General features: G+C 58.9%; 110 protein-coding genes. 38 read left to right on the top strand and 72 right to left on the bottom strand.

The window, feature by feature from the left end; all coding sequences use genetic code 11:
* Window positions 1-297: 297 nt before the first annotated feature.
* The 8 genes from AC07OT_RS12005 to AC07OT_RS12040 all read left to right on the top strand — a co-directional run bounded on the left by AC07OT_RS12005 (window position 298) and on the right by AC07OT_RS12040 (window position 9076).
* Window positions 298-612 (top strand): ElaB/YgaM/YqjD family protein, encoded by a 315-nt coding sequence (locus AC07OT_RS12005; RefSeq protein ID WP_012723021.1) that lies wholly within the window; start codon window positions 298-300, stop codon window positions 610-612.
* A 3-nt stretch (window positions 613-615) separates the two neighbouring features.
* Window positions 616-999 (top strand): phage holin family protein, encoded by a 384-nt coding sequence (locus AC07OT_RS12010; protein ID WP_065939958.1) that lies wholly within the window; start codon window positions 616-618, stop codon window positions 997-999.
* On the top strand, window positions 996-1334 hold the full coding sequence (locus tag AC07OT_RS12015) for a hypothetical protein (protein WP_141157130.1): 339 nt from the start codon (window positions 996-998) through the stop codon (window positions 1332-1334). The genes AC07OT_RS12010 and AC07OT_RS12015 overlap by 4 nt, the downstream gene beginning before the upstream one ends.
* 90 nt (window positions 1335-1424) lie before the next feature.
* Window positions 1425-2588, top strand: a complete 1164-nt coding sequence (locus AC07OT_RS12020) for an EAL domain-containing protein (RefSeq protein ID WP_141157129.1) — start codon at window positions 1425-1427, stop codon at window positions 2586-2588.
* 71 nt (window positions 2589-2659) lie between these two features.
* A complete protein-coding gene (locus tag AC07OT_RS12025) occupies window positions 2660-3991 on the top strand; it encodes a deoxyguanosinetriphosphate triphosphohydrolase (protein WP_141157128.1) in 1332 nt (443 codons plus the stop codon).
* A 171-nt stretch (window positions 3992-4162) separates the two neighbouring features.
* Window positions 4163-4558 (top strand): response regulator, encoded by a 396-nt coding sequence (locus AC07OT_RS12030; RefSeq protein WP_495108150.1) that lies wholly within the window; start codon window positions 4163-4165, stop codon window positions 4556-4558.
* A 256-nt stretch (window positions 4559-4814) separates the two neighbouring features.
* Window positions 4815-5435, top strand: a complete 621-nt coding sequence (locus AC07OT_RS12035) for a response regulator transcription factor (RefSeq protein ID WP_065939963.1) — start codon at window positions 4815-4817, stop codon at window positions 5433-5435.
* An 8-nt stretch (window positions 5436-5443) separates the two neighbouring features.
* Complete coding sequence (locus AC07OT_RS12040) at window positions 5444-9076, top strand: transporter substrate-binding domain-containing protein (protein ID WP_495108151.1); 3633 nt, start codon at window positions 5444-5446, stop codon at window positions 9074-9076.
* A gap of 29 nt (window positions 9077-9105) precedes the next feature.
* On the opposite strand, the gene AC07OT_RS12045 is transcribed toward AC07OT_RS12040, so the two are convergent.
* Window positions 9106-9588 carry a GAF domain-containing protein gene (locus tag AC07OT_RS12045; RefSeq protein ID WP_115488079.1) on the bottom strand — a complete coding sequence of 161 codons (483 nt, stop codon included), beginning with the start codon at window positions 9586-9588 and terminating at the stop codon, window positions 9106-9108.
* A complete protein-coding gene (locus AC07OT_RS12050; protein WP_027607006.1) occupies window positions 9585-10475 on the bottom strand; it encodes an ATP-binding protein in 891 nt (296 codons plus the stop codon). Before AC07OT_RS12050 ends, AC07OT_RS12045 begins: the two co-directional genes overlap by 4 nt.
* Window positions 10476-10638: 163 nt before the next feature.
* On the opposite strand from AC07OT_RS12050, the gene AC07OT_RS12055 reads away from it, so the two are divergent.
* Complete coding sequence (locus tag AC07OT_RS12055) at window positions 10639-12948, top strand: hybrid sensor histidine kinase/response regulator (RefSeq protein ID WP_495108152.1); 2310 nt, start codon at window positions 10639-10641, stop codon at window positions 12946-12948.
* Here AC07OT_RS12055 and AC07OT_RS12060 read toward each other — a convergent pair.
* The 3 genes from AC07OT_RS12060 to msrB all read right to left on the bottom strand — a co-directional run bounded on the left by AC07OT_RS12060 (window position 12902) and on the right by msrB (window position 14486).
* Window positions 12902-13393: a MarR family winged helix-turn-helix transcriptional regulator gene (locus AC07OT_RS12060; RefSeq protein ID WP_495108153.1), complete on the bottom strand. Its 492-nt coding sequence runs from the start codon at window positions 13391-13393 to the stop codon at window positions 12902-12904. The genes AC07OT_RS12055 and AC07OT_RS12060 overlap by 47 nt on opposite strands.
* Window positions 13390-13875: a glutathione peroxidase gene (locus AC07OT_RS12065; RefSeq protein ID WP_027607003.1), complete on the bottom strand. Its 486-nt coding sequence runs from the start codon at window positions 13873-13875 to the stop codon at window positions 13390-13392. Before AC07OT_RS12065 ends, AC07OT_RS12060 begins: the two co-directional genes overlap by 4 nt.
* A 218-nt stretch (window positions 13876-14093) precedes the next feature.
* The gene (msrB, locus tag AC07OT_RS12070) at window positions 14094-14486 is read right to left on the bottom strand and encodes a peptide-methionine (R)-S-oxide reductase MsrB (protein ID WP_495108154.1); all 393 of its coding nucleotides are present in this window, start codon (window positions 14484-14486) and stop codon (window positions 14094-14096) included.
* Window positions 14487-14688: 202 nt separating this feature from the next.
* On the opposite strand from msrB, the gene AC07OT_RS12075 reads away from it, so the two are divergent.
* Window positions 14689-15900: a pyridoxal phosphate-dependent aminotransferase gene (locus AC07OT_RS12075; protein ID WP_065939968.1), complete on the top strand. Its 1212-nt coding sequence runs from the start codon at window positions 14689-14691 to the stop codon at window positions 15898-15900.
* 303 nt (window positions 15901-16203) lie between these two features.
* Window positions 16204-17091: a protease HtpX gene (htpX, locus tag AC07OT_RS12080; protein ID WP_027607000.1), complete on the top strand. Its 888-nt coding sequence runs from the start codon at window positions 16204-16206 to the stop codon at window positions 17089-17091.
* A gap of 52 nt (window positions 17092-17143) precedes the next feature.
* Here the strand turns inward: htpX and AC07OT_RS12085 are convergent, their stop codons facing one another.
* The gene (locus AC07OT_RS12085; protein ID WP_495108155.1) at window positions 17144-17800 is read right to left on the bottom strand and encodes a thiopurine S-methyltransferase; all 657 of its coding nucleotides are present in this window, start codon (window positions 17798-17800) and stop codon (window positions 17144-17146) included.
* A 105-nt stretch (window positions 17801-17905) separates the two neighbouring features.
* Between AC07OT_RS12085 and AC07OT_RS12090 the strand changes: the two genes are divergently transcribed.
* The gene (locus AC07OT_RS12090) at window positions 17906-18673 is read left to right on the top strand and encodes a DODA-type extradiol aromatic ring-opening family dioxygenase (protein ID WP_495108156.1); all 768 of its coding nucleotides are present in this window, start codon (window positions 17906-17908) and stop codon (window positions 18671-18673) included.
* A 10-nt stretch (window positions 18674-18683) separates the two neighbouring features.
* On the opposite strand, the gene AC07OT_RS12095 is transcribed toward AC07OT_RS12090, so the two are convergent.
* Window positions 18684-19697, bottom strand: coding sequence for a hypothetical protein (locus AC07OT_RS12095; RefSeq protein ID WP_495108157.1), 1014 nt, complete (start codon window positions 19695-19697; stop codon window positions 18684-18686).
* Between the two features lie 298 nt (window positions 19698-19995).
* The gene (locus tag AC07OT_RS12100; RefSeq protein WP_027606997.1) at window positions 19996-21669 is read right to left on the bottom strand and encodes a DEAD/DEAH box helicase; all 1674 of its coding nucleotides are present in this window, start codon (window positions 21667-21669) and stop codon (window positions 19996-19998) included.
* A 423-nt stretch (window positions 21670-22092) separates the two neighbouring features.
* Between AC07OT_RS12100 and AC07OT_RS12105 the strand changes: the two genes are divergently transcribed.
* Complete coding sequence (locus tag AC07OT_RS12105) at window positions 22093-22884, top strand: crotonase/enoyl-CoA hydratase family protein (RefSeq protein WP_065924442.1); 792 nt, start codon at window positions 22093-22095, stop codon at window positions 22882-22884.
* 116 nt (window positions 22885-23000) lie between these two features.
* Here AC07OT_RS12105 and AC07OT_RS12110 read toward each other — a convergent pair whose 3' ends face one another.
* Window positions 23001-23756: a spermidine synthase gene (locus AC07OT_RS12110; RefSeq protein WP_495108158.1), complete on the bottom strand. Its 756-nt coding sequence runs from the start codon at window positions 23754-23756 to the stop codon at window positions 23001-23003.
* Between the two features lie 124 nt (window positions 23757-23880).
* On the opposite strand from AC07OT_RS12110, the gene AC07OT_RS12115 reads away from it, so the two are divergent.
* Complete coding sequence (locus AC07OT_RS12115; RefSeq protein WP_027606994.1) at window positions 23881-25227, top strand: class II 3-deoxy-7-phosphoheptulonate synthase; 1347 nt, start codon at window positions 23881-23883, stop codon at window positions 25225-25227.
* Between the two features lie 61 nt (window positions 25228-25288).
* Here AC07OT_RS12115 and AC07OT_RS12120 read toward each other — a convergent pair whose 3' ends face one another.
* Window positions 25289-26509 carry a winged helix-turn-helix domain-containing protein gene (locus AC07OT_RS12120; protein WP_141157120.1) on the bottom strand — a complete coding sequence of 407 codons (1221 nt, stop codon included), beginning with the start codon at window positions 26507-26509 and terminating at the stop codon, window positions 25289-25291.
* Between the two features lie 45 nt (window positions 26510-26554).
* On the bottom strand, window positions 26555-26761 hold the full coding sequence (locus tag AC07OT_RS12125; RefSeq protein WP_065924439.1) for a DUF1127 domain-containing protein: 207 nt from the start codon (window positions 26759-26761) through the stop codon (window positions 26555-26557).
* A gap of 70 nt (window positions 26762-26831) precedes the next feature.
* On the opposite strand from AC07OT_RS12125, the gene AC07OT_RS12130 reads away from it, so the two are divergent.
* Entirely contained in the window at window positions 26832-27713 is an 882-nt protein-coding gene (locus AC07OT_RS12130) for a LysR family transcriptional regulator (RefSeq protein WP_043293698.1), read from the top strand.
* Here AC07OT_RS12130 and AC07OT_RS12135 read toward each other — a convergent pair.
* Window positions 27703-28452 carry a sulfite exporter TauE/SafE family protein gene (locus tag AC07OT_RS12135; protein WP_027606990.1) on the bottom strand — a complete coding sequence of 250 codons (750 nt, stop codon included), beginning with the start codon at window positions 28450-28452 and terminating at the stop codon, window positions 27703-27705. The genes AC07OT_RS12130 and AC07OT_RS12135 overlap by 11 nt on opposite strands.
* A 108-nt stretch (window positions 28453-28560) precedes the next feature.
* On the opposite strand from AC07OT_RS12135, the gene AC07OT_RS12140 reads away from it, so the two are divergent.
* From AC07OT_RS12140 to AC07OT_RS12155, 4 genes are all read left to right on the top strand, one after another.
* Window positions 28561-29511, top strand: a complete 951-nt coding sequence (locus AC07OT_RS12140; protein ID WP_115488072.1) for a LysR family transcriptional regulator — start codon at window positions 28561-28563, stop codon at window positions 29509-29511.
* 79 nt (window positions 29512-29590) lie between these two features.
* Window positions 29591-30043, top strand: coding sequence for a MarR family winged helix-turn-helix transcriptional regulator (locus tag AC07OT_RS12145; RefSeq protein WP_495108159.1), 453 nt, complete (start codon window positions 29591-29593; stop codon window positions 30041-30043).
* Between the two features lie 232 nt (window positions 30044-30275).
* Entirely contained in the window at window positions 30276-30695 is a 420-nt protein-coding gene (locus AC07OT_RS12150) for an organic hydroperoxide resistance protein (RefSeq protein ID WP_027606987.1), read from the top strand.
* Between the two features lie 27 nt (window positions 30696-30722).
* A complete protein-coding gene (locus AC07OT_RS12155; RefSeq protein ID WP_495108160.1) occupies window positions 30723-31739 on the top strand; it encodes an alpha/beta hydrolase in 1017 nt (338 codons plus the stop codon).
* A 64-nt stretch (window positions 31740-31803) separates the two neighbouring features.
* Here AC07OT_RS12155 and AC07OT_RS12160 read toward each other — a convergent pair whose 3' ends face one another.
* Both AC07OT_RS12160 and earP read right to left on the bottom strand, forming a co-directional pair.
* Complete coding sequence (locus tag AC07OT_RS12160; protein WP_003172723.1) at window positions 31804-32376, bottom strand: elongation factor P; 573 nt, start codon at window positions 32374-32376, stop codon at window positions 31804-31806.
* Between the two features lie 48 nt (window positions 32377-32424).
* Window positions 32425-33558 (bottom strand): elongation factor P maturation arginine rhamnosyltransferase EarP, encoded by a 1134-nt coding sequence (gene earP / locus AC07OT_RS12165; protein WP_495108161.1) that lies wholly within the window; start codon window positions 33556-33558, stop codon window positions 32425-32427.
* Between the two features lie 132 nt (window positions 33559-33690).
* Here earP and AC07OT_RS12170 point away from each other — a divergent pair, with 132 nt between their 5' ends.
* Window positions 33691-34059: a hypothetical protein gene (locus tag AC07OT_RS12170; RefSeq protein WP_115488068.1), complete on the top strand. Its 369-nt coding sequence runs from the start codon at window positions 33691-33693 to the stop codon at window positions 34057-34059.
* Between the two features lie 5 nt (window positions 34060-34064).
* On the top strand, window positions 34065-34547 hold the full coding sequence (locus AC07OT_RS12175; protein ID WP_495108162.1) for a GreA/GreB family elongation factor: 483 nt from the start codon (window positions 34065-34067) through the stop codon (window positions 34545-34547).
* Between the two features lie 4 nt (window positions 34548-34551).
* On the opposite strand, the gene cysB is transcribed toward AC07OT_RS12175, so the two are convergent.
* From cysB to AC07OT_RS12200, 5 genes are all read right to left on the bottom strand, one after another.
* Complete coding sequence (cysB, locus tag AC07OT_RS12180) at window positions 34552-35526, bottom strand: HTH-type transcriptional regulator CysB (protein WP_003189876.1); 975 nt, start codon at window positions 35524-35526, stop codon at window positions 34552-34554.
* Window positions 35527-35630: 104 nt separating this feature from the next.
* Window positions 35631-36131: a universal stress protein gene (locus AC07OT_RS12185; protein WP_027606982.1), complete on the bottom strand. Its 501-nt coding sequence runs from the start codon at window positions 36129-36131 to the stop codon at window positions 35631-35633.
* Between the two features lie 53 nt (window positions 36132-36184).
* Window positions 36185-37102, bottom strand: coding sequence for a 5'-nucleotidase (locus tag AC07OT_RS12190; RefSeq protein ID WP_495108163.1), 918 nt, complete (start codon window positions 37100-37102; stop codon window positions 36185-36187).
* A gap of 15 nt (window positions 37103-37117) precedes the next feature.
* Window positions 37118-38071, bottom strand: a complete 954-nt coding sequence (locus tag AC07OT_RS12195; RefSeq protein ID WP_115488066.1) for a putative 2-dehydropantoate 2-reductase — start codon at window positions 38069-38071, stop codon at window positions 37118-37120.
* Window positions 38068-38454, bottom strand: a complete 387-nt coding sequence (locus AC07OT_RS12200; protein WP_027606979.1) for a thioredoxin family protein — start codon at window positions 38452-38454, stop codon at window positions 38068-38070. Before AC07OT_RS12200 ends, AC07OT_RS12195 begins: the two co-directional genes overlap by 4 nt.
* Here AC07OT_RS12200 and AC07OT_RS12205 point away from each other — a divergent pair.
* Both AC07OT_RS12205 and AC07OT_RS12210 read left to right on the top strand, forming a co-directional pair.
* The gene (locus AC07OT_RS12205) at window positions 38453-38887 is read left to right on the top strand and encodes a PilZ domain-containing protein (protein WP_065924429.1); all 435 of its coding nucleotides are present in this window, start codon (window positions 38453-38455) and stop codon (window positions 38885-38887) included. The two genes, AC07OT_RS12200 and AC07OT_RS12205, sit on opposite strands and share 2 nt — an antisense overlap.
* Window positions 38888-39017: 130 nt before the next feature.
* Complete coding sequence (locus tag AC07OT_RS12210; protein ID WP_495108164.1) at window positions 39018-40094, top strand: 3-deoxy-7-phosphoheptulonate synthase; 1077 nt, start codon at window positions 39018-39020, stop codon at window positions 40092-40094.
* Between the two features lie 77 nt (window positions 40095-40171).
* Here the strand turns inward: AC07OT_RS12210 and AC07OT_RS12215 are convergent, their stop codons facing one another.
* On the bottom strand, window positions 40172-40453 hold the full coding sequence (locus tag AC07OT_RS12215) for a GNAT family N-acetyltransferase (protein ID WP_495108165.1): 282 nt from the start codon (window positions 40451-40453) through the stop codon (window positions 40172-40174).
* A 611-nt stretch (window positions 40454-41064) separates the two neighbouring features.
* Between AC07OT_RS12215 and oprI the strand changes: the two genes are divergently transcribed.
* On the top strand, window positions 41065-41316 hold the full coding sequence (gene oprI, locus AC07OT_RS12220) for an outer membrane lipoprotei OprI (protein WP_003172710.1): 252 nt from the start codon (window positions 41065-41067) through the stop codon (window positions 41314-41316).
* A 138-nt stretch (window positions 41317-41454) separates the two neighbouring features.
* On the opposite strand, the gene AC07OT_RS12225 is transcribed toward oprI, so the two are convergent.
* The 3 genes from AC07OT_RS12225 to AC07OT_RS12235 all read right to left on the bottom strand — a co-directional run bounded on the left by AC07OT_RS12225 (window position 41455) and on the right by AC07OT_RS12235 (window position 43460).
* The gene (locus AC07OT_RS12225) at window positions 41455-42429 is read right to left on the bottom strand and encodes a L,D-transpeptidase family protein (RefSeq protein WP_495108166.1); all 975 of its coding nucleotides are present in this window, start codon (window positions 42427-42429) and stop codon (window positions 41455-41457) included.
* A 73-nt stretch (window positions 42430-42502) separates the two neighbouring features.
* Window positions 42503-42796, bottom strand: coding sequence for a hypothetical protein (locus AC07OT_RS12230; RefSeq protein WP_003172705.1), 294 nt, complete (start codon window positions 42794-42796; stop codon window positions 42503-42505).
* Window positions 42797-42854: 58 nt separating this feature from the next.
* Window positions 42855-43460 (bottom strand): arylesterase, encoded by a 606-nt coding sequence (locus AC07OT_RS12235; protein WP_065939983.1) that lies wholly within the window; start codon window positions 43458-43460, stop codon window positions 42855-42857.
* Window positions 43461-43470: 10 nt separating this feature from the next.
* Here AC07OT_RS12235 and AC07OT_RS12240 point away from each other — a divergent pair, with 10 nt between their 5' ends.
* Window positions 43471-44154 carry an ABC transporter ATP-binding protein gene (locus tag AC07OT_RS12240; protein WP_005786391.1) on the top strand — a complete coding sequence of 228 codons (684 nt, stop codon included), beginning with the start codon at window positions 43471-43473 and terminating at the stop codon, window positions 44152-44154.
* Window positions 44154-46664, top strand: coding sequence for an ABC transporter permease (locus tag AC07OT_RS12245; protein ID WP_495101270.1), 2511 nt, complete (start codon window positions 44154-44156; stop codon window positions 46662-46664). Before AC07OT_RS12240 ends, AC07OT_RS12245 begins: the two co-directional genes overlap by 1 nt.
* 46 nt (window positions 46665-46710) lie before the next feature.
* Here the strand turns inward: AC07OT_RS12245 and greB are convergent, their stop codons facing one another.
* Together greB and AC07OT_RS12255 are read right to left on the bottom strand one after the other, a co-directional pair.
* On the bottom strand, window positions 46711-47184 hold the full coding sequence (greB, locus tag AC07OT_RS12250) for a transcription elongation factor GreB (protein WP_027606972.1): 474 nt from the start codon (window positions 47182-47184) through the stop codon (window positions 46711-46713).
* Between the two features lie 111 nt (window positions 47185-47295).
* Window positions 47296-48264, bottom strand: a complete 969-nt coding sequence (locus tag AC07OT_RS12255; protein WP_495108167.1) for a hypothetical protein — start codon at window positions 48262-48264, stop codon at window positions 47296-47298.
* Window positions 48265-48476: 212 nt separating this feature from the next.
* Between AC07OT_RS12255 and AC07OT_RS12260 the strand changes: the two genes are divergently transcribed.
* From AC07OT_RS12260 to AC07OT_RS12270, 3 genes are read left to right on the top strand one after another with little or no spacing between them, the layout of a single operon-like run.
* On the top strand, window positions 48477-49403 hold the full coding sequence (locus AC07OT_RS12260; protein ID WP_141157110.1) for an ATP-binding cassette domain-containing protein: 927 nt from the start codon (window positions 48477-48479) through the stop codon (window positions 49401-49403).
* Window positions 49400-50125, top strand: a complete 726-nt coding sequence (locus tag AC07OT_RS12265; RefSeq protein WP_495108168.1) for an ABC-2 transporter permease — start codon at window positions 49400-49402, stop codon at window positions 50123-50125. Before AC07OT_RS12260 ends, AC07OT_RS12265 begins: the two co-directional genes overlap by 4 nt.
* 15 nt (window positions 50126-50140) lie before the next feature.
* Window positions 50141-51886 (top strand): Gldg family protein, encoded by a 1746-nt coding sequence (locus tag AC07OT_RS12270; protein ID WP_495108169.1) that lies wholly within the window; start codon window positions 50141-50143, stop codon window positions 51884-51886.
* A gap of 4 nt (window positions 51887-51890) precedes the next feature.
* Here the strand turns inward: AC07OT_RS12270 and AC07OT_RS12275 are convergent, their stop codons facing one another.
* The 3 genes from AC07OT_RS12275 to AC07OT_RS12285 form a co-directional block, all read right to left on the bottom strand.
* Entirely contained in the window at window positions 51891-52199 is a 309-nt protein-coding gene (locus tag AC07OT_RS12275) for a hypothetical protein (protein ID WP_065924423.1), read from the bottom strand.
* Between the two features lie 261 nt (window positions 52200-52460).
* Entirely contained in the window at window positions 52461-52895 is a 435-nt protein-coding gene (locus tag AC07OT_RS12280; protein ID WP_027606966.1) for a DoxX family protein, read from the bottom strand.
* Window positions 52896-52998: 103 nt separating this feature from the next.
* Window positions 52999-54420 (bottom strand): MltF family protein, encoded by a 1422-nt coding sequence (locus AC07OT_RS12285; RefSeq protein WP_141157106.1) that lies wholly within the window; start codon window positions 54418-54420, stop codon window positions 52999-53001.
* 235 nt (window positions 54421-54655) lie between these two features.
* On the opposite strand from AC07OT_RS12285, the gene AC07OT_RS12290 reads away from it, so the two are divergent.
* The 5 genes from AC07OT_RS12290 (at window position 54656) to AC07OT_RS12310 (ending at window position 62876) form a co-directional block, all read left to right on the top strand.
* The gene (locus AC07OT_RS12290; RefSeq protein ID WP_495108170.1) at window positions 54656-55462 is read left to right on the top strand and encodes a TatD family hydrolase; all 807 of its coding nucleotides are present in this window, start codon (window positions 54656-54658) and stop codon (window positions 55460-55462) included.
* Window positions 55463-55558: 96 nt separating this feature from the next.
* A complete protein-coding gene (locus tag AC07OT_RS12295) occupies window positions 55559-57040 on the top strand; it encodes a methyl-accepting chemotaxis protein (protein WP_495108171.1) in 1482 nt (493 codons plus the stop codon).
* Between the two features lie 198 nt (window positions 57041-57238).
* Window positions 57239-61957: an RHS repeat-associated core domain-containing protein gene (locus AC07OT_RS12300; RefSeq protein WP_495108172.1), complete on the top strand. Its 4719-nt coding sequence runs from the start codon at window positions 57239-57241 to the stop codon at window positions 61955-61957.
* Complete coding sequence (locus tag AC07OT_RS12305) at window positions 61954-62370, top strand: Imm50 family immunity protein (RefSeq protein ID WP_495108173.1); 417 nt, start codon at window positions 61954-61956, stop codon at window positions 62368-62370. The genes AC07OT_RS12300 and AC07OT_RS12305 overlap by 4 nt, the downstream gene beginning before the upstream one ends.
* A gap of 143 nt (window positions 62371-62513) precedes the next feature.
* Window positions 62514-62876 (top strand): Mpo1-like protein, encoded by a 363-nt coding sequence (locus AC07OT_RS12310; protein ID WP_027604139.1) that lies wholly within the window; start codon window positions 62514-62516, stop codon window positions 62874-62876.
* A 3-nt stretch (window positions 62877-62879) separates the two neighbouring features.
* Here AC07OT_RS12310 and AC07OT_RS12315 read toward each other — a convergent pair whose 3' ends face one another.
* The 3 genes from AC07OT_RS12315 to AC07OT_RS12325 all read right to left on the bottom strand — a co-directional run bounded on the left by AC07OT_RS12315 (window position 62880) and on the right by AC07OT_RS12325 (window position 64852).
* Complete coding sequence (locus tag AC07OT_RS12315) at window positions 62880-63677, bottom strand: acyl-CoA thioesterase (protein WP_027604140.1); 798 nt, start codon at window positions 63675-63677, stop codon at window positions 62880-62882.
* A gap of 90 nt (window positions 63678-63767) precedes the next feature.
* On the bottom strand, window positions 63768-64529 hold the full coding sequence (locus AC07OT_RS12320; protein WP_065947441.1) for a CHAD domain-containing protein: 762 nt from the start codon (window positions 64527-64529) through the stop codon (window positions 63768-63770).
* Window positions 64530-64573: 44 nt separating this feature from the next.
* The gene (locus tag AC07OT_RS12325; RefSeq protein WP_003172685.1) at window positions 64574-64852 is read right to left on the bottom strand and encodes a hypothetical protein; all 279 of its coding nucleotides are present in this window, start codon (window positions 64850-64852) and stop codon (window positions 64574-64576) included.
* Window positions 64853-65069: 217 nt separating this feature from the next.
* On the opposite strand from AC07OT_RS12325, the gene AC07OT_RS12330 reads away from it, so the two are divergent.
* On the top strand, window positions 65070-66107 hold the full coding sequence (locus AC07OT_RS12330) for a patatin-like phospholipase family protein (RefSeq protein ID WP_115486026.1): 1038 nt from the start codon (window positions 65070-65072) through the stop codon (window positions 66105-66107).
* Between the two features lie 224 nt (window positions 66108-66331).
* On the opposite strand, the gene AC07OT_RS12335 is transcribed toward AC07OT_RS12330, so the two are convergent.
* The 6 genes from AC07OT_RS12335 to kdpF form a co-directional block, all read right to left on the bottom strand.
* The gene (locus AC07OT_RS12335) at window positions 66332-67021 is read right to left on the bottom strand and encodes a response regulator (RefSeq protein ID WP_115486025.1); all 690 of its coding nucleotides are present in this window, start codon (window positions 67019-67021) and stop codon (window positions 66332-66334) included.
* 37 nt (window positions 67022-67058) lie between these two features.
* Window positions 67059-69710: a DUF4118 domain-containing protein gene (locus tag AC07OT_RS12340; RefSeq protein WP_495108174.1), complete on the bottom strand. Its 2652-nt coding sequence runs from the start codon at window positions 69708-69710 to the stop codon at window positions 67059-67061.
* A 136-nt stretch (window positions 69711-69846) separates the two neighbouring features.
* A complete protein-coding gene (gene kdpC / locus AC07OT_RS12345) occupies window positions 69847-70392 on the bottom strand; it encodes a potassium-transporting ATPase subunit KdpC (protein ID WP_141157100.1) in 546 nt (181 codons plus the stop codon).
* Window positions 70393-70456: 64 nt separating this feature from the next.
* Window positions 70457-72520, bottom strand: coding sequence for a potassium-transporting ATPase subunit KdpB (gene kdpB / locus AC07OT_RS12350; RefSeq protein WP_425375798.1), 2064 nt, complete (start codon window positions 72518-72520; stop codon window positions 70457-70459).
* 9 nt (window positions 72521-72529) lie between these two features.
* The gene (gene kdpA, locus AC07OT_RS12355; RefSeq protein ID WP_065928096.1) at window positions 72530-74224 is read right to left on the bottom strand and encodes a potassium-transporting ATPase subunit KdpA; all 1695 of its coding nucleotides are present in this window, start codon (window positions 74222-74224) and stop codon (window positions 72530-72532) included.
* Between the two features lie 9 nt (window positions 74225-74233).
* Window positions 74234-74323, bottom strand: a complete 90-nt coding sequence (gene kdpF / locus AC07OT_RS12360; protein ID WP_003218754.1) for a K(+)-transporting ATPase subunit F — start codon at window positions 74321-74323, stop codon at window positions 74234-74236.
* Between the two features lie 414 nt (window positions 74324-74737).
* Here kdpF and eat point away from each other — a divergent pair, with 414 nt between their 5' ends.
* Window positions 74738-76102: an ethanolamine permease gene (eat, locus tag AC07OT_RS12365; protein ID WP_495108175.1), complete on the top strand. Its 1365-nt coding sequence runs from the start codon at window positions 74738-74740 to the stop codon at window positions 76100-76102.
* A gap of 110 nt (window positions 76103-76212) precedes the next feature.
* Window positions 76213-76380 (top strand): DUF2897 family protein, encoded by a 168-nt coding sequence (locus AC07OT_RS12370; RefSeq protein ID WP_003172675.1) that lies wholly within the window; start codon window positions 76213-76215, stop codon window positions 76378-76380.
* A 6-nt stretch (window positions 76381-76386) separates the two neighbouring features.
* On the opposite strand, the gene AC07OT_RS12375 is transcribed toward AC07OT_RS12370, so the two are convergent.
* Entirely contained in the window at window positions 76387-77235 is an 849-nt protein-coding gene (locus AC07OT_RS12375) for an urea carboxylase-associated family protein (RefSeq protein ID WP_495108176.1), read from the bottom strand.
* A gap of 15 nt (window positions 77236-77250) precedes the next feature.
* Complete coding sequence (locus AC07OT_RS12380; protein ID WP_495108177.1) at window positions 77251-77895, bottom strand: GntR family transcriptional regulator; 645 nt, start codon at window positions 77893-77895, stop codon at window positions 77251-77253.
* A 131-nt stretch (window positions 77896-78026) separates the two neighbouring features.
* Between AC07OT_RS12380 and AC07OT_RS12385 the strand changes: the two genes are divergently transcribed.
* Window positions 78027-78605: a TetR/AcrR family transcriptional regulator gene (locus AC07OT_RS12385; protein WP_495108178.1), complete on the top strand. Its 579-nt coding sequence runs from the start codon at window positions 78027-78029 to the stop codon at window positions 78603-78605.
* Window positions 78606-78622: 17 nt separating this feature from the next.
* Here AC07OT_RS12385 and AC07OT_RS12390 read toward each other — a convergent pair whose 3' ends face one another.
* From AC07OT_RS12390 to serC, 33 genes are all read right to left on the bottom strand, one after another.
* Window positions 78623-78955, bottom strand: a complete 333-nt coding sequence (locus AC07OT_RS12390; protein ID WP_495108179.1) for a ComEA family DNA-binding protein — start codon at window positions 78953-78955, stop codon at window positions 78623-78625.
* Between the two features lie 170 nt (window positions 78956-79125).
* A complete protein-coding gene (locus AC07OT_RS12395; RefSeq protein WP_495108180.1) occupies window positions 79126-80148 on the bottom strand; it encodes an MraY family glycosyltransferase in 1023 nt (340 codons plus the stop codon).
* Between the two features lie 94 nt (window positions 80149-80242).
* Window positions 80243-82234: a polysaccharide biosynthesis protein gene (locus AC07OT_RS12400; RefSeq protein ID WP_141157093.1), complete on the bottom strand. Its 1992-nt coding sequence runs from the start codon at window positions 82232-82234 to the stop codon at window positions 80243-80245.
* Between the two features lie 56 nt (window positions 82235-82290).
* Window positions 82291-83247: a UDP-glucose 4-epimerase family protein gene (locus tag AC07OT_RS12405; RefSeq protein ID WP_495108181.1), complete on the bottom strand. Its 957-nt coding sequence runs from the start codon at window positions 83245-83247 to the stop codon at window positions 82291-82293.
* 7 nt (window positions 83248-83254) lie between these two features.
* Window positions 83255-84382: a non-hydrolyzing UDP-N-acetylglucosamine 2-epimerase gene (gene wecB / locus AC07OT_RS12410; RefSeq protein WP_495108182.1), complete on the bottom strand. Its 1128-nt coding sequence runs from the start codon at window positions 84380-84382 to the stop codon at window positions 83255-83257.
* Window positions 84375-85385, bottom strand: coding sequence for a polysaccharide biosynthesis protein (locus AC07OT_RS12415; RefSeq protein ID WP_495108183.1), 1011 nt, complete (start codon window positions 85383-85385; stop codon window positions 84375-84377). The genes wecB (AC07OT_RS12410) and AC07OT_RS12415 overlap by 8 nt, the downstream gene beginning before the upstream one ends.
* An 18-nt stretch (window positions 85386-85403) precedes the next feature.
* Complete coding sequence (locus AC07OT_RS12420; RefSeq protein WP_495108184.1) at window positions 85404-86264, bottom strand: dTDP-4-dehydrorhamnose reductase family protein; 861 nt, start codon at window positions 86262-86264, stop codon at window positions 85404-85406.
* Window positions 86265-86609: 345 nt separating this feature from the next.
* Window positions 86610-87821, bottom strand: a complete 1212-nt coding sequence (locus AC07OT_RS12425; protein ID WP_141157088.1) for a glycosyltransferase family 4 protein — start codon at window positions 87819-87821, stop codon at window positions 86610-86612.
* Window positions 87822-87946: 125 nt separating this feature from the next.
* Window positions 87947-89155, bottom strand: coding sequence for a glycosyltransferase family 4 protein (locus tag AC07OT_RS12430; RefSeq protein WP_495108185.1), 1209 nt, complete (start codon window positions 89153-89155; stop codon window positions 87947-87949).
* A 5-nt stretch (window positions 89156-89160) separates the two neighbouring features.
* Window positions 89161-90240, bottom strand: coding sequence for a non-hydrolyzing UDP-N-acetylglucosamine 2-epimerase (gene wecB, locus AC07OT_RS12435; protein ID WP_495108186.1), 1080 nt, complete (start codon window positions 90238-90240; stop codon window positions 89161-89163).
* A 24-nt stretch (window positions 90241-90264) separates the two neighbouring features.
* Entirely contained in the window at window positions 90265-91389 is a 1125-nt protein-coding gene (locus tag AC07OT_RS12440; protein WP_495108187.1) for a glycosyltransferase, read from the bottom strand.
* 20 nt (window positions 91390-91409) lie between these two features.
* Window positions 91410-93251 carry an asparagine synthase (glutamine-hydrolyzing) gene (gene asnB, locus AC07OT_RS12445; protein WP_257228059.1) on the bottom strand — a complete coding sequence of 614 codons (1842 nt, stop codon included), beginning with the start codon at window positions 93249-93251 and terminating at the stop codon, window positions 91410-91412.
* Between the two features lie 84 nt (window positions 93252-93335).
* Window positions 93336-94796 carry an oligosaccharide flippase family protein gene (locus AC07OT_RS12450; protein WP_495108188.1) on the bottom strand — a complete coding sequence of 487 codons (1461 nt, stop codon included), beginning with the start codon at window positions 94794-94796 and terminating at the stop codon, window positions 93336-93338.
* On the bottom strand, window positions 94789-96087 hold the full coding sequence (locus AC07OT_RS12455) for a glycosyltransferase (protein ID WP_495108189.1): 1299 nt from the start codon (window positions 96085-96087) through the stop codon (window positions 94789-94791). The genes AC07OT_RS12450 and AC07OT_RS12455 overlap by 8 nt, the downstream gene beginning before the upstream one ends.
* A 40-nt stretch (window positions 96088-96127) precedes the next feature.
* On the bottom strand, window positions 96128-96643 hold the full coding sequence (locus tag AC07OT_RS12460) for an acyltransferase (RefSeq protein WP_495108190.1): 516 nt from the start codon (window positions 96641-96643) through the stop codon (window positions 96128-96130).
* Window positions 96640-97533: an NAD-dependent epimerase/dehydratase family protein gene (locus AC07OT_RS12465; RefSeq protein WP_495108191.1), complete on the bottom strand. Its 894-nt coding sequence runs from the start codon at window positions 97531-97533 to the stop codon at window positions 96640-96642. The genes AC07OT_RS12460 and AC07OT_RS12465 overlap by 4 nt, the downstream gene beginning before the upstream one ends.
* A 113-nt stretch (window positions 97534-97646) precedes the next feature.
* Window positions 97647-98615, bottom strand: a complete 969-nt coding sequence (locus AC07OT_RS12470) for a dTDP-glucose 4,6-dehydratase (protein ID WP_495108192.1) — start codon at window positions 98613-98615, stop codon at window positions 97647-97649.
* Complete coding sequence (locus AC07OT_RS12475) at window positions 98612-99568, bottom strand: Gfo/Idh/MocA family protein (RefSeq protein ID WP_495108193.1); 957 nt, start codon at window positions 99566-99568, stop codon at window positions 98612-98614. The genes AC07OT_RS12470 and AC07OT_RS12475 overlap by 4 nt, the downstream gene beginning before the upstream one ends.
* A 3-nt stretch (window positions 99569-99571) precedes the next feature.
* Window positions 99572-100075 (bottom strand): acyltransferase, encoded by a 504-nt coding sequence (locus tag AC07OT_RS12480; RefSeq protein WP_141157078.1) that lies wholly within the window; start codon window positions 100073-100075, stop codon window positions 99572-99574.
* A complete protein-coding gene (locus AC07OT_RS12485) occupies window positions 100065-101204 on the bottom strand; it encodes a DegT/DnrJ/EryC1/StrS family aminotransferase (RefSeq protein WP_495108194.1) in 1140 nt (379 codons plus the stop codon). The genes AC07OT_RS12480 and AC07OT_RS12485 overlap by 11 nt, the downstream gene beginning before the upstream one ends.
* Window positions 101205-101408: 204 nt before the next feature.
* A complete protein-coding gene (locus AC07OT_RS12490; protein ID WP_495108195.1) occupies window positions 101409-102500 on the bottom strand; it encodes a DegT/DnrJ/EryC1/StrS family aminotransferase in 1092 nt (363 codons plus the stop codon).
* Entirely contained in the window at window positions 102497-103081 is a 585-nt protein-coding gene (wbpD, locus tag AC07OT_RS12495) for a UDP-2-acetamido-3-amino-2,3-dideoxy-D-glucuronate N-acetyltransferase (protein WP_223013920.1), read from the bottom strand. The genes AC07OT_RS12490 and wbpD overlap by 4 nt, the downstream gene beginning before the upstream one ends.
* Before the next feature lie 7 nt (window positions 103082-103088).
* Window positions 103089-104039: a UDP-N-acetyl-2-amino-2-deoxy-D-glucuronate oxidase gene (wbpB, locus tag AC07OT_RS12500; RefSeq protein ID WP_053132477.1), complete on the bottom strand. Its 951-nt coding sequence runs from the start codon at window positions 104037-104039 to the stop codon at window positions 103089-103091.
* A gap of 17 nt (window positions 104040-104056) precedes the next feature.
* Window positions 104057-105370: a UDP-N-acetyl-D-glucosamine 6-dehydrogenase gene (wbpA, locus tag AC07OT_RS12505; protein ID WP_053132575.1), complete on the bottom strand. Its 1314-nt coding sequence runs from the start codon at window positions 105368-105370 to the stop codon at window positions 104057-104059.
* Window positions 105371-106162: 792 nt separating this feature from the next.
* The gene (locus tag AC07OT_RS12510; protein ID WP_495108196.1) at window positions 106163-106408 is read right to left on the bottom strand and encodes a LapA family protein; all 246 of its coding nucleotides are present in this window, start codon (window positions 106406-106408) and stop codon (window positions 106163-106165) included.
* A gap of 19 nt (window positions 106409-106427) precedes the next feature.
* Entirely contained in the window at window positions 106428-106730 is a 303-nt protein-coding gene (ihfB, locus tag AC07OT_RS12515) for an integration host factor subunit beta (protein WP_053132474.1), read from the bottom strand.
* A 131-nt stretch (window positions 106731-106861) separates the two neighbouring features.
* Window positions 106862-107146, bottom strand: a complete 285-nt coding sequence (locus AC07OT_RS12520) for a hypothetical protein (RefSeq protein ID WP_053132471.1) — start codon at window positions 107144-107146, stop codon at window positions 106862-106864.
* A 151-nt stretch (window positions 107147-107297) separates the two neighbouring features.
* The gene (rpsA, locus tag AC07OT_RS12525) at window positions 107298-108983 is read right to left on the bottom strand and encodes a 30S ribosomal protein S1 (RefSeq protein ID WP_027604177.1); all 1686 of its coding nucleotides are present in this window, start codon (window positions 108981-108983) and stop codon (window positions 107298-107300) included.
* 120 nt (window positions 108984-109103) lie between these two features.
* Window positions 109104-109793, bottom strand: a complete 690-nt coding sequence (cmk, locus tag AC07OT_RS12530; RefSeq protein ID WP_003172653.1) for a (d)CMP kinase — start codon at window positions 109791-109793, stop codon at window positions 109104-109106.
* Complete coding sequence (locus AC07OT_RS12535; protein ID WP_495108275.1) at window positions 109790-112000, bottom strand: bifunctional prephenate dehydrogenase/3-phosphoshikimate 1-carboxyvinyltransferase; 2211 nt, start codon at window positions 111998-112000, stop codon at window positions 109790-109792. The genes cmk and AC07OT_RS12535 overlap by 4 nt, the downstream gene beginning before the upstream one ends.
* A 28-nt stretch (window positions 112001-112028) precedes the next feature.
* On the bottom strand, window positions 112029-113141 hold the full coding sequence (hisC, locus tag AC07OT_RS12540) for a histidinol-phosphate transaminase (RefSeq protein WP_495108197.1): 1113 nt from the start codon (window positions 113139-113141) through the stop codon (window positions 112029-112031).
* Between the two features lie 9 nt (window positions 113142-113150).
* Window positions 113151-114245, bottom strand: a complete 1095-nt coding sequence (gene pheA, locus AC07OT_RS12545; protein ID WP_003172650.1) for a prephenate dehydratase — start codon at window positions 114243-114245, stop codon at window positions 113151-113153.
* A complete protein-coding gene (serC, locus tag AC07OT_RS12550; RefSeq protein ID WP_495108198.1) occupies window positions 114245-115330 on the bottom strand; it encodes a 3-phosphoserine/phosphohydroxythreonine transaminase in 1086 nt (361 codons plus the stop codon). The genes pheA and serC overlap by 1 nt, the downstream gene beginning before the upstream one ends.
* Window positions 115331-115343: the final 13 nt, after the last annotated feature.

Genomic DNA, 115343 nt, shown 5'->3' on the forward strand with positions numbered 1-115343 from the left:
CCAGGGATTGCGCGCACTAAATTGGCACCACCGGCACCACCCCTCTTCAGAGGGCGTGAACCGCTTTAGGGCAGCGTTCAACACAACAGGCCGTTGCCGACAGGGTTTTTCCGCGAGTTTGAGTTATTTAGGGTAAGGTTTTTCGAGACTTGAGCCCCGACCGCCCGGATTCAGCGCAAGCCCCGGGGCGTGCGCACCAAGGCAAAGCAAAAGCTGTACCAGACAATTGCACTGAACCTTCACCGATACCGGTGACTCGAAACCACACGTACCGATCAGCCAATCACGGAGATAACCATGGCCAGAAGAACTGCAAAGACTGCTCAAGAAATACTGATGGCGGATTTTCAAACCCTGGTCACTGACACCGAAAGGTTGCTGGACGACACCAAGGTGCTTGCGGGCGACCAGGCCGATGAGCTGCGCGCCAAGATTCATGACACGCTGCTACAGGCCCGCGAAACCCTCAAGCAGACCGAAGACTCCCTGCGCGAACGCGGCCAGGCGGCGGTCACCGCGACCGAAGATTACGTGCAGGCCAACCCTTGGCAGTCGGTAGGCATTGCCGCCGGCGTGGGCTTTCTGATCGGCCTTCTGGCTACAAGGCGCTAAATCATGTCTATCGGCGAAAGCAGCTCGTCCACGGGCTCAACTTCACGACGCCTGGGCGCGGCCGTTCTTGGTTTGCTGCACAGCCACGTCGAACTGTTTGGCATCGAATTGCAGGAGCAAAAGGCCCGTACCGTCAGCCTGCTGCTGTTTGCCGGCCTGGCGCTGGTGTTTGCCCTGTTGTTGCTGGTGGGGTTGTCGACACTGGTGATGATCCTGGTATGGGACACCGGCTACCGCCTGACCGGGATCATCTGCCTCTGTGTGTTCTACAGCCTGGCCGCTGCCTTCTGCGGGGTGCGCTTGAAAGCGGCGGTGTTCGATGAATCCACGCCGTTCCACGCCACCCTCGAAGAGCTGGCCAATGATCGGGAGCGCCTGCTGCCATGAGCTCGAATGAAATCCAGCAAACCTCCCGCCGGGAAATGCGCAAGGCGTTGATCCGCTTGCGCATGGAGATGCACCGCCAGGAGATTCGCCACGAATCCCAACAATTGATGGTGCCGTTGAACAAGGTGCGCAACATGGGCCAAAGCTTTCAGGGTGGCCTGGGCATCAAGCACGCGCCACTGTGGGGTGTGGCCGCGGTGACGCTGATGGGGTTCTTGACCGGCAAAGGCGCCAAGGGCGGCGGTATCAGCAGCGTGACGCGCCTGGTGCGCCTCGGTGCCGGTCTGATCCCACTGATCAAACTGGCCATGCAGGGCAATTCACGCAAAGGTTGAGCCTGCTGGCTGCATTCTTGCTAACAGAATGGCCCGGTCCTCGTTTTCGAGGGCCGGGCCTTTTTTCGCCAATGCTTTTAAGGAGGCCCCGTGATTGACGGGCAACCGCTCGCCTGCTTCCAGCCGTTTATCGATACCGCCACCGGGCGCATTGCCGGCGTCGAGGCCTTGGGGCGCCTACGCCAGGCTGATGGCAGCCTGCTGACCGTTGGTCCGCTGTTCGCCGACCCACGCACGCCAGGCGCGACCTTGCGCCGTCTCGACCGGCAGATTCGCGACAATGCCTTGAGCCGCCTGCATGAAGCCCCGGAAGACTGGTTCCTGAGCCTGAATATCTCGCCGCGCTGGATCAACCAATTGCGTCCGGGCCAGGCGCTGCCGAGCCTCAAACAGATCCACAGCCATGGCGTCGACCCGCAGCGCATCGTGTTCGAGATCACCGAACTGGGCGGCGATATCCAGCGCCTGGCCGAGGTGGTGGCGCGCTATCGCGAGGCCGGTGCGCGCATCGCCATCGATGATTTCGGTGCCGGCTATTCCCAGCTTGACCGGGTACTGGCGCTGCAGCCGGACATCCTCAAGCTGGACATGCGCCTGTTCCAGCAAGCCGCCAGGGGCGGACCGAGCAGTGACGTCGTGCGGGCGCTGGCGCAGATGGCGGAAAAGACCGGCTGCTGGATCATTGCCGAAGGCGTGGAAACCGAGGCGCAGCTGAGCTTCGCCCTGGAATGCGGTTCGCGCTACGTGCAGGGCTATCTGTTTGCCCAGGCGCACTTGGACTGGTTCGCCACCGACGCCTTCGTGCCGCGCTTTGACCAACTGCGCGCGGCGTATGTCCAGCAGAAGCTGGCCGAACGCGGACGCATCATGCAACTGCGCCAGCAATTGACCGAACTGATGAAGATCCTGCAATCCTGGGCACAGGCCCAAGCCCCGCTGGATCACTTGCCCCAACTGCCGGCCTTCCCCTGGCTGCTGCGCTTTTACCAATGCGACCGGCATGGCACCCAGCTGACCCCCAACTTCGAATGGCGCCAGGACGCCTGGCAGGCCGACAGCCGCTACCTGGGCCACAACTGGTCATGGCGCCCGTACTTCTATCACCTGCTGGCCGAAGGTTGGGAGGAGCGTCGCCTGACGCTGTCCTCGACCTACCGCGACGCCACCACCAACCAGTACTGCCTCACCGCCGGACAATTCTTCGATAACGGTCAGCGCTTGCTGTTAATCGATATCGACGCGGCCGGGCTGTAGATTTTCGCTTGCCCCGCCAAGGCGGAACCGGGAAGCTGGGCGGGTCATTCACCGTACGGAGAGTACCCGCCTTGGATTGGCCCACCCTGCTTACCCGCGAACGCCTTGGAAAACCCCTGCACAGCCCGGAAGAACTCGGCCGCAGCCCGTTTCACAAAGACCATGACCGCATTATCTTCTCCGGCGCGTTTCGCCGCCTGGGCCGCAAGACCCAAGTGCACCCGGTGTCCAGCAACGACCATATCCATACACGCCTGACCCACTCCCTGGAAGTCAGTTGCGTAGGCCGCTCCCTCGGCATGCGCGTGGGCGAAACCCTGCGCAGCGCCCTGCCCGACTGGTGCGACCCGAGCGACCTGGGCATGGTGGTGCAATCGGCCTGCCTGGCCCATGACATCGGCAACCCGCCGTTCGGGCATTCGGGCGAAGACGCCATCCGCCACTGGTTCCAACAGGCAGCAGGGCGCGGCTGGCTGGACGACATGAGCAGCGCCGAGCGCAATGACTTCCTCAACTTCGAAGGCAATGCCCAAGGCTTCCGGGTACTGACCCAACTGGAATACCACCAGTTCGACGGCGGCACGCGCCTGACCTACGCGACCTTGGGCACGTACCTCAAGTACCCCTGGACCGCCCGCCACGCCGATTCCCTGGGTTACAAGAAACACAAGTTCGGCTGCTACCAGAGCGAACTGCCGATCCTCGAACAGATCGCCGGCAAGCTCGGCCTGCCGCAACTCGAGGAACAACGCTGGGCGCGCCATCCCCTGGTCTATCTGATGGAGGCGGCAGACGACATCTGCTATGCCTTGATCGACCTGGAGGACGGCTTGGAAATGGACCTGCTGGAGTACACCGAAGTCGAGTCACTGCTGCTCGACCTGGTGGGCGACGACCTGCCGCAGACCTACCGGCAACTGGGCGCCCAGGACTCGCGCCGACGCAAGCTGGCGATCCTGCGCGGCAAGGCCATCGAGCACTTGACCAACGCCGCGGCGCGCGCCTTCGTCGAACAACAGGATGCCTTGCTTGCCGGCACCCTGCCCGGAGACCTGGTGGAACACATGCACGGCCCCGCCAAACGCTGCGTGCTGGATGCCAAGGACATGGCGCGCAAGAAAATCTTCCAGGACAAGCGCAAGACCCTGCACGAGATCGGTGCCTACACCACCCTGGAAATCCTGTTGAACGCCTTCTGCGGCGCGGCCCTGGAGCAGCACGGCGGACGCACGCCGTCGTTCAAGAACCGGCGCATTCTCGACCTTCTGGGCAACAACGCGCCGGACCCCGCGTGGCCGCTGCACAGGTCGTTCCTGCGGATGATCGACTTCATCGCCGGCATGACCGACAGCTATGCCACCGAGATGGCACGGGAGATGACCGGGCGCTCCAGCCCTCAATAACCTGGCTGATCACGCCGCCTGTTCACTGAACAGAATCTGCCTACGATGGGAACAGAGCGGCCTGATCGAATTCGCACAAGCACCCGAAGAATAATCGCGCACGCTCCGGGCAGGTCTGGCGAACAGTTCCTACGTGCCCCCTATCGACGCTTGACTCACCGTGTGCCTTCTATGCCCCGTTACCCCCTTCGGATCCTGTTGGTGGAGGACCATCCCTTTCAACTGCTCGCCACCCAATGCCTGCTGAGGAGCTTCGGCTTCGAACACCTGGCCCCGGCCGAAAACGCCGAACAGGCAATCCGTTTGATGACCCAGGCCGAAGCGCCCTTCGACATCATCCTCTGTGACCAGTGCCTGCCCGACCTGCCGGGGCTTGAATTGATTGAAATCGCCAGTCGCCAACGCTTTATCAAGACCGCCATCTTGCTCAGCGGACTTCCCGAGGCAGAACTTTCAGCGTTGCAAACCCAAGCCCACAAACGTGGCCTGCCATTACTCGGTTACTTACCAAAGCCGTTGAATAAAGATGAGCTGGCACGTTTGACCCATACATTACTCACGTTATAAATGTAGGACTTTAAACAAATTGATCGGTCAGAAAATTCGCGCAAAACAACCGTAAAGTCCCTGCCACGCTCCTTCAGCCCGCGCCTCTGCGGAGCATTGGCCTTTCGCGTTACGACTCCTTAGAGACGGGTAGGCTTTTACCTTTTTTAATGTAGGAACTTTCCTGTTTTATACCTGTTGCCACCCAAGTTCATGCTTACCCATCGGCTTCTGAGCTAATGTGCCCGCTTTATTTGTACCTGCATGGAATATGATCATGAACACAGTTTTTATTATTGATGACCATCCCGTTATAAGACTGGCCATACGAATGTTGCTGGAGCACGAAGAAAACTTCAAAGTAGTCGGCGAAACGGATAACGGATGCGACGCCATACAAATGGTCCGCGAATGCATGCCGGACCTGATCATCCTCGACATCAGCATTCCAAAACTCGATGGCCTGGAAGTGCTGTGCCGATTCAACGCCATGAACGCTTCGATGAAAACCCTGGTTCTGACGGCTCAATCCCCCACCCTGTTTGCCACGCGCTGCATGCGTTCGGGGGCCGATGGCTACGTGTGCAAGGAAGGTGACCTGAGCGAGCTGATGAGCGCCATCCGCGCCGTACTGTCCGGTTACAACTACTTCCCCAGCCAGGCCTTGACCCCCTGCGATGAAAGCGGAAAGGAACTTGAACTGTTCAAGGCCGTAAATGATCGCGAGTTGATGGTATTGCAACTTTTCGCACAGGGCCGCACCAATAAGGAAATAGCTAAAGGTATGTTCCTGAGCAACAAAACAGTAAGCACATATAAAAAGAGGCTGATGCAAAAACTTCAAGCCAAGTCCTTGGTAGAACTTATCGAGATGGCAAAACGAAACGCGCTAGTGTGAGAAACCGGATGCCCAGGCGTATAAAGGACTATTTGATTATATTGAGTGCCGGTTTGTGCTTCAGCACCGCCGTGCCTGCAACCCCTCCAGCGAGCCCGGAGCATTTCAACCTATTGAGTCGCGCGAGCTCCGTGCAGCTGGAACCCTACCTGAACAAGGCCCAACGCCAATGGCTCCAGAACAAACGCGAACTGGTACTGGGCGCGGCGTCTCCTGACTACCCGCCCTTTGACCTCACCTCCAGTGGGCGTGACTATGAGGGGCTCACCGCCGACTACGCCGGCCTGCTGGCAATGGCGCTGGACGTGCCGGTAAAAGTGTTGCGCTACTCCTCCCGAGAGGCCGCCATTCGTGCCCTCGAAGCAGGGGAAATCGATTTACTGGGTTCCTCCAACAGCTTTGAAGCGGCAAATCCCAACCTGACGCTGTCAGAACCGTACGCCGTGGACCGGCCGGTATTGGTGACCCGCGAAGGCGAAACCCGCAGCCTGAATGATGGGCTGGCCGGCATGCGCCTGGCATTGGTCTATCACTATCTGCCACTGCACGAAGTGGAAAGGCTATACCCCAAGGCAATCATCCGTGCCTACCCTTCTTATCAAAACGCCTTGAATGCCGTGGCTTTCGACCAGGCAGACGTCTTTCTCGGCGATACCATTTCCACCCACTACATGATCAACAAGGGTTACCTGAAAAACATCCGCATGGCGAATTTCGGCAAACATGAAGCCTATGGATTCAGCTTTGCCATGCCCCAGGACCAGCAGACACTGTTGAGCATCGTCGACGCCGTGCTGAGGGCCGTGCCCACCGCCGAACGGGAAACCATTGCCAAACGCTGGAGTGCCGGCAGCGACATCCTCTTGACCGACCAAAAGTTGCAACTGAGCCTTCGCGAAGAACGTTGGCTGAGAGAAAACCCGGTCGTCAAAGTGATCGTGAACCCCACCTTTGCGCCGCTGACCTTCTTCGACGCCGATGGCAATTTCCGCGGCATTACGGCCGACCTGCTGGAACTGATTCGCCTGCGCACCGGGTTGCGCTTCGAGATTCAGCGCGGGCGTGATGTGAACACCATGATCGAGCACGTTGAAACCGGCAAAGCGGACATCGTCGGAGCAATCATCCCCAGCGTCGAGCGAGAAGCCCAACTGAACTTCAGTCGTCCCTACCTGGAAAACTCCTACGTGATGCTGACACGCAAGGACGGCCAGGCCCCCACAGGCCTTGAGGAAATGGAGGGCAAGCGTCTGGCGATCACGCAAGGCAGCCCGCTGAAAAAATTCCTGCGTGAGCACTTCCCAAAGATTCAGCTGGTAGATACCGGCGACACGTTCAAGTCAGCCGAACTGCTGGTACAAGGCCATGTAGAGGGCGCGGTGAATACCCTGGTGGTCGCCAATTACTTCCTGTCCTCGCAGATACTCCAGGACAAGATCCAAATCAGCTTCAGTATTGGCACGATGCCGGCTACCTTCGGACTGGCGACATCACGCAGCGCCACCGAACTCAGCTCGATTCTCGACAAGGCGTTGCTCAGCATCGCCCCGGACGAACTCGGCGTGATCAACAGTCGTTGGCGCGGCTATACCGCCGCCTCGGACAGTTACTGGCGCGACTATCACCAACTGATTGCGCGCATTGTCATCGGGACCGGCCTGCTGCTGCTGATTTCCCTGAGCTGGAACGCGTACATGCGCCGCCAGATCAAGCACCGGAAAATGGCCGAGCGCGCCCTCAATGATCAGTTCGAGTTCATGCGCGCCCTGGTCAACGAAACCCCGCACCCGATCTACGTACGTGACAACAAGGGGCTGCTGCAGACCTGCAACGACAGCTACCTGCAGGCGTTCGACGTCAAGCGCGAGGACGTGATAGGTAAAAGCGCGGTCCAGATCAGCACAGCCCTCGCCGTCGAGGCGGCGCAATACCATGCCGACTATCGGCGCGTGGTGGCCGAGGGCAACCCGCTGATCCTGGACCGCACCCTGCATATTCGCGGAAAAAAACTGACGATCTACCACTGGATCCTGCCTTACCGCGACTCCGTCGGTGAAGTTCAGGGCATCATCGGTGGCTGGATCGATATCAGTGAACGACGCCAGTTGTTCGACGAACTCCGCACCGCCAAGGAACGGGCCGACGAGGCCAATCGGGCCAAAAGCACATTCCTCGCCACCATGAGCCACGAAATCCGCACGCCGATGAACGCGGTGATCGGCATGCTCGAGCTGACCCTCAAACGGGCGGACCAGGGCCACCTCGACCGCCCGGCCATCGAGGTTGCCTACAACTCGGCCAAGGATCTGCTGGAGCTTATCGGCGACATCCTGGACATCGCGCGGATTGAATCCGGTCGCCTCAGCCTGGCACCGGAACGCGTCAACCTGAGGGAGGTGATCGAGTCGGTGGTGCGTGTCTTCGACGGCCTGGCACGCCAGAAAACCCTTAGCCTGCTGCTGGAGTTCACGCCTGATCTGGAACACACCGAAGTGCTGATCGACCCGCTGCGCTTCAAGCAGGTGCTGTCCAACCTGATCAGCAACGCCATCAAATTCACTGAACGTGGCCAGGTAAAGATCAAGGTGGAAGTATCAGCCACCGAAGTGCCGCAGCAGGTCGAGATGAAACTGGTGGTGGAGGACACCGGCATCGGTATCAGCCGGGACGACCAGATGCGCCTGTTCGAACCCTTTGCCCAGGCGGACAACTCAGGACAGCTGGCCAGGAGCGGTGCGGGCCTCGGGCTGGTGATCTGTCGCAGCCTGTGCGCGATGATGGGCGGGCAACTGAGCCTGAGCAGCGTGCCCATGGTGGGCACCCAGGTGCATGTAAGCCTGAAAATGAATCGCCTGCAGGCGCTGCAGGTGGCCGAAGAGCTCAAGCCCGCCGCAACCTCGAACGTGCCGGTGCTCAATGTGCTGGTAGTGGACGATCACCCGGCGAATCGCCTGTTGATGTGCCAGCAGCTCGGCTACCTGGGTCATCAATACACCGCCGCCCAGAACGGCGCCTCCGGCTTCCAGGCCTGGCGCCAGGAGCGCTTTGACCTGGTGATCGCCGATTGCAACATGCCGATCATGAATGGCTACGAGCTGAGTCGTTCGATACGCGAATACGAGGAACGCGAACAGCTGACGCCTTGCGTGGTACTGGGTTTTACGGCCAATGCCCAGCCCGAAGAGAAACAACGCTGTGCGCAGGCAGGCATGGATGACTGCCTGTTCAAACCCATCAACCTTACGGCGCTGGAGCGGCAATTGGCGAAGATCAGTCCTCAACCCAGCGGCATGACCCTGGACATCGGCAACTTCGAGGCCCTTACCGGTGGCGATCCGCACATGAGCCGCCTCTTGCTGGAAGAGTTGCTGAGCAGCAGTCGCCAGGATCGCCAGGAGCTGGTCGCACTGATCGCAGCGCAGGCCTTGCCCGAAGAGATCATCGAACAGGCTCACAAGATCAAGGGGGCCGCGCGCATCGTTCAAGCCGCTGCGCTGGCCTCGCAATGCGAAGCCGTCGAACAGGCCTGTGCCCGGGGTGATGATCGGCCCCTGATCGAGGCAGGTGTAAAGTCCCTGGAGAAGCTGATGCTGGAGTTGGAGAGGATGCTGCAAGTGCGGCTTGAGGAACTGGATGGCTGATAAGGGGCGGGTCGCGCCCCCTATTTCGATCAGCAGTCGGTCAAGCGCAGGAAAATCGCCGCCAGCTGTTCGATACCCGCCTGATCCTGAGGGGTAAAGCGGGCCAACGACGGGCTATCGAGGTCAAGGACACCTATCAATTTGGCGTCCTTGACCAGTGGCACCACCAATTCGCTGTTGGACGCGCTATCACAGGCGATATGCCCGGGGAACGCGTGCACATCGTCTACTCGCTGGGTTTGCCGCGAGGCCGCAGCCGCGCCGCACACCCCACGGCCGAACGGAATACGCACACAGGCGATCTGCCCCTGGAACGGGCCAAGCACCAGCTCTTCATTGCGATTAAGGTAAAAGCCCGCCCAGTTCAGGTCATCCAGCTGGCTGAAAAGGAAAGCCGAAAACTGGGCGCTGTTGGCGATGAAATCACGCTCATCGGCCAGCAGCGACTCCAGTTGGGCACTCAGCAGGGCATAGCCACCGAGGCCGGTGCCGGCTTGTTGTAAATCGATCATGGTTGACGCTCCAGCAATTTGAGACCCACCCAGTAACGGGCGAATTGATACGCGCAACGACCGTTGCGGTTGCCGCGCCCGGTAGCCCAGCGCACGGCGAGAATGTCGAGGTCCTCATCGCGCTGCCACTGCAAACCCGCCTTGTTCGCCAGCTCACCGATCCAGTGCTCGACCACGTCCAGGAAATGTTCCTGGGTGAACGGGTAGAACGACAGCCACAAGCCAAAGCGGTCGGACAAGGCAATCTTGTCTTCCACCGCCTCGCTCGGGTGCAACTCACCGTCCACGCGCTTCCAGTTATCGTTGTCGCTCTGGTTTTCCGGCACCAGGTGGCGGCGGTTGGACGTGGCATACAGCAGCACGTTTTCAGGGGCCTGTTCCAGGGAGCCATCCAGCACGCTCTTGAGTACCCGATAGTCACCCTCGCCAGCCTCGAATGACAAGTCGTCGCAGAAAAGGATGAAACGTTGCGGCAACTTGAGCAATTGTTCAACCACACGCGGCAGGTCGGCCAAGTGGTCACGCTCGATTTCGATCAGGCGCAGACCGGCCTTGGCGTGTTGGGCGAGCAAAGCGCGCACCATGGACGATTTACCGGTGCCCCGCGACCCCCACAGCAACGCATGGTTGGCAGGCAGGCCATCCAGGAACTGCTGGGTGTTGCGCGCCAGGGTTTCACGTTGCTTGTCCACGCCGATCAGGTCGGACAAGCGCATGTCCAGGCTCACGTCCAGCGGCAACAGGAAGCCACTGCGGCCCTCACGCTGCCAGCGGGCCGCCAGGCACTGGTTCCAGTCGATGGTTTGGCGCGGCGCGGGCAACAAGGGTTCCAGGCGAGCGAGCACGGCATCGGCTCGCTCCAGAAAGGCACTCAATCGAGAATCCACGATTATTCCTCTGGCAAGTTTTTGCAAAAGATGGCGTATTGGCAACCCTGCGACAGACCGCTTGGGGCTGCGTAAAAACCGATTCATGCCGGGCAGGCCTGGGCGTGTGGATGTTCAGCTATGCTTGCCGGGCGAAGGGAAACGTGAAGTGGTTCAACACTCAATGGATATCAAGTTCGCCCACCGCTTGTCTTATAAACAAGCCAGATTGACGGTGCTGGTCGGTTTCGTCTTGGGAACCTTGCTCAGCCTGATCCAAATCGGCATTGATTATGCCAGCGAAGACGCATCCATCAACCGCGAAATACGTTCGCTGATCGAAATCAGCCATAACCCCGCGTCACGTATCGCCTACAACATCGATGCCGAACTGGCCCAGGAACTGACCCTGGGCCTGCTGCACTCCCCCGCCATCATTCGCGCGCAGTTGATCGACAACAACGGCGTGGTGCTGGCCGATGTCGACCGACCACGCAAGGAAAGCACCTACCGGCCTATCAGTGACTTCATGTTTGGCGCCAACCGCCAGTTCGAAGACCAACTGTTCCTGAGCCACATGCCCGACGAGTCACTTGGCGTACTGCGCCTGGACGTCGACACCTACGCCTTTGGCAGCCGGTTCCTGCGCCGCGCCGAGATCACCCTGCTCAACGGGTTCGCACGCAGCCTGTTGTTGACCGGGATTTTGCTGGGCCTGTTCTACGTCATGCTGACCCAACCGCTGGTGCGCATTATTCGTGAGCTGAGCACCCGCAAGCAGGCACGCCTGGACTGCCCGCCGGGGCATGAGCACGATGAAATCGGGGTGTTGGTGGACGTCGCCAACCAGCAATTCGAAAACATGGAAACCGAAATCCAGCAGCGCCGCCACGCCGAGGATCGGCTGACCGAATACCTGGGGCAACTGGAACATATCGTGTCCGCGCGCACCCTTGAACTCAAGGCCAGCAACCAGCGGCTGACCCAGTCCAACGATGAGCTGGAAGCCGCCAAGATGCATGCATTGGGCATGGCCCAGGCCCGGGCGGCCTTCCTGGCGAACATGAGCCACGAAATCCGCACCCCGCTCAACGGCCTGCTGGGCATGATCGCACTGTCGCTGGACAGCCCGTTGAACGCCGAACAACGCCAGCAACTGTCTATCGCCCATGACTCCGGCAAAGTGCTGGTGGAACTGCTCAACGATATTCTCGACCTGTCCAAGTTCGACGCCGGCCAGTTAGAGCTGGAGCGCATCCCGTTCGACCTCGGCGCACTGGTGGAAGACACCGCCAACCTGTTATCGCAGAACGCCGCACCGAGTGTGGAACTGAGCTGCCTGATCAACCCGCAGTTCCCGGCCCAGGTGCTGGGTGACCCGACCCGGGTGCGGCAGATTGTCAGTAACTTGCTCTCCAACGCCTTGAAGTTCACCCGCTTTGGTCGGGTTGATGTGCGCCTGCGTCCCCACGAGGGCGGGGTGCGCATTGAAGTCTGCGATACCGGCATCGGTATTGCGCAGGAAGCCCAAGTGAAAATCTTCCAACCGTTCACCCAGGCCGGCGCCGGCATCACTCGCCAGTATGGCGGGACGGGCCTGGGCCTGGCACTGACGCACAACCTGTGCGAAGCGATGAAGGGGCGCTTGAGTATCAGCTCGGAAGTGGGCTTTGGCAGCCAGTTCTGCGTAGACCTGCCACTGCCCGCCCATTTGCCCGCGGTCCAGCCAGCGCCTCTCAAAGGCGAGGTCATTGCCATCACCAACGCCGGCAGCGGCCTGACAGAGTTGCTCACGACCCTGCTGCCCTATTGGGGACTGTCCCTGCGCTGTTTCACCATGGATGACGATTTGAGCGGGCAAACCCCCGATCTGCTAATTACCGACTGCCCGGAATGCCTGTTCCGCATACGGCCGGGCATTACGGCGCCCATCCTGCTGGTGACCGCCTATGGCAACTTCATGCCCAGCGAAGAAGTGGCGGCACTGGCGCCGTTGCACCAACAGGCACGCCCCTTGAGCCGCAACGCGCTGTACCAGATCCTGCAACGTAACTTACGCACCGACGCGCACCTGGTGCTTGATCCCGTCCAGCTGGATGCCGCACCGCTCGCACACCGGGCGCGCATCCTGCTGGTGGAGGACAACCCGGTCAACCAACTGGTGGCCAAGGGCATGCTCAGCAAACTGGGCTGCGAAGTGATCGTGGCCGCCCACGGTGGCGAAGCGCTCAAGTTTCTTGAAGAACAGCGCTTCGATATGGTGCTGATGGACTGCAACATGCCGGTGATGGATGGCTATGAGGCCAGCCGGCAGATTCGGCGCAGCGGGCGCTGGCCGGACCTGCCGATTGTCGCGTTGACCGCCAACGCTTTGTCCGAAGAACGCGAGCGCTGCCGTGCGGCGGGGATGAATGACTACCTGGCCAAGCCGTTCCGCCGCGAAGAACTCAATGCCCTGCTGGACTTGTGGGTGCCTGGGACGACAAGTCTTTAAGTTGCACAAGCAACTGGTCGAGGCCATCGCGCAAGGCATCGGCTTGATTCAGGTCGATGCCGCGATCACACAACAGGCGGGTCTTCAGGCCATGGGCCTGGTCCCGCAGTTGCGCACCGGCCTCGCTCAGGCTCAAGTGCACTTCACGCTCATCCCTGGCACTGCGCCGACGCGCCACTAACTCAAGCTGTTCAAGGCGCTTGAGCAGCGGCGTCAGCGTGCCCGAGTCGAGCATCAGGCGCTCCCCCAGGGCCTTGACCGTCGGCTGCAGCGCAGGCGTGGCGTGCCACTCCCACAACACCAGCATCACCACATATTGCGGGTAGGTCAGACCCAACTGGTCGAGCATCGGCTTATAGGCACGGGTGACAGCGCGTGACGCAGCGTAGAGCTTGAAACACAGCTGGTTATCCAGGGCCAGGGATACACTGGGCAAGTCGGTCATTTGAGCAAGGCTTCGATCTCTTGGGTCAAGTCCTGCGGCTTGGTGGCAGGACCGAAGCGCTTGACCACCTGGCCGTCGCGGCCAATGAGGAACTTGGTGAAGTTCCACTTGATGCCCTTGGACCCCAGCAGGCCCGGCGCCTGTTTTTTCAGTTGCACGAACAGTGGATGGGCATCGCTGCCATTGACGTCGATCTTCTTGAACAACGGGAAGCTGACACCGAAGTTCAGTTCGCAGAATTCGGAAATCGCACCTTCGTCACCGGGCTCCTGCTTGCCGAACTGGTTGCAAGGAAAGCCCAATACCACCAGGCCCTGGTCCTTGTACTGCTGCCAGAGTTGCTCCAGGCCCTTGTACTGCGGGGTGAAGCCGCATTTGCTGGCGGTGTTGACCACGAGGACGGCCTTGCCGGCGAAATCGGCCAAGGTCTTTTGCTCACCCTTGATGGTGGTGCAAGGGATGCTCAGCAGGTTGTTACTCATGGCAGTGCCTCGATAAGGAAGAAAGAGGATGAAACATAGTAGGCAATTCAATTGTGTGCAATTTAATTGACCGCACTGATGACACCTCATCAACACTCTGGAGGAGCGAGCTTGCTCGCGAAAAACTCAAGGACACCGGGCTGAACCAGAATGCCCGTGTAATCGTTGACGACTTTCGCGAGCAAGCTCGCTCCTACAGGGGCCCGACGTCAGTCGAGTTAACGGGGTACAAGGTCCAGGCATACCGAGTTGATGCAATACCGCAGCCCCGTCGGCGGTGGGCCGTCCGGGAACACATGGCCCAGATGCGCATCACATTGGGCGCAGGTGACTTCGGTGCGGATCATGCCGTGGCTGACGTCACGGATCTCGATCATTGCGCTGTCGGCGATCGGCGCGTAGAAACTCGGCCAGCCGCAGCCGGAATCAAACTTGGTGGTCGAATCGAACAATGGCGCATTACAGCAGATGCAGTGATACACGCCATCGGTCCGGGTCTCATTGTACTTGCCGCTGAAAGGACGCTCGGTGCCCTTGAGACGGCACACGTTGTACTGCTCCGGATCGAGCATTGCCTTCCATTCTTCAACGGTTTTCTTCAACTTTTCCATCGGTACACCTCGGCAACTGAAAAAGCCTGATCTGTATCTTTTCCATGGATCAGGCGGCACGTATGATTGCGCCTCTTCAAAACGCCAGTCTGGCACCCGCGCTACCGGCATTCAAACGTATTTATGGGTGCGGGCCTTGCAGCATTCACAGTACGGTAGTGCCCACACCGTCTGGATCGTTCATTTTCAGGATCACATCGCCATGCAGGTCAGCAAATCGAACAAGCTCGCCAACGTCTGCTATGACATTCGCGGCCCGGTGCTCAAGCACGCCAAGCGCCTGGAAGAGGAAGGCCATCGCATCCTCAAGCTGAACATCGGCAACCCGGCGCCCTTTGGTTTCGAAGCGCCGGATGAAATCCTCCAGGACGTGATCCGCAACCTGCCCACCGCCCAGGGCTACAGCGACTCCAAGGGCCTGTTCAGCGCGCGCAAGGCCGTGATGCAGTACTACCAGCAGAAGCAGGTCGAAGGCGTCGGCATCGAAGACATCTACCTGGGTAATGGCGTGTCCGAGCTGATCGTGATGTCCATGCAGGCCCTGCTCAACAACGGCGACGAAGTGCTGGTGCCGGCACCGGACTACCCACTGTGGACCGCCGCCGTGACCCTGGCCGGCGGCCACCCGGTGCATTACCTGTGCGACGAGGGCGCCGACTGGTTCCCGGACCTGGCCGACATCAAGGCCAAGATCACGCCGAACACCAAGGCCCTGGTGATCATCAACCCGAACAACCCCACCGGTGCGGTGTACTCCAGGGAAGTGCTGCTGGGCATGCTCGAGTTGGCACGCCAGCACAACCTGGTGGTGTTCTCCGACGAGATCTACGACAAGATCCTCTACGACGATGCGGTGCATATCTGCACCGCTTCCCTCGCGCCGGACCTGCTGTGCCTGACCTTCAACGGCCTGTCCAAGTCCTACCGCGTGGCGGGCTTCCGTTCCGGCTGGATCGCGATTTCCGGGCCCAAGCACAATGCCCAGAGCTACATCGAGGGCATCGACATGCTGGCCAACATGCGCCTGTGCGCCAACGTGCCGAGCCAGCACGCAATCCAGACTGCCCTCGGTGGCTACCAGAGCATCAATGACCTGGTCCTGCCCCAGGGCCGCCTGCTGGAACAGCGCAACCGCACCTGGGAGCTGCTCAATGCAATCCCGGGCGTGAGCTGCGTCAAGCCCATGGGCGCGCTGTACGCCTTCCCGAGGATCGACCCGAAGGTCTGCCCTATCCTCAACGACGAGAAGTTCGTGCTGGACCTGCTGCTCTCGGAAAAGCTGCTGGTGGTCCAGGGCACGGCGTTCAACTGGCCGTGGCCGGATCACTTCCGAGTGGTGACCCTGCCCCGCGTGGATGACCTGGACATGGCCATTGGCCGTATCGGCAACTTCCTCAAGTCCTATCGCCAGTAACCGACGTGGCGCTGTACGACCGGCATTCGGTCGTACAGCGATTATCTGGCAACACTTCTCTGGCTGTGCACTTTCCCCGTACTGCACTTGCGTTTCTACATCCACAACCCCCTGTAGTTACGGGCCCGCAAGGCAAAAAATAGCTTTTCACGGGTAGTATTCATCATCGGAAAATCCCTTCAAGACTCTACATTCAGGCTGTAGGACACAGTTTGAAATAGTCGCTCGGTTGAATCACCCCAAGCCGCACCTTATATACCCCGCAGTACGCGACATATTAAGCATGAGGAGAACTCTACAACCATGATGCGCATCCTGCTGTTCTTGGCTACCAACCTGGCGGTCGTGCTGATTGCCAGCATCACCCTGAGCCTTTTCGGCTTCAACGGGTTCATGGCGGCCAACGGGGTTGATCTGAACCTCAATCAGCTGCTGATTTTCTGTGCGGTCTTTGGTTTTGCCGGTTCGCTGTTCTCGCTGTTCATCTCCAAGTGGATGGCGAAGATGAGCACCAGCACCCAGATCATCACTCAACCACGCACCCGCCATGAACAATGGCTGATGCAGACCGTGGAGCAGTTGTCTCAGGAAGCAGGTATAAAAATGCCCGAGGTCGGGATTTTCCCTGCCTACGAGGCCAACGCCTTTGCGACGGGCTGGAACAAGAACGACGCCCTCGTGGCGGTCAGCCAAGGGCTGCTCGAGCGATTCTCTCCCGATGAGGTGAAGGCGGTCCTCGCGCACGAGATCGGCCACGTAGCCAACGGCGACATGATTACCCTTGCGCTGGTGCAGGGCGTGGTGAACACCTTCGTGATGTTCTTTGCGCGGATCATCGGCAACTTTGTCGACAAGGTGATCTTCAAGAACGAAGGCGGCCGCGGGATCGCCTACTTCGTAGCGACCATCTTTGCCGAAGTGGTACTGGGCTTCCTGGCCAGCGCGATTGTGATGTGGTTCTCGCGCAAACGAGAGTTCCGTGCAGACGAAGCCGGCGCACGCCTGGCTGGCACCAGTGCAATGATCAGTGCGCTGCAGCGCCTGCGCTCCGAACAGGGCCTGCCGGTGCATATGCCCGACAGCCTGACCGCCTTTGGCATCAACGGTGGTGTCAAGCAGGGCCTGGCTCGCATGTTCATGAGCCACCCGCCGCTGGAAGAGCGTATCGACGCGCTGCGTCGTCGGGGCTGATACCCGGTAATGCAAAAGGGGCGATTGGATCGCCCCTTTTTTGTGCGCGGGTTTACACCTTGGTGAGCCGATACACGCGCTCTTCGAGGCGCGCGACTCCGTCCTGCACGAACTTCCAGCTCTCATCCAGGATATCCTGGGCTTCGAGCACTTCCAGGCTCCACTGCAAACCCAGCAGCACCCTCACCTCATCATCCGGCACCGCAAAGGGCGGGCCGGCTTTTTGCGTCTGGTCGTAGTCCAGGGTGATCAGCAACCCCTGGCAGCCTGGCCGCAGCAGGCTATTCAACTGCTCGGTGTACTGCGCACGCATCAACGGCGGCAGGGCGATCAGTGCGGCACGGTCGTAGAGCGCAGTGCAGTCAGCCAGTGCCCCGGCGTCCAAGGCAAAGAAATCGCCGCACCATATTTCGATCAAATCAGCCTGGTACACCTTGAACACGCCGTGCCGAGTGATGCGCGGCTTCAGGTTCTGCTCGCCGAAAAAGGCTTCCACGGCCTGCTCCGACAGTTCAACGCCGAGTACGTGATAGCCGTTGCTGGCCAGCCACATCAGGTCCAGGCTTTTACCACACAGCGGCACCAGCACCTTGGCGCCCTGGGCAAGGCCCAGCGCAGGCCAATACCGCAACAGGTAAGGATTGACCTCGGGCAGGTGAAAGCCGATCTGATTGCGCGCCCAGCGCTCCTGCCAAAATTTGGGCTCCATGGAATCACCTCCGAAAATTCGATCAAAAAGCGCTAAAACTTATATTAGATTTAGATCAATGATCTGATTGAAGATGGTCCCATGTTAACCCTCAGGACCTTCCTTATGTTGCCCAGCCTGTTTATCTCCCACGGATCGCCCATGCTTGCCCTGCAACCCGGCGCCAGCGGCCCCGCCCTGCAGCGCCTGGCCGCTGAACTGCCGCGGCCGAAGGCAATTGTGGTGGTGTCGGCACATTGGGAAAGCCAGGAACTGCTGGTCAGCGGCAGTGCTGCGCCCGAGACCTGGCACGACTTCGGCGGTTTCCCCCGGGAGCTGTTCGCCGTGCAGTACCCGGCACCGGGCGACCCGCAATTGGCCGGCGAAATTGTCGAACTGCTTCATGCCGACGGCTTGCAGGCGCGAATCGATGAGCACCGCCCGTTTGACCATGGCACCTGGGTGCCGCTCTCGCTGATGTACCCGGCAGCGGATATCCCAGTGGTGCAAGTCTCCTTGCCCAGTCACATGGGCCCTGCCCTGCAAACCCGCGTCGGGCATGCCCTGGCCAGTTTAAGAGAACACGGCGTGCTTCTGATCGGCTCTGGCAGTATCACTCATAATCTGGGCGAGCTGGACTGGGGTGCAGGACCGGATACCATCACGCCGTTGGCACTGGAGTTTCGCGACTGGATCGTAGACAAACTCGCCGACGACGATGAAACGGCCCTGCACGACTATCGACGCCAGGCGCCCCACGCCGTGCGCAGCCATCCCAGCGATGAACACCTGCTGCCGTTGTACTTCGCGCGTGGCGCTGGCGGTGAATTCAGCCTGGCACACCAGGGGTTCACCATGGGGGCATTGGGCATGGATATTTATCGCTTCGGCTGACGCGGTTTTGTCAGCCTTTTTTCTCATAGCCAACGCCATGAAAAGAGAACTTTAACTCCTTTGGTTGGCCAGCCTCTTTGGTAACTTGTTGATTGCCTGTTATCGAGTTCTTATACCTGCCATATAACCCTGTGCTGTTGATTTCACCCACCTTGATGCTGCCCTTGTCGTCTCGAGTAAAAGGTGCGGAGAAACTACCGCCAGTAGGAGCAACTTGCGAGCTGCGATTTATTTTTGCGCCGTACTGCTCGACAAACCCCGTATCTCTACCGGATAACGCAATCTTCTGATCGACATGAATATCTTTGACATGTCGCTTGGGCCCGGGCCTATGAGGATCCGTGACATCCTGAATAAACCCTTTCAGTTTTTGAGGGTTTTCAGGATCCACTTCCACTGTAAGGTTATATTTATTCCCAAACTTGAAATCTACCAGTGTGCTGTTGCTGGCACCCTTTCCCCCATCAAACTCGGGGCGACCTTGTGGTGCTTTGAAATGCGAGCCATATCCAGAAAAAACAATCAGAGCCTTGCCATCCTCACGTGGCTGCATTCCGATATAGCCGCGCCCCAGACGCTTACCTTCTACGGTATTAACGCCGAACATCATCGCGTAATAAATCCCCGCATCTTTGCCACTCTTTCTTTGAAGACCTTCGTCGATACTCATTGGAAACGTGATATTGCTCAAACCAGGTACAGGCGCAGAAAGTGAATAATTCACGCCATACAGACCATTGGGCGAGGTAGCCTCTTTCTTGATTTCAAGCTTTGGATCGCTGACCTTATCAAGCCTCGAAGTTTCGGTAATATCCACAGACGAAACTGGCACTGTTGCAAGGATTTTTTTTGAGCGAATCACCTCGGACCTCGAAGCAATATCGCGCTCCGTCAGCTGCAAACTACTTTCATCACGCCTGTCACTTCCTCGTCCTACCATCGAACTGACTGACGATAGTGTAGAAGGATAGACAACAGACGCAGATATTACTTGCGGAAAACCCAGTGAATAATGAGTACTCATAGTCGCTACAGACTCTTTCTGGAAAGCAATCAATAGATGTCACATCATTCGAGGGTAGAGGCTGTACATCGAGGCGAGCAGTCAGAAAGGCCGCTTGGACGCGCGGACTTTTCCCAAAACCAATAAGACCTGCAACCTGGCCGTCACCGTTGATAACTCGCCAGCTCACCCAGTGGCCTTCTGCTCTGGCCAAGCGGCATGTACTTGCGCGGAACATTTCATGCCTTAGCGCACGACAAAAAAAATCCCCGAACCAGTCGGGGATTTTTTATGTGCGATCAATCAGCCCAAGGGCGGATCAATCTTCGCGGTAGCGACGCAGCTTCAATTGCTTGCCGGCAACGCGGGTATCTTTCAGCTTGGTCAGCAGTTTTTCCAGACCGTCTTCCGGCAGCTCCACCAGGGAGAAGCTGTCACGGACCTGGATGCGACCGATGGCTTCACGTGCCAAGCCACCCTCGTTGAGGATAGCGCCCAGCAGGTTCTTGGCAGCGATACCATCACGTGCGCCCAGCGCGGTACGGCAACGGGCACGGCCTTCAGCCAATGGAACCGGAGCGCGACGCTCACGGTCACCACGGTCCGGACGGTCGCCGGTACGTTCTGGACGATCACCGCGTGGCGCGTTGTTCGGCACCAGTGGGCGCTCTTTCTCGATGGCTGCCAGGGTCAGGGCCTGACCGTTGGTAGCCTTGCGCAGCAGGGCTGCAGCCAGGGCACGTGGGGTGCAACCGATATCGGCGGTCAGGCGGTCCAGCAGGTCGCCGTGGGTCGATTCAGCGTCAGCCACCAGCGGCGACAGACTGTTGGTCAGTTTCTTGATGCGGGCATCGAGAACGGCCTGGGCATCCGGCAGGCGTACTTCGGCAACTTTCTGACCGGTTACACGCTCGATCACTTGCAGCATGCGGCGCTCACGTGGCGTCACCAGCAGCAGTGCACGACCTTCGCGACCGGCACGGCCGGTACGGCCGATACGGTGAACGTAGGATTCCGGATCGTAAGGCATATCAACGTTGAACACGTGGGTGATACGCGGAACGTCGAGACCACGAGCCGCTACGTCGGTCGCCACAACGATGTCCAGACGGCCATCCTTGAGGGAGTCGATCACGCGCTCACGTTGGTTCTGGGCGATGTCACCGTTCAGCGCAGCGGCTTTGTAGCCTTTGGCTTCCAGGGCACTGGCCAGGTCCAGGGTCGCTTGCTTGGTACGCACGAACATGATCAGGGCGTCGAAGTCTTCGACTTCCAGCAGGCTCAATACAGCCGAGGTCTTCTGGTCAGCGTGAACCAACAGGTGAGCCTGTTCGATCGCGGTAACGGTCTGAGTCTTGGTCTGGATCTTCACGTGTTGCGGATCGCGCAGATGGCGTTCGGCAATGGCACGGATCGACTGTGGCAGGGTAGCCGAGAACAGGACGGTCTGACGGGTCGGTGGCAGTGCCTTGAAGATGACTTCCAGGTCATCCATGAAGCCCAGCTTCAACATTTCGTCGGCTTCGTCCAGAACCAGGTGGTTCACGGTCGACAGGACTTTTTCGTCGCGACGCAGGTGGTCGCACAGACGGCCCGGGGTGGCCACGACGATCTGGGCGCCATTACGGATGGCTTTCAGTTGCGGGCCCATCGGCGCGCCGCCGTAGACGGCAACAACGGTAACGCCTGGCATTTGCTTGGCGTAGGTTTCAAAAGCGGTTGCTACTTGCAGCGCCAACTCACGCGTTGGCGCCAGGATCAGGGCTTGCGGCTCGCGCTTGGCAGGATCGATGCAGTGCAGGATAGGCAGGGCGAACGCGGCGGTTTTACCGGTACCGGTTTGCGCCTGGCCAATCATGTCCTGGCCGGCCATGATGATCGGGATCGATTGCTGCTGAATCGCCGAAGGTTCTTCGTAGCCGGTCGCGATGACGGCAGCGAGAATGTTCGGGTTAAGATTAAAAGCGGCGAAGCCGCCGGTTTCCTGGGTCATGGGTCTGCCTCTAAGTGCATCCGCAAAGACCCATGCTCCAAAGCTGCGCATGCCGTGTTGAGACTCAAGAGTCGCCCTGGCTGCTTTGTCGGCGGGGATTTGCGAAAACGAATGAATGAAAAAGATTCGTCAAGGGAGAGTCCGCTGTGCGGACGTGCAGCCGAAGCTGACTTCGGGGAATTGCGCTACCTAAACGCGGCCCGGTTAAAGGCCGGCGCGCACTATACCGGAAATACCTGAAAAAGGGAGCTTTTTTTATCGCCAGGCGCCGATAAACCGCGCTGCATCACAGTCTTTGCAGATAAGCGCGGCAGGGTCTATTTTTCAAAGGCCCGGCCCTGTTGGTCATGACGCTTAAACGGTTCACCTTGCATCGAGACCCTTTGGTCTGAAACCCTGACATTGCGCCCGAGGGAACACCCGATGAATCAAGCCAGCAGCAGCCGCGTCAGCCGTGAACTCCAGGGCCATGTCCTGCTGTTGGGCCTGGATCGGGTCGCCAAGCGCAACGCCTTTGACCTGGACTTGCTCAATGAGCTGAGCCTGGCTTATGGCGAATTTGATCGAAATGACGAAGCACGGGTGGCCGTAGTATTTGCCCACGGCGACCACTTCACCGCGGGCCTGGACCTGGCCAATGTCAGCGCCGTAATGGCTGGAGGCTGGCAACCGCCCCTGGGCGGTTGCGATCCCTGGGGCGTTTTCGCCGGCCCCAGGGTCAGCAAACCGGTGATCGTCGCGGCCCAGGGCTACTGCCTGACCATCGGTATCGAGTTGATGCTCGCGGCGGATATCAACCTGTGCGCAAGCAATACCCGCTTTGCGCAGATGGAAGTGCAACGTGGGATTTTTCCGTTTGGAGGCGCGACATTGCGCTTTCATCAGATCGCCGGCTGGGGCAACGCCATGCGCTGGCTGCTCACCGGCGATGAGTTCGACGCCCACGAAGCCCTGCGCCTGGGCCTGGTGCAGGAAGTCATGGCCAGTGAAGACCTGCTGCCCCGTGCCATCGAACTCGCCAGCCGCATCGCGCGCCAGGCGCCGCTTGGCGTCCAGGCCACCTTGATGTCGGCCCGCCTGGCACACATGGAAGGCGAAACCGTTGCCGCCGCCGCGCTGCCGCCAATGGTGGATAAATTGCTGAACAGCGAGGATGCCAAGGAAGGCGTGCGGGCGATGGTCGAGAAGCGGCCGGGGGTGTTCAAGGGCATTTGAGTTGGCAGCACCGACGCCATCGGGGGCAAGCCCCCTCCCACATTTGGAACTCATTTCAAATGTGGGAGGGGCGGTGTGACGATTCGACTTGCCTTCGATGGCGTCGGCACAGGCGCCTACGTCGCCGGACGAATCGCCTTGATCAACGGCTGCAACGAATAACCCAGACGCGGCGCCAACAGCTCAGCCCGAGCAGAAAGCGCCTCCAGATCCAGCGCCTGGTCCAGCTCCGAAGGCACCAACAGGATCACATTGCCCTCCTTCACCGGCAGTTCCCAATAATGCCGGTGGTACAAACCACGCAGCAGCGCCGCGCCCAAGGGTTTGCCATCATCGGTCGCCCACTGGTTGATCACCAGCCAACCGCCGGGGTTGAGTTTCTTCTGGCAGTTTTCCAGGAAGGTCCAGGCCAGGTGTCCGACGCCGGGACCGACATCCGTGTAGAGGTCGACGAAAATCAGGTCCGCCGATTCAGCGCTCTCCAACAATTCCAAGGCGTCGCCGATGCGGATATACAGGCGCGGATCATCATCCAGCCCCAGGTATTCGATGGCCAGGCGCGGCACATCGGGGCGCAGCTCGATGGCTTCGACATCCTCCAGCGGCAGGAACTTGAGGCAGGCCTGGGTCAAGGTGCCAGCTCCCAGGCCGAGGAACAGTGCGCTCTCCGGCTGCTCATGGCACAACGCGCCGATCAGCATCGCGCGGGTGTAGTCGTACTCCAGCCAGCTCGGGTCAGCGGTGAACACGCAGCTTTGCTCGATGGCGTCGCCAAACTCGAGAAACCGGTAATCGGCCACCTCGAGCACACGAATCATGCCGAAATCATCATGGACCTCGGCCAGCAGGCGCTCGACACGCTCCTCGCTCATCACTACTCCTAAAGGGTCTACCCCACGGCAAAGGCGCGATTGTCGGCCAACCGGCGGCAACAGGTCACGCACTAATTGCTGATAACATTGGCGCCCGACCGTCAACCACCCAATCGAGTTCATGATGAGCCAACCCTGGAGCCCCGACAGCTGGCGCGCCCTGCCAATCCAGCAACAACCCCAGTACCCGGACGCTGCCCACTTGTTGCAAGTGGAGCAGAGCCTGGCCAGCTATCCGCCGCTGGTGTTTGCCGGGGAAGCCCGCGAGTTGCGCCGTCAGTTTGCCGAGGTGACCCAGGGTCGCGCGTTCCTGCTGCAAGGTGGCGACTGCGCCGAGAGCTTTGCCGAGTTCTCCGCCGCAAAAATCCGCGACACCTTCAAGGTGCTTCTGCAGATGGCCATCGTGATGACCTTCGCTGCCGGCTGCCCGGTGGTGAAAGTCGGGCGCATGGCCGGCCAGTTCGCCAAGCCGCGCTCGGCCAACGATGAGACCCTCGACGGCATCACCCTGCCCGCCTACCGTGGCGACATCGTCAACGGCATCGGTTTCGACGAAAAAAGCCGCGTGCCGGACCCGGACCGCCTGCTGCAGTCCTACCACCAGTCCACCGCCACCCTCAACCTGCTGCGCGCCTTTGCCCAGGGCGGTTTTGCCGACCTGCACCAGGTGCACAAGTGGAACCTGGACTTTATCGCCAACTCCGCCCTGGCCGAGAAATACAGCCAGTTGGCCGACCGCATCGACGAAACCCTGGCCTTCATGCGCGCCTGCGGCATGGACAGCTCGCCGCAGTTGCGCGAAACCAGCTTCTTCACCGCCCATGAAGCGCTGCTGCTCAACTACGAACAAGCCTTCGTGCGCCGCGACAGCCTGACCAACGACTACTACGACTGCTCGGCCCACATGCTGTGGATCGGCGACCGCACCCGTCAGTTGGATGGCGCCCATGTCGAATTCCTGCGCGGGGTGAACAACCCGATCGGCGTCAAGGTCGGGCCGAGCATGAACCCGGACGACCTGATCCGTCTGATCGACATCCTCAACCCCGACAACGACCCCGGCCGTCTCAACCTGATCGCGCGCATGGGCGCAGGCAAAGTCGGCGACCACCTGCCCAAGCTGATTCGCGCGGTGCAGCGCGAAGGCAAGCAGGTGCTGTGGAGCTCCGATCCGATGCACGGCAACACCATCAAGGCCAGCAGCGGCTACAAGACCCGCGACTTTGCGCAGATCCTCGGCGAGGTCAAGGAGTTCTTCCAGGTACACCAGGCCGAGGGCACCTATGCCGGCGGGATTCATATCGAGATGACCGGGCAGAACGTCACCGAGTGCATCGGCGGCGCGCGGCCAATTACCGAAGATGGCTTGTCGGACCGCTACCACACCCACTGCGACCCACGGATGAACGCCGATCAGTCGCTGGAGTTGGCGTTCCTGATTGCCGAGACGTTGAAGCAGGTCAAACGCTAGCAGACGTTTGGAAAATAGGGCTTGTAGTGGCAAGCCCGCTCGCCACGAAAGTACCTTCCTCCTACACGTGCAGCATGGCTAACCGCAACCGGTCGGCACTCGGCCGCTGGCAATTGAGCTGCACCTGTTCCAGACCCAGCCAGTCGGCCATTTGCCGCAGGTTCAGGGCCAGCGCCTGCATCCCCTCATCATCCAGCCCCGGCTCCTCTTCGTGCACCCCATGCACGGCCAGGCGCCCGTTGGCGCGTTCGGCCCGCAGGTCGATACGTGCAGCGATGCGCTCGTTGTGCAAAAACGGCAGCACGTAGTAGCCGTACACCCGTTTGTGTTGCGGGGTGTAGATCTCCAGGCGGTAGCGGAAATCGAACAGGCGCTCGGTGCGGCTACGCTCCCAGACCAGCGAGTCGAAGGGCGACAGCAGTGCGCTGGCCGACACCTTGCGTGGCACTTTGGGCTCGGGCAGGCAGTATGCTGCCTGCTTCCAGCCTTGCACCTGGCACACCTGCAATTGCCCGTCCTCGACCAACTCCGCCAGGCGACTGCGACTGTCGGCGGGGTCAAGGCGGAAGTAGTCGCGCAGGTCTTTTTCGGTGCCTACACCCAGGGCGATGGCGCTGTGCAGCAACAGGCCACGCTGGGCCTCGGCCTCGGTCAATGGCGTCTGCTGGAGGATGTCAGCCGGGATGACGCGCTCGGGCAAGTCATACAGCCTCTCGAAACCACGCCTGCCGGCAACGGTCACCAGGCCGGCGGCGAACAGCCACTCCAGCGCGTGCTTTTCATCGCTCCAGTCCCACCAGGGTCCGGCTCGCTCTTCGCGGGTAGACAAACTGCCCGCGCCCAGCGCGCCCTGCTGTTCGACAGTCTGCAAAACGCGCTGGATCTTGGCCTGTTGCTCACGACCGAAGCGCGCCATCTGCGAATAAATGCCCCGTCCCTGCTGCGCCCGCTCCATACGCCAACGCATCAAGGGATACAACGCCATCGGCAGCAACGAGGCCTCGTGCCCCCAGTACTCGAACAGCGAACGCCGCCGGCCCTGGCTCCAGGCCGCCTGTTCAAGCATCAACGGCGAGTAACCGCCCAGGCGGGAAAACAGCGGCAAGTAATGAGAGCGCACCAGCGCATTGACCGAGTCAATCTGCAACACGCCCAAGCGCTCGATCACGCGGTTGATGTGCACAGCTTTTATCAGTACGGGCGCCTGGCGCCCGGAAAATCCCTGGGCCGCCAGCGCCATGCGCCGAGCTTGCTTGAGGGAAAAAGACAGGTCGGCGGCCATGAGGTTCTCCATGTGGGCTCGCCAACCACCCTACTGCATCCGGGGTCATTTTCGCAGCGGGTCTTGCCAGAAATGCAGATGGCGATCCTGCTCAACGTCGCCGCGATTGAGCCCGATGTCCTTGAGCGCATCATCGCTCAAGCTGGCCAGGACCTGACGCTCCCCATGCAGCGCCTGCCAACGGGCAATCCTGTGAAACAGCCCGGAAAACGGACGTTTTGCCATCAACACAAAGCCTCTTTGACCTTTCATCTTCTCGCCCTCCAATGGGGATGACGCGAGTGTGAGCCTGGCCTTATGATCAATCCAACGAATGTTTCTTATGCAATACATCTCGGAGATTGATCAATTGTCCGACTACCCGAGCATCGACACTGAAGTGCTGCGCACCTTCGTCGCCATCGCCGACCAGGGCGGTTTCACCCGCGCCGGTGAACGGGTCAACCGCACCCAATCGGCGGTGAGCATGCAGATGAAGCGCCTGGAAGAAGACGTGCTGCAGCGCAAACTGTTCGAGCGCGATGGCCGGCAAGTGCGGCTTACCCCCGAGGGCCAAGTGCTGCTGGGCTACGCGCGGCGCATCCTGAAATTGCACAGCGAAGTGTTCAACACCCTGCGCGAGCCGCATATGGTGGGGCTGGTACGCATCGGTACACCGGATGACTACGTGATGCGCTTCCTGCCGGGGATTCTCCAGCGGTTTTCCAAGGCATACCCGCTGATCCAGATTGAGATGCACTGCGAGGCGTCCACGGTGCTGATGCAGCGCCGGGACCTGGCCCTGACCGTGATCAGCCGAGAGCCCGGGAATGATGTCGGGGAACTGTTGCGTTCCGAACGCATGGTATGGGCCGCAGCACCGTGCTTTTGCGTAGACGAGCACGACGCCCTGCCCCTCGCGATTTCCGGTGCTGACTGCCTTTACACCCAGTGGGCCCTGGGGGCACTGGATTCTGTCGAGCGCAGTTATCGCCTCGCCTATCACAGCACCAATGGGGCGGCGATCCAGGCAGTCGTCAGCGCAGGCTTGGCGGCCATGGTCAGCATGGAAAGCCTGGTGACTGCAGACCTGCGCATACTCGGCAGCGAGGAAGGGTTACCGCCCTTGCCGTCAATGAACCTGCGTTTGCTGCGTAACCCCCTGATGGCCTCACCGATCACCGATTGCCTGGCCGAGTACATCCTCGAAGGCTTCAGACTTTAAAGGTCAGCATGACCGCACACAGCACCAGGAAGCCGCAGAACAGGCCGCGCAACAGCCTTTCCGGCAGGGCGTGGGCGACTTTCACGCCCCAACTGATACTGAGCAGGCCACCGACGGCCAGGGGGATGCCGATCAGCCAGTCCACTTCGTGGTGCCAGGCATAGGTGACCAGGGTCACCCCGGTACTGGGCAGGGCCAAGGCCAGGGACAAGCCCTGGGCGACCACCTGGGTGGTGCCGAACACACTGGTGAGTACCGGCGTGGCCACCACCGCGCCACCCACCCCAAACAAACCGCCCATGGAACCGGACGCCGCGCCCAATACGCCAAGCCAGGGCCAGGAATAACGCATGTGTGCCGTCGGCGGTGCATTGCGTGTGAACATGCGCAGCAGGTTGTAAGCCGAGAGTGTCAGCAGGAACACGATAAAGCCGATGCGCATGGCGCCTGCGTCCAGCCCCACGGCCCAGATCGAGCCGAGCCAGGCAAAGCTGAAGCCCATGATGCCCAACGGCAGGGCGTGGCGCAGTTCGATGCGATTGCGCTGGTGGTAACGCCACAGGGCCAGCATCACGTTCGGCACCACCATCACCAGCGCCGTGCCTTGGGCAAGTTGTTGGTCCAGGCCGAACCATACGCCGAGTACCGGGATCGCAATCAGCCCACCGCCAATACCAAACAGGCCACCCACCGTGCCGAGGGCCACGCCCAATACCAGATACACCGCTAAATCCAACACCGCTCGCTACTCCACATTCCCAGGCCCTGCATGCTACGCAGTCGACCCTGGCGCGGAAACGCACAGCAACGCACAATGGCTATGCCAATCTCGCATAAGCGCGCATCGATGAATCCCAACACACTGACCGATCAACTGAGCCTGTTTCTCGATGTACTGGAAACCGGCAGCTTTTCCGCCGCAGCCCGTCGCCATCCGCTGACGCCCTCGGCGGTGGCGCGGCGCATCGACAGCCTGGAAAGCTCCGTGGGCAGCCGCCTGTTCCAGCGCAGCACTCACGCGGTGGTGCCGACCCCGGCGGGCCTGGCCTTCGCCGAGCGGGCACGACGGATTGTCAGCGAGCTGCAACTGGCGCGGGCGGAAGCGGTCTCCTTGAGCCATGCACCCGAGGGCTTGATCCGCGTGGACGCACCGGCAGCGTTTGGGCGACGGCATCTGGCGCCCGTGATCGCCGACTTCCTGAATGTATACCCGGGGCTGGATGTGCACCTGCATCTGATCGACAGCTTTGTCGATATGCAGGGCGCGCACTTGGGCAAGGTCGACTTGGTGCTGCGCGCCGGGCATATCGTCGATACCCGGCTGATCGCCACGCCCCTGGCCAGTATCGTGCGCATCGCCTGCGCCAGTCCGGCCTACCTGAAAAGCCGTGGCACCCCGGCCCACCCTCACGAATTGAGCGAGCATGACGGCCTGGACTGGGACGGCCTGGCGCCGATGTTCGCGTGGCGCTTCGAGTTGGACGGGCGACGTGCAACGCATCGCCCGCGGCGCATCCGCATGAGCGCCAACAACGCTGAAGCGCTGTTATCGGGGGCTCTCGCCGGGCTGGGGATCGCCCACCTCCCCACCTGGCTGGCCAGTGAGTACCTGGTGCGCGGCGAGTTACTGCCACTGTTTTGCCAAGACGGCCTGCCCAACCCGGAGACCACCGGGATCTATGCACTGCGCCTGGAACAGCAGCCCAATGCGCGCAGCCGGTTGCTGCTGGAATATCTCAAGTCCCGATTCAGCCCCGTGCCGCCTTGGGATCTGGCACTGCAAAGCGGACTGGTCTGACCACCCGGACAGAATTATCTGGCGCATTAAAGATTTGCCCGCTAGATTCCAGGCAGACACGCTTTTTTGAGGCACCACCATGAGCAAAAATCCCGCCCCGTGCGAATCCCTGTTGCTGGACAACCAACTGTGTTTCGCCCTGCACTCCACGTCGCTGCTGATGACCAAGGTCTACAAACCGCTGCTGCAAGCCCTCGGCCTGACGTACCCGCAGTATCTGGCCATGATGGTGCTGTGGGAAGAAGATGGTTTGACCGTCGGTGAAATCAGCAACCGCCTGCTGACCGACCCGGGCTCCCTGACACCACTTCTCAAGCGCCTGGAAGCCGAAGGCCTGCTCAGCCGCACCCGCAGCCGTGAAGATGAGCGCGTGGTGGTGGTGGAACTGACCGACGCTGGGCGTGCCTTGCAGGAGAAGGCCATGGGTATTCCACAGTGCATTCTCGGCGCCAGCGGTTTGGAGCTGGACCAATTACGCACGCTGCAGGCTGACTTGCTTGCGTTGCGGGGCAACCTGCAGAACGCGATCTGAACACGGCAAAACACTCAACATGTGGAAGGGGGCTTGCTCCCGATGACGGTTTATCAGTCGACGAATCTTTTGACTGAAACACCGCTATCGGGAGCAAGCCCCCACATTGTTTTGCAGCGACTGAAAAATATTTACACATTTATCTTGCGCACTAAACATTAGCGCTATACATTTGCCTCACCAACTACTTAGCGCGCAAAATTTTAGCGCTAAAAACCAAGAGGACGACACCATGCAAACGCTCTATACCGCAGTAGCCACCGCCACCGGCGGCCGTGATGGTCGCGCTGTTTCCAGCGACAATATCCTCGACGTCAAACTCTCCACCCCCAAGGAATTGGGCGGCGCCGGCGGCCAGGCCACCAACCCGGAACAACTTTTTGCCGCCGGTTACTCGGCCTGCTTTATCGGCGCCCTGAAATTCGTCGCCAGCCAGACCAAACGCAAAATCCCGGATGATGCCTCGATCACTGCCCACGTCGGCATCGGCCAGATCCCTGGCGGTTTCGGCCTGGATATCGACCTGCACGTCAGCCTGCCAGGCCTGGCCGAGGACGATGCGCAAAGCCTGGTCGACGCCGCGCACCAAGTCTGCCCGTACTCCAACGCCACCCGTGGCAACGTCGATGTGCGCCTGCACGTAACCGTCTAACCACTGCCGCTGTCACTGGAGAAGAACATGAACACATTTGCCAACGTGCTGACCGGCAGCCTGCTCGCCCTGTCCGTCACTCACGTGTTTGCCGCCAATGGCGACGTTGAACACAGTACCCAGGCCTTTCTGGATGTGTTGAACGCCGGCACCGGCAAACCGATGGAACAACTGATGCCCACGCAAGCCCGTGCCGTGCTGACGGGTGCCCAGGCCGGTGTGAAGTTGACCCTGCCCAAGGCGGACGTGAGCCAGAAGACCATTCAGGTCGATGGCCAGCCGCTGGACCTGACCATCGTGCGGCCAGCCGGGGTCAAGGGCACATTGCCGGTGTTCATGTTCTTCCACGGCGGCGGCTGGGTGTTGGGGGATTACCCGACCCACGAGCGCCTGGTGCGCGATCTGGTGGTGGGTTCGGGGGCCGTGGCGATCTTCGTCAACTACACGCCTTCACCGGAAGCCCGCTATCCGGTGGCGATCAACCAGGCCTACGGCGCAACCAAGTGGGTCGCCGAGCATGGCAAGGACATCAACGTCGACGGCAAACGCCTGGCAGTCGCGGGTAATAGTGTCGGCGGCAATATGGCAGCCGTCGTCAGCCTGATGGCCAAGGACAAGGGCACACCTGCGATCAAGTTCCAGCTGCTGTTATGGCCGGTGACCGATGCCAACTTCGAGACGGCGTCCTACAACCAGTACGCCGAAGGGCACTTCCTCACCAGGAACATGATGAAGTGGTTCTGGGACAACTACACCACCGACGCCAATCAGCGGGCCGAGATCTACGCCTCGCCGCTGCGGGCGACCGCGGATCAGCTCAAGGGCTTGCCGCCCGCGCTGATTCAGACCGCCGGTGCCGACGTGTTGCGGGACGAAGGCGAAGCCTATGCGCGCAAGCTGGACCAGGCCGGGGTTCCCGTGACGGCCGTGCGCTATAACGGCATGATCCACGACTACGGCTTGCTCAATGTGGTCAGCCAGGTACCAGCGGTGCGTTCGGCCTTGCTGCAGGCATCCGACGAGCTGAAGCAGCACCTGAAGTAAAAAGCAGCGCCCACGAAAAAGCCCGACGCTAGGTCGGGCTTTTTCGTATCGGCGGGGGCCAGAATTACTTCTTGGCGCGACCTTTGTACGAACCACCTTCGCGGGTGTCGATCTCGATCAGGTCGTCGATTTCGATGAAATCGGCAACTTGCAGTTCGGTACCGTTGCTCAGCTTGGCAGGCTTCATCACTTTGCCCGAAGTGTCACCGCGAGCGGAACCTTCGGTGTAGGCAACCTTACGCACGATAGTGGTCGGCAGCTCTACGGAAACCAGGCGCTCTTCGAAGAAAATAGCTTCGCAGACGTCTTCCATGCCTTCTTCGATGAACGGCAGAACGGCTTCGATATCTTCAGCGTTCAGCTCGTACATGGTGTAGTCGGTGGTGTCCATGAACGTGTAGGTGTCGCCGCTGATGAAGGACAGGGTCGCTTCCTTGCGGTCGAGGATCACGTCGTCCAGTTTGTCATCGGCGCTGTAGACGATCTCGGTCTTGTAACCGGTCAGCAGGTTCTTCAGCTTGGTCTTCATGATTGCGCTGTTACGACCAGACTTGGTGAACTCAGCTTTCTGAACCAGCCAAGGGTCGTTTTCGAGACGGATCACTGTACCGGGTTTCAGTTCTTTACCAGTTTTCATTGCGTATATCCGAAATTTGGATGGGATTACAAAAATCAAGGTCGCGTATCATATCCAACTTTCATAAAACTGTACCAGCGCCGTCGCAAGATCGGCCTGCAAGCCTTGTTCCAGACACCACGTCTGCGCGTGCTGACTTAACTCAGGCCAGTGCGCCAGCAGCATTTTCCACGTTTGTGTCATATCGCCATCAGTGTTCCAGGCTTGCCAGAGTTCGACCAGGGCAGCCTTCGCGGCCGGTGACAGGGCGGCGGTGTACAGGTCCAGGAAGGCGTCGAGCTTGTCCAGGTGGATGTCTTCGTCCTGACGATAGATGTGCCAGAGCAGCGGCCGCCCGGCCCATTGGGCGCGCACGAACGAGTCTTCGCCGCGCACGGCGTTGAAGTCGCAACACCACAGCAGGCGGTCATATTGCTCCTGGCGCACAAACGGCAGCACCTGCACAGTCAGGGCGTTGCGTTGATGGACGTCCCCCACCGCCAGGCTTTCGACACCGAGCCAATGCTGCACATCACCGAGGATGCGCCCTTCCGGCACCAAGAGATGAGTGGCGTGCCCGTCGGTCGAGAGTGCATCCAGCCAACTGGCCAGCCCGGCGTTTTCGTAGGCGAACAACGAGATCAGCCGCGCACCCGGTGCCGGAAACACACCCAGTCCTTGCAGGAATTGCCGCTGTGCAGCGGCATCCTGCTGAAACGCCTGACGCTGTTCCAGCAACCCGGCCTCGCGTAACAGCCCGCCTGTACCGGGTCGGAAGCCTGGGAAAAAGAAGTACTTCTGCACGCCCTTGAACTTCACCGACGGCAACCGATGACACCCCACTACCCAGTCTTCGGCACTGAGGTAATCCAGGTTCATCCACAACGGCGTACGTTCACGCACGGCCATGGCTTCCATGTAGTCGGGCGGCAACTGGCAGGCGAAGGCGGCGATCACCACATCGGCTGCCGGTGCGCTCGACCACACGGCCGGCCAATGCCGCACATCGACACCCTCTTGCCATTGCTGGTCCAGGCGCACATCAATCTCGGGGCACATACGCTCGAAGGCGCGCAGGTCGTCGACCCACAAGCGCACCTCGCACCCCTGCTCCGCCACCAATTGCCGGGCCAGGCGCCAGGTCACGCCGATGTCGCCATAGTTATCGACGACGCTGCAAAAAATATCCCAGCGGGCTTTCATTCCGGGCTCCAACGCTCAAAGGCTCGATTGTCCGCATAAATGCGCCGATGCAGAAGGCTTGATCGCGATTATTCTGCACAGTGGCTGTGCGACAATCGCCGCCATGCCGTTAATGCCTGCCAGGAGGCCATCATGTCCGATCGCTCGTTGTCGCTGCCCAAACTCACGCTCGCCATTGCCCTGGGGCTGTGGCTGGGATTTATCGCCATTGCGCTGACCAGTTGGCTGGCGTCGCGCTATCTGTTCCCGCAAAGCCTGGCGCCTGTAGCCCAGGCCGTTGAGCAACTGGGCAAACCTGCGGCGGTTGCACCGGAGCCGCCGAACCGTATGTTCGAGCAGTACCAACAGAACCTGCAGAAGCAGGAACAACAGCAGGCCCTGGACCAGGCCCGCAATAACGCACGCAACCTGTCCAACCCCAAATGCCAGTTCTGGCTGCAGCAGGACCAGAACGCACCGAATGAAAAGACCCGGGCCAATGTCCTGCAATTCTGCGATTGATGACCATGAATAAACACGCTGTTCACCAGCTGATCCTGGAAAAACTCACCGTCGACCTCGACATCGCCCAGCGCGCCGCGCAGACCGCCTACGAAACCGCGACCCACGAAGAAAATATCGCCGAAAACAAATACGACACCCTCGGGCTGGAGGCGTCTTACCTGGCGGCCGGGCAAGCCAGGCGCGTCGAGGAAATCAAGCAGGCGCTGGCGCTGTGCCAGAACCTGCCACTGTGTGCGTACGATGATCAACGTGGCATAGAAGTCGGCACATTGCTGGGCCTGGAAGACGAAAACGGCCGCCAACAGTGGCTGTTCCTGGCACCGGATGCGGCGGGTTTGAAGGTGGATGTGGTCGGGCAACCGGTGACCGTCATCACCCCACGCTCGCCCTTGGGCAAAAGCCTGCTGGGCAAGTTCGAAGGTGATGAGGTGGAGATTCTGGTGGCAGGCGCCCGGCAACACTTTACGGTTACCGAGGCCAAATAACCCCTTAATGGACGGGCAATTCCACGCCGTCGAACAGCTCTTCCAGTTCCTGCTTGTTGTGGCACTGGATTGCCTTGGCCATGACTTCGCGGGTCAGGTGCGGGGCGAACTTCTCGATGAAGTCGCACATGAAGCCCCGCAGGAAGGTGCCACGGCGGAAGCCGATCTTGGTCACACTGGACTCGAACAGCTCGCTGGCATCCAGCACCACCAGGTCTTTATCGAGGTTGGTATCGACCGCCATCTTGGCGACGATGCCCACGCCCAGGCCCAGGCGCACATAGGTCTTGATGACGTCGGCGTCGGCGGCGGTGAACACCACTTTCGGCGTCAGGCCACGATGGCTGAAGGCTTCGTCGAGCTTGGAGCGGCCGGTGAAACCGAAGACGTAGGTGACGATCGGGTACTCGGCCAGGGCTTCCAGGGTCAGCTTCGGCAACTTGGCCAATGGGTGCCCCTGGGGCACGACGACGCAACGGTTCCAGCGGTAGCACGGCATCATCACCAGGTCACCGAACAGCTCCAGGGCTTCGGTGGCGATGGCGAAATCGACGGTGCCGTCGGCGGCCATCTCAGCGATCTGCATCGGCGAGCCTTGATGCATGTGCAGCGCCACATCCGGGTATTGCTTGATGAAATCGCGGATCACCGGCGGCAATGCGTAACGCGCCTGGGTGTGGGTCGTGGCAATCGACAAGGTGCCTTTCTTCTCGTTGGAGAATTCCTGGGCGATCTGCTTGATACTCTCGACTTTGCGCAGGATCTCGCCGGCGGTGGTGATGATGCGTTCACCGGCCGGGGTGACACGGGTGAGGTGCTTGCCGCTGCGCGCGAACACTTCGACGCCCAGCTCGTCTTCGAGCAGGCGGATCTGCTTGCTGATACCGGGTTGGGAGGTGTAAAGGCTTTGAGCGGTAGCGGAAACGTTGAGGTCGTGGTGCGCCACTTCCCAGATGTAGCGCAGTTGTTGAAGCTTCATATGTGTCCCTCAAAGCAGATAGACGCCACGGGTATCAGCGACGGTATATAACTATATTAAAGGTTTGACGGATAAATCTAGAACTTTTTATCGTTTCTTACCCATCACACGTCATCACTGCGTCGACGCTGTAACGCAGGCACCAGGTAAACCGGCACGCTAGACAACTGCAGCACCCGTGCAGCGGTGCGCCCAAGCGGTGTGGCGGCCGCCGTGGCATGGCTGTGGCTGCCGACGATCAACAGGTCGACGGACAATTTGCGCAACTGCTCGAGTATCACTTCGCAGGGGTCACCCTGAATCACCCGTACCGAGCGAATCAGTTCCAGGTCCTGGCCCTCGTCTCCCAATTCTTCGCGAAAACTGTCCAGCACCCGTTGCTCGATGGTCGCCATGACAGTACTCAGCCCCTGGCTCTGCCATTCACTCAAGGCCTTCTCATCAAGGTAGCTCTGCAACACCGATTCGGCGAACAACCCGATGGGCTCGACCACATGAATCACATCCAGGTCAGCCTTGAACGTTCGCGCCAGCGCCAGTGCATGTTGCATCACATACGGCGCGTACAGACCAAGGTCCGTGGCGTACAGCATCGAACGAATCATAAAACCTCCCGGACGGCCAGGATGGAGGAGATTGAATGAGCTTAGCAGCGCGCCTAGGTCTCGGCCTGAATCCTCACCTCGTTACTGATGCCATGGGGCACATGCCCGGTGGCCACCACCTCCCTGGCTTTCTCGCAGTGACCGGCCTGGTCATCGAAAAACACATCCGCGGCAAACGCCTCCAGGAAGGCGGACTTTTCCAGGCCGCCGAGAAACAGTGACTCGTCCAGGCGGATGTCCCACTCACGCAAGGTCCGAATCACCCGCTCGTGGGAAGGCGCCGAACGGGCGGTGACCAAGGCTGTGCGGATCGGACAGGCCTCGTCAGGAAACTCGCGTTGCAACAAGTTGAGTGCCGCCAGGAAACCCTTGAACGGGCCTCCGTGCAAAGGCTGGCGTGCCGACTCGCGCTCGCTGGCCTGGAACGCCTCCAGCCCACCGGCCTGGTACACGCGCTCCGACTCATCAGAGAACAGCACCGCGTCACCGTCAAAGGCGATCCGCAGCTCTTCGCTGGACGCCCGGCGCGGACCGCCCGACAGAATCGTCGCGGCGGCAAAGCCGGCATCGAGGGCGCTACGTACATCTTCAGCATGGGTGGAAAGAAACAGATGACAGCCAAACGCCGCCAAATAAGGATAAGGACTACGCCCACCGACAAAGGCTGCGCGGGAAATATCCAGGCCGTAATGCTGGATGGAATTGAACACGCGCAAGCCGGTGTCGGCACTGTTGCGCGACACCAGCACCACCTCGACCCGAGCACGCCCCAGGCTCGCATTGAGGCTCAGCAGCTTCTTGACCAGCGGAAAGGCGTCACCGGGCTCGAGGATCTCTTCCTCGTGTTCGATCTGGTATTTACGGTAGGCCTCCACCCCTTTGGCCAGGTAGACCTTGTGGCTGTCGCTCAGGTCGAACAGCGCCCGCGAGGAAATCGCCAGCACCAGTTTGTCGCCCAATCCCTTTGCCATGGTACGTCCCCCGAATCAGCGGTTATGCCGATCAATAAAGCTCAAGGCCTGGTACAGCGCCTGCATTCGTGGCAATTCGCAACCTGCGGCCTTGGCGGCAGCAAGCGGTCGCCCATAGATCGCCGCCAGTTCCAGCGGGCGTTTATGTATATGGTCGTGGTACATGCTGGGCAGGTAATCGTCCATGGTTTCCGTCATGGCGAACATCTGTTCGGCGTAACTGGCGGGGATTTCATGGCCGCAGGCATGGGCGCCCTGCACCACTTCGGCCATCAACGCCTGGATCAACTCGCGGCTGGATTCGTCCGCCATCATTGCCGTGGTACCCGTTCCCAACAGTACGGAGAGGCCATTGTAAGGCACGTTCCACACCAGCTTGTGCCAGCGGGCCTGATGCACATTGGCCATGGCCTGGGACTCGATGCCGGCCTTATGAAACAACGCGGCACCGGCTTCGACAATAGCCTTCTGGCGGGCCTCATCGTTGGCGGCCGTGCCGCTGTGGTAGCCCAGGTTGACCCGGCCCAACGCCTGATGCTCGACGACGCCAGGCGCGGAGCGGTGTACGCCGATGTAGCACAGCCCGCCCAGTAGATGCAGGGATGGCGGTAGGTGTTCACGCAGACTGTCTTCGACATCCAGGCCGTTTTGCAGCAACACCACCTTGGCGTCCGGCGCCGCGACCTGGGCGAGGGTCGGGGCCAGCTCGACATTGCCGGTGGACTTGGTGCCCACCAGCAACCAGTCGCACGCCGGCATGTCGGCGGCACGGGCGTAGGCTTGCACCGGGTGCAGGTGCAGGTTGCCATGCACACTGCTATTGACGCGCAGGCCGTGCTCGCTGACCGCTGCATATTCGCTGCGCAGCAGGAAGTGCACGTCGAAGCCAGCACGTGCCAGCATCACGCCATAGAAGCCACCAATGGCGCCGGTGCCGATAATGCCGATACGTGGCGACTGTACTGTCATGGCAGTTCCTCCGGAGTGCGGCTAAGTGCTTGGTCAATGGTTTCGGTCAGGTCAGAAAGCGTAAGACGTGTCTGTATTTGCCCGAGGAACTGACCCTCGCACACCACGAACAACGCCGGCAAATGAAAGATCTGGTAGCGTTCGACCGCACCGCCGTTGTGCCCGGCATCCACCCAACACACGCGGTCCACCGGCAAGCGCCAGCCCGGCAACTGCTGGCGCGCCCAACGGCAACTGGAACACCCCACGCTGGTGAACACCACCAGCGAAATACCTGGCAATCCCAGCAATTGCTGGTCAATATCCAGGTCGGTCAATTCCAGTTCCTTCACTATACTGCTGCCACCGCCGTCAACTGGACGGTGCTCGGAGTCCGTGTACATGGGTCGTTTTTTACCTCACCCTGATGATGTCGCTGTCGAGTTAATCCAACGCCCCTCTCCCGCCATCCCCCGCCAACGCCTGCACACTATCGGACTGGGCGGCGTTGCCTGCAATTGGCCCCGCGCATGGCGCCAGGGCACGGCCGTTGACCTGCACATTCCCTCCCTGGGCGCCACGGCCCGCTATCCGGGGTATGTGGCGTGGTGTCGCAAGGTGGAAAACGGCTACCGCGTGGGCATTTCGTTTACCGATGAACATGCGTTGTTCGGGGCGCGAATGGGTGAGCAAGCATGCCGGATAGAGCGCTACTGCCGCCAGCACGAAGATGCCGAGCCGACCCCGCAGCAACTCGAAGCCCTGGCCCGTGAGTGGGTGGCGCGCCATGCCGGCGAGTTCGCCCACGAGACGTTTGTGCGGCCAGCGCTGGATTAAAGCGGGCTTTGCCCATTGTCGCGGGCCCGTGTTACGCGCTAAGGTTCCTCCCCCCTGCATTCAAATCATGCTGTGCCCGCCGCACGGGGATGGCTGGCGGCCGGCACCCGTGACCCTGGCGAGTAACACGATGGCTGATTTACCGATCAATGACCTAAACGTCGAATCCAACGAGACCCTGATCACACCCGATCAGCTCAAGCGCGAAATCCCTCTGAGCGACGCTGCCCTGCAGACCGTCACCAAAGGCCGCGAAGTCATCCGTGACATTCTCGATGGCACCGACCACCGCCTCTTCGTCGTGATCGGGCCTTGCTCGATCCACGACCTCAAGGCTGCCCACGAATACGCCGAGCGCCTCAAAGCGCTGGCGGCGGAAGTGTCCGACACCTTGTACCTGGTGATGCGCGTGTATTTCGAGAAGCCGCGTACCACCGTGGGCTGGAAAGGCTTGATCAACGACCCGTACCTGGACGACTCGTTCAAGATCCAGGACGGCTTGCACATCGGTCGCAAGTTGCTGCTGGACCTGGCCGAAATGGGCCTGCCCACCGCCACCGAAGCCCTCGACCCGATCTCCCCGCAGTACCTGCAGGACCTGATCAGCTGGTCGGCCATCGGCGCGCGCACCACCGAGTCGCAGACCCACCGCGAAATGGCATCCGGCTTGTCTTCGGCCGTAGGCTTCAAGAACGGCACCGACGGCGGCCTGACCGTGGCGATCAACGCGCTGCAATCGGTCTCCAGCCCTCACCGTTTCCTGGGTATCAACCAGGAAGGCGGCGTCTCCATCGTCACCACCAAGGGCAATGCCTACGGTCACGTGGTGTTGCGCGGCGGCAATGGCAAGCCCAACTATGATTCGGTCAGCGTTGCGCTCTGCGAGCAGGCGCTGAACAAGGCCAGGATCAAGCCGAACATCATGGTCGACTGCAGCCACGCCAACTCCAACAAGGACCCGGCCCTGCAGCCGCTGGTAATGGAAAACGTCGCCAACCAGATCCTCGAAGGCAACCAGTCGATTATCGGCCTGATGGTCGAGAGCCACCTGAACTGGGGCTGCCAGGCGATTCCAAAGGACCTGGCCGACTTGCAGTACGGCGTGTCGATCACCGATGCCTGCATTGACTGGTCCGCCACCGAGAACACCCTGCGCAGCATGCACGCCAAGCTCAAGGACGTATTGCCGAAACGCAAACGCAGCTGAACCTGTATCTGAAGTGTGCGCACACAAAAACGCCGGGCTGAGCCCGGCGTTTTTCATGCTGCGTTTTATGTTGTGCGTTATAGCTTCGCGGCATGGCGCTGGTGGCGCTCCATGTAGCGTTCGACATAGGAACACGACGGGATCACCGTGTAGCCTTGTTCTTCGGCAAACTTCAACGCTTCCTCGGTCAACGCGGCAGCAATGCCACGGCCGCGCAGTGCGTTGGGCACGAAGGTCCGATAGATGTCCAGGGTCTGCTTCCCGAGGTCCATATAGGTCAGATAGGCACGATGACCGTCCACACTGGTCTCGAACTGATGACCAGCCTGGTCATGGTGGATGGACAACGCCTCGCTCATCACTACTCCTCGCGGGTCTTGGATTCTGACCCCTACCTTACCGATGTTTTTCCGGCGAAGGAACATCTACGCCACCCCGTGCCGGTTTCGACAACGAGAAAACCTTGAGCGCTCACAACCAGCACGTAGGGAATAGTAGGCACCAATCCTGTAATTGCTCAAGGCGTACCCGTCATCCCTGCCGCTGGCGGATATAGAAAGGGCCTCGATCAACCGGTGATCGAAGGCCTGAACATTGCCGGCAGTTGAACCTTGAGACGAACAGACGCTCTTAAAGTCACCTCTACATGCACAAAAGATGCGGGGCGTGGTAAAGGCCAGCCAAACGAAAGTGTCAGCTTCGATATATAAAATTTCATCTATTTACAAGGCTTAACACATGCGGGCCGGCCCTCTCAGCCTGGATCCAATCTCCGTCAGACTGCAAAAAACTGTACGGTTTTTATACGAATGTCCAAAAGATTAGCCAAAATAGATTCGGCACAAGAATTTTTTTTGCTTCTTGCGCTACGTCAGTTTACTTACTACAAGTAATGGGTAGTATGTACGCCGGCTATTAGCTCACTCTGAGAAAGTAGCCATTTAATAGAAAGTCCTTGAAGGGGAACACGATGAACAACGTTCTGAAATTCTCTGCTCTGGCTCTGGCCGCAGTTCTGGCTACCGGTTGCAGCAGCGTCTCCAAAGAAACCGAAGCTCGTCTGACTGCAACTGAAGACGCAGCAGCTCGCTCCCAGGCCCGTGCAGACGAAGCCTATCGTAAAGCTGATGAAGCTCTGGCTGCTGCTCAAAAAGCACAACAGACTGCTGACGAAGCTAACGAGCGCGCTCTGCGTATGCTTGAAAAAGCTAGCCGCAAGTAATAATCCCTCGGGATTGTTATCAAGCCGATCCATTCTTGGGTCGGCTTTTTTATTGCCTGCGATTCGAACCAGAACCCCGCGCAATAAAAAGCCCGCCGCAGCGCAAGGCCGTGGCGGGCTCAGGAACGGGCCATTCGCTTATTGCTGCAGGTCGATCGGCGCGCTGGACGCTATCGGTGCAGCACCTGGACCTGGCACACCGATCTCGGTGGGCAGGCCATCTTCGGCCGCGACCACATCACGCACCTGATCCCAGTTCACCCGCAGGTTATTGGCCAGATCTTCACGCTTGAGCAAGGCGTTGATCACTGCCGTGTGCTTGTCGACCACCGACGGCGTGCCATCGTCGTTCAAGGGTGTATGCGCCTCGAGGTAGACCTTGCCGCCGCTGCTGCCGAACTTGTAGGCATCGTTGATGATACGCACCGACGTCCCCACCGGGACCATGCCGGCCATTTCCAGCACGTTGTTGTTGAACATGCGGAAGCAACCGTGGCTGGTACGGGTGCCGATGCCGAACTTCATGTTGGAACCGTGGATGAGATACCCCGGCGTCCCCAGGGTGAACTTGAACGGCCCCAGGGGGTTGTCCGGGCCGGCCGGCACCACATTGGGCAGCGGGTCGCCGTTGGCGGCGTGCTCAGCCTTGATCGAGGCCGGCGGCGTCCAGGTCGGGTTCGGCGTCTTGGCGATGATGCTGGTGTGCGCAATGGGCGAGCCCCAGCCTTCACGGCCAATCCCAAGCGGGAAGGTGTAGACCACATCCTGCCCCTTGGGGAAGTAGTAGAGCCGATACTCCGCCAGGTTGATCACGATGCCTTCACGGGGGCCCGGCGGCAGGATGAAGCGTGTCGGCAGGACGATCTCGGTCCCCGCCCCCGGCAACCAGGCATCGACGCCCGGATTGGCCGCGACCATTTCCGAATAGCCCAGGTCGTAGGTGGTACCCAGGTCGGCAAAGGTGTCTTCGTACTTGGCCTTGATCACCTGGACCTGCCCGACGATGTCTTCGCCGGGTGGAGGCAGGGGCAACTGCAAGGCGGCGGCAGGACCGGCCGCACACAAGGCAGCAAGAGACAGGCAGCAGGTGACGACGGAAAGGCGCGACAACATCCGGAAAATCCTTCGCAGAACGACGGGTAGGTAAAAATCGATTGTATACGTGAAGCGGGCTTCTAGCTGCCCCCTACAACTCGAAACGCAACTCGGGCCAGATTGGCGGCGTGCCACGCTTCTGGGACTCGAGGATCGCCCGGCACAAAGGGCACAGGCGCTGGTCCTGGAAAATCGAACGGTCGACCAGGGACCAACGCGGCTGCGCCGGCAATAACGTACCGCACAAGGTGCGATCGATGGAGCCGCCCAGTTCCAATTGACGCGTCACCAGATGCACCCGCACTTCCTGGCAGGCGAACAGATCCAGCTGCTCGTCCGGCTCGATCAGTTGGTAGTTAAACAGGGACCAGGCAGGACGCGACATCGGGGGCTCCAGATCGGGGGGGCGCCACCTTAGCCGAAAGCCTGCCGGTAGAAAAGCGTCATAGCAGCGGTTTTAGCGTCGGCCAGACATTTTCCAGCAATTTGCCCTGGGCGCCGAGAGCCGGGTGAAGTTGATCAGCCTGCATCAGCTCCGGATGACCACCCACGCCTTCAAGGAAAAACGGTACCAGCGGGATGTTTTTTTCCTTGGCCAGCGTGCCAAAGACTTCGGCGAATGCCGTGGTGTATCGCGGACCATAATTGGGCGGCAACTGCATCCCCAATAACAGCACCTTGGCACCGCCGGCCTTGGACTGATCAATCATCGACGCAAGATTTTGTTTCAATTGCGCCGGTGGCTGCCCACGCAGGCCATCGTTACCGCCCAACTCGATCACCACCACGTCCGGCTTATGCTCTGCAAGCGCCGCCGGCAGGCGCGCCAGGCCTCCGGCACTGGTGTCGCCGCTGATGGAGGCATTGACCACTTTATCGTCGAAACCTTCCTTCTTGAGCCGTTGCTGCAGCAATGCAACCCACCCTTTGCTGGTATCCAGGCCGAAACCGGCACTGATACTATCGCCAACGATCAGGACTGTACCCGCCGCTGCGTTCTGGGCCATGCACATCAAGGCCAGGCCAGCACTCAAAAACCACATTCGCATCGGATTCTCCATGGGCGCAAGCATTCTCACCGCGCGGAACCTCAGCAAAGTGGTTCCCAGCGCGGAAGGTGAACTGACTATCCTGCACGAACTGAGCCTGGAACTGAACAAGGGCGATAGCCTGGCTATCGTCGGCAGCTCCGGCTCCGGTAAATCCACCCTCCTCGGCCTGCTCGCCGGCCTCGACCTGCCCAGCAGCGGTGAAGTCACCCTCGCCGGCCAGGCCCTCAGCACCCTCGACGAAGACCAGCGCGCGCGCATCCGTGCCGAACACGTGGGCTTTGTGTTCCAGTCGTTCCAACTGCTCGACAGCCTCAATGCTCTGGAGAACGTCATGCTGCCGTTGGAGCTGGATGGCCGCAAGGACGCCCGCGAACGCGCCAGACACCTGCTGGAGCGTGTCGGCCTCGGCCAGCGCCTGACCCACTCCCCTCGCCAGCTTTCCGGGGGCGAACAGCAACGGGTGGCGATTGCCCGCGCCTTTGCCGCCGAGCCGGACGTGCTGTTTGCCGATGAGCCGACCGGCAACCTCGACAGCCACACCGGTGAGCGCATCAGCGACCTGTTGTTCGAGCTCAATAAAGAAAGCGGCACGACCCTGGTGCTGGTTACCCATGACGAGCGCCTGGCTCATCGTTGCCGACGCCTGATCCGCCTTGAAGCCGGCCTGATGGTCGCCCCCCTGGAGCCTTGATGGCACGTTTGCCGCTGTTGCGCCTGTTCAGCCTTGCCCTGCGCCAATTACTGCGCGATGCCCGCGCCGGCGAATTGCGTGTGTTGTTCTTCGCCCTGTTGGTGGCCGTGGCGGCCAGTACCGCCATCGGTTATTTCGGCGCCCGCCTCAACGGCGCCATGCTGTTGCGCGCCACTGAGTTCCTCGGCGCCGACCTGGTACTCGAAGGCAGCTCACCGGCACGCCCCGAACAAATCAGATCCGGGACCGAGCTGGGCCTGGATCACGCCCGTGTGGTTGAGTTTTCCAGCGTCATTGCCACCGACAATGGTATCCAGCTCTCCAGCATCAAGGCGGTCAACGAGCAGTATCCGCTACGCGGTGAGCTTAAGAGCGCAGCAGCCCCCTTTGGGGATGAAACCCCGGGCGGCGGGCCGAAACCCGGTGAAGCCTGGGTCGAATCGCGGCTGCTGACGGCACTGGACCTGAACGTCGGCGACAGTATCGATGTGGGCATGAAGACCTTGCGCCTGGCACGTGTACTGACCTACGAACCGGATCGCGCCGGCAACTTCTATAGCCTGACGCCCAGGGTAATGATCAACCTGGCGGACCTGGACGCCACCGGTGTGGTCCAGCCGGGCAGTCGCGTCAGCTACCGCGAGCTATGGCGTGGCCCGCAGGCCAGTACCGCGCTGCAAACCTATCGAGACCTGATCAAGCCGGGGCTCGCCGCCAACCAGCGTCTTCAGGACTCACGGGACGGCAACCAGCAGATCGGCGGCGCCCTGGGCAAAGCCGAGCGCTACCTGAACATGGCCAGCCTGGTGGCCGTGCTGTTGGCCGGCGTGGCCGTGGCCCTGTCGGCCAACCGCTTTGCCACCCGCCGTTTCGACGCCAGTGCGTTGCTACGTTGCCTTGGGTTATCGCGACTCGAGGCCATGCTGCTGTTCAGCCTGCAATTGAGCGTACTGGGGTTACTGGCGAGCCTGGCCGGCGCCCTCCTCGGTTGGTTGGCACAGTTTGGCCTGTTCTATTTCCTGCACGACCTGTTGCCGGCGGACGTTCCACCGGGTGGACTGTTGCCGGCCATTGCCGGGATCGGCACCGGGCTGGTTGCTCTCGCGGGTTTCGCGCTGCCACCGTTGGCCGCCCTCGGTCGCGTACCGCCGCTGCGAGTGCTGAGGCGCGACCTGCTGCCTATCCCGTCCAGCACCTGGATGGTCTACGGCGCCGCGTTGTTCGCCCTGGGCCTGATCATGTGGCGCCTGAGCCTCGACCTGGTGCTGACCTTCGCCCTGCTGGGCGGCGGCGTGGTTGCCGCGCTGGTTCTGGGGGGCTTGCTTCTGCTGCTGTTGCAGAGCCTGCGACGCCTGTTGGCCCGGGCGTCCCTGCCGTGGCGCCTGGGCCTGGGCCAACTGCTGCGCCACCCGCTGGCGGCGGCGGGCCAGTCCCTGGCGTTCGGCCTGATCCTGTTGTCCATGGGCTTGATCGCCTTGCTGCGTGGCGAATTGCTGGACACCTGGCAAAACCAGCTGCCCAAGGACGCCCCCAACTATTTCGCCCTGAATATCCTGCCGGCCGATAAGGAAGCCTTTGGCGCCCGTCTGCTGGAAGTGCAGGCGCAATCCGCGCCGCTGTACCCGGTCGTGCCAGGACGGTTGATCAGTATCAATGGCGAGCCGGTACAGGAAATAGTCAGCAAGGACTCCAGTGGTGACCGCGCCGTACAACGGGACTTGAGCCTGACCTGGGCCGCCGACCTGCCGCCGGGCAATACCCTGACCGAAGGCTCATGGTGGTCGCAACAACCCACCGATGGAATTCCAGGAGTCTCGGTAGAGGCCAAGGTCGCGCAGAGCCTCAAGCTCAAGTTGAACGATCACCTGGTGTTCACCATCGCCGGGGAAAACCGTGAGGCGCGGGTTGCCAGCCTGCGAACCATCAACTGGGATAACTTCCAGCCGAACTTCTTCATGATTTTCCAACCGGGAACCCTGACGGACCTGCCGGCCACCTACCTGACCAGCTTCTACCTCGCGCCAGGGCATGATCAGCAGATCGTTGATCTGTCCCGCGCCTTTCCGGCGGTGACCATCCTGCAGGTCGAGGCGCTGCTGGAGCAACTGCGCAGCATCCTCGCCCAAGTGACCCTGGCGGTGGAGTACGTGTTGTTGTTTGTGCTGGCCGCTGGGATGGCGGTGCTGTTCTCCGGCCTGCAAGCCACCTTGGATGAGCGCATTCGCCAAGGTGCACTGCTGCGAGCACTGGGCGCGGAGCGCAAGCTGCTGGTCAAAGCACGGCGCATCGAGTTCGGCTTGCTGGGCGCAGTCAGCGGCTTGCTGGCGGCGCTGGGTACCGAGTTGGTGACGTGGGTGCTGTACCGCTATGCCTTCGACCTGGCCTGGCAACCGCACCCCTGGCTGTTGCTGCTGCCTGTGATCGGCGCCGTATTGATCGGCGGTGCCGGCGTGTTCGGCACACGCCGTGCGCTGAACGCGAGCCCGCTGACGGTATTGCGCGAGGGCTGAGCGGTCCATGACCCGCCTGCCTCACGGGGGGGCGGGTCAACGTCGCTTACTTCACGTACTCGATAGCGGTGATCCACCAGCACACCTCACCTCCAGGGGTCTGCACGATGGCCTCATCGTCGACTTCCTTGCGCAGCAGCGCACGGGCCATCGGTGAATCGATGGAGATATAGTCCATCCGATCATAAATCTCGTCATAGCCGACGATACGAAAACGCTTGGTCTCGCCCTGCTCGTTTTCAATCTCGACCCAGGCGCCAAAAAACACCTTCCCTTCCTGCTCGGGCATGTATTCCACCACACGCATGTCTTCCAGGCGCTTGCGCAAGTAACGCACCCGCCGGTCGATTTCACGCAGCAGCTTCTTGTTGTACTGATAGTCGGCATTCTCGCTGCGATCCCCCAGGGAAGCAGCCCATGTCACCTTGCGCGTGGTATCCGGACGCTTTTCGCGCCACAGGTAATCCAGCTCTTTCTTCAGCGCTTCATGACCTTCTTTGGTTATCAGCTTGGTACTCAAACGCATGCATCCCCAGGCAATGTCCATAGATGCCGATAGGCCAGGAAATCACACCCTGGCGTCGGTTCGCTGGCAGATGATAAATGAACCCGAGAAAGTAGCCAGGCCGGTCTAACCATCCAAGGCCTGATCCAGTTCAAGCAGCACACCTCGCAGGCTCTGGCGCAGGCCCGATACTTGCGAGGTCATCACCTTCAGGGCCTCGGTTCGCTGACTGACTGCCAGGGACTGGTCATGCAGTTGGGCGGTGCGCTGCTCCAGATCCCGGGCCTTTTCATCCAACTGGGCTTGCTCCTGCTGCAATCGGGCCTGCCATTGATCAAGCGCCGCGTCCCTCTCCACTGCAGCGAGTTTCTGTTGGGTCAGCTCCTGAGCGACACGAGCGAGGTTGTTCAACGTACTGCCCACTTCGGACAAAGTACCGTCATCCGCGGGTGCCGGAAGCTGCGGCTGCGGCTGCGGCGCCGCGGGGCTTGGGACAACAGGTGCATCCTGAGCAATGGCCACAGGTGCGTCAAACGACATCTCTCGGGGCTCTTCTACAACAGGTTCATGTACAGGCTCGGGTGAATTCCCCCTGACAGGTGAACTCATTTTCGACGAGAAACGGATGGAAGGCACAATCAATGAAGCACTTTCGATTGCCGGCATCACTGGCGCAGACATTCCCCAGGTGATCACTTTCATCACCAGTGCCTTCTTGATGATCACCGAGTGATGTTCTTCGGGCCTTGCAGGCGGCAGCTTGCAGCCTTTCAAATCAATAAAGTGATATGGAACCTGAGTTTCGGTAACACCCGCCTTGGCGCCTGCCGCCACCGATGTAAGAATCTGCTTGAAGACATGCATTGCCACATGCAGGTCTTCCTTGGACTCGACACCGCCCAGAAAATACCGATCAAGTTTTTTGCGCAAGGCTGCGATATAAACTCTGGAACTCGCCGGCTCAACCTCTTCATCCAAGCTATAGACAAGGAAGTTGGAGGCAATCTGACCTACAGCAAACCCACAGAGCAATGCACCGTTGACCGGAGCATCCTGACCGTCGCGTTCAAGAACAAGGGTACGTAGAAGCATCATGGTAATCGGGCCTCCTTACAAAATTCGAAAAGTCTCTATAACTTTCAGACATTCACTCAACAATTAAAGGTTAAAAATACAAAACAATTGTTTCAGCGACCTGCCTGGCGCGCACGTAGGAGTTTTCCTATTAATGCAGAGCGGCGTTCCCAAAAACAGCTATTACTCGTACCCTTTTCAAACTCTCCTCTTCTACGACCACACCACGCTAAATGATCGAGATAATCAACCTGACAAAACATTCAAACAATAAAAAAATAATCAGCGATTTTTCATTCAGCGCAAATAAGCAGGAATGCCTGGGACTATTCGGCGAAAATCCTACAGTTAAAACAGCCCTTCTCGATGTAATATCGGGCTCAAGCACTCCTTCCAGCGGGCATATAAACATTCAAGGCTTCAGTACTAAAACCCACCCATTTAAAACAAAAAAACTCATAGGCTATCAACTGCATAGGAGTGTCAGTCATCCTACGATGTCGGTTAAAGAGTTCCTTGACTACATCGCAGCCATTCGCGGACTGCGCGGCACCGAAAAACGCGCTCAGGTGGAATATGCCGCTACACGTTTGGAATTGTTGCCGGTGCTCAACGCGCCCCTCGAGGCTCTCTCCATGGGGTTGGAACGCAAAGTCGCCATTGCCCAGGCCATCCTGCACACCCCGGCCTTGCTATTACTGGATGAACCGACCGAAGGGCTGGCATCTGATCAGAAATACAAACTCAGAAGCCTCATCCAGTCATTGACGCAGGAAATGACAGTGATCGTCGCTTCCCGACACAGCGATGAATTGTCCGAATTCTGTACGCGCGCGCTGGTTATCGCAGGCGATCGTCTGGTGGCCGATGCCCCCATGCCGGATTTGCAACGCGACTCTCGCCATTTCCAGGCGGTCACCCTCACCGCAGATGCCCCCTTGGATCTGCTGGCTCTCGCCGTACTGCCAGGGGTGGCAGGCATTGAAGAACATCGACACGCGCCCGGCACGGTGACGGTCCTGGCTATGCCGGGGCACACCATCTACCCCCATATCAATACGCTCATCGCCAATCGCCGCTGGAAAATCAACTCACTGAGCGTGGAGCCTGGTCGCCTCAGCGACGTAGTTCACCATCTGAGCCGAGAGATCCGCCGTTGAAACTGCTGCCCGTCATTTTCAAGCGTCAACTCGCCCACTATGCCGGAGCACCCGGCACTTATCTGAGCATTGCGATTTTTTCAGTACTGTCCGTGGCATTGGGGTTGCACATGAGTGCGTGGCCAGAACAGGACAGCGGTCACTTGCAGATTTTCTTCCAGCTACACCCCTGGCTCTATTTGTTGCTGATTCCTGTACTGGCGGCACAACTCTGGTCGGACGAGTCCAATGCCGGCTTTCTCAACCTGATGAAAACATTGCCCATCACCACGTTTGAATGGGTTATTGGCAAATTTTTAGCAGCCTGGGTCGTGGCGGGTACCGCCCTAATGCTGACCTTCCCTCTCGTGATCATTGCCAACTACCTGGGCGTGGCGGACAACAGCATTATTGCCTCGCAATTTTTGTCGAGCTGGCTGCTGGCTGGCAGTTATCTCGCCGTCGGTTTTTTTATTTTCACACTGGTGCGCCAGCGCACAGTCCTTTTCATACTGACAGTGGTCTTAATGCTCATCGTCAGCGCGCTCTCTTATTTACTCGATACACTTGAACACCAAGCGCCAATTGTGGCGGTAGACAGCTTGGTTTCCCTCAGCCCTTTTTCGAGATACAGCGCTATCGACAACGGGAAGTTGACACTTCGCGACACGCTTTACTTCATCAGCATGATCTTAGCGTTTCTCGCAGCGACGACCGTAACTCTCAACTACAAACACAGCTGAGAAGGAAAGCCCTCCATGCGACCTACTCTGCGCACCGGCATGACACTCACTGTCATCCTGTTACTATTCCTGGCGTTTAACTTAGTTTGGGTAGGAAAGATTCCGGATATTCGATGGGATTTCTCACAAGGAAAAACTCATACCCTATCGCCTCAAGTACGACAGCTACTCGCGTCATTGGAAAGTCCTATGGATTTGTATTTTTTCAATGCCCATGACGCCCCTGAGCGAAGCTACGCCTTGAAGCGCTATGGCAAGCGCATCGAAGACCGGTTGATGGAGTACGAAAAAGCAGCGAAAGGCATGATCAACCTGCACCTTATAGATCCCATGCCTTTTTCAGAAGACGCCTACAAAGCCAAGTTGTTTGGCCTCGACAACAATGGGGGATTCATGGGCCTGATCGGTACCCGAGCCGGCTACGGGGCACAACGTATCGAATCATTCAGCTTGGACCGTGAGCCATTGCTCGAATATGAAATCAGTCATTTGATCTACAAGTTGCAGCATCCGGAGCGCCCCGTTATCGGACTGCTATCAGGGGTGGCGATGGGAGAATCCTCTGGTCGATTGTTGAAACAACTGCAGCGACATTTCAATCTGGTCAATCTGGGAGCGGCCACCGACCCCGTACCGGAACAGGTCAAGACGCTCATGGTCGTGCATCCACAGGCGTTACCTGAGCAAGCGATGTATCAGATTGAACAGTTTGTCTTGAAGGGCGGTAAGTTGATGGCATTTATCGACCCCCTGAGCGAGCAAAGCTCGAACACCACATCCGCCAACAACCGACTGCCTGATTTGCTTGCCGCTTGGGGGATACAGATGCCAGCGGACAAATTTCTGCTGGACCACCGCTACGCGGCGTCGCCTCCCCCTGTGAACGGGAAGCTCACAGTGCAGCTTCCGGGCCGGTTGACCCTGCCCCGGCAGGCGATGAAGACAGACGACCCGAGCACCTGGAAATTGAATACCGTGACGGTATCGAGCAGCGGCGCGCTCTTTCGCCGCCAGAAAGGTCGCACCACCCTGACCCCTCTTCTATACAGCTCCGGGCAATCCGAGTTGCGGGAGACCAAGCGGCTTGCCTCAGCACCCGAGTTCGATTCAGCGGCCGATGAGGCCTCCAGCCAAGCGCAACGCCATGTGATTGCAGCCCGTATAGAGGGGCCTGCCTATTCAGCATTTCCCGATGGCATTGAAGGACAGCCGGCAGGTGTGCAAAAAGCGGCGCAGGTCCATGTGGTGGTGGTCGCCGACACCGATTTGCTCACGGATCAAGTCAATAGCCCAGCGCCCGACAGCAACACGTTGTTTATCTTGAATACGCTGGATAACTTGTCCGCCGGTGATGTACTGACCACCATTCGCCCGCGCGCGCCGGCGCAACGATCGCCGAACAGGCTGGACCAGATGCGCGACAGCGCCGCACACGCTTACGCACAGAAGGCGACTGAATTGGAACAACGCCTGCTACGAACGGAACAGGAATGGCAAATGCTGCGCCCAACGCAGATCACACTCGGCTCCCAGACAGTAGACACCACCACCCAATTGGTTGCACTCAACAAGGAACGCCTGCGCTTACCAATGGAATTACATGCCTTGAGGGCCGAGGCATACGCGCAGGTACATCGCCTGGAGTTCGTCATAAAAATGGTTGTGACCTTGGCGATCCCCCTGACGCTATGCCTGGTTGCCTGGGTGGTTTTTCGCTGCAATCGACGGCGTCGACTACAGGCGGGAGTCGCGCTCTACTGAGCGTTCAACGCCTTGCAATCAGGCCCTGCCGGGCAATGCGGGTCAATTGTCGGATGACTTCCTGCGCGTCGCTGGCGCTGGGGGCCTGGATAACCGCAAGATCGAAGCTGTTATTCGCAAACCGGGCAAGAGAATCGCCATCTTCCACAAACTGAATCAAGAATGCCGATGGCCGTCCGCTGCGACGTGGCCACCCGTCCAGATAACGTAAGAGCGTAGGCTGATGCTTGCCGCCCAGGAGGATTTTTGGATTGCGTTGGGTGAGGTCCGCGGTGATCGGGGCCAGGCGTATCAGGGGGCGTAGTGCATTCATCGTGTCGTGTCTCTGCCTCAAAAGTCTGCGGGCAGGTGAGAGGCAACACCGAACCAGCGCTTTAGCGGTATTTCGAAGTTGCCTCCTCAGGGGAAAACTGGCTTCTGTCGGGTTCTATCAAGACCCTGTGGCGCCCCGCAATTAGCTGTTTAAATCGGCGCATGCGCAGCATCCTAGAGAAGCCGGTGGGGCGGTGTCAAGAATCCCGAGCAACGAAAAGGCCCACACAGTGGTGGGCCTTTTCAGAGTTTTGCGCAGGTGTCAGTTGGCGATGGCGCGGTCGGCAGACAGTTTGCCAGCACCTTCCAGCAACACCGCCAGGGAGCCGCCCAGCAGGGCCAGTGCGAACTCATAACCGTTGTTGGCCATGAACAAGCCGTTATGGATATGCACCGAGAAGATCGCCACCAGCGACAGAATGGTCAGGCCCAATGCCGCCGGGCGTACCAGCAAACCGATGATCAGTGCCAGGCCGGCAAAGAACTCGGTTCCGCCAGACAGCAGCGCCATCAGGGTGCCCGGCGCCAGGCCAATGCTTTCCATCCACTGGGCGGTGCCCGCCAGGCCATAGCCGCCAAACCAACCGAAGAGTTTTTGCGAACCATGGGCGGCAAAGATGATGCCGACGACGATGCGCAGGATGGTCAGGCCGTAGCCGGCACGAGTGGACAGTACGCTTTTGATCATTGGGCTCATGGGGTGGATCCTTTTCGAAGTAGGGGTTGGTTGGCCGCCATATTAATCAGTTTAAACAATGATAAAAGCCGAAAAACTGCCGGATTAACATCGAAAAAATAGATTATTTCCGTGAGGCGATTTTCGGCGCCGACGGTTCCAGGGACTCTCGCTCCCGATCAAACGCCAAGTAGTACTTGTTGACGCTGTTCACATAGCTGACGGCCCCCATCCCCACCTGCTCCATGGCGATGCGTTCCACCTGGAAAAACCATTGGTTGGGATTCAGGCCCCGGCGCCTGGCCTCGGCGCGCATGCCCTGCACCCGCTCCGGCCCCATGTTGTACGCGGCCAATACGAAGGCCATGCGCTCGCGCTCGTTGAGCTTGGGGCTGGCGAAGAATTTGCGACGGATCAACGCCAGGTAACGCGCGCCGGCCTGCACATTGCTGTCGAGATTTTCGATGTTGTTGACGCCCACCCGCTGCGCTGCCGAAGGGGTGATCTGCATCAGGCCGGTAGGGCCGCCGCTGTTACGCGCACCCGGGTCGAAAGCCGACTCCTTGAACGCCAGCGCCGCGAGGTTCAGCCAGTCCATGCCTTGCTCACGGGCGTGCTTTTGCAATACCGGGCGCAGTTTTTCCAGGCGCTGGCGGTCGACGCGGGCCAGCGGGTTGCGCACCTGGTAGAGGCGCCGATAGATGCGTTGGAATGCCACATCCTGGTCGGACGGCGTGCGATAGGTCTTGAGAAATCGGTCAATACTGGCCCGCAGCATCGAGGCGTCCTGGCGCACAAACCAGTACTCGTCGCCCGGTTCGCTGATTGCCACTTGCTTGTCGAAGCGCAACTTGGGCAGGATCTTCGACCAGCGTTCGGCAATCGGCTTCTCGACGATAGTCAGGTGAAAAATACCCGCCTGGACCATCTCCAGCACATCCTCAACCGCGAGGGTCGGGTCCACCCATTCCACTTTTACCGGCGGCTGTTTGTGCAAGGCCAGCTTCTGGTTGACCTGGCTGATGGCATCCGCCGCCGCGCTGCCGGTGGTCAGCGCCAGGGTACGTCCGGACAGTTGCTCCAGCTTGGTAAACCGCCGCTCCCCCTTCACCCCCACCAGCCATAACGGCACACCGCTGGCGATCGGATCACTGGTGCTGATCTTGTGTGCGGCCTTCACATCCAGCAATTCACCGGGGGCCACCAGGTCACCTTCGCCACGGGCCAATGCGCCGAGCAGTTGGTCCTTGGCCTTGGGAATGATCTTGAGGTTGATTTCCTGGCCATCCCGGGCGTGGCCATTGAGGTATTGCTCGAACGCACGCAGGCGATGGTATTCGACACCAATGGCCTGGCCCTGGACTTCGCCGGAACTGTTACGGCTCTGGTTGACCAGTACACGCAGGGTGCGACTCGAGCGAATCTCCGCCAGATCGCGCACCTTGCCGGGCCTGGTCACTTCCAGTGGCCCGTCCAGACGTGCGAGCGCCGCTGCGGGCAGCAGCAGCGTCAGGCACAACATAAGCAACGCCGAGGGTCGGATCATCCGCTCTCCGGAAAGAATACTGGCCAACACCCTCGCGAAAAACGAGTTGTTGGGGTCAGAAACAGAGCGCTTTAAGCGCTGGCAAGACGCGCAACGGTGGCACAGTGCAAGGCGTGCAGCCAATCACGATGTCACTTGCGACGTTCAAAGACAGCTATAACTCGTTGTAGTTCTTAGTTTTTCTTATAAATCTACAGCTCTGATATGCTTTCCGGCCGCAGGCGGAGATAGCACCATGCAACTCATTGATATCGGCGTCAACCTGACCAACCCCAGTTTCGACGAGAAGCACCAGGCCGTTCTCGACCGCGCCTATGCCGCCGGGGTGCAACAATTGGTGCTCACCGGCACCAGCGTCGACGGCAGCGAACAAGCCTTGGAGCTGTGCGTCAACCTCGATGACAGCGGCCAGCGCCTGTTCAGCACGGCCGGCATCCACCCCCACTCCGCCAGCGATTGGAACGGCGATAGCGCCAGGCGCCTGCGTGGTTTGCTCAACGAAAGCCGCGTGCGTGCAGTGGGCGAATGCGGGCTGGATTTCAATCGGGATTTCTCTCCGCGCCCGCAACAGGAAAAAGTCCTCGAAGAGCACTTGGCGCTGGCGGTTGAGCTCAAACTGCCGGTGTTTCTCCACGAGCGCGACGCCAACCAGCGCCTGCTGGAGATCCTCAAGGACTACCGCGACCACCTGAGCGCCGCCGTGGTGCATTGCTTCACCGGCGAACAACCGGCGCTGTTCAGCTACCTCGATCTCGATTTGCACATTGGCATTACCGGCTGGATCTGTGATGAGCGTCGTGGGACGCACCTGCATCCGTTGGTCAGGGAAATTCCCCGTGGTCGTCTGATGCTGGAAAGCGATGCGCCCTACCTGCTGCCGCGCACCCTGCGTCCAAAGCCGAAAAACGGCCGTAACGAACCCGCCTATCTACCGGAAGTGCTGCGCGAAGTCGCCCTGCACCGCAACGAAACGGCCGAGGACCTGGCTCAGCACAGCACCGCCTGTGCCCGCACGTTTTTCGGGCTGCCTGCCGTGGATTGATGCGGTGCATTGACCCATGTCAAAACCGCTTTTCTGAGTAGCGGCACAATAATGGCACCTTGCCAATGCTGTTTCCGCTATCAGAGAAAACCTTCCATGGGTGCCTGGCTTAGCAATATCTCGCTGAAATACAAATTCTGGGCCGTCAACGCGGTCGCCTTTATCACGACCCTGCTCCTGGTGCTGTATGCCGTGCATCTCGAACAGCAGTCGCGCAGCCATGCGTCCCAGGCCTCGGCACAGGCCCAGGCGCAATTGCTCGGAGCCTGGCCGGCCGACAAGACCCTGCCCAAGAGCGAGCACTGGCTGACGTTTGCCCGCGGCCAGGTCCCACAGCTGGCCGATCAGGATCTGTCAGCCCTGAGCAGCAACACGGGTTGGGTCGAACTCAACCCCATGCCGCTGTTCGGCGAAAACACGCTGATGGGCGCCGAAGTGATCGCCCGCCCTGATGGGCAGTACATCGCCGTGCTCGCCCGCGCCCCCAGCCTGAGCCAGGTATTCAGTGAACGCTTCGCCAACTATGCCGTGGCGGTGCTGATCCTGATGCTGGCGATGCTCTGCGCCTCCCAATTGCTGATCCGCTTCCTGCTCAGCCAACTCAACACCCTCAAGGACGTGATGCTGCACGTGGAGAAAACCGGCGACCTGTCGGCCCGCGTGCCATTGGCCTGCAAGGATGAAGTCGGCCAGATGGCCAGCGCCTTCAATGCCATGCAAGCCGGTTATCAGCGCGTGGTCAGCACCGTGGCGCGCACCGCCAAGCTTCTGGACGAGGGTGCCGCTCGATTGGCCAGCAGCATGAACGAGGTACAACACGGCATGCTTGGCCAGCAAAGCGAGACCGACCAGGCCGCCACCGCCATCAACGAAATGACCGCCACCGTCTACCACATCGCCCAACATGCCGGCGCCACCCGCGACTTGTCCCAGTCCGCCGATACCCTCGCTGGCAGCGGTCAGGACGTGGTCACCCGCGTACAGCATTCAATCGCCGGCCTGTCTTCCGGCGTGCAACAGACCGCCGAAATGATCCAGAAACTGGCCGAAGACAGCCAGAAAATCAACAGCGTGGTCAGTGTGATCCACAGCATCGCCGAACAGACCAATCTGCTCGCCCTCAACGCCGCCATCGAAGCTGCTCGCGCCGGGGAAATGGGCCGTGGGTTTGCCGTGGTCGCCGACGAAGTGCGCAACCTGGCCAAGCGCGTGCAAAGCTCCACCGACGAAATCACCCGCATGGTCTCGGCGCTGCAGGCCGGCACCCGCGACGCGGTGGACTTCATGCAGGAAAGCTCGTTCAAGGCCGACGACTGCGTACAACAAGCCCTGGAAGCCGGCACAGCACTCGCCGAAATCACCAGCGCCGTGGCGCAAATGCGTGAAAGCAACACCCAGATCGCCGTCGCCGCCGAACAGCAAAGCCACGTGGCCGAAGAGATGAACCGCGCAGTGGTGAGCATTCGTGATGTGACCGAGAACACCGTGCAACAGACGGTGGATTCGGCGACCACCAGCAATGAGCTGGCAACGTTGGCTGGTGAGTTGAGCAAGGCGATTGGGCAACTGAAGCTGTAGGGCTTCTCCACCTGTAATCCGACTCCTACGATCGACTCTGCGTTTACCCGAAGTTTTGGCGAACCCTCCTAGCCGTCCTGGCGAATAGCGCCGACTTCTTTACCTGACGAACCTCTCCAAAGTCTCTCGCCTGATCATTCAGTGCGAGGGACCGCCGATGCACCTACCCGCTAATGCCCTGGTCGTCGGGGCGGCCTCTTGATTCCCGTGATTGCCAGCTTTGTCCTGGCCCCCATGGATACTGAGGCGCCGGACGTTGAGCGCGTCTTTCGTGACTTTCGCGGTTGCCTGAATACCTTTGATGAGTGGGCCGGAAGCTTCTGGAGCGCTTCGGCGCTGGAGGTTGAGCAGGTCTTCAAGGTCGGCGATGAGGTAGCGCTGGTCGCGCCGATCAATCGCTCAATCATCCCCAGCAGCACCGTCGCCACGTGCCCGGCCAACGGCACCCTGACCCTGGTGCATATGTTTGAAAGCACGCGCTTCGTGCCCATCGGCAACACGCCGGTGATGCTGCAGCGCGTCGATCCCAATGGCGGCCCGTTGGGCGAGCCGATCCACAAGACCATCGGCCCCAGCGGCCTCCTCGAAATCACCGAGTGTGATCGCAACCAGCCGTACCAAATCACCTTCTATCCCAGCGTTTCCAAGGTTCACGTCAAGGCGCTGTATGGGTCTTATCAGTCGGTGATCGCGGGGTTGGAAGGTCACCTGCGTGACGAATGGACCAGGACCTTCCAGCCCCAATGGGACGACTTCGCCAATGCCCCGCCGCTCGAGCGCAGCGCGATGCAGGGCTTGGCCTTTTCCACCGGGATTGCCAAGGCGTTCTACAACCTGTGGGACAACGTTACGCAGCTGTATGACTTGCTGGCGGACCTCAAGGCCAACAGCCAGAAGTTGTTGGCCTACATCTCCCAGACTGAACTCGATGAACTGCTGAGGCTGGGCAACGACGCCATCGCAAAGGGGCTGTTGGTGCTCAGCGATGAGCCGCTGCTGTTTATCTACCTGTCGGCCATGGTCAGTTGGCTACGCCTGCTGCCGCCGCCCGAGCTGTATGAAGTGCTGGGCGAGATCAGCGGTGAGGTGTTGATCAATCTGTTCCTGATCTGGGCGACCCGTGGCATGGGCGTGCAGATTCGCCTGGGCGCTCAGGTGCTGGGACATATCAAATCCGGACGAGCGCGCAAGTGGCTGGAGAGGCTGGCTGATCAGTTGGTGGGGCCGACGTTGGACGCGCATGTCGAAGCGGTGAAGCCTTTGCTGCTCGGTGGCCCCGCGACAGCGATCAAGACTGTGCCGGTTGCGCCGTTGAAGGTTGGGGAGCATGTGGTTTCGAACCCGGTGTCGGCGGTTCGTAACAAGACACAGAAGACCGTGTTGGTCAGGCAGGAGCCTGTCGATGATGTGCCGGTTTCAGGGAAGAACCCGAACGGGGATGCGGCGGCCCCTTCGGATAAGACCGTCACCAACGGCTGCCCCGTGTCGATGGTTACCGGGGAGGAATTGCTCACTCTCACCGATGGCACGTTGGATGGGATCTTGCCATTCGAGTGGACCCGGCTGTATCGCACCAGTGCGCTGGAAGTGGATGACGGGTTGGGGTTTGGCTGGAGTCATTCGCTGGCGCATCGGCTGGTGGTGTCGGGCGATTCGGTGGTGTGGACGGACCATGAGAACCGCTCGATTGGGTTTCCACTGCCGACTGTTGTTCGACCCGCCATCACCAATAGTTTGGCCGAAGCCGCGATCTATTTAGGGTCTTCGCCGGATGAACTGGTGCTGGCCCAGGCATCACGGTTCTATCACTTTCGCGACGGTGTGTTGGTCTCCATCAGCGATGCGTATGACAACCGGCTGCGGATTTCTCGGGATTATTTGGGGCGCATCGAGCGGCTGGATAACGGTGTCGGGCGTTCGCTGTTCCTGCGCTATGCGTTCGGCCACATCGTGGCGGTGGATTATCAGGTTCAGCGGGCCAAGGGGTATGAGCCTTACGAATGGGTGACGGAGCAGAACGTTGTTTCCTACGCCTATGACGACCTGGGACGGTTGGTTTCGGCGACCAATGCCGTCGGCGAAAACGAGGTTTATCGCTACGACGAGCAGCACGTCATTCTTGAGCGGGGCTTGGCCGGTGGGGCGAGTTTCTTCTGGGCGTGGGAACGGGCTGGCAAGGCCGCGCGATGTGTGCGGCATTGGGCCAGTTTTTCCCAGATGGACACGCGGTATGCCTGGGGGGACGACGGTCGGGTCACGCTGCATAACGCCGATGGCAGTCAGGAAGTGTACGTCCATGACGACCGGGCGCGGCTGGTGCAGCGGATTGATCCGGACGGTGCCCAGCATTTCAAATCCTACGATGCCAAAGGCCGACTGACGGTTGAGCAGGATCCGCTGGGGGCGGTGACGACGTATCAGTACGACGAAGCCGGACGCTTGGTGGCGTTGTTTCCCGGGGATGATGAGCCGATAACCTACGAGCATGACAGTGGCTTCGTACGGGTTATGCGCCGTGGTGAGGCGGTCTGGAAGTACGAGCGCAATGACCAGGGCGATGTCATCCGCAAGACCGATCCCGATGGTCATGTTACGGATTACAGCTACGACCAATACGGGCAACTGGTTGGGGTTTGGTACCCGGATCATAGTTGCCAGCGGCTGGTGTGGAATGAGCGCGGACAGTTGCTTGAAGAGCAACTGCCGAATGGCGGCATCAAGCGTTATCGCTATGACGACCTGGGGCGCCAGATTGCCCGCGAGGATGAGCATGGCGCGCTGACGCAGTATCAGTGGGACAGCGTGGGCCGGTTGGTTCGCGTGGTGCTGCCCGGTGGGGCGTGTCGGGAATACAGCTACAACCCCTACGGAAAAATCACCGCCGAACGCGACGAACTGGGCTACGTCACCCGCTACGAATACGCCGACGGGTTGCACCTGATCAGCCGCCGTATCAACGCCGACGGTAGCCAGGTCAAGTACCGCTACGACAACGTGCGGTTACTGCTGACCGAGATCGAAAACGAGGTCGGCGAGACCTACCGACTTGATTACCACCCCAATGGCCTGATCCAGCAGGAAGTCGGCTTTGACGGGCAGCGCACCGCCTACGTCTACGACCTCAACGGCAACCTGCAGGAAAAGACCGAATACGGTGACGACGGCAGTCAGCTCGTTACTCGCTACGAGCGCGATCACGCCGGGCGCCTCTTACGAAAAACCCTGCCCGACGGCAGCCTTGTTGAATATGCCTACGACCGCCAGGGCAACCTGCTCAGCGTCGATGACGGCCACTGGGCACTGGCCTACGAATACGACCGCCAAAACCGCCTCACCGCCGAACACCAGGGCTGGGGCACCTTGCGCTACGGCTACGACACCTGCGGCCAGCTTCAACACCTGCGCCTGCCCGATAACAACCGGCTGGTTTTTAATCATGCGAAAGGCGGCCACCTCGCCAGCGTCGCGTTAAATGGCACGCTGCTGACGTCTCATCTGTTCAGGACCGGCCGTGAACACCAACGCGCCCAGGGGAAACTGCTCAGCAGCTACCAACACGACGAACAGGGCCGCCTGTTCAACCACGGGATCTGTGACAGCGAAGGTGCGCTGTACCAACGCCAATACGACTACGACAAAACCGGCAACCTCACCCGCCTGCTCGACACCCGCAAAGGCGAACACCACTACCACTACGACCCACTAGGCCGCCTCACCCGCGCCGACCACTCCCAAGACCTGCAGGAACGCTTCGGCCACACCCCGGCCGGCACCCTGCTGATGCAAGACCGCCCCGGCCCCGACATCGTCGCCGGCAACCGCCTGATGATCCAGGGTGACCGCCACTACGACTACGACGCCTTCGGCAACCTCATCCGCAAGCGACGCGGCAAAGGCCATCAACTCGTTACCGAATACCGCTACGACTGCCAGCACCGCCTGATCGGCATCACCCAACCCAACGGCCAAACCGCCAGCTATCGCTATGACCCGTTTGGGCGGCGGATCAGCAAAACCGTCGACGGCATCACGACGGAGTTTTTCTGGCAAGGCGACAAGCTGATTGCCGAACACCATGCGGATCGCCATCGCAGCTATCTCTACGAACCCGATAGTTTTAGGCCACTCGCCCTGCTGGAAGGCTTCGGCCCACAAGACACCAAAGCCTTCCACTACCAACTCGACCACCTCGGCACACCACAGGAACTCACCTCTCCAGACGGCGACATCGTGTGGTCCGCCCACTACCGCGCCTACGGCCAGATCAGCCGACTCGACAAAGGCACAATCGACAACCCGCTGCGTTTCCAGGGTCAGTACTTCGATCAGGAAAGCGGACTGCACTACAACCGCCATCGCTACTACAATCCAGATATTGGGTGTTACCTGACGCCGGATCCGGTGAAGTTGGCGGGTGGGATCAACGCGTACCAGTACGTGCCTAACCCTACGGGTTGGGTAGATCCACTCGGACTGAATGCCCGTTGCACCGGCGTAGTAAAGAAAAATCCAACCTGCGCAATACCTGTTGAACCTCACGCACCTTATGTATCTCGTAAAGGAGCATTCCGCGAAGCAAAAAGAGACGCCAATATACCGACATCGCAACAACCCGATGTATTTATCGACGCGGGTTCTGGCGCAAAAAAACAATACAACACTGTGAAAATGTCAGATATAAATGAAAAAACAATTTTAGATAATTCTGGAAAACCGATTAAGACGAGGGTCTACCAATATACGAGAGCCGATGGTTCCAAAATACTAATACAAGACCATTCAGCAGGGCATAATTTCGGTGCTCAAAACGGAGCAGGCGATCAAGGCTCTCACTTCAACCTACGCCCAATTGATACACCGCGAACCGGCAAAGTCCCGGGAACAAAAGACCACTACCCATTTAAGGATAAAAAATGAAGCATTGGAATGATCTTGAAGGAACAATATTTTTTAATAAATTGTTCAGTCGTCCAATTGAAATTCGCGAGATTTATATACACTCTCTGACGATAGAAAACGACCAACCTTCTCTCAGCATTGGTTTTGACATACCAGACTTTCCAGATTTTTTACCTCCAAAATGGGAGAATAAAGGATACAACACATGCAGGATTGGACTAACCTGTAACGCAATAAGTAACCTGCAGATAACCAATCTTCCTCGCCGGGAAATTTTCATTGCGAAAATAACGCGAAAAAACGAGCACTTTATTTTCAACGCAAAATCAGAAAATGCCTCTATTGAATTTAAATCAAAGTGGCTGTCTATGGCTGGGCCGTCAGTTTATATAAATTGTCCTGAACCAGGAGATCATAGCTGGCCAGCATAAGTTTTGTAGAATAGATGGGAGAAAGGATTAGATGATTTACATAACAGAAACTATGAGCGCTATAGCCAACCCCAATTCGCCCACCCGCCCACCCCCACCTAAACTCTCCCCATGTTATTTCAACGGACAGAGGGTTCACCATCATGGGCAAACGTCATCCCAATCTCCCCGCCTGGCAATGGCGTAACTACCCGCAAAACCATCAGCACCCGACCAACCTGGCGTTGCACCTGATTGCCGTGCCGTTGTTTATCATCGGGTTTCTGTTGATTGTGTCCGGAGTGTTCAGCCTGAGCCTGGCCAGTTTCGCCATTGGCGTAGTCGGCATCCTCGCAGGCCTGGCGTTGCAGCGTCATGGCCATAGCCTGGAAGCCGAGGCCGGTGAGCCGTTCAGTGATCGTAAAGACGCAGTACAGCGCCTGGTGGTCGAGCAGTTCCTGACGTTCCCGCGCTTTGTGTTGAGCGGTGGCTGGTGGCGTGCCTGGCGGCTGCGCCACCGCCACTGACGATCAGGCGAAGACCACCACGGTCTGGCGGCTGAGGGCGATCAACGCACCGGTTGGGCTCCACAGCGCGGCGGCGGCGTGGCCGTAGCCGTCGCGCGCATGCTCGATGCTGACGTGGTACTGGCACCAGTCCAGGGTCGTCAATTCCTGCAACGGCTGGATGAATTCGATGGTCCAGGTCAGGGTGCTGCCCGGAGCGGGCTTTTTCAGGTGCGGCAGCAACGCCGGTGGCCAGGCGTCGACCAGGGCGAGGATATGCGCTTCGGTCAGCGGTTCCTCCTTCACATCCCCGCGCAAGCGAACCCAACCGCCCATCTCGCGGGATTTATTCCCGGTAAACGGCAAACCGCCAACGCTCCAGCGCATCGCCAGGTGGCGCATGAATTCAGGCGTGACGCCTTTGATATAGGGCAGTTCCTGGCATTCATCCCAGTGCTTGAACGTCGGCGGCGGCTCGCTGGCCACATCGATTTCCGACTCGCGGGATGCGCCAAAACTTGCCTGTACCAGGGTCGCGACCTCACCGTTCTGCACAACACGGCCGAGCAACTGGCTGACCGCCTTGCCTTCACGCAACACTTCGACTTGATAGCTGGCGGGTACATCGGGCGCGACCGGGCCAACGAAGGTGATCGCAAGCGAGCGCAATGGGCGGTCCGTCGGCACCTGGGCGCGCAAGGCTTCGTATTGCAACGCAGCAACCAGGCCACCGAACGTGGCACGGCCCTGGGCCCATTCAGCGGGAATGGTGACATTCAGCGGGTTGCTTCGGGCGGCGTCGAGCAAATCACTAAAGCGCATGGCGACCTCACATCAAAAGAAACAGATGGGCGATCTTAACCAGCGCGCAGCCAAGGTACAGCGCTTATTCCGGCCAAAAGCCGGACCGTTTTAGAAACAATCCGCGCTGAGTTTGTCCAGCACGCGATCCGCCTGCCCTTCGGCCTTGGCCATGGTGCGATGCCAAATCGCAACACAGGGCTGCAGATCAGCTTGATGTTCGGCCTGGGCCAACCATTGCCAGCAGTCATGCCAATCACCCAGTGCCGCTTGGGCTTTCTTCAGGCGTGGCAGGGCATTGGCGGGCAACTTATCCAGCTGGGGGTAAGCCTCGGCGGCATAGCGCACACGCTTGATCAACAAGCGCAAACGGTGGCGATCATGGTCTGGATCTTTCAGCGCTTGATCGAGTTTCTGCCATTGCTTGGCCAGGCGCTTCTCAATGCGCGGTCGCAAACCCTTGAGCAATTTCTGGTGCTCCGAGGCGCGAATAAAGCGCGGGAATGCATCAAGGATCAGCAACAGATGGGCAACTTCCGGGCCTTGCGCCACCTGGCGATAGGCGTCGGGTTGCAGGCGCAGGCGTCGATCAGCGGCCTCGTGATAACCATGCTGATGCAAATACGCCGCCAGCACCTCTCGGTCGCGCAGCGGCGTCGTTAACTGGCCGACCGTACCGGCGGCCAATTCAAGCTGTTCTACGCCCGGCAGCCCGCGCAAAGGACGCAACAGGCTGCGCAGGCGGCGCACGGTGGTGCGCAGATCATGCAGGGCTTCATCATCGGTGACGGCAGCGAGGCGAGCCTGGCAGCTCAGTAACCCTACTTCCAGGCCAATGACCTGAGCGACTAACTGATCGACCAAAGCTGACATCCTGCCCTCACTCTCAAATGAAAAATCCCACTCTGCGCTGCACGTTAACGCCCGGCGCGCGACTCACGAATATAGAACCGCGCTTTTTCGGCCTTATTGGAGCAGCCTTCAAACGCCTCGAATTGCTGCTGGGTCTTGGCGCCAGTCAACAACGACAAGGCCTTGGAGTAGCTGACGGTGCCGGCAAAACCTTCGGCCTTGGCCAGGTCGAGCTCTTTCCAAGCGGCATCCAATTGCGAGCCACAGCTGTCGCGGTATGCGGTTTTCCCGGCACAACCCGCCAGGGCCAACATGATCACAGGCACACACATCCAGGCTTTCATCGATGACACCTCAAAATAAAGAAAAACAGTCGTACGCCTGTAGACGTTGCCTACAAGAAAAAGTGCCTTGTCCTTAGCCTGAAATCGGTAGTACCTATTGCCAGAGCATACCCGAGCCTGGGCGCTATTCTTGAAATATATTGCCAGGCGCAACCAAGATTGAAGCGGCCCCCAAAATAGGCGCATTGTGGGCCCCCGTTCATGAAGGACATCGACCATGAAGAAACGTGTTGCCTTGGTGTTGGGATCCGGCGGGGCCCGAGGCTACGCCCATATCGGGGTGATCGAGGAAATCGAACGGCGCGGTTACGACATCGCCTGTATCGCCGGTTGTTCCATGGGGGCCGTGGTGGGTGGGATCTACGCCGCGGGCAAACTGGACGAGTATCGAAACTGGATTGAAAGCCTCGACTACCTCGACGTGCTGCGGCTGGTCGACGTGAGTTTTCGCCTCGGGGCGATTCGCGGCGAGAAGGTCTTCGGGCAGATCCGCAAGATCGTCGGCGAGATCACTATCGAAGAGCTGCGCATCCCCTACACCGCCGTCGCCACCGACCTGACCAACCAACAGGAAATCTGGTTCCAGGAAGGCTGCCTGCACCAGGCCATGCGCGCCTCGGCGGCGATTCCCAGCCTGTTCACCCCGGTGATGCAAGGCAACCGCATGCTGGTGGACGGCGGCCTGCTCAACCCGCTGCCGATCGTGCCGGTGGTGTCGAGCCATTGTGACTTGATTATCGCGGTCAACCTTAACGCCACCAACCAGAAACACTACCAGTTGCCGGTGATCCAGCGCCCGCCGGCATTCAAGAGCCGCTTCAACAGCCTGGCGAAATCACTGGGTTCGCACCTGCCGTTTCGCCGCAAGCAGGCCGAGCAGTTGATGAAACTTGAGCAGGAAGCCTTGCAGGCCCAGGCGGCCGAGATCAATCCGTGGCTGGAGTCGGCCGAACCCGAATCCCAGCAACCTGCCGCCGCACCGGAAAAGCCGGGGGCGCCGAAGTCGGCCACCGGTTCATTCATCATCGATAACGTCGGGCCGGCGTCATTGCTGGATCTGATCAACCAGAGTTTCGAGGTGATGCAGACTTCGCTGGCGCAATACAAGATCGCTGGCTACCCGCCGGATGTACTGATCAACGTGCCGAAGCGGGTGTGCCGGTTTTTCGAGTTCTACAAGGCGCCGGAGCTGATCGCACTGGGCCGGGAAATTGCCAGTGATACCCTGGATCGCTATGAAAGCGAGCAGCGCTGAGACAGCCGTGTCGCTAGAGCGGTGGTGAGCGGGCTTGCCCCGCGTTGGGATGCGCAGCGGCCCCACTCAATGAGGAACGCGTAGTGTCAGGTACTCCTTTGGGCCTGGTTTTGGGGCTGCTACGCAGCCCAGCGCGGGGCAAGCCCGCTCACCACAGAACCCACAGGACCACAGGACCACAGGACCACAGGACCACAGGACCACAGAGAGGCTGACAGATCGCCTCAGGCGCTCAACAACCGATACCCCACTCCAGCCTCGGTCACAATAAATCTCGGCTGGGTCGGATCATCCGCCAGCTTCTGGCGCAGATGCCCCACCACAATCCGCAGGTAGTGACTGTCGTCGGTGTGGGTCGGACCCCAGATATCCTTGAGCAGTTGCTGTTGGGTGATCACCCGTCCCGGATGCCGCGCCAGTTGTGCCAGCACCGCGTATTCCTTGCGGGTCAGTGCCACCTCGGCGCCGTCCAGCAGCACGCGGCGATAGGCCAGGTCCACCGTCAACGGGCCAAACTGCAACGCCGCTTCCTGGGTCTCGCCCACAGGCGCCTGGCGCAACAAGGCGCGCACGCGGGCCAGGAACTCCTGGATGCCGAAGGGCTTGGTGACATAATCATTGGCGCCACCGTCAAGGGCTTCGACCTTCTGCTCTTCGCTGGCCCGCACCGACAGCACCAGCACCGGCACCGTCGACCACTCACGAAACTCGCGCAACACCTGCTGGCCGTCCATGTCCGGCAGGCCCAGGTCGAGCACCAGCAAGTCGGGCTTGCTCAACGCCGCCTGGGCCAGGCCTTCGTTGCCGGTGCCGGCCTCGATCACTTTGTAACCCTGGGAGGCCAGGCTGATGCGCAGGAATTTGCGGATCTGCGGTTCGTCATCAATGACTAAAATCGTCGCGGTCTGGCTCATGGCGTCCCATCAACATCCGTAGAGAAAACAGGGTAGCTCACGCCTCGCCTTCCAGGCCAGGCTGTGTCGGCAATGGCAGGAACAGCGTGATACAGGTACCGCGCCCCTCAATGCCTTCGGCCACGCTGATATGCCCACCATGGGCGCCGACCATGCCCTGGCAGATCGCCAGGCCGAGGCCGGTGCCCTGCCCGCCTCGATCACCGCGTGCGGCGGTGTAGAACATGTCGAAGATCTTCGCCCGCTCATCCTCAGGAATACCGGGCCCCTCATCCGCCACGGCGAAAAACAATCGGTTATCCGAGACGCCGGCGCTCAGTTGCAATCGACCGTGGAGCGGTGAAAAGCGCGCGGCGTTTTCCAATACATTGACCAGTGCCTGTTCGATCAACGCGGCATGGACATAGAGCAGCGGCAACTCCGCGGGCACATCGGTGCTCACCTGCAGCGGCGCCAGCACCGCGCGCAAACGCCCGAGCGCACTGCCGACAATATCGCCGGGCGACACCCAGTCCCGCGCCAGCTTCAGCGCGCCATGGCCCAGTCGCGTCATGTCCAGCAGGTTCTGGATATAGCGGTCCAGGCGCTCGGCTTCATCACGAGTACCTTCGAGCAACTCGCGGCGATCCGCCAGGGGGATGGCTTCGCCGAGCGCAAGCAGGCTGTCGATACTGCCGCGCATGGAGGTCAACGGTGTGCGCAAATCGTGGGACACCGACGCCAGCAAGGCGCTGCGCAGTTGCTCGGTTTCGCCATGCAAACGTGCGGATTCCAGCTCCTGGGCCAACTGTGCCCGCGCCAGGGCCTGGGCCAGGGGCTGGCTCAAGGCGGTGAGCAAGCGACGGCGTTGGCCGCTCAATTCCAGGCCCGGCTTGGCACTGACGCCGAGCAACCCGAGCGGGCCTTCTTCGCCCGACAACGGCCACCACCACCAGCGCCCGAACGGCAAGGTGCCGGTGCCCATGCCTGCCGGCTGGTCATGCTGCCAGGCCCAATCGGCCGCAGCCCGTTCGGCTTCGGTGAAGGTCAGCGGGCCGCCGGTCTCGACTTTCCAGCCACCCTGGCCGTCGCGATTGACCAGGCACAGATCCAGGTCGCTCCAACCTTCCAGATGGTGGGCGGCGGCACTGATCACCGCCTGGCGGTCGGTGGCGGCGGTGAGTTTGCGCGACAGGTCGAGCAGTTCGCCGGTTTCTTCCTGAGTGTCGCGCAACGCCTGCAACTGACGGCGCTGGCGTGCGGCAAGATTGCCGGTGAGTGCCGCCATCAGCAGGAAGAACAACAGCGTCAGTACATCCTCTTCGCGCTGGATGGCGAAGGAGAAATTCGGCGGGATAAACAGGAAGTCATAGGTCAGGAACGACAACGCCGCACACACCAGGGACGGCCCCAGGCTGCTGCGCACCGCCACCAGCAACACGGCGGCGAGAAACACCAGCGAGATATTCGGCAACGGCAACACGCTTGCCACGGCCCAGGCCACAGCGGCGGCGACGACGGTCGCAACCACGGCCAAGGCGTAATCGAACCACACCAGGCCGCGCACATCCGGCAAGCGTGGGCCTGCGGGCACATCGTCGCTGTCGAGGACGTTGATTTCCAAGCCCCGGGCATTACGCAACAGGCGCGCCGCCAAGCCGCCACCGAACAGGCGACGCCGCCAACGCATTCGCGACTGCCCCACCAACAGCAGGCTGGCACGGCGTTCGGCGGCATGCTGGATCAAAGTCTTGGCCACCTCCCCCGCCCGCAGCAGCACCACTTCGCCGCCAAGACGCTCGGCCAGTTGCTGGGCGTTTTGCAGGCGCAGACGGGCCTGCTCATCCCGCGCACGGCCGTTGTCGATATGCACCAGGCTCCACGGCAAATGCCGGCGCTGGGCGACGCGACTGGCATGGCGCACCAGGCGTTCGGCTTGCGCATCGCCATCCACGCCCACCAACAAACGCCCACGCACCGCCGGCGCCGCCTGGCCGAGCTGGCGATAGCCCTGGGCCAAATCGTCGTCGACATGGGCGGCGGCGGTCTGCATCGCCAGCTCGCGCAGGGCCATCAGGTTGGTCTGGGTAAAGAACGCATCGATGGCGGCGCGGGCCTGCTCCGGCACATACACCTTGCCGTCGCGCAGACGCTCGAGCAGTTCGCGGGACGGCAGGTCGATCAGCAGCAGTTCGTCGGCTTCCTGCAGCACCCAATCCGGCAGGGTTTCGCGGACCTGCACACCGGTGATGCCGCGGACCTGGTCATTCAGGCTTTCCAGGTGCTGGACGTTGACCGTGGTAAACACGTTGATGCCGGCGGCGAGCAGTTCCTGGATGTCTTGCCAGCGCTTTTCATGGCGGCTGCCGGGGGCGTTGCTGTGGGCCAGTTCGTCCACCAGCACCAGCTTGGGCTTGGCGGCGAGCAGGCCGTCGAGGTCCATTTCTTCGAGCATCACGCCACGGTATTCGCTGCGCAACAGCGGTTGTTGCGGCAGGCCGCTGAGCAAGGCTTCGGTCTCGGCGCGGCCGTGGGTTTCAACCACGCCGGCGATCAGTTTGACGCCCTGGCGCAGTTGGGTGTGGGCGGCCTGGAGCATGGCGTAGGTCTTGCCCACACCCGGCGCGGCGCCGAGGAAAACTTTGAGCCGGCCACGGCCGTCCCGGGGTAGATCGGCTAGCAGGGCATCGGCGCGGCCGGAGTCGCTCATGCTGGGGTTTCCTTCAATTGTTCAGACCCAGAGAAAATCCAATGTGGGAGGGGGCTTGCCCCCGATAGCGGTGGTTCAGTCGATACCTGTGTTGACTGACACTCTGCTATCGGGGGCAAGCCCCCTCCCACAGGGTTCAGAGTTTTTCCAGGGCCATGTTCAGCGCCAGCACATTCACCACCGGCGGCCCCACCAGCGGGCTTTCGATATGTTCATCCATCAACCGTTGCAGGGTCGATACCGGCACATTTCGCGCGGCAGCCACCCGTGCCAGTTGATAGGCAATCGCCTGGGGTGGCAAGTGTGGATCAAGACCGCTGCCGGAGGTAGTCAGCGACACCAAGGGCACCGGGCCCTGGCCGGGCACCAATTGCTTGCTCGCGTCATCGAACACGCGGGTGGCCAAGGCCGGGTTGCTGGGGCCGAGGTTACTGGCGCTGCTGGAAACCGTCGCAAAGGCCCCCGCCGAAGGGCGCGGATGGAACCAGCTGTCACCGGTAAACTCCTGGGCGATCAGGCTGGAGCCACGCACCTTGCCGCTGGCATCGCGCACCAGGCTGCCGTTGGCCTGGTCCGGGAAGGCGACTTGGGCGACACCGGTCACCACCAGTGGGTAGGCCACGCCGGTGATCAGGGTCATGAGCACCAGCAGGCTCAGGGCCGGGCGGATTATGTTGGACATTTCAAATTCCTCAATTCAGTCTTTGCAACCTGTGGGCACCGGGGTGGTGCCCACAGGCATCGGGTCACACCAGGTGCAGCGCGGTCAGCAGCATGTCGATCGCCTTGATGCCCACGAACGGCACCAGCAACCCGCCCAGGCCATAGATCAGCAGGTTGCGCCGCAGCAACGCCGCCGCACTCGCGGCCTGCACACGCACACCGCGCAGCGCCAGGGGAATCAGCACCACGATGATCAGCGCGTTGAACACGATGGCCGAGAGAATCGCGCTCTGGGGGCTCTGCAAGTGCATCACGTTGAGCACGCCCAACTGCGGGTAGATCGAGGCGAACAACGCCGGCAGGATCGCGAAGTACTTGGCCACATCATTGGCGATGGAAAAGGTGGTCAACGCGCCGCGAGTCACCAGCAACTCCTTGCCGATCTGCACCACGTCCAGCAGCTTGGTGGGGTCGCTGTCGAGGTCGACCATATTGGCGGCCTCGCGGGCGGCCTGGGTGCCGTCGTTCATCGCCATGCCGACGTCCGCCTGGGCCAGTGCCGGGGCGTCGTTGGCACCGTCGCCGCACATCGCCACCAGGCGGCCGTCGTTTTGCTCGTGACGGATGCGCGCGAGTTTTTTCTCCGGGGTCGCTTCGGCCAGCACGTCATCCACACCGGCTTCGGCAGCAATCGCAGCGGCCGTCAGCGGGTTGTCACCGGTGACCATCACCGTACGAATGCCCAGCTTGCGCAGCTCGGCGAAACGTTCGCGGATACCGGGCTTGACCACGTCCTTGAGGTGGATCGCACCGAGCAATTTGCCGTCGGCACACACCAGCAAGGGCGTGCCGCCGCTCTGGGCGATCTTGTCGATTTCCCGCGCCAATGCCGGTTGCAGGTCGCTGCGTGGCTGGCCGATAAATGCCAGCAACGAATCCACTGCGCCTTTGCGGAACACGCGACCCTGGTAGTCGACACCGGACAAGCGGGTCTCGGCGCTGAACGGTACCGCGGTCAGCTCATCCAGGGATGGCTCGGCCTGCGGGTGCAGAGCCCGCAGGTATTCGACAATGGATTTGCCTTCTGCCGTGTCATCGGCCAAAGAAGCAAACAACGCACCTTCGGCCACTTCCTTGCCACTGACGCCAGGCGCCGCAACCACCGCCGCACACCGACGGTTACCGAAGGTGATGGTGCCGGTCTTGTCCAGCAGCAACACGTGCACGTCACCGGCCGCTTCCACGGCACGGCCGGACTTGGCGATCACATTGAGGCGCACCAGGCGGTCCATGCCGGCAATACCGATGGCCGACAACAAGCCGCCGATGGTGGTAGGAATCAGCGTCACCAGCAGTGCGACCAAAAACACCAGGGGCAAGCTGCCATTGGCGAAGTGGGCGAAGGGCTGCAAGGTCACAACCACCAGCAGGAAGATCAGGGTCAGGCCGATCAGCAGAATATCCAGCGCGACTTCGTTGGGGGTTTTCTGACGTTTGGCGCCTTCGACCAGGGCGATCATGCGGTCCAGGGTGGACTCGCCGGGGTTGGCGGTGATGCGGATCAGCAGCCAGTCCGAGACCAGCCGCGTGTTGCCGGTGACGGCCGAGCGATCGCCACCGGACTCGCGGATCACCGGCGCGGATTCACCGGTGATCGCCGCTTCGTTGACCGCTGCGATGCCTTCGACGACCTCGCCATCGCCGGGGATCATTTCCCCGGCGGCCACACGCACCACATCACCTTTACGCAGACTGGTGGCCGGCACGACCTTGAAGCTGCCATCGGCTTCCTTACGCCGCGCGCTCAGGCCTTCGCTGCCAGCCTTGAGGCTGTCGGCACGGGCCTTGCCGCGTCCTTCGGCCAAGGCTTCGGCGAAGTTGGCGAACAGCACCGTGAACCACAGCCACACGGCGATTTGCACGGCCACATACGTCGGTACGGCGGTGTCGGGCACAAAGCACAGCACGGTGGTGAGGATGGCGGTCAGCTCGACCACCAGCATCACCGGCGAGCGTTGCAGCTGGCGCGGGTCCAGCTTGACGAACGCCTGGACCAGCGCCGGGCGCCACAGGGCCGAGACGGCGGTTTTGGCGGGTTCCTGGGTTTTGACCGGGGCCGCGTTTTTTGCAGGCATATTCATGTTCATATCCCCTTGTTAGAAGCCCATGCTCAAGTGTTCAGCGATGGGCCCCAGCGCCAGCGTCGGCAGGAAAGTCAGGCCGCCCACCAGCAAAATAGTCACGGTCAACAGGGTCACGAACAGCGGACCATGGGTCGGGAAGCTGTTCTGGCCAATCGGTGCGGTCTTCTTCATCGCCAGGCTGCCGGCCAGGGCCAGTACCGGGAGGATGTAGCCGAAGCGGCCGATCAACATGCCCAGGCCCAGCATCAGGTTGTGGAACGGCGTGTTGGCACTGAAACCGCCGAACGCCGAGCCGTTGTTGGCGCTGGCCGAGGTGTAGGCGTACAGCAATTGGCTGAAACCATGAGGGCCAGGGTTGCTGATCGCGCCGGCTGGGCCGGGCAGGCTCGCGGCGATGGCACCCAGTACCAACACACCCACCGGCATCACCAGCAGGGTCACTACCAGCAGTTGCACTTCCTTGGCCTGGAGTTTCTTGCCCAGATATTCCGGGGTGCGGCCGATCATCAGGCCGGCCAGGAATACCGCGATCAACACGTTGAGCAACATGCCGTACATACCGGCGCCGACGCCGCCGAAGATCACTTCGCCGACCATCATGTTGACCAGCGCCACCATCCCACTGAGGGGGTTGAGGCTGTCTTGCATGCCGTTGACCGAACCGTTGGATGCCGCGGTGGTGGTCACCGACCACAACACCGTGCCGGTGGTGCCGAAGCGCGCTTCCTTGCCTTCCAGCGGCGCGGTCTGCTCGACGGCCGGGTTGTTCAAGGTCGGGTTGGGCTGGTATTCGGACCACAGGGAAGTGGCGCCGCCGATCAGGAACAGCGCCAGCATGCAGCCAAGGATCGCGCGGCTCTGACGCAGGTCTTTCACGTAGTGGCCGAAGGTGAATACCAACGCCACCGGGATCAGGATGATCGAAGCCACTTCGAACAGGTTGGCCCAGGCGGTCGGGTCTTCAAACGGGTGCGCCGAGTTGACGCCGAAGAAGCCGCCGCCGTTGGTGCCCAGTTGCTTGATCGCAATCTGGCTGGCTGCCGGGCCCAGGGGGATCACTTGATCCACGCCTTGCAGGGTCACGGCATCCACATAGTGCGCGAAGGTTTGCGGTACGCCCTGCCATACCAGGAACAGCGCCAGCACCAGGCACAACGGCAACAGGCCGTAGAGCGTCGCGCGGGTCATGTCGACCCAGAAGTTACCCAGGGTCCTGGCGGATTTGCGCCCGATCCCACGGCACAGCGCGACCAGGACGGCCAGGCCGGTGGCCGCACTGACGAAGTTCTGCACGGTCAGGCCAGCCATCTGGCTAAGATAGCTCAGGGACGCCTCACCGCTGTAGGACTGCCAGTTGGTGTTGGTCATGAAACTGACCGCAGTATTGAAGGCCAGGGTCCATTCCTGGCCCGGCAATTTCTGCGGGTTCAGTGGGAGATAGTCCTGGAACAGCAGGATCGCGAACAACAGCAAAAAGCCCGCGAGGTTGAACGCGAGCAAGGCGAGCATGTATTTCTGCCAGCTTTGTTCCTGATGTTCATCCACCCCCGACAGGCGATAACAGGCTTTTTCGACAGGCCCCAGCACCGGGCTCAGCCAGGTGCGCTGGCCTTCCATCACCTTGTAGTAGAACCGCCCCAGGAACGGTGCCGGCACCAGTACCACGGCAAAGAAGGCAATGATCAGCCAATAGTCATAACTGTGCATGGCCAGCTCCTAGTTCCGATCCGCGCGTAACAGCGCAACCAGCAGATAAATGAACAGCGCCACGGCCAATAGCAGTGACACCCCGTCCAGAACGCTCATGGAAGTCTCTCCGTTTAGCGGCGAGTGCCGCGTGTGGGGCAATTGTCCGCAGGAGTGGCGTAAAGGAACGAGAGCGACGGGCTGGGCGGGGCGTAAAGATGGCGTAAAGAGTGGGTTTATGCGGGGTTTACACTGGGGGTTTCCAGCGTCTGGGCGGGCGCTATCGGGGGCAAGCCCCCCTCCCACACTTGACCGCGTTGTCATGCCGAGCGCCAGTCAACCTGTGGGAGGGGGCTTGCTCCCGATAGCGCCGGCACCGTGACCGCCGCACCTATCTGGTGCGACACCGGCAAATTTCAAACGCCAAACCATCCCCCACACGACAGTTGCGCCGCTTTACGACAATGATTCTCAGGCTGGCATGGCCGCTGCAACACCTTGAATCATTCCAAACCGTTCAGGGAGCGCAGCACGATGAACACACAACTCAAACCCACCTTGGGCACCCTGCATTTATGGGGCATTGCCGTCGGGCTGGTGATTTCCGGGGAATACTTCGGCTGGAGCTACGGCTGGGGCGTGGCCGGGACCTTGGGCTTTCTGGTGACCTCGCTGATGGTCGCCGCGATGTACACCTGCTTTATCTTCAGTTTCACCGAGCTGACTACTGCCATTCCTCACGCAGGCGGGCCGTTTGCCTACAGTCGTCGCGCCTTTGGGGAGAAAGGCGGCTTGATCGCAGGCCTCGCCACCTTGATCGAATTTGTCTTCGCACCGCCTGCCATCGCCCTGGCGATCGGCGCGTATCTGAATGTGCAGTTCCCGGCCCTGGACCCCAAGCATGCGGCCGTCGGTGCCTACATCGTGTTCATGGGGCTGAATATTCTCGGCGTAAAACTGGCCGCGACCTTCGAGCTGGTGGTGTGCGTGCTCGCCGTCGCCGAGCTGCTGGTGTTCATGGGCGTGGTCGCGCCCGCGTTCAGCTTCAGCCACTTTGCCCTGAACGGCTGGGCCGGTTCCGATACCTTCGGCGCCCCGGCGATTGCCGGGATGTTTGCGGCGATTCCGTTTGCCATCTGGTTCTTCCTGGCCATCGAAGGCGCGGCCATGGCGGCCGAGGAAGCGAAAGATCCTAAGCGCACCATTCCAAAGGCCTACATCAGCGGCATCCTGACCCTGGTGATCCTGGCCATGGGCGTGATGTTCTTCGCCGGCGGCGTGGGCGACTGGCGCACCCTGTCGAACATCAACGATCCACTGCCGCAGGCGATGAAAACCGTGGTGGGCGACAACTCCGGCTGGCTGCACATGCTGGTCTGGATCGGCCTGTTCGGCCTGGTGGCGAGCTTCCACGGCATTATCCTGGGCTACTCGCGCCAGTTCTTCGCCCTGGCCCGCGCCGGTTACCTGCCCTCCTTCCTCGCCAAATTATCGCGTTTTCAGACACCACACCGGGCAATCATCGCCGGTGGCGTGGTCGGCATCGCCGCCATCTACAGCGATGGCCTGATCAACCTGGGCGGCATGACATTGACCGCGGCGATGATCACCATGGCGGTGTTCGGTGCCATCGTGATGTACATCATGAGCATGCTCAGCCTGTTCAAACTGCGTAAGACCGAACCGCTGCTGGAACGTACCTTCCGCGCGCCGGGTTATCCGATCGTGCCCGGCATTGCGCTGGCGCTGGCCGTGGTGTGCCTAGTGGCCATGGCGTGGTTCAACACGCTGATCGGGCTGATCTTCCTCGGCTTTATGGCCGTGGGTTTCATCTACTTCCAAATGACCGCACAGGATCGTGCCGATGCACCGGCAGACGCAATGTTGACCGGGCTCTAAGGTTTCGAGGCAGAACGGGCCTACACTGAACTACTCAGAAAGCCCGTCACTCAAAGTAGTTATTGCCGTGGGAAAATTCTCCGACGGTAATCTGCCTCAAGGAGAGCCTTATGCCGTGGTATGCGTGGTTGATTATGGTGGTTGCGATCGGGTCGATCGTCGGAGGGCTGATGATGCTGCGTGACAGCGCCAACAAGGTGGAACTCACCGACGAACAACGCAAACGCGTGGCCGAACGCAACGCCCAGGCGGATGCCAAGGACGCGCAGGACCGCTAGGACCGCTTACTCCCAATCCGCCTTGGCAATCTGCAACCCGTGCTGCCCTTTATAGGCAGCACGCTCCGGCTGACTCCAGCCGTCCAGCAACTCGTCCTCCAGCCGATAGATCTCAACCCCCAACGGACGGCACACCGTCAGCGGATCCTGCGCATCCGGCCCCCACATCGGCAGCGACAAATCCCCGCCCGGGCACGTCGAAAGCGCGCAGAGCAAATCAATCTCGGCAAAGAACTCCAGGTAATCGCCCTTCTGCGCCGGGCAGGCTTTCATGAAATACATGTCCTCGTGATTGAGGCCCGTGCACTGGAAAATATTCAGTACGTCATGCACGTCGAATTCCGTCAGACCGTGGGGTAATACCGCGCGGGTCAGGTTGGAGTGGCAATGGTGATGGAAGTCCTCGCCGGTGAGCATGCGGTTCACATAGGGATCGCACCGCGTCCCCAGCAAGTCATGCAGACGCCCGCCGTGCTCATCGATGCCGTAACTGGCCAGGCTGTCATCGGTGATGGTCACCAGTGGCCTTAGAAATGGCAGATTCGACCATAGCCGGTCATGAGTGCTCACATGCGCCCCCTGCAACTGACGGGTACGTGCAGCCCAAAGACGTTCGCGGGGGTCATTGGCGTTCCACACATTGAAGTCCCCCACCTGCGGGCCCACGGGCGTGGTGACACGAAACACATGCCCGGCGGGCACCTTCCACGCCCTGCCCGTGCGAATCGGTACCTCGAACTGCTCGATCAAGCTGCGCTGATCTTTTCGGTCACGAATGCGCTCGTAAAATGCCGCGTCGACCTGCAACGCCGAACCCTTGCTGACCTGATAAGCGGCCGGATAGTCTTTGTACATGGTGCAGATCCTCGATCAGGAGTGGGTAAACAGGGCCAAGGACAGGCGTTCCGAATCATCCAGGTACAGGCTCATTGCCTCCCCTGCAGCCAATTTGTCGTGCTTGACCAGCCATTGATAAATCTCACGATCACGCTCCAGCCAGGGCGACTGGAAACGTTGCTCATCAGGCGCGGCGCAAAACACCAGGCGCAACTGGGCGATGACCTGGGCAAAAAACTCATCGAACAACGGGCTGCCCATCAACCCGACGATGTGCTGATGGAACAGCAAACTGTGGGTGGCCACCGCCCGCCAATCCTCGCGCTCACGGGCCAGGGAGGTGGCGTCAATAGCGTTTTGCAGGCGCTCGGATTGCTCCTGCGTCAAGGCATCGCTTCCGGCGATGGCCTGCAATTCAAGGGTACGGCGGACTACAAACAGGTCGCGGATTTCCTCCCGCTCCAACCGCCGCACCATAACGCCCTTGTTGCGCACATAACGGGTCAACCCCTCCTGCCCCAGACGGTGCAAGGCTTCGCGAATCGTATTGCGCGACGCACTGTAGGCCTTGACCAGATCCACCTCGACCAATGCCATGCCTGGCAATAACCGCCCCGCAATGATGTCGGCACGCAGCTCCAGGGCAATCTGGTCGGCTAAAGACAAACTGAGCGTCATGACCACCTCACGATTGTTGAACAATCTTCCGTCTAGATGTAATCACATTTCATGCCAACGCCCTGCATACCGACGAGTGTGTAAAAAAGGTCAAGTTGGTTAAAATGCCCGCCTGTAACCGAGGCTGCCCTATGCGTTATTCACAAAACCACAAAGCCCAAACCCACCAACGCATCATCAAGGAAGCCTCTGCGCGCTTTCGCCGCGACGGCATCGACGCCACCGGCCTGCAGCCACTGATGAAAGCCTTGAACCTGACCCATGGCGGCTTTTACGCGCATTTCAAATCCAAGGGCGAGTTGGTGGAGACAGCCCTGCAGGCGGCGGCTGCAGACCTGGACGCCCATTGCGACATGCTGTTCAGCCAGGAGCAGCCGTTGAGCGCGTTTATCGACAGTTACCTGTCGGAATGGCACCTGACCTCCCCGGACCAGGGCTGCCCGTTGCCAACGATGTCTTCAGAGCTGGGACTGAGAGGCCACCCCAGCGCGACAACGGACAAGGTGCTCGACGCAAGGCTCAAGCAAATAGAAACAGCATTGGGAGAGGAGCGGTGTGATGCAGAGAGCCTGGTGATGATGTCGACACTGGTGGGTGCATTGGTACTGGCCAGGAGTGTTGAAGACCCTCAATTGGCAACAAGGATCATGGCCGTGGTGCGCGAACGCCTGAAAACGCAGAACCCGGAGGCTAAAAAGGCCGATCAATGACCGGCCTCCTGGATAGATCAGTTGATGGCCAACCTGTCGCGATTTTTCTCCAGCAACGCCTTGCCGATCCCCTTTACTTCCAACAACTCATCCACCGCCGTGAACGGACCATTGCTGTCGCGATAGGCGATGATCGCCTTGGCTTTAGCGGCACCGATACCGAAGAGGTCACGGCGCAGGGTTTCGGCGTCGGCGGCGTTCAGGTTGACCTTGGTAGATTGCTCGCCCTGGGTCATCTGGGCGGTGATCGGGGTTTGGGCTTCGGGTTTGATGGACGGGGCTGCGTTGGTGGCGACGGAGAGGCTGGTGAGGAAGGCGAAGATTAGGGAGGTGAGGTAGGTGTTTTGCATTGGTGACGCTCCATGACATCGTTGAGAGAAAAGCAGCTTTTCCGAAGCTGCTTTTCTAACTTAGGTGATATCAGGCAACTGTCAAAAACGTGTCCATTACAGGATGTGAAGCAGTCGCCTGCCTATCAAGTTATTGAACTTACACCAAGTAACATTCCATCCTCCTTACGTTATGCAATGCTACGCTCCAACTCACCGGCTCGAAATTTGATTGCCAGTAAAACCAGTGGAACATAAGCCACTGTCAATACCGTCGCACCATCCAAATCGTAGATCAGCAGGCACAATGCCGCAGGCAGTAGCCACAAAATGTTGATTGCTCCTACCGCCAGGGTAACAGGCAAATGTGCGCCTAATCGGCGTGATGCGAACTGGTATGCATGGCTACGGTGGGCTTCGTAGACCTTATCTCCTCGTACCAAACGGCGTAACAACGTGAACGTGGCATCGACAATGAACACGCCCAGGAGTATCAGCCAGGCCCAAAAAAACGTGGGCGAGATCCAAGCCGCCTGGAGTGATAGAACGCCTAATGCCATGCCAAGAAATCCACTTCCGGCATCGCCCATGAATATTTTGGCTGGCGGAAAATTCCAAAGTAAAAAACCTGCGACACAACTCGCCAAGGCAACTAATGACCAACCTTGCGCAGGCGTGCCGTTGACCCAGTATAAGAGACAACCACACAGGCAAACTGTCATCGCTTCCACGCCGGCGATACCATCAATGCCATCCATAAAATTATAAAGGTTAAGCATCCACACTAAATAAACGACAGCGAAAACGTACCCAACCCAACGGATATCAATGTTAAAGCCGTACAGACTTATGGCTGGCACCCCTCCGAGCCACATCACTGCCCATATCGCCGACGCGAAGTGCGCCAACAATCGCCAGCGTGCGGCTATATGCCCATGGTCATCCAAGAAACCCACAACGGCAGTCAACACCCCTGCTCCGGTTAATGCGTAAAACACCGTAGCGGGAATTAGCCCTCCGGCGTACATGCCGACCAACGCCACGATATAGCTCAATACAATAGCAACGCCCCCACCGCGAGGCGTAGGGATGGAGTGCGAGCTGCGACCATTGGGAATATCGAGCATCTTTCGCGACAACGCATAACGACGCAGGGCAGCAGTCAGAAAAAAGGAAAGTCCGGTCAATGCCGGAATCAGCCACCAATAGTTCATTATCCGAACAACTCCAAAAACAAAAATTTTTATTGGTACTGATATCTCGGCCTGATACAGGCCCCAGAAAATGGCAATTCAATTACTGTGTCGTTCAAAAGCCGTCAGCATTTTCCTGACGGCGTCTGTGAATCAGATCGACAATCTGGCACTCGGGAACGTAGCCACTCACCGTAGCGCCGAGCAATTTGCGCAGTTGGACATAATCATCCGCGTTGACCGCATCCAGTAATGCCGAAATGGCCAGTTTGAATGGTTCCCATGGCAGGTGCTCCTCGTCGGCACGCATGATCATCGAGTGCTCGGTCGGCGATACGTTGTCCCCAATCAGCAATTCTTCATAGAGCTTTTCACCACGACGCAGCCCGGTGAACTCAATCGCGATGTCCCCGCTGGGCCTCTCGTGAGTGCGCAAGGATAGACCCGACAGGTGCACCATCTTTTCGGCCAAATCGGCAATTTTCACCGGCTGCCCCATATCGAGCACAAACACATCGCCGCCCTGCCCCATGGAGCCAGCTTGAATGACCAGTTGTGCAGCTTCAGGGATGGTCATGAAATAGCGGGTCATGTTCGGATGGGTCACCGTAATAGGGCCACCATTCTTTATTTGTTCCCGAAACAACGGAATGACTGAGCCAGACGAGCCCAATACATTGCCGAAGCGCACCATGGTGAAACGTGTCTTGTTGGTACACGGTTGCATATCAGGCTCACCGAACAGCAACGGCTGGGGCTCTCGACTCAACGCCTGCAAAGTCATCTCAGCCAGTCGTTTGGTACACCCCATGATGTTGGTAGGTCGCACCGCCTTGTCGGTGGAGATCAGTACAAAGTGCTCCACACCTGCTTTCACGGCAGCCTGGGCGGTGAGCAACGTCCCCAGGACGTTATTCAACACCCCCTCAGCAACGTTATGTTCGACGATGGGCACGTGCTTATAGGCTGCTGCGTGATAAACCGTATTAACCTTCCAGGTACGCATCACATCCAGCAGACGCTCACTGTTGCGAATCGAACCCAGGATCGGCACCAGCTCCAAGTCCAACCCTTCATCCTGGATCAGCTTCTCCAGTTCGGTCTGGATGCTGTAGAGATTGAATTCGCTGTGTTCGAACAGGATCAGCACCGTCGGCTGACTGGTGAGAATCTGCCTGCATAATTCCGAGCCAATGGAGCCGCCGGCCCCCGTCACAAGGACAACATGATCACGGATGCAGCGCTCGAATAGAGCCTGCTGCGCCGCAACGGGATCGCGACCGAGCAGATCGACAATATCAACTTCCTGCAGATCACTGACACTGACACGACCATTGGCCAGGTCCATGAACCCCGGAATCGTGCGCACGTGGACGGGATAACACTCAAGTGCAGCCAACATCTCACGGCGTCGAGCACGCGAGGCAGAAGGGATGGCCAGCAGAACTTCGGTTGCGCCAGTCTCCGCGATCATCTGCTCAATATCAGAAGAAGGGTAAACCTTGAGGCCGGCGATGACCCGGCGCGCAATACTTGCGTCGTCGTCAATGATAGCAACCGGCCGCATCGATTTGTCCGACCGCAGCGCCGCGACCAACTGATTACCTGCCGCGCCCCCGCCATAAACAGCGACCTTGGTGGCGTCATCGTCCTGGCGTAGAAACGGCACATGCTGACCGGCGAGGAACCAGTCACCAAGGAAATACTGACGCATGAACAACCGTAACCCGCCGATCATCAGCAGACTCAGCCACCAGAAGTTGATGATCAACGAACGTGGGACCAATACGTTAGGGCGGTACAAATAGACGTAAACCGTTAACACCAGCGCCGACAACGCCACGGCTTTGAAGATACTGACCAACGCTTCATTACCGAAATAACGCATCACCGCTCGGTAAAGGCCAAATCGGATAAAAATAGGCACAGAAATAATCGGTGCAGCGATGAATAACCATGCGTAATCACCAAACGGGTTGATCGGTTGCTCAATCCCCAGTCTCACGACAAAAGAGAGCCACAATGCCAACCAGACCAACACCACATCGACCATCAACTGCAAGATACGCTTGTAGCTACGCGGCAAATTTAATAAACGCTCACGCATTGTCCGAGCTTCCTGCGCTCGACTTTCGAATTGCCCACCGCCCTTCCCTTCCACGCTCAATGCTCCAGAAAGTCTTTTGCCGTTTTTTCAAGAGCCCCGTCGACGCTGATCACAGGAGTCCACTCAAGTAGTGTCTTGGTTTTTTTGATGTCGACCTGAAGCGACCCACACAAACGTTGAGATACTGCTTTTTTTCCAAGTATTTGCGCAAAGACGCTCAACAGCCACATGGGCAATGGCAACAGACGTGCCGGCTGACCCAGTGCCCGCGCCATCCGCCGTAGCAGTTCACTCGTAGACAGGTCTTCATCGTCGCTCACCAGAAACACCTGATTCGCAGCGCAAGGATGGTGTATGCAGGTCACTATCAGGTCGACCAGATTGTCCAATGCCACCAGACTTCGTTTGTTGGTAATCGTACCCAGCGGCAAAGGCGCGCCACGATTGAGCCAAGCCATCATGCTACGAAAGTTGGCTTTCACCCCTGGGCCGTACACCAGCACCGGACGAATAATCACGACTTCCATCTGCATTTCAGCTGCGAGCTTCAGCAATGCTTGTTCCGCTTCCAACTTGGAGATGCCATAGGGATCTGCTGGAGCGGGCAGGTCATCCGCAGAGAAAGGGTGGCCCGGCACAGTCCCCTCACCGTTTACCTTGATTGAGCTCAGATAGATGAAACGGCGAACACCGGACTCCGCCGCTTGTTCTGCCAAGCGTAATGTCCCCCGCACATTCACGTGCCGGAAGGCCTCCAAGGGATCGGCTTCACGCTCGTCCATGACATGGACTCGAGCGGCACAGTGGATGATCACGTCGACCCCTTCAAGGGCCGGCTGCCAGTCGTTATGCGGTTCAAGTCCCTGGACCTGGCAGACTTCCAGACCCGCGAATGGCGATAACGGCAGCCGCCGATAGACCGAACGCACCGCGTACCCGGGATCATCCAGCAGACGAGCCTGAACCGCAGCCCCGACAAAGCCACTGGCTCCGGTCAGAAGAACACGTGTCATAACGATCTCAAGCCTTTTTCCACACCGTACGATTGATGTAATCGGTGTAACTCAGCACAACACGAACCACCTGCAATGAAACCGGACCACCTTGATAATCCGCAACCACTGGCACCTTGCGCTGCTCGCGCGCGTGCTGACTGGTTACCACTCGAACCGCATCCATTACGGACTCGCGCTTGAGGCCGCTCATGATCAATGTCCCCTCGTCCATACCTTCGGGGCGCTCGTGGGCGTTGCGCAAGGTCACCGCCGGCAGGCTCAACAGCGAAGCCTCTTCGGTAATGGTGCCGCTGTCGGACAGCACGCAAAACGCTGACATCTGCAGCTTGATGTAATCCAACAGGCCGAACGGTTTGACGAAGCGGATCAGCGGATGGTCAAGAGACTCGCCCAACGCTTCAAGACGCTTGCGCGTACGAGGGTGCGTCGAGACGATCAGAGGGAAACCATAGTGGTCCGCCAGGGAGCGCAGCGTATCCAGCAAATCACGCAGGTTATCCGGCGTGTCGACGTTCTCCTCGCGGTGGGCGCTGACAATGAAGAACTTATCCTGCTCCAGGCCACTGCGCGCCAACACATCGGACTGCTCGATCTTGGGCATGTAATACTCAAGAACTTCCTGCATGTGCGAGCCTGTCTTGATGATCGTTTCTGGACGAATGCCCTCGGCGATCAGATAACGACGAGCATGCTCGGTCAAGACCATGTTGATGTCACTGAGGTGGTCCAGTACTTTGCGGTTAAGTTCCTCAGGCACCCGCTGATCGAAGCAGCGGTTTCCGGCCTCCATATGGAATACCGGAATTTTGCGACGTTTGGCAGCGATCACTGCAAGACATGTATTGGTGTCGCCGTACAGCAGCAACGCGTCAGGCTGTTCCAACTCGAAGAGTTCATCAGACTTGGCAATGACTTCGGCGATGGTTTTCGCGGCGGTATCGCCGGCCGCACCGAGGAAGTGGTCAGGCTTGCGAATTTCCAGATCGTCGAAGAACACCTGATTGAGTTCGTAATCGTAGTTCTGACCCGAGTGCACCAGGACATGATTGACCTGACGATCCAGTTCGGCGATGACCCGGCTCATTTTGATCAGCTCGGGACGCGTGCCGACGAGTGTCATGACCTTAAGCATCGAGTTGCTCCTTGATGTAATCAAGCTTGAGTAGCAATGCCTTGATACCAGGTATATCCAGACGCTCTGTATTGTGGGAAGTGTAATCATCCAGATCGGAGATAAGCTGCTCACCCTCAACGAAGTACTTTTTGTAATTCAAGTCACGGTTATCTGCTGGAATACGGTAATAACGGCCCATATCCTCGGCCTTGGCCATTTCCTCCCTAGACACCAGGGACTCATAGAGTTTCTCGCCGTGGCGAGTACCGATCACCTTGACAGCATTGCTCTTGGCGAACAGCTGCTTCAGCGCCTCAGCCAGGTCACCGACAGTGGAGGCCGGGGCTTTCTGGACGAACAAATCGCCCTGCTGGCCGTGCTCGAAAGCGTGCAGGACCAGGTCGACCGAGTCTTCAAGTGACATCAGGAAACGTGTCATTTCAGGGTCAGTAACGGTGAGCACTTCACCTTTGCGCAGTTGATCGACAAACAAGGGAATGACCGAGCCACGCGAAGCCATGACGTTGCCATAACGTGTTGCACAAATAACCGGCCCTTTGACCGGAATCATGCGCGACTTGGCAACCATTAACTTCTCGGCCATCGCCTTGGAAATGCCCATCGCATTGATCGGATAAACAGCCTTGTCGGTGCTTAATACAACGACTCGCTGCACGCCCGTCGCAATAGCGGCATTCAGCACGTTTTCGGTGCCCAGTACGTTAGTGCGCACCGCTTCCATAGGATAGAACTCGCAGGAGGGTACCTGCTTCAGCGCAGCGGCATGGAAGATGTAATCGACACCGACCATTGCCTGGGAAAGACTGTCGTAGTCACGCACATCACCGATGTAGAACTTGACCTTGTCGTTGGCCAAGGCGATACGCATGTCTTCCTGCTTTTTCTCATCACGACTGAAGATGCGAATCTCGCGCACAGCGGTATTGAGAAAACGCTTGAGGACCGTATGGCCGAAGGAACCGGTGCCACCGGTGATCATCAATACCTTGTCGTCGAACATGTAAACCTTCCGAATTCGTTAGCGAGTGGCGTGCATCAGCTCAATGAGCTGTCGCCAGGCTGGTGCTTTGTATCCAGTTGCCTGGGTGAAGCGCTCACTGTTGAGCGAGCGATCGATGACTAATGCGGCATCAGGGCGGATCTCGATTGACTTGCCATATTGGTTGGCAATCAACGTCAACAAGTCGAGCTTGGCAATTGGATCTGCGGACACATGATACAGACCATTGAGCTCCGGGTGCGGAATGACGAAGTCTTTCATGACGCGGGCCAATTCAACGGTGGGCAGGCCAGAGAAAATGGCCTTGGAAAAACCGCGTGTGCTGCCCTGTTGTGACAGGAACCAGTCCACCAGGGAGTGACTGGAATTCAACTCATGCCCGATGATGGAGGTTCGTAGGGTGACCGCATTGGGCACGTCATGAAGTTCGCCGATGTACTTGGACTTCCCATACAGATCACTGGCATCTGACACATCGCTTTCCAGGTAACCGCCTTTTTTACCCGAGAAGACGCAGTCAGTACTGATCTGAATAAGGCGCGCGTTGCTCAGGGCGCACAATCGCGCTAACCGATGCGGCAACAGGGAGTTGACCGGCAATGCGGTCAATGGGTCGTTGGCATCGGCCAATTGCTTGATCAGACCTACACAATTGATCACGACGTCAGGGCGAACCCGGGCTAGCACCGCAACAAGCGAGTCCTGATCCAATACATCGACGCCCGACAGGAGACGCTCGTGGTTGGCGGCAGGGAAGTGTCGCAGTCCGGCAGCGCTTCGCAACGTTCCCCACCCTTCATGTTCCGAGTCGGAACTGAAAGCCTTGAAGACCGCACTGCCGAGCATGCCGGTAACGCCAAGAACAAGAACACGTGCCATGAATCATGAACCTTCTATATTTTCAGATCTGGAAAAGACGAGAAAAAACCCCATCAATAAATAACAGAATAAAGACGTTCAAAAAAGGAAAACGAACAGTCTACAACTTTGCATGGAAATACTTTACATACTGAAGACTTACATGACCTGAATTGAGTTTGCTTCACACCGACACATCAATCCCTCATGCGCTTATACAGTATTACAGCCACTTGAAATAACGCCCCAACAACTAACACGCATTCAAGCCGTTCGCAGATGACGCTCTCTGACTTCGAGCAGATCAATGTGTGCGCCTTGAACGTTATCAAACGCTTGCGCACGTTGACATGGTTGCGTCGCCCTTTAGCGCTGCAACAGCCCGACCAAGCGGCTCACTTGGCTGTCCATGTCAAAATTGGCATCGAAGTACGCCCGCCCGGCTTCGCCCATTGCCGCTCGCTCTTGCGTGTCCATAGCCTTCAGGAGCCGAATATTGGCCACCAGAGGAGGAACTTGCTCAGCAGGCGAAGTCAGGCCTGCGCCTGCTTCATCGATCACGCGCGCGCCTTCGCCGTTCATCGAAGCGATGATCGGCCGTCCCGCTGCAAGATACGCCTGAATTTTGCTCGGAATAGTTTGGGCAAAAACTTCCTCATCAGTCAGCGAAACCAACAACGCCGATGATCGTTTGAAAATCGCGCTCATCGCCTCTACCGGAAAGCGCCCCGGCAGCACCAGATTGTCCAGCTCAAGGGCCAACTTCTGCGATTTGAGCCAGTCCAGACGACTCCCGCTGCCAACCAGTACAATGCGAATCTGCGCGTCATCACGCAGCTTTAATGCTGCCTCGACCAGTGTATCGAGGGCTTGAGCGGTGCCCAGATTGCCCGCAAACACTACGCAAAAATGTTGCGTGAGCACTGCATCCAGCTCAGGCGGAACAACAAACGGCGACTGCGCCCCCCGCGTGTCCATTGAGTTAGGGTAATACTGGATTTTTTCGCGTGCCGCGTACCGGGCAACCGGCTCTACAAATGCGTGCGACTGCACCAGCAGCGTGTCGCAATGGCGATAGATGACCTTGACCGCCTCACCCACCAGCCTCAACACATACCGGTTATGAATGAATCCGGTGGCAGAGAGACTTTCCGGCCACAGATCCTGCACCCACAAAGCAAGCTTGGCCTTCTTCAGCCACTTCAACGGAATCGCGGGAACAGCCTGCAGGATTGGCGAAGGGGCAAAGACCAGAATCGCGTCGAACTCTCGTTTACGCAGCATCCACGGTAAAAAAAGCAGGCCGGCGAAGACGAACGACAGGTAGTTGAAAATCAGGTTCTTCGCGCCGCCTTCCCCTCTTGGCCAGAGCGGAACGCGCAGCACATCGATCTTCCCAAGGTAGCGCTCGCGTTGGGTGCCCTTGGCGCTATAGCCCTCAAATATTTTGCCATCCGGGTAATTGGGCTTGCCGGTAGCCACAACCACCTCATGGCCCTGCTCATCAAGGGTACGCACGATGTCGTTGATGATGAAGCTTTCGGGCCAAAAGTATTGCGAGACAACGAGAATCTTCATAGGGAATCGGGGTACTCAATCATTGATTCGAGCGAGGTATTCTGCCTGGCAAGGTGGCTGGCCAAGATCGGCCAGCCACCTGCGCACGCTTGAGCAAATTCAGATGCCTTTGACCAGACCAGTGATTATCCCTGGTGAATATCCTGGGATGTCACACCGCAGACATCCTGATAAATCTGGTACATAAGCCGGGCATTCACTTCGATGGCGAAATTATCCTCAGCCCACCGGCGAGCCTGGCGGCCAAGGGTCAAACGAAACTTGTCGTCCCCTGCCAGTCGTTGCAAGGCATTAGCGAGTAATTCTGGATCAGAGCGGGGTATGGCCAACCCCGTCACCTCATGAATTATCGCGTCCGGTACGGGGTTCGCCACGGCAACCACGCTTGGAATTGAGTAGAACGCCGCCTCGAACACCGGCCGGCCCGCCGCATCAAGATGGGAAGGAAAGCACAGAATATCGAGCTGCGGATACAACTGCCGGACATCGTCTACAAAACCCATCAGGCGCACATGGCTTTGCAGGCCATGCTTTACGATGAAACATTCGAGATCGCTACGTACGTCGTGTGCAAATCCAAGCTTGCGCAGCACCCAAGCCTTGGGCCCGGAAAGATCCCGTGCATTCTCACCAGCAATCCAGCATTCGATCCGAACCTGACGGTCCCTGAGGACTCGCATGGCTTCCACAAGCTCATAAATCCCTTTCAGAGGAATGAGCCCACCCACGAACCCGACTCGTACAGGCTTATCCCTATCCCGTGGCGACCGTTCATTCAGCGGACCATCAATACTCAGGCCATTATGCACAATGCGCAGAGGCAAATCGTTTGAAAGGGTAGCAGCTACCGTATGGTCGATAGGCACGACCGCATCGGCAAAACGCTGCAATACCGCACTCACAAGCCTTGTACGCACACCCTGACGGGGAGGACGCTGCAGAGACCGCACATGCACCACCATCGGTATGCGCAATAATAACTTCGCTAGTATCCCCAAGGGCAGCAACGTCACTTCGTTCAGATGCAACACGTCAAAGCGCTCATGCCGCAAGCGCCAAAGGGCGATCAGGGAAAAGGGCAGCAGGAACAACTCGCGCAGCAGAATGATCCATCGCAAGCGTCGATAATAGCCATAACGGGTGTTGTCGAACTGACTCAACCCCTTGACCGCCCTGACATCCATTCCCGCCTGAATAAAAGCCTGGCAGACGGTACCGGAGGGGCTTAACACCGTGCCCTTCACACCGTAGGCGCGCAGACACCCGAACAACTCGATCAGACTCTTGGATGCGCCACCGAATGCCGCTGCCGGGTGGAGGAACAAGACTCGCACCCGAACTACCTCTGGCCTGAAGCGAGACGAAGTGACTGAACAACCCGGCCTGCTGCCTGACCGTCACCATAAGGCTCGCCATCTGCCGTGCCCGGCAGATAATCCTGTTCAAATGCGCTGAAAAAATCGTCGCTCAGTGGCGAAGCAAGGCGGTTCCAGCCCATATCGATCAATTCCAGCCACTCGGTCTCATCCCTCAGCGTGAGGCAGGGAACCCGATGAAAATACGCCTCTTTTTGCACGCCGCCGGAATCAGTGACAATCAGTGAGGCGTGCTTCTCAAGCATGACCATGTCGATATACCCGAGCGGTTCCACTATCAGGATATTCGCAGGCATGACTATCCCTTGATCAGCGAGGCGATTACGGGTCCGCGGATGCAAGGGCAGGACGACTTTCAGCGGGGACCGGGACAAGCCATCAAAGATGCGCTGCAGACGCAGTGGATCGTCGGTATTTTCCTGACGATGCACGGTCGCCAACCAATACGCTTTTGGGGCCAGTGACAACGTCTGAAGAATCTTGCTGGTCTCGTCGGCTCTTGCCCCAAAGTACAAAGCTGCATCAAACATCACGTCACCCACGTTGATGACGTGCGAACCGGTGATACCTTCTTGCACCAGGTTCTGGATACCCTGCTGATTCGGGGTCAACAGCAAATCACTGAGGTGATCAGTCAACTTGCGGTTGATTTCTTCAGGCATGGCCCGGTTGAAGGAACGAAGCCCCGCTTCGACATGAACAATGGGTACGTGCAACTTGGCGGCCGCCAGCGCGCCAGCCAAGGTAGAGTCCGTGTCCCCGTAGACCAGCACCGCATCCGGACACTCCTTGATCAGTACAGCCTCAATGGCTTCAATCATGCGCCCCGTGTTCTGGCCGTGGCTCCCGCCTCCCACCCCGAGACTGTAGGCGGGTTTAGGGATCTCCAGTTCTTGAAAAAAAACATCCGACATATTCGCGTCGAAATGTTGTCCGGTATGGATCATGACTTCAACGCAGTCGCCTTGCTCTGCCATTGCACGAGAGACAGTAGCGGCCTTGATGAACTGAGGACGAGCACCGACGACGGTAACAATTTTCATAAATTCACTCATAAATGACGGTGTTCAGAGCAGCCGTGTGATTTCCGAGAGCAGAACCTTTCCATCATGCTCGTAATTGAGTTCACTGGCCGCGCGATGCGACGCTTGCTTGAATTCAGCGATATCTTCAGCGCTGAGCGCATTCATGGAGGCGGCCAGCGCTTGGGCGGTAAAAGAGTCAGCAACCACACCACAGCGATACTTGTTCAGCAGCGTAGCCATTTCAGTCGAAGGGCCGATGGCAACCCCGAGACGGGCCTGCACAAACTCAAAGAACTTGTTGGGCAACGCATGCTCATGGTTGAAGTTGACCGGTGGGAGCAGATAGACGCCCATGTCATATCCACTGAGCGCCTGGCATATCTGCGGCATCGGTACGGGCTCGATAAACCTGATCCGCACGTCTGCGCTGGCAGCCTGGCGCAGCTCCTTCATGTAAGCCGCATCCGACTCCATCAGCATGAAATCCAGACTGAAGCGCTGATCCAGGTACTGCATCATCTCGATCATGACGCCCAGGTGACGAGACCGAATGGCGGCACCATGGTGGATCAGACGAACCTGGTGTTCATTGACAGGCGATGGCGCCAGTTTCTGATCGAGTGGCGCGTTATGAACAACCACCGGTTGAACCCCATAGACACGCCCATATTCGTCGGCAATGCCCTGGCAAACAGTAACCATGCCGGCGGCCAACGGCAGGTAGCGCTGGCACAACGTATGGTTGTAACGACCAAACAGCAACCGCCACGCCCATTTATCGTCGAATTCCCGAGGCGAGTACTCGTGCGCATCCACCAGCACTGGCGTAGCACCCGCCAACTTCAACGCCAGCGGCGCACTGGAAAGATCATTGGCAATGATAAGGTCAAAACTGTCGGCGCTCAGCAGAGCCTGGGCGCTGCGGACCTGTTGCTGATTCCAGTAGTAGTTTTCAAACGCACCGGCCAGCAGCTTGGCCGCCCAAAACAGCTTCTTCGGCAGACTCGCGGGTGATTTCTCAAGGTTTACGAAACGTATATTCGCATCAGGCTTTTGGCCATAGCCGGCCACAGTCACCTGGTAATCAGATTCGAGCAAGCGAACCTGCCGCATGACCCGAGGATCGCTATGAATAACGGAAAAAGAAATTATCAGTATGCTTTTCAAAGTAAAACCTTGATTCAATATCAAGCAATAAAATGACTATGCCAGCGACAGAAGTTAATCCAGCGCCAGACCTGCCAGGTAAAAGGCTTTTTGCCCGCCATGATCAACTCAAACTCACGCAACGCTTCTGCCTGGTCGAAAAACGGCAACTGCAGATCAACTCGCAGCCAACTGCGAATCGTATCCACCATCGATGTCAGCCAAACCTGTTCAGGAGTGGCAAAGCCGATCTTGTCGCGGCGATCCAGGACATCATCGGGCACGATACCGCGCATGGCAGCACGAAACACGGACTTCGTCTCGCCCTTCGGCGAGATCAGGTAGGACTCTGGCAACGACAGCAACAGATTCACCATATCCAGCGTCAGGAAAGGTACCCGGCTTTCAACCGAAAAACGCATCGAGTTGCGGTCGCCATGACGCAGCAGCGCGGGCAACCCACGGCGGGTCAACGAAAGTGCCAGCTCGGCAACCACACGGCGACCCGACTCGGTCACGTCAGAGCGCTGCAACGGAAAACGCTGAACAATGCCGCGCTCGGCAAGCGGCTCACTTTTGATCCAGGCGGGTAACGCGTTCATACCATTCAATGAGCGCAGCGCCTGGTTCAACGTGCCCTGGGTCATTTCAGCCACGCATCGCTTGGCCCCACCCATCCGGCTGCGACCTGGCCACTTGGACCACTCATCAAGAAAGCTCCAGGCTTCGCCCAGTTTTCCTTTCTCGATCAGGCTTCGCAGACGCTGTCCTGGATAACCGCTATAGCCGGCCATCATCTCATCAGCGCCCTGACCGTCCAGGGTGACGGTAACGCCCTGCTCTTTCGCCAACTGAAACACCCGATACTGGGCGTAAATACTGGTGCTGCCGAAAGGCTCGCCTTGAGCCAGGATCATGGAATCGAGGTCGCGCGCGAGCTCATCGGCGCTGACCACCATTTTGTGGGGAACCGCGCCCACATGGTCATTGACTCGATCGACCCACACCTCTTCGCTTACATCACTGCCCCGCGCAATGTAGCTGAAGGTATTGATCGGCAGGTCCGGCTCGACATGACGCATGGCACACACCACAGCAGAGGAGTCGATGCCGCCGGACAACGCCGCGCCGACCGCGACATCACTGCGCAGGTGCAAGCGGATGCTTTGCAGAAAGGTTTCTCGGACACGCTCCGTGGCATCCGCGAAGCTCAGGTCGCTGCGCTCTTTGATCGAGGGGGCCCACCAACGTAGTGGGTCGCTGAGCGCGCCAGTCTTGAGGTCAACCGTGAGCACATGCCCTGGCAACAGGTTCAACACCCCCTCAAAAAAGGTGCCGGGACCACTTTCATAATCGCCGTGAACCAGATAATCGTAGGCACGCTGCCAGTCCAGAGTCGCCTTTTCGCGCTTCAACGCTTTGATCGCCGCCACTTCCGAGGCGAACAGGAACGCACCTTGTTCTTGAGTATAAAAGAAGGGTTTGATGCCAAACGCGTCACGCACGCACGTCAGCGTCGCCGCTACCCGGTCAAACACCGCAAAAGCGAACATGCCGGTCAGGCGTGGCAGACACGCTCTGCCCCACTGCTTCCATGCGGCCAACAGCACTTCGGTATCAGAGTCGGAAACAAAGGGGTGCCCGAGCGAGCGGAGCTCTTCACGCAGCTCGCGGTAGTTGTAGATCTCACCATTGAAAACGATCGATAGCGTCCCCTCAGAGGAATGCATCGGCTGATGCCCGGCCGATGACAAATCAATGACCGACAGACGTGTATGCCCCAGGCCGACGACGGCGTTTGCCGCCTCGAACAGCTCGTATCCCCGGTCATCCGGACCTCGTAGGCGCATGGCATCAAGCGCCCTGGCCAGGCTGTCGTCCACCAAGGATGACCGTGTCGGCCACCATCCCCCTGCAATACCGCACATGGCTATCCAATCTCCAGAAACAAGGTTAAGCCTGCCGAATCACACATTAGACCGTCGACCGACACGCTGGCGAACCTGCAGCAACAGCGCACGAATATCTGCAAGTGGCAGCAGACCACTCGCCACCACGACAATCGACAGCGCAATCAACAGCAACGATTTCAGCATCAGGGTCAGCGGCAAGTAGAGATCCCATTGATCCAGCTGCGCGCTCACCCAGGCACAAATAATGAAGGCCACCACGCCAGACGCGCAGGCAGGCCAGTTATAGGGAATCCGATAGAGACGCTGACTGACCAACAGCCAGGCCACAAAGAACACCAGCGCGGCCAGAAGTGTCGCCGTTGCAGCCCCGTAAACGCCCCACAACGGCACCAGCAGCCAGTTGGCCCCGGCACTGACCGCCGCTGACAGCAGCGTTACCCACAGCTGCCAGATGGTTTTTTTCTGGATGGCGATGCCCGGCGCAAAAATATACATCTGAGACAGAAGCAGCGCCGGGGCGAGGAAGGCAACCAGCGAGGCGCCTGCGAGGTAATCCGCGGTTGCAAATACAGTCAAGAGCTCGCGGGCAAACACAGCCAGGAACAGGCAGCCGGCCAGCGCTACAGCAACAAACCAGCTGAACAACCGGGCAATCTGCCCCGGTGTTTCCGGTTCCCGGTAATGCTGGTAGACCAGTGGCGTCAGTGCGGCCTGGATACCAAGCAGCAGCAAGGCGGAAAGGCCCGCGACACGACTGCCAATACCGAACAGGCCGACGTCCTCCAGTGAGCCAAAATGCATCAGCGCAACGCGGTTGATATACAGGCTGACAAACACCGCCAGGCCGGCCGGAACCAACGGCATGGAGAACTTCAGCATCGCCGCGAGCCTTTCAACATCGAAGGAAAAGCCGAATGTGGTGCGCAGAAGCCAAAGACAGATCAGCGTTGAGCATAACGCGGCCAGTAACTGGCCAAGCATGACGCCTTCCAACCCCTTGCCAAGCATCAGGCAGAACAGCACCGCAAAGGCCAATGTCATCAGTGCATAGCCGAAGCTGACCATGGCGTACGCCTTACTGCGCAGCTCCCAGCGAAACTGGTTGAGCAGCAAATAGTAAATGCCATTGATGGTGATAAAACCCAGGCCAAGGCGAAAGGTCTCGAGGTACGCCGCGTCGCCGAGCACCAACAGATTCAGGCGTGACGAAGCCACCAGGCCTGCCAGCAGAAACACACTGTACATACCCAGGGTGAACCAGAAGGACGTGCTTGCCAGCGTGCGCTTTTCGGAGGGTTCCGCGATGTCTCCCCAGTAACGCGCCAACCCCTGCGACACTTCCAGCGCAACGGTTAGATTCACCAGCGCGCCCAGGGTGATGAGCAAGTCAAAAGCCCCGTAATCACCTGGAGAAAGTACCCGTGTGTAGAGCGGCAGCAAAAAAATAGCCAGGCCTCTGGACAAAATAGAGGCCAGGCCGTAGATCAGGCTGTCACGCAAAATCGCCTTAAGCATTGGAGACTTGGTCCTCGCTTTTGACCAAATCAAGAAGAGCGCGCTCCAGGGCCGGTTTATCCCCCATCGCCAAAGCGCTGGCACCCAACTGCTCGACTACTCCACTCACCAGGAAACGTACGTGATAATCGGGGGCGCAACATCCACCGACATAATCGATGCTTGAAGGGTCAAACCACCATTCGGCGCGAGGAGTGCCCTCAAGAAGATCCAGATAGCGTCTGGCAACGACCGCACACGACCAGCGCTCCTGAACGAAAAGCTGAGCCCGTCGGCCCAACTCCGCCCTGTACTCGGGATCGCAAACCAGCCTCTCTATCGCTGCTTCCAGATTCTGCGGTAACACGTACAAACTGGGTGGCACATCTTCGGCCTGGATGTAGCGCGAGACATTCTCGGCCATGTAGCCGGCGATGACGCAAGGTTTTCCAAAGCGAGCCGCCTCGGAGCCAAAAACGGCAAGCGGGATGTCCGAATACAGTTGATCCACGATGAAATCACAGTGGGCCAACTGCTTGAGTACTTCCTGATTACTGACACCCTGGAGCTTGATGAACTCGATCGGATACCCCCGGGCGATCAACCCATCGATAACCTCACCTATCCTCTGACTGCCCTTGGCCAGGGGACTTGAAGGGCTGTGCAAAATTGTCACTTTTCCCGCTGCGGGCTTTGTATCGATACCAACAGGCGCATCAAAGGCAGCCGGCACGCCCATAGCGAACCAGTTTATAAAAGGTTGCTCATGGAAATGGGAACTGCTCGGCGAACTGACAATGAAGTCAGCGTAACGCTCATGCAGGGCAATACGCTTTTTCAGGGTTTTGACCACTCGTCCCAATTTATGAAAATCAGGCGACTCTGCCACACAAGGATAAACAGACCCATCCAGATAAGGAGGACGGAAGTCACTGCCCACGTTAATGAACACCACTTTCTTCCTGAACGCCTTGAGCAAAAACAGTTCGAGATGAGAGTCCGTTAACGTACGACCGTAGAGGAAAATATAAGCGTCGTAGCAAAAAACCGACCCTAGAAAAACCAGCCAGCTCCAGGCTTTGTGCAGCAGTACGTAAAAGATCTTGCGCAGCAATTGACGTGATTGTGTCGCGCCCCGGCGCGCACCGATTGCCTGCCAGGCACGGATCAGCCACGAGTCACGCGCCCCGCCGTAGGAAAAGATATGCCTGCTCTCCAACACCAAGTCAGCCGAGATGCCATTTTCGGCAAAGCCCTTGGCTAGACCTTTGGCAACACCGGCGATTTCTACCGGGCCGATCAAAACCCTCATACCTCCTCCGGGGTGAGACTTGAGCAGGAGAGCATTGTAATCATCGGCTGCGAATCAACTTGGCCGGAACACCAGCAACGACAGAGTATTCAGGAAAGGTCTTGGTCAAGACGGCACCCGCTCCTACCTTGCTGCCCTTGCTGACGGTTACGCCGTTCATGATGATTGCGCCAATACCAATATTTACGTCGTCTTCAATGACAACCTTGGCAAAGCTCAAGCTCTGAAACATGATCGGTACGTCACGCCCGCTATCTTCGTGGTACGCCGCATGGATTTTCACCCCTGGGCCTATACCCACGCAGTCACCGATTTCAATGCCGCCGGCACCATGCAAAAAACAGCCTTGGCCAATCCACACATTGTTTCCTAGAACAATCTTGTCCTTGTAATAACCTTTCAAGATCGTGTCGTGACCGATGTAAACATTATCCCCAAGCTCGATATTTTCAGGGTGAAAGATCCGGACGCCATCTTCAATAATGACATTCGTCCCTACACGCGCAAACTTGCTCAGGTCAGGAGTACCTGGCCCTTCTGATCGATATGCTTTCATTGCCCACCTCGAATACTGTCGATTAAACGACCCAGTCCGGACTCCAGGGAAATAGCACCCCGTCCTTTGCAATACATACTGGATTTAGCACCGTCTACCTGATTGAAAACGGGCTCAATATTTAGAATCCGGCCCGCGAGCAGCGCAATCTCCTGAATACTGACGATCTCGCTTCCACCCAACACATGCACGCCCTCGACGCGCCCCAGCGTCATTGCACAGAGCTGATCGCACAGGTCATCAATATGTTGCGGGTTGATGAGCGGGCACGAGGCATGAATCGAAATATCAATCGGCTCGCGGTTCAGGATGCGCTGGATCAACCTTGGCATCAGGCGCTCCCGGGACTGACCTTCACCGTAGGGGTAATACAAACGCGCAACTGCAGATGGCCCTCGATAGTGCAGGCGGACGACCTCGTCCCCGAGGTACTTGCTTAGAGCATAATCACCCACAGGGGCCGCAGGACTATCGAATACCGCCGGGCCATCCGAGTAACCGTATACAGCGCCACTGGATACATTGAGCAAATAAGGGGGTGTTGCGCGCGCCTGCAACATCGCACACAGGTTAATGATCCCCTGTACGTTTACGGTGAACAGCTTTTCTCGATCCGCCCCCACATAAGCGGCGCAGTTGATCACTGCATCGTGATCCTCAAGGCAGCCAAATGACTCCGGCATGACAAGATCGATATCGCTGCGACCGTAGGCTCGAACCTGGTGCCCCTCGGCAGTCAGTCTAGAGATCAGGTGACTGCCGACAAATCCGTTTGCGCCTACGATTCCAACATTCATATTTAACACCTGATAAAACCAGACCAGCCAATACTGTGTTTCTGTACCGTCCAGGTTGCCCGCTGAAACTGACACGCCTACGACTAGTTTCAAACCCGGTATTGGCTCATCCAGCCGTTACATACGTTAGAACCAATTCAGGCTTGAATACGCATGAGGGGCAAGATAAATCAGCATCCGCCAACCTGAGGCAAGGCTTACACCCTTCAGTCGATGCGCTGCTTGTACCAGGCCAGGGTTTCCGCCAGGCCTTTATCGAACGGCGTCAAAGAATACTGGATAAGGCCTTTGACCTTTTCGTTACTGGCGTTGTGGCAAAGCACATCCGAATGGCGTCCCGGTTTGCGCAGGATCTCGCCGCTATAGTCGAAAGCCGTGCAGATACGCTGAATCAGCTCCGTGATGGAAATCTGATTGTCGGTGGAAATGTTGACGGTCTCACCAGACGGCAGCACCGAGTACAGCTTCACAACGGCATCTACCGTGTCCTGCACATAGATGAAATCGCGGCTCTGAGTACCCTCGCCATGAATCTCAGGCGTACCGCCTTTCAGCAAGCGCATGGCGGTAATCGGGATCACACCGGCGAGCATGCCCTTGTAGTTCTGGCGTGGCCCGTAGTTATTGAAAGGCCGCACGATGAACGCATCCAACTCAAACATCCGCACATAGCTTTCCACGGCCAGGTCGGCAGCAGCTTTACCCGCAGCATACGTGGTGGTTGGATTGCGTGGATGAGCTTCGTCCATCGGCTCGTAAACAGCAGAGCCGTAAACTTCCGAAGTGGAGAAATGGCACAGCGTCTTGAACAGGCCCCGGCGCTGCAGCTCCAATAGGTTAAGCGTCACGCGCACGTTGGTATCGAAAGCGTTGGCAGGGTTCAGGAACGAATAATTCAGCGCCTTGGTCGCGCAATTGAAGACGATATCAATTGAATGATTGGTAAAGATGTATTCCAGACTGGTGTTGAATTCCGCATCATCGCGATAAAAGGTGACTTTACCAGTCGCGAGAGCCTCCTCCAGGTTGTCTTCCGAGCCGACAAACAGATTGTCTATCACGACAACATGCGCTGCCCCTTCGACCAGCAGCTTGTCCACAAGGTGACTGCCAATAAAGCCAGCACCACCGGTGACAAGGATCGTCTTGCCCCGCACATCATCCCGAATCGTCATGCTTGCACCGCCGCTTGAATCACTGCACAAATTTTCATTGCCTCAACACCTGCATCGACACCCGGCACACTGACCGAGGATGGCTGCCGGCAACTCGCAATGAAGGCTTGCAGCTCGGACAACAGGGCTTCCTGAGGAGGCACCGCAACCGCCTCTTGAATCGCCGATATGGTGTAGGGCAATACACCGCCTTGCTGGGTCTCAGATTGGCGATTGATGATAATTTCTTTACGCAACAGATCGCAGTCGACAAACATGTCGGTGCAAGTAGCCTCGATCTGGCGCTTCTTCTTGTCGGTTACGCGACTCGCCTGAATTCTTGAGAAGCGGCCGTTTTCATGGGTAATCAACGCTGAGGCGAAATCGATCATGCTCCCGTGCGCGAAACCGTGAGCAGCCACGGACCTTGCCGGGCCGTTGAGGTACAGCGCCAGGTCAATGTCGTGAATCATCAGGTCGGTGACGACATCAACATCGGTGATACGCGAGCTCACTTTGTTGGTCCGCGTGAAGTCGATACTGATGATCTGCTCGCTTTTTTCCAGGACCACCTTCAGCGCCTGCACTGCTGGGTTGAAGCGCTCGATGAAGCCGACCTGGATATTCAGGTTGTTGTCCTTGGCGAAAGCTGCGACTTCATCGCACTCCTCCAAGGTCGCAGCGAGGGGCTTTTCGACGAAGATATTCTTCACCTGAGCGGCTACCAGGCGGATGTAATCGGCGTGGGTCACGGTAGGGGTACAAATCACCACCGCGTCGACGTTGGCGAGCAGTGGGCTTGGGTCAACCACCCCTGGCACGCCGTGCGCTTCGCCAGCACGAGCGGCTACGCCAGCGTTCGCATCAGCGACAAAGGCCAGTTCCACACCCTTGAGCAGGGACAGCACGCGCAAGTGATTACGCCCCATATTCCCAAGGCCAATCAGGCCTACCTTGAGCACTTCTTCAAACATATCTCAAACGTCTCCGGAAACTCGATTGCCTTCCCTGTCGATCTTGGCGACCGCACGAGCAGGATTCCCCATGACCAGGGTATAAGGTGCAACATCCTTGGTGACGACACTCCCGGCGGCGACCATGGCGTACTCACCAATGGTAATCCCGCAGACGATGGTCGCATTGGCACCGATGCTGGCACCGTTATGCACGAAGGTCGGTGTGATGGACCAATCGGCGTTGAATGCGCGTGGCACTTTGTCGTTGGTGAAACAAGCATTGGGGCCAACGAAGACATCGTCACCGATCTCTACGCCGTTATAGACCGAGACGCTGTTCTGGATCTTGCAGCGATCGCCGATCTTAACTGCGTGATCGATATAGACATCCTTGGACAGGATGCACCCTGCCCCGATCACCACATCTTCACGGATCTGTACGTTGATCCAGACCTTGGTGCCCTGCCCGATACTGGAGTTGTCCGAGACGTTGGCCGTCGGATGGATATAGACATCATTTGCCATTGGCGCCTCCGGCCAGCGTTGCACGGACCACGGACGCCACGCGTTGCAGCTCCTCATCGGTCATGTACGGGAACAGCGGCAAGTTAAGCACCGATGCACACAGTCGCTCGCCGACCTGGCCGCCGAAGTGCCCTTTGATATAGGCGGCAGCGCCGGGCTGGCTGGACATGACGCCAGGGTAGATGTTTGCAAAACCGATCTCGGCCGCCTTGAGTGCAGACTCCAGGGCGAGCTTGGTATCCGCGTCAGGCACCAGGCAGACATTGCAGTAACCATTTTCCGTGTATGCGGCTGGGGCCGACATCAGCTCGATGCCAGTCGAAGGCAGAGCGTCTCGGTAAAAGGCGACAGCCTTGCGACGGGACGCAAGGCGGTCCTCGATATGCCCGATGGACAAATTGAGGAACGCCGCCTGCAGCGAATCCAGGCGCGAATTCCAGCCCACGTCGCCGTACCCGTAATGAGCCGTGCGCCCGTGATTACCGAGACGTCGAACCTTATCGGCAAGCGCCGCGTCATCGGTAAACACTGCACCGCCGTCGCCCGCACCGCCAAGAACCTTGGCTGGGTAGAAGGAGGTAGTGGAAATGAACGCCCCCTTGCAGATCGGCTCACCCGCGAATTCAGCACCGTACGATTGAGCACCATCCTCGATCAGGCATACAGCGTGTTTTTTGCACAGATCACGCAGATCCTGCAGGCGCGCACTGCCCCAGCCATACAGGTGGGCAATGATCGCAGCCTTGGGCGATGCCTCGCGAATGGCCTGCTCGAACGCAGCAAAATCGACGCCTCCATCAGTGATGTCAGCATCAATGGTGACTGGTTTTGCGCCTACATTGACGACCGCTTCGAAGGTCGCCCAGAAGGTCACATTCGGAACCAGTACCACGTCCCCCTCCCCCACGCCCACTGCACGCAGGGCCAGCTGAAGAGCATCCGTGCCGTTTGCACAGCTCACGGCATGAGCCACCTGCAAATCCGACTGCAAGCGTGACTCCAGAGCAGCGACTTCAGCACCACCGATGAACTGTGCGTTGATCGTCATCGCGTGGAATTTCTCCATCAGCGCGGCGTGGAACCCAGGCTCAAAGCGCTTGAGATCAATGAAGGGAACGTTAATTTTCAATCTCCTTAGATAAGCCCAAAAATGGCCGCCACTTTATCAGCAATCCGGGCCAATCTCATAACTAGTGTCACCCCCTCCAGGTGCCGTTTACCGACAATTTACGCCTGGAGGAATTTGAGCTAAAAACATTTAAAATCAATAAGATATGTAATCCAGCAGTGTCAGGGTAATCCCACCCTGACAGTCAAGCCCGACCACCGGAACTCACTCCCCCAGGCTATTGCTCAACGCCTGGACAATGGACTGCAATGCCGCCTCATCGAGATAGGGATGCATTGGCAAACTCATGACCCGCGAGGCGGCTGCATCACCAACTGGTAGCTCGGCGCTATCATCCTTCACGGCCGGCTGGCGGTTGAGAGGGATCGGATAATGCACCGCAGTGGGTACGCCGAACGCCTTCAGTTGATCCTGGACCTTGTCCCGCGCATCGACCTGAACGGTGAACTGCGCCCAGGCACTGGTGTTGAATGTGTCTACAAAGGGCGCAGTAATGCCGACCTCTGCGAGCAGCTGGCTGTAGCGTTCAGCGACCTTTTGCCGCAACACCAACTCTTCGGCGAATATTTCCAACTTGGGCAAGAGGATGGCCGCCTGCAGCGTATCCAGACGACTGTTCACCCCAACACGCACGTGATGGTAACGGCGATCCTGGCCATGGCGGGCGATTTGCCGCATGACAACAGCCAACTGATCGTCGTTGGTAAAGAGCGCGCCGCCGTCACCATAGCAACCCAGTGGCTTGCTCGGGAAAAAGCTCGTGCTCCCAATGGTTGTCAGATTGCAGGATCGGCGCCCTTTGTAGGTTGCACCAAAACTCTGTGCTGCATCCTCGATCACCGGGAGGCCGTGTTGGGCCGCGATGGCATTGATCGGGTCGAAATCCGCACACTGACCGTACAGAGAAACCGGAATAATCGCTTTGGTACGCGGTGTAATAGCCGCCTCCAGCAACGCCGGATCTAGGTTGTAGGTGCGCGGGTCAACGTCGACATAGACAGGCTTGGCGCCCAGCAGCACAACGGTTTCTGCAGTAGCGATGTAGGTGAAGCCCGGTGTGATCACTTCATCGCCAGGGCCTACGCCCAAGGCCATCAGGGCAATCTGCAAGGCATCGGTGCCATTAGCGCAGGTGATGCAATGCTTGGCACCAACAAATGCAGCAAGGCGCTCTTCGAGCTCCGCGACTTCCGGGCCAAGGATGTATTGGCCATGCGCCAGGACACGCTGGATACCGGCGTCGATCCTGTCTTTGATCCTGGCTTGCTGGATCTTGAGGTCAATAAACTCGATCATTGCCCGGCCTCCTTGACCAGCGTTTTACCGCTCAGTAGGTAGCGAGCACCGCTGTGCTCGCAAATCGCAATCCCATCGCCTTCCAGCGGTAGGTCCAATTGCTCGCCGAACTCACTCATCCAGCCGATTTGCCGAGCGGGCACGCCCACCATCAAGGCATAGGCGGGTACCGGCTTGTTGATCACCGCGCCGGCGCCAACGAAAGCATACTCACCGATGGTGACACCACAGACGATCGTGCAGTTGGCGCCCAGGGTGGCGCCTTTTCTGACAAGGGTGTCGCGATACTCGCTCTTGCGTTCGATCAGAGAGCGCGGGTTGTAGACATTCGTAAACACCATGCTCGGCCCACAGAACACACCTTCTTCCAACGTCACGTTGTCGTAGACCGAAACGTTGTTCTGGATCTTGCAGTTGTCCCCGATAAGCACCTTGTTACCAACAAAGACGTTCTGCCCGAGGGACACGCCCCTGCCGATACGTGCGCCACTGCAAACGTGCACGAAATGCCACACCCGCGAGTCGTCACCGATCTGCGCGCCTTCATCGACAATTGCGGAAGGGTGAACTTGATAATTCATGCCTGCCTCAGCGACTCAGGGTTGCAAGAAAAGGGTGGCCCTCGCCGTTCTGCGGCGTAACGATGGCGGACGAACGAATGGTATTTACGGTTTCGACGCAGTGACGCGCGTCTTCGATGCCATAGCCACGGCCGGCGAGGATTTCCCGGTAGCTGGTGGTATGCAGGTCGGTAAAGCCTTCGGAAAATTCCATCTCATCGCCATCAACCGTGATGGAGCGATAGGTCGGCTTTTTGCCCTTGACAGAATCCGGCAAGTCATCGGCATCAATGGACAGGAACCAGCGCACACGGGCGTTCTCGTATTCAAGGTAGCCGGCTGCTTTGTAATCATTGGCAAAGTGCACAACGTTACGCTGCAACTTGCCAAAGATGAAATGCAGCATGTCGTAGAAGTGCACGCCGATATTGGTCGCGATGCCGTACGACTTGCGCGGATCACCCTTCCAGCTCTCCATGTACCACTTGCCACGCGAAGTGATATAGGTGAGTTCTACATCGTACTTGCCGTCGCGAGACTCACGGGCAACTTTCTCTTTCAAGTCGAGAATTGCCTGGTGATGACGCAGCTGCAGGATGTTGTAAACGCGTTTGCCCGTCTCGCGCTCGACCAAGGCCAGTTCGTCGAGAATTTCAGGCGTGGGAACCAGCGGCTTCTCGCAAATCACATCGCAGCCAAGGCGCAAGCCGGCCGCGATATGCGAGTGATGCAGATAATTGGGCGAGCAGACTGCGACGTAATCCAAGGCGGTGGCCGGATCGCGCTTGAGCTGCCAGGCGTGCTCATTGAAACGCTCGAACTGGGTAAAAAACTCGCTCTGCGGAGACAGGCTGTCAATGATCCCCACGGAATCATTGATGTCATAGGCCGACACCAACTCGTTACCGGTGTCTTTGATTGCGCGCATATGCCGAGGGGCGATGTAACCGGCAGCGCCGATAAGGGCGAAACGTTTCAAAGGGAACACTCCAGCAGTCAGGCTTTGATGATATGGGCTTCAGGGGTGCGGTACTTGCCGCGACTATCGATCACCAATCGTGCGTGCTGGCGAATCAGCTCATAATCGAATTTGTCGTGATCAGTCGCCAGGACAATGGCGTCGAAGCCAGCAATGTTTTCTGCGGTCAGCGCCTCGCTGGACAAGTCGAAGTGGTGCTCGCGCATCTTCGGGAACACCGGAACGTGCGGGTCACTGTAAGCCACGATACAACCCTTGGCTTCCAGCAACTCCATGATTTCCACGGAGGGGGACTCACGCATATCGTCCACGTTTTTCTTGTACGCGATACCAAGCACCAACACTTTGCTGCCTTTCAACGGCTTGCTGTTGTTATTGAGGCCGTCCATCAGCTTACTGACTACGTACTCGGGCATGGCTTGGTTGACTTCGCCGGAGAGCTCGATGAAACGCGTGTGCAGGCCATACTCGCGGGCCTTCCAGGTCAGGTAGAACGGATCGATGGGGATGCAGTGCCCACCGAGACCTGGACCAGGGTAGTAAGGCGTGAAGCCGAAAGGCTTGGTTGCCGCTGCGTCGACCACTTCGAAAATATCAATGCCCATCCGATCAGCGACAACTTTCATTTCGTTGACCAGGCCGATATTCACCGCGCGGTGGATATTTTCCAGCAGCTTGGTCATTTCAGCGGCCTTGGTAGAACTCACCGGCACCACTTGGTCAATTGCCTGCTCGTACAGGGCGATGCCGACTTCAAGGCATGCGGGTGTATGCCCACCGATTACTTTCGGAATAGTACGGGTTTCAAAGTTTGGATTACCCGGATCTTCCCGTTCTGGCGAGTAAACCAGGAAGATATTCTCACCCACCTTCAAACCACCACCCTCAACACGCGGAAGCAACTCTTCTTCAGTCGTCCCCGGATAGGTGGTGCTTTCAAGCGAAACAACCTGACCTTCGCGCAAGTATGGCTTAATGGCTTCCGTGGTATTAATCACGAAACTCATGTCCGGCTCACGGTACTTGTTCAGGGGAGTTGGAACACACAGTATCAAGGCATCACATTCGCTCACGCGCTCAAATGCGGTGGTAGCCTCAAAACCGCTTTGACGGGCGCTCTGAACTTTTTCAGCAGGAATATGTTCGATATAACTTTGACCAGCATTCAACCGAGAGACTTTAGCCTCATCAATGTCGATGCCCAATACACGAAAGCCAATGGCATTATAACGCAACATCAGGGGCAGACCGACATACCCCAATCCGACAATACCAATTAGGGCTTCTTTGTTCTTAAATCTGTCAACACTTGACTGCTTGATGCCTGACATCAGGTAAAACTCCATTAGCTAATTCTGGAACGATCAACACATCAACTATCCCGGGAATCACAACCCGATGCTGAGGCTCTCTTTTCATACGCCCCACTCCAAACGCCGCCAATTGGGATTGACCCACCTGCGAGACAGCGTAAGCGCATACGCCTTGGGCAATGTATCAAAGGGCACATTATGCCGTTATTCTCCCTGCATAGCTGTAGCCAAATTGATGATTCCACAACAGCATCGGAGAGAAATACTTGTAATCATGGCGTTACAGCGAGCAAATCCAGGCAACGTATTGACGCTTCCTAACCGTGCCCACCTCTAAAAAGCCTATGATTTTTCTTACAAAAAGCTCATGCAACCCCTGCCTTCCGCTACGAAATGTCGCAGCGGCAAAGCGCCCTCCAGTATAGACCAGGGCAAAATTTCCAACAGGGCTGACGACTCGACACACGACAGGAGGACGCAGACAGGCTTTCAAGAGACTACAAACCCATTACTGAGCCTGACCTCTTAGCAGTTCCGCCCCCACGACTCATTGATGCGACATAGAGACAAATATTCCACAAACAATTTCGCCAACGCACAACGTCACTTAACGCGAAACCATTGAATTAGAAATCCAAACTGCCATAACCCGAAAAGCGTTGCACTCACGGGTCAACACTCAAATAAGAAAAACCTAAAACCCTACCGGCAAAAAAAGAGCACATTCATTGAGCATAAAAAAAGACCAATCCAGCCAAATAAAATCCAACTTTCAAAGACCAATAGCTGAAGCCCCCCAACACCAGCGTGTTAGCTCTGAATGCGCGCTTTCGCTGCACGCCTTGAACGCAGACGTGTTAACGAGCTGATAACAGGACCGAGACAGCAACCTATCAACAGAGCCAAGACAACATAGACTGCAACTGGAGCTTGAGGCGTCGACCAAGTAAAGAAAACAAGACTTACATGCTGATCATTTTCAAGAGTGAATACAATCACGACGGCGACAACCAAAATGAGCAGCGCGATTTCAAAAAATTGCCTGATTTTACTCATCTAAACCTCCAAACTACGATCACAGACTACCTTCATCTTCCTCATCCTCATTCACCCGATCTCGCAACTCCTTGCCCGGCTTGAAATGAGGGACAAACTTACCGTCCAGGCTGACTGACTGCCCAGTCTTAGGATTACGCCCTACCCGCGGAGCACGGTAGTGCAGCGAAAAACTCCCAAACCCGCGAATTTCAATCCGATCGCCGGTCGCCAGGCACTGGGACATCTGCTCAAGCATGGTCTTGATAGCCAGCTCTACATCCTTGGATGAAAGCAGCCCTTGATGGGTGACAATTCGTTCGATCAACTCCGACTTCGTCATATTTTTCCCTTCTTTTTCAAGCAGCTAGGAAAAGCGCTTCGAAGGTTTTAGCATGACTTGATGAATTTGAACAGCCCACACATCAACTTATCTGCCGTTTGAATAACCACCGCCATGAGCGATCAACACACTCAATTGCAGATCACAAGCATGGTACGAGTGACTGCTCCAGCAGGGTTCCAACCGAACAAGTAATCACCCTCTTCGTCTTTGGCGTCGCTGGACCTGGTGATGACCTTATAGCCCCGCATCTTGCATTCGCGGGCGGCGCGCTTCTCGCACTTCTCCCAATTGCCGCCAAGCCCCGAGCAGTCAACCTCAATGCCGCTGACACCGCGCTTGACGTGAGTTTTGGCGCTGGTAGCGGCACAGCCTGCAAGCAATACCACTGCGAGCACTACGATAAGCCTTTTCATTGAAATCCTTAATAACACGGGATGGCTCTTATCAACACTATAGTCAGCTCTGACACCAAGCCCTAACCCTTGGTTCTTGCGCGTGAATTCAACGAATTTCAGGCATAAAAAAGGGCGACCGAAGTCGCCCTTTTTTACAGCCTTACAGAACTTAGTTCTGCTTAGCCATTGCTTCGCGCAGCAGGGAGGCCATGGTGGTCTCGCCTGTTGCAGCTTCCGGAGCCGATTTCAGGCTCTGGATGGCCTCTTTCTCTTCCACTTCGTCTTTCGACTTGATGGAGAGTTGGATCACGCGGCTCTTGCGATCGACGCTGATGATCTTGGCTTCTACTTCCTGGCCTTCTTTCAGAACGTTGCGCGCGTCTTCAACGCGGTCACGGCTGATTTCGGAGGCTTTCAGAGTCGCTTCGATATCGTCGGCCAGAACGATGATGGCGCCTTTGGCGTCAACTTCTTTCACAGTGCCTTTAACGATGGCGCCTTTGTCGTTCTCTTGAACGTACTCGGAGAACGGATCGCTTTCCAGTTGCTTGATACCCAGGGAGATGCGCTCGCGCTCTGGGTCAACCGACAGGATAACGGTGTCCAGCTCGTCGCCCTTCTTGAAACGACGAACAGCTTCTTCGCCAACTTCGTTCCAGGAGATGTCGGACAGGTGAACCAGGCCGTCGATGCCGCCGTCCAGACCAATGAAGATACCGAAATCGGTGATCGACTTGATGGTGCCGGAGATTTTATCGCCCTTGTTGAACTGGCCAGAGAAATCTTCCCATGGGTTAGATTTGCACTGCTTGATGCCCAGGGAGATACGACGACGCTCTTCGTCGATGTCCAGAACCATGACTTCCACTTCGTCGCCGACTTGTACGACTTTCGAAGGGTGGATGTTTTTGTTGGTCCAGTCCATTTCGGAAACGTGTACCAGGCCTTCCACGCCTTCTTCCAGCTCTGCGAAGCAGCCGTAGTCGGTCAGGTTGGTAACACGCGCGGTTACGCGAGTGCTTTCTGGGTAACGGGCTTTGATAGCAACCCATGGATCTTCACCCAGTTGCTTCAGGCCCAGGGAAACACGGTTGCGCTCGCGATCGTATTTCAGAACCTTGACATCAATCTCGTCGCCAACATTGACGATTTCGGAAGGATGCTTGATACGCTTCCAAGCCATGTCGGTAATGTGCAGCAGGCCATCGACGCCACCCAGATCGACGAATGCGCCGTAATCGGTGAGGTTCTTGACGATACCTTTGACTTGTTGGCCTTCCTGCAGGGATTCCAGCAGAGCTTCACGCTCGGCGGAGTTCTCTGCTTCCAGGACACTGCGACGGGAAACGACAACGTTGTTGCGCTTCTGGTCGAGTTTGATGACCTTGAATTCGAGTTCTTTGCCTTCCAGGTGCGTGGTGTCGCGCACAGGACGAACGTCGACCAAAGAACCTGGCAGGAACGCACGGATGCCGTTAACGTCGACAGTGAAGCCGCCTTTAACCTTACCGTTGATAACGCCCTTGACCACTTCTTCAGCTGCGAAGGCTGCTTCGAGAACAATCCAGCATTCAGCGCGCTTGGCTTTTTCACGGGACAGCTTGGTTTCACCGAAACCGTCTTCAACCGAGTCCAGAGCAACGTGAACTTCGTCACCGACATTGATTGTCAGATCACCAGCATCGTTGTAGAACTGTTCCAGCGGGATCAGAGCTTCAGACTTCAGACCAGCGTGAACGGTTACCCAGCGAGCTTGGTAATCGATATCAACGATAACACCGGTGATGATGGAGCCTGCCTGAAGGTTCAGGGTTTTTAGGCTTTCTTCAAAGAGTTCCGCAAAGCTTTCGCTCATTTTAATTCCTGTTGATAAGGGCGAAGAATACGCCCATCTCCACACCCCAGACGGTGTGGGTCAGTTTCAGTTAAAAGAAGCCACCGCAGGACTATGACTGGTCCCCTGCGGCCTTCTTGATCACCCGGCGATATCGCGAATGGCGATTTCACTCAAGATGCGTTCCAGCACCTGCTCGATGGACAACTCCGTGGAATCCAGCTGTATGGCATCAGCCGCCGGCTTGAGCGGGGCTACTGCGCGCTGGGTATCACGCTCATCGCGTGCACGGATCTCATCTAGCAGACTCGACAGACTAACACCATCGACTTTGCCCTTCAACTGCAAGTAGCGGCGGCGAGCCCGCTCCTCGGCGCTGGCGGTCAGGAAAATCTTCAGCGGCGCCTCGGGAAACACCACCGTGCCCATGTCACGGCCATCGGCCACCAGGCCCGGTGGCTCCTGGAAAGCCCGCTGACGCTGCAACAGCGCATCACGCACCGCCGGCAGTGCGGCAACCTGGGAAGCCCAGGAGCCGACCTGCTCGTTACGCAAGTCATCGGTCACATCGTCCCCTTCCAGGATGATGCGCTGGGGATGACCCTCCGTCGCGCCGACGAACTGCACATCGAGGTGCGCGGCCAGCAGCTTCAGGGATTCTTCGTTGGTCAGGTCGACGCCATGGTTGCGTGCGGCAAACGCCAGCAGGCGGTACAACGCGCCGGAATCCAGCAGGCACCAGCCCAGGCGCTTGGCCAGGATGCCGGCGATCGTGCCTTTGCCCGAGCCGCTTGGCCCGTCGATGGTAATCACCGGTGCTTTAATATTCACAATTGAGCCTCTTGGGCAACACGGATGCCGACTTGGGCACACAGTGTAAGAAAGTTCGGAAAAGACGTAGCAACATTGGCGCAGTCATGGATACGAATCGGCGCGGTCGCCCGCAGGGAAGCCACGCTGAAGGCCATGGCAATCCGGTGATCACCCCGGGCATGGACTTCACCACCGCCCATCACGCCACCGTCAATGATAATCCCATCGGCGGTCGGTTCACACTTCACCCCCAACACCTGCAGACCGTCGGCCATGACCTGGATACGGTCGGACTCCTTCACGCGCAACTCTTCGGCGCCACGCAAAATGGTCCGGCCTTCAGCGCAGGCGGCCGCGACGAACAACACCGGGAATTCATCAATAGCCAGGGGCACCAGCGCTTCCGGAATCTCGATACCCTTCAATACAGCTGCCCGCACCCGCAGGTCAGCGACAGGCTCGCCACCCACTTCGCGCGGGTTTTCCAAGGTGATATCTGCCCCCATCAGACGCAGGATATCGATCACCCCGGTGCGGGTCGGGTTGATGCCGACATGCTCCAGCAACAACTCGGAGCCTTCGGCAATCGAAGCCGCCACCAGGAAGAATGCCGAGGAGGAGATGTCCCCCGGCACTTCAATATGGGCAGCCGTCAGTACATGGCCCGATTCCACCGATGCGGTAGCGCCTTCCACCGCAACCGGGTAACCAAAACCGCGCAACATACGCTCGGTATGGTCACGGGTCGGCGCAGGCTCGGTCACTGCGGTTTGACCTTCGGCATACAGCCCCGCCAGCAACAGGCAGGATTTGACCTGGGCACTGGCCATCGGCATTGCATAGCTCATGCCTTTGAGCGCCTGGCCGCCACGAATGGTCAGTGGCGGACGCCCTTCCGGCCCGGTCTCGATCACCGCGCCCATGTCCCGCAATGGCTTGGCCACGCGGTTCATCGGGCGCTTGGACAGGGAAGCATCGCCGGTCAACACGCTGTCAAAGCGTTGTGCCGCCAACAAACCGGACAGCAGGCGCATGGACGTACCGGAATTGCCCAGGTAGATCGGCCCCGGCGCCGGCTTCAGGCCGTGCAAGCCCACACCATGAATGGTCACGCGCCCATGGTGCGGCCCCTCAATCACCACGCCCATGTCGCGAAACGCCTGCAGGGTCGCCAGGGCGTCTTCACCCTCAAGGAACCCTTCCACCTCCGTCACGCCCTCGGCCAACGAGCCGAGCATGATCGAGCGATGGGAGATCGACTTGTCACCCGGCACCCGGATACGCCCGCTCAAGCGGCCGCCCGAGTTGGCGAGGAAGGTCAGGTCATCGGCGTTCACAGCGGTTTCCATATAGGCCCGGCGAGCCAGGATCTTGCTGAAATGCTCACGCGCCACCCGCGCACGGGTGAACACGCCCAATAATTGATGGCCATCCCCGGCATCGACCGCGTCGCGCAAGGCGTCGAGGTCACTGCGGAAGGTGTCCAGGGTGCGCAACACCGCTTCGCGATTGGCGAGAAAGATGTCGTGCCACATCACCGGATCGCTGCCGGCAATCCGCGTGAAATCGCGGAAGCCACCGGCGGCATAACGGAAAATCTCGAGGTTTTCGTTACGCTTGGCCAGGGAGTCCACCAGGCCGAATGCCAACAGATGGGGCAGATGGCTGGTCGCCGCCAGCACTTCGTCGTGGCGCTCGACCTGCATATGTTCCACATCCGCCCCCAGCTCACGCCAGAGACGATCCACCACCGCCAGCGCGGCCGGATCGGTTTGCTCCAGCGGCGTCAGGATCACTTTATGGCGGCGGAACAGCTGCGCATTGGACGCTTCCACCCCGCTCTGCTCGGAACCGGCAATCGGATGGCCCGGCACAAAGCGCGACGGCATGCCGCCAAAGGCCTGCTGCGCCGCCCGCACCACATTGCCCTTGGCACTGCCGACGTCCGTCAGGATCGCCTGGCCCAGGTCCATGCCGGCCAATACCGCCAGCAGTTTCTCCATGGCCAGGATCGGCACAGCGAGCTGGATGACGTCAGCCCCCTGGCACGCCAGCGCCAGGTCCGCCTCGCAGCGATCCACCACGCCCAACTCCACCGCCAGCTTGCGCGATTGCGGGTCAAGGTCCACACCGACCACTTCGCCGCACAGCCCGCTTTCGCGCAGGCCTTTGGCGAAGGAGCCACCGATCAAGCCCAGGCCGACCACCACCAGGCGACCGATCATAGGCACGGCAGGTTGCAATGCAGTGACATCAACCACGAGCCAGGACCTTGGCCAGCGCCTCCAGGAAGCGGCTGTTTTCAGCCGGCAAGCCGATGGTAATCCGCAGGTGGTTCGGCATGCCGTAGTTGGCCACCGGCCGCACGATCACACCTTCACGCAGCAGCCCCTGGAATACCGGGGCGGCCACTTGACCAAGGTCGACACAGATGAAGTTGCCCTTGGAGGGAATCCAGCCCAGGCCCAACTCACGGAAACCATCCTGCAACTGCAGCATGCCGCTTGCGTTGATGCGGCGACCTTCTTCCAGGTACTCGGCATCCTTCACCGCCGCACAGGCTGCCGCCAGGGCGAGGCTGTTGACGTTGAACGGTTGACGCACGCGGTTCAGCACATCGGCCACCACCGCTGTCGACAAGCCATAGCCGACCCGCAGCGACGCCAGGCCATAAGCCTTGGAGAAAGTGCGCGACACCAGCAGGTTCGGGTAGGCCGCCAGGAAATCCAGACCGTCCGGCAGGTCGCTGCCTTCGGCGTACTCGATATAAGCCTCGTCCAACACCACCAGCACATGCTCAGGCACGTCCTGCAGGAAGTCGTTCAGCGCCTGTGCATCGAACCAGGTGCCGGTCGGGTTGTTCGGGTTGGCGATAAACACAACGCGGGTCTGGGTATCGATGGCAGCCAGCATGGCCGGCAGGTCGTGGCCCCAGTCCTTGGCGGGAATCACGCGGGCGTCGGCACCGACCGCCTGGGTGACGATCGGGTAGACCGCAAACGCGTGCTCGCTGAACACGGCGTTCAGGCCCGGCGCCAGGTAGGCACGCCCAACCAGCTCGAGGATGTCATTGGAACCGTTGCCCAGGGTGACCTGGTTCAGCTCGACCCGGCATGTTTCTGCCAGCAGGGACTTGAGGGCGAAGCCATTGCCGTCCGGGTAACGGGTCAGCTCGGCCAATTCTTCGCGAATCGCCGCCAATACCTTGGGGCTTGGGCCCAGTGGATTCTCGTTACTCGCCAGCTTGACGATCTTGGAGGGATCCAGGTTCAACTCACGCGCCAGCTCGTCCACAGGCTTGCCCGGAACGTAAGGCGACAGTTGTTGCACGCCCGGCTGGGCCAGGGCGAGGAAGTTGCCACTCATGTTAAAGCCTCACAAAACCGCTTTCGGGTAAGAGCCCAGCACCTTGAGTGCCACGGCTTCCTGACTGATCTTCTCCAGCACGCCCTTGACCAGAGGATCGCGGTGGTGGCCGATGAAGTCGATAAAGAACACGTAAGTCCATTTACCGCTGCGCGAAGGACGTGTCTCGATGCGTGTCAGGTCAATACCGTTATCGTGGAACGGCACCAGCAGCTCATGCAGCGCGCCGGGCTTGTTGCTCATGGAGACGATGATCGAAGTCTTGTCGTCGCCGGTCGGCGGCACTTCCTGGCTGCCGATCATCAGGAAGCGCGTGGAGTTATCCGGGCGATCCTCGATTTTCTCGGCCAGGCGCGTCAGGCCATACAGGCCTGCCGCCATATCACCGGCGATCGCCGCAGAATTCCATTCACCCTTGACCCGCTTGGCCGCTTCGGCGTTGCTGGACACCGCCACGCGCTCCACATTCGGGTAATGCGCATCCAGCCACTTGCGGCACTGGGCCAGGGACTGGGCGTGGGAATAGATGCGGCTGATGCTGTCGGTCTTGGTGTTCTCACCCACCAGCAGGTGATGGTGGATGCGCAGCTCGACTTCGCCGCAGATCACCATGTCGTGCTCAAGGAAGCTGTCCAGCGTGTGGTTGACCGCGCCTTCGGTGGAGTTTTCCACCGGCACCACGCCAAAGTTCACCGCGCCGGCCGCCACTTCACGGAACACCTCGTCGATGGCCGCCATGGGCTTGCTGATCACCGCGTGGCCGAAGTGCTTCATGGCCGCCGCCTGGGTGAAGGTGCCTTCCGGGCCAAGGTAGGCCACTTTCAGCGGCTGCTCGAGCGCCAGGCACGACGACATGATTTCACGGAACAACCGCGCCATCTCTTCGTTGCCCAGCGGGCCCTTGTTACGCTCCATGACGCGCTTGAGCACCTGGGCTTCACGCTCCGGCCGGTAGAACACCGGCACTTCGCCCTCCGCCAGGGATGCCATCTTCACCCGCGCCACTTCCTGGGCGCAGCGCGCACGCTCACTGATCAGCTCCAGGACTTTCTCGTCCAGACTGTCAATGCGTACACGCAGGGCCTTGAGTTCTTGTTCAGACATTAGCCGTGTTCCTTTTCGAACTCTGCCATGTAGGCAACCAGCGCGTTGATCGCGTGAATGTCCACAGCGTTGTAGATGGAGGCACGCATGCCACCCACCGAACGGTGGCCCTTGAGGTTCAACAGGCCGCGGGCGTCGGCACCGACCAGGAAGGGCTTGTCCAGGCGGTCGTCGGCCAGGCGGAACGGCACGTTCATCCACGAGCGGTCGGTGAGGTTGATGGGGTTGCTGTACAGGCCGCTGGCGTCGATGAAGTCGTACAGGGTGCGCTTCTTCTCTTCGTTGAGCTTGCCCATGGCCGCCACGCCGCCCTGCTCTTTCAGCCACTCGAACACCAGGCCAGACAGGTACCAGGCGAAGGCCGGCGGAGTGTTGTACATCGAGCCGTTGTCGGCTGCGACCTTGTAGTTGAGCATGGTCGGGCACAGTGAACGGGCGCGACCCAGCAGGTCCTCACGCACGATATTGACCAGGATGCCGCTCGGGCCGATGTTCTTCTGCGCACCGGCGTAGATCATGCCGTAGCGCGACACGTCGATAGGCCGCGAGAGGATGTCCGAGGACATGTCGCACACCAGCGGAACGTCGCCGACTTCCGGCACCCAGTCGAACTCCAGGCCGCCAATGGTTTCGTTCGCGACGTAGTGCACGTAGGCCGCGTCCTTGGACAGCTTCCATTCGTTCTGACCGGGAATGGCGAAGTAGTCGTAGGGCTTGGCGGTGCCGGCCACATTGACGTGACCGTAGCGCGAGGCCTCTTCAATAGCCTTCTGCCCCCAGATACCGGTGTCGATGTAGTCGGCCGTGCCATCTTCCGGCAGCAGGTTCAGCGGGATCTGGGCGAACTGCTGGCTCGCACCGCCTTGCAGGAACAGCACTTTGTAGTTGGATGGAATGTCGAGCAAGTCGCGCAGATCCTGCTCGGCCTTGGTGGCAATGGACACGAACTCATCGCTGCGATGGCTCATTTCCATCACGGAGAGGCCTTTTCCATGCCAGTCGAGGAGTTCACCCTGCGCACGCTGCAGGACTGCTTCAGGAAGCGCCGCGGGACCGGCACAGAAGTTATAGGCTCTCTTGCTCACATCCAATCTCACT

It is taken from the genome of Pseudomonas sp. GW821-FHT09C10, from assembly GCF_059418085.1.

Excerpts from the sequence above, each read along its gene's own strand:
- AC07OT_RS12370 (WP_003172675.1), top strand. The coding sequence starts at position 76,213 with ATGCCGTGGTATGCGTGGTTGATTATGGTGGTTGCGATCGGGTCGATC.
- AC07OT_RS12270 (WP_495108169.1), top strand. The coding sequence starts at position 50,141 with ATGCGACCTACTCTGCGCACCGGCATGACACTCACTGTCATCCTGTTA.
- AC07OT_RS12405 (WP_495108181.1), bottom strand. The coding sequence starts at position 83,247 with ATGACACGTGTTCTTCTGACCGGAGCCAGTGGCTTTGTCGGGGCTGCG.
- AC07OT_RS12330 (WP_115486026.1), top strand. The coding sequence starts at position 65,070 with ATGAAGAAACGTGTTGCCTTGGTGTTGGGATCCGGCGGGGCCCGAGGC.
- kdpA (WP_065928096.1), bottom strand. The coding sequence starts at position 74,224 with ATGCACAGTTATGACTATTGGCTGATCATTGCCTTCTTTGCCGTGGTA.
- AC07OT_RS12460 (WP_495108190.1), bottom strand. The coding sequence starts at position 96,643 with ATGAAAGCATATCGATCAGAAGGGCCAGGTACTCCTGACCTGAGCAAG.
- AC07OT_RS12490 (WP_495108195.1), bottom strand. The coding sequence starts at position 102,500 with ATGATCGAGTTTATTGACCTCAAGATCCAGCAAGCCAGGATCAAAGAC.
- AC07OT_RS12010 (WP_065939958.1), top strand. The coding sequence starts at position 616 with ATGTCTATCGGCGAAAGCAGCTCGTCCACGGGCTCAACTTCACGACGC.
- AC07OT_RS12200 (WP_027606979.1), bottom strand. The coding sequence starts at position 38,454 with ATGTACACGGACTCCGAGCACCGTCCAGTTGACGGCGGTGGCAGCAGT.
- oprI (WP_003172710.1), top strand. The coding sequence starts at position 41,065 with ATGAACAACGTTCTGAAATTCTCTGCTCTGGCTCTGGCCGCAGTTCTG.
- AC07OT_RS12275 (WP_065924423.1), bottom strand. The coding sequence starts at position 52,199 with ATGAATGCACTACGCCCCCTGATACGCCTGGCCCCGATCACCGCGGAC.
- AC07OT_RS12090 (WP_495108156.1), top strand. The coding sequence starts at position 17,906 with ATGTTGCCCAGCCTGTTTATCTCCCACGGATCGCCCATGCTTGCCCTG.
- AC07OT_RS12110 (WP_495108158.1), bottom strand. The coding sequence starts at position 23,756 with ATGAGCGAGGAGCGTGTCGAGCGCCTGCTGGCCGAGGTCCATGATGAT.
- AC07OT_RS12245 (WP_495101270.1), top strand. The coding sequence starts at position 44,154 with ATGGCACGTTTGCCGCTGTTGCGCCTGTTCAGCCTTGCCCTGCGCCAA.
- AC07OT_RS12100 (WP_027606997.1), bottom strand. The coding sequence starts at position 21,669 with ATGACCCAGGAAACCGGCGGCTTCGCCGCTTTTAATCTTAACCCGAAC.
- AC07OT_RS12205 (WP_065924429.1), top strand. The coding sequence starts at position 38,453 with ATGGGTCGTTTTTTACCTCACCCTGATGATGTCGCTGTCGAGTTAATC.
- AC07OT_RS12470 (WP_495108192.1), bottom strand. The coding sequence starts at position 98,615 with ATGACGATTCGGGATGATGTGCGGGGCAAGACGATCCTTGTCACCGGT.
- AC07OT_RS12415 (WP_495108183.1), bottom strand. The coding sequence starts at position 85,385 with ATGTTCGACGACAAGGTATTGATGATCACCGGTGGCACCGGTTCCTTC.
- earP (WP_495108161.1), bottom strand. The coding sequence starts at position 33,558 with ATGAAAGCCCGCTGGGATATTTTTTGCAGCGTCGTCGATAACTATGGC.
- AC07OT_RS12385 (WP_495108178.1), top strand. The coding sequence starts at position 78,027 with ATGCGTTATTCACAAAACCACAAAGCCCAAACCCACCAACGCATCATC.
- cysB (WP_003189876.1), bottom strand. The coding sequence starts at position 35,526 with ATGAAGCTTCAACAACTGCGCTACATCTGGGAAGTGGCGCACCACGAC.
- kdpC (WP_141157100.1), bottom strand. The coding sequence starts at position 70,392 with ATGTCCAACATAATCCGCCCGGCCCTGAGCCTGCTGGTGCTCATGACC.
- AC07OT_RS12425 (WP_141157088.1), bottom strand. The coding sequence starts at position 87,821 with ATGAAGATTCTCGTTGTCTCGCAATACTTTTGGCCCGAAAGCTTCATC.
- AC07OT_RS12325 (WP_003172685.1), bottom strand. The coding sequence starts at position 64,852 with ATGAAAGCCTGGATGTGTGTGCCTGTGATCATGTTGGCCCTGGCGGGT.
- AC07OT_RS12150 (WP_027606987.1), top strand. The coding sequence starts at position 30,276 with ATGCAAACGCTCTATACCGCAGTAGCCACCGCCACCGGCGGCCGTGAT.
- AC07OT_RS12015 (WP_141157130.1), top strand. The coding sequence starts at position 996 with ATGAGCTCGAATGAAATCCAGCAAACCTCCCGCCGGGAAATGCGCAAG.
- AC07OT_RS12290 (WP_495108170.1), top strand. The coding sequence starts at position 54,656 with ATGCAACTCATTGATATCGGCGTCAACCTGACCAACCCCAGTTTCGAC.
- AC07OT_RS12140 (WP_115488072.1), top strand. The coding sequence starts at position 28,561 with ATGAATCCCAACACACTGACCGATCAACTGAGCCTGTTTCTCGATGTA.
- AC07OT_RS12420 (WP_495108184.1), bottom strand. The coding sequence starts at position 86,264 with ATGGCACGTGTTCTTGTTCTTGGCGTTACCGGCATGCTCGGCAGTGCG.
- wecB (WP_495108182.1), bottom strand. The coding sequence starts at position 84,382 with ATGCTTAAGGTCATGACACTCGTCGGCACGCGTCCCGAGCTGATCAAA.
- AC07OT_RS12315 (WP_027604140.1), bottom strand. The coding sequence starts at position 63,677 with ATGCGCTTTAGTGATTTGCTCGACGCCGCCCGAAGCAACCCGCTGAAT.
- ihfB (WP_053132474.1), bottom strand. The coding sequence starts at position 106,730 with ATGACGAAGTCGGAGTTGATCGAACGAATTGTCACCCATCAAGGGCTG.
- wbpD (WP_223013920.1), bottom strand. The coding sequence starts at position 103,081 with ATGAATTATCAAGTTCACCCTTCCGCAATTGTCGATGAAGGCGCGCAG.
- AC07OT_RS12225 (WP_495108166.1), bottom strand. The coding sequence starts at position 42,429 with ATGTTGTCGCGCCTTTCCGTCGTCACCTGCTGCCTGTCTCTTGCTGCC.
- AC07OT_RS12380 (WP_495108177.1), bottom strand. The coding sequence starts at position 77,895 with ATGACGCTCAGTTTGTCTTTAGCCGACCAGATTGCCCTGGAGCTGCGT.
- AC07OT_RS12480 (WP_141157078.1), bottom strand. The coding sequence starts at position 100,075 with ATGGCAAATGATGTCTATATCCATCCGACGGCCAACGTCTCGGACAAC.
- AC07OT_RS12190 (WP_495108163.1), bottom strand. The coding sequence starts at position 37,102 with ATGGCAAAGGGATTGGGCGACAAACTGGTGCTGGCGATTTCCTCGCGG.
- AC07OT_RS12450 (WP_495108188.1), bottom strand. The coding sequence starts at position 94,796 with ATGCTTAAGGCGATTTTGCGTGACAGCCTGATCTACGGCCTGGCCTCT.
- AC07OT_RS12230 (WP_003172705.1), bottom strand. The coding sequence starts at position 42,796 with ATGTCGCGTCCTGCCTGGTCCCTGTTTAACTACCAACTGATCGAGCCG.
- AC07OT_RS12035 (WP_065939963.1), top strand. The coding sequence starts at position 4,815 with ATGAACACAGTTTTTATTATTGATGACCATCCCGTTATAAGACTGGCC.
- AC07OT_RS12320 (WP_065947441.1), bottom strand. The coding sequence starts at position 64,529 with ATGTCAGCTTTGGTCGATCAGTTAGTCGCTCAGGTCATTGGCCTGGAA.
- AC07OT_RS12535 (WP_495108275.1), bottom strand. The coding sequence starts at position 112,000 with ATGATCGGTCGCCTGGTGGTGGTCGGCCTGGGCTTGATCGGTGGCTCC.
- AC07OT_RS12185 (WP_027606982.1), bottom strand. The coding sequence starts at position 36,131 with ATGATTCGTTCGATGCTGTACGCCACGGACCTTGGTCTGTACGCGCCG.
- AC07OT_RS12170 (WP_115488068.1), top strand. The coding sequence starts at position 33,691 with ATGTCCGATCGCTCGTTGTCGCTGCCCAAACTCACGCTCGCCATTGCC.
- AC07OT_RS12475 (WP_495108193.1), bottom strand. The coding sequence starts at position 99,568 with ATGTTTGAAGAAGTGCTCAAGGTAGGCCTGATTGGCCTTGGGAATATG.
- AC07OT_RS12045 (WP_115488079.1), bottom strand. The coding sequence starts at position 9,588 with ATGATCGATTTACAACAAGCCGGCACCGGCCTCGGTGGCTATGCCCTG.
- AC07OT_RS12255 (WP_495108167.1), bottom strand. The coding sequence starts at position 48,264 with ATGATGCTTCTACGTACCCTTGTTCTTGAACGCGACGGTCAGGATGCT.
- AC07OT_RS12125 (WP_065924439.1), bottom strand. The coding sequence starts at position 26,761 with ATGAAAGGTCAAAGAGGCTTTGTGTTGATGGCAAAACGTCCGTTTTCC.
- AC07OT_RS12240 (WP_005786391.1), top strand. The coding sequence starts at position 43,471 with ATGGGCGCAAGCATTCTCACCGCGCGGAACCTCAGCAAAGTGGTTCCC.
- AC07OT_RS12400 (WP_141157093.1), bottom strand. The coding sequence starts at position 82,234 with ATGCGTGAGCGTTTATTAAATTTGCCGCGTAGCTACAAGCGTATCTTG.
- AC07OT_RS12005 (WP_012723021.1), top strand. The coding sequence starts at position 298 with ATGGCCAGAAGAACTGCAAAGACTGCTCAAGAAATACTGATGGCGGAT.
- AC07OT_RS12310 (WP_027604139.1), top strand. The coding sequence starts at position 62,514 with ATGGGCAAACGTCATCCCAATCTCCCCGCCTGGCAATGGCGTAACTAC.
- AC07OT_RS12065 (WP_027607003.1), bottom strand. The coding sequence starts at position 13,875 with ATGAGTAACAACCTGCTGAGCATCCCTTGCACCACCATCAAGGGTGAG.
- AC07OT_RS12145 (WP_495108159.1), top strand. The coding sequence starts at position 29,591 with ATGAGCAAAAATCCCGCCCCGTGCGAATCCCTGTTGCTGGACAACCAA.
- AC07OT_RS12510 (WP_495108196.1), bottom strand. The coding sequence starts at position 106,408 with ATGAGTAAAATCAGGCAATTTTTTGAAATCGCGCTGCTCATTTTGGTT.
- eat (WP_495108175.1), top strand. The coding sequence starts at position 74,738 with ATGAACACACAACTCAAACCCACCTTGGGCACCCTGCATTTATGGGGC.
- AC07OT_RS12395 (WP_495108180.1), bottom strand. The coding sequence starts at position 80,148 with ATGAACTATTGGTGGCTGATTCCGGCATTGACCGGACTTTCCTTTTTT.
- AC07OT_RS12075 (WP_065939968.1), top strand. The coding sequence starts at position 14,689 with ATGCAGGTCAGCAAATCGAACAAGCTCGCCAACGTCTGCTATGACATT.
- AC07OT_RS12160 (WP_003172723.1), bottom strand. The coding sequence starts at position 32,376 with ATGAAAACTGGTAAAGAACTGAAACCCGGTACAGTGATCCGTCTCGAA.
- pheA (WP_003172650.1), bottom strand. The coding sequence starts at position 114,245 with ATGTCTGAACAAGAACTCAAGGCCCTGCGTGTACGCATTGACAGTCTG.
- AC07OT_RS12455 (WP_495108189.1), bottom strand. The coding sequence starts at position 96,087 with ATGAGGGTTTTGATCGGCCCGGTAGAAATCGCCGGTGTTGCCAAAGGT.
- AC07OT_RS12095 (WP_495108157.1), bottom strand. The coding sequence starts at position 19,697 with ATGAGTACTCATTATTCACTGGGTTTTCCGCAAGTAATATCTGCGTCT.
- AC07OT_RS12105 (WP_065924442.1), top strand. The coding sequence starts at position 22,093 with ATGAATCAAGCCAGCAGCAGCCGCGTCAGCCGTGAACTCCAGGGCCAT.
- AC07OT_RS12130 (WP_043293698.1), top strand. The coding sequence starts at position 26,832 with ATGCAATACATCTCGGAGATTGATCAATTGTCCGACTACCCGAGCATC.
- wbpA (WP_053132575.1), bottom strand. The coding sequence starts at position 105,370 with ATGTCAGGCATCAAGCAGTCAAGTGTTGACAGATTTAAGAACAAAGAA.
- AC07OT_RS12295 (WP_495108171.1), top strand. The coding sequence starts at position 55,559 with ATGGGTGCCTGGCTTAGCAATATCTCGCTGAAATACAAATTCTGGGCC.
- AC07OT_RS12215 (WP_495108165.1), bottom strand. The coding sequence starts at position 40,453 with ATGAGCGAGGCGTTGTCCATCCACCATGACCAGGCTGGTCATCAGTTC.
- AC07OT_RS12055 (WP_495108152.1), top strand. The coding sequence starts at position 10,639 with ATGGATATCAAGTTCGCCCACCGCTTGTCTTATAAACAAGCCAGATTG.
- AC07OT_RS12335 (WP_115486025.1), bottom strand. The coding sequence starts at position 67,021 with ATGAGCCAGACCGCGACGATTTTAGTCATTGATGACGAACCGCAGATC.
- kdpB (WP_425375798.1), bottom strand. The coding sequence starts at position 72,520 with ATGAACATGAATATGCCTGCAAAAAACGCGGCCCCGGTCAAAACCCAG.
- AC07OT_RS12085 (WP_495108155.1), bottom strand. The coding sequence starts at position 17,800 with ATGGAGCCCAAATTTTGGCAGGAGCGCTGGGCGCGCAATCAGATCGGC.
- AC07OT_RS12060 (WP_495108153.1), bottom strand. The coding sequence starts at position 13,393 with ATGACCGACTTGCCCAGTGTATCCCTGGCCCTGGATAACCAGCTGTGT.
- AC07OT_RS12340 (WP_495108174.1), bottom strand. The coding sequence starts at position 69,710 with ATGAGCGACTCCGGCCGCGCCGATGCCCTGCTAGCCGATCTACCCCGG.
- htpX (WP_027607000.1), top strand. The coding sequence starts at position 16,204 with ATGATGCGCATCCTGCTGTTCTTGGCTACCAACCTGGCGGTCGTGCTG.
- AC07OT_RS12285 (WP_141157106.1), bottom strand. The coding sequence starts at position 54,420 with ATGATCCGACCCTCGGCGTTGCTTATGTTGTGCCTGACGCTGCTGCTG.
- msrB (WP_495108154.1), bottom strand. The coding sequence starts at position 14,486 with ATGGAAAAGTTGAAGAAAACCGTTGAAGAATGGAAGGCAATGCTCGAT.
- AC07OT_RS12280 (WP_027606966.1), bottom strand. The coding sequence starts at position 52,895 with ATGAGCCCAATGATCAAAAGCGTACTGTCCACTCGTGCCGGCTACGGC.
- AC07OT_RS12260 (WP_141157110.1), top strand. The coding sequence starts at position 48,477 with ATGATCGAGATAATCAACCTGACAAAACATTCAAACAATAAAAAAATA.
- kdpF (WP_003218754.1), bottom strand. The coding sequence starts at position 74,323 with ATGAGCGTTCTGGACGGGGTGTCACTGCTATTGGCCGTGGCGCTGTTC.
- hisC (WP_495108197.1), bottom strand. The coding sequence starts at position 113,141 with ATGAGTGGCAACTTCCTCGCCCTGGCCCAGCCGGGCGTGCAACAACTG.
- AC07OT_RS12115 (WP_027606994.1), top strand. The coding sequence starts at position 23,881 with ATGAGCCAACCCTGGAGCCCCGACAGCTGGCGCGCCCTGCCAATCCAG.
- AC07OT_RS12235 (WP_065939983.1), bottom strand. The coding sequence starts at position 43,460 with ATGCGAATGTGGTTTTTGAGTGCTGGCCTGGCCTTGATGTGCATGGCC.
- AC07OT_RS12520 (WP_053132471.1), bottom strand. The coding sequence starts at position 107,146 with ATGAAAAGGCTTATCGTAGTGCTCGCAGTGGTATTGCTTGCAGGCTGT.
- AC07OT_RS12120 (WP_141157120.1), bottom strand. The coding sequence starts at position 26,509 with ATGGCCGCCGACCTGTCTTTTTCCCTCAAGCAAGCTCGGCGCATGGCG.
- AC07OT_RS12210 (WP_495108164.1), top strand. The coding sequence starts at position 39,018 with ATGGCTGATTTACCGATCAATGACCTAAACGTCGAATCCAACGAGACC.
- AC07OT_RS12390 (WP_495108179.1), bottom strand. The coding sequence starts at position 78,955 with ATGCAAAACACCTACCTCACCTCCCTAATCTTCGCCTTCCTCACCAGC.
- rpsA (WP_027604177.1), bottom strand. The coding sequence starts at position 108,983 with ATGAGCGAAAGCTTTGCGGAACTCTTTGAAGAAAGCCTAAAAACCCTG.
- AC07OT_RS12155 (WP_495108160.1), top strand. The coding sequence starts at position 30,723 with ATGAACACATTTGCCAACGTGCTGACCGGCAGCCTGCTCGCCCTGTCC.
- AC07OT_RS12195 (WP_115488066.1), bottom strand. The coding sequence starts at position 38,071 with ATGACAGTACAGTCGCCACGTATCGGCATTATCGGCACCGGCGCCATT.
- AC07OT_RS12175 (WP_495108162.1), top strand. The coding sequence starts at position 34,065 with ATGAATAAACACGCTGTTCACCAGCTGATCCTGGAAAAACTCACCGTC.
- AC07OT_RS12030 (WP_495108150.1), top strand. The coding sequence starts at position 4,163 with ATGCCCCGTTACCCCCTTCGGATCCTGTTGGTGGAGGACCATCCCTTT.
- wecB (WP_495108186.1), bottom strand. The coding sequence starts at position 90,240 with ATGAAAATTGTTACCGTCGTCGGTGCTCGTCCTCAGTTCATCAAGGCC.
- AC07OT_RS12040 (WP_495108151.1), top strand. The coding sequence starts at position 5,444 with ATGCCCAGGCGTATAAAGGACTATTTGATTATATTGAGTGCCGGTTTG.
- AC07OT_RS12305 (WP_495108173.1), top strand. The coding sequence starts at position 61,954 with ATGAAGCATTGGAATGATCTTGAAGGAACAATATTTTTTAATAAATTG.
- AC07OT_RS12375 (WP_495108176.1), bottom strand. The coding sequence starts at position 77,235 with ATGTACAAAGACTATCCGGCCGCTTATCAGGTCAGCAAGGGTTCGGCG.